Origin of the sequence: Rhizobium sp. LjRoot30 (assembly GCF_964253915.1) — a bacterium.
GTDB lineage: Bacteria > Pseudomonadota > Alphaproteobacteria > Rhizobiales > Rhizobiaceae > Metarhizobium.
The window spans coordinates 56,921-170,179 of sequence record NZ_CAXUSG020000006.1; the positions used below are offsets into that span (position 1 = coordinate 56,921).

103 protein-coding genes and 1 pseudogene (2 of these 104 only partly in view) are annotated in these 113,259 nt (G+C 63.5%); 71 read left to right on the forward strand and 33 right to left on the reverse strand.

Annotated elements, in window-relative coordinates:
* A protein-coding gene (locus ACSQ3I_RS13860; RefSeq protein ID WP_435999778.1) for a 2,5-dihydroxypyridine 5,6-dioxygenase crosses the window boundary here: on the forward strand, positions 1-961 show its 3' portion. The gene continues 83 nt to the left of window position 1, outside the view; only the last 961 of its 1,044 coding nucleotides appear in the window; its start codon lies off the left edge, out of view; its stop codon occupies positions 959-961.
* Between the two features lie 10 nt (positions 962-971).
* On the forward strand, positions 972-2,507 hold the full coding sequence (locus ACSQ3I_RS13865) for a GMC family oxidoreductase (protein WP_435999779.1): 1,536 nt from the start codon (positions 972-974) through the stop codon (positions 2,505-2,507).
* Here the strand turns inward: ACSQ3I_RS13865 and ACSQ3I_RS13870 are convergent, their stop codons facing one another.
* Complete coding sequence (locus ACSQ3I_RS13870) at positions 2,508-3,356, reverse strand: alpha/beta hydrolase family protein (protein WP_435999780.1); 849 nt, start codon at positions 3,354-3,356, stop codon at positions 2,508-2,510. It lies immediately after the preceding gene.
* Between ACSQ3I_RS13870 and ACSQ3I_RS13875 the strand changes: the two genes are divergently transcribed.
* Complete coding sequence (locus ACSQ3I_RS13875; RefSeq protein ID WP_435999781.1) at positions 3,355-3,552, forward strand: hypothetical protein; 198 nt, start codon at positions 3,355-3,357, stop codon at positions 3,550-3,552. The two genes, ACSQ3I_RS13870 and ACSQ3I_RS13875, sit on opposite strands and share 2 nt — an antisense overlap.
* Before the next feature lie 64 nt (positions 3,553-3,616).
* Here the strand turns inward: ACSQ3I_RS13875 and ACSQ3I_RS13880 are convergent, their stop codons facing one another.
* The 4 genes from ACSQ3I_RS13880 to ACSQ3I_RS13895 all read right to left on the reverse strand — a co-directional run bounded on the left by ACSQ3I_RS13880 (position 3,617) and on the right by ACSQ3I_RS13895 (position 6,197).
* Complete coding sequence (locus ACSQ3I_RS13880) at positions 3,617-4,528, reverse strand: LysR substrate-binding domain-containing protein (RefSeq protein WP_435999782.1); 912 nt, start codon at positions 4,526-4,528, stop codon at positions 3,617-3,619.
* A 71-nt stretch (positions 4,529-4,599) separates the two neighbouring features.
* Positions 4,600-4,962, reverse strand: a complete 363-nt coding sequence (locus tag ACSQ3I_RS13885; protein ID WP_435999783.1) for a YbaN family protein — start codon at positions 4,960-4,962, stop codon at positions 4,600-4,602.
* Between the two features lie 160 nt (positions 4,963-5,122).
* A complete protein-coding gene (locus ACSQ3I_RS13890; RefSeq protein ID WP_435999785.1) occupies positions 5,123-5,320 on the reverse strand; it encodes a heavy-metal-associated domain-containing protein in 198 nt (65 codons plus the stop codon).
* 79 nt (positions 5,321-5,399) lie between these two features.
* Positions 5,400-6,197 (reverse strand): helix-turn-helix transcriptional regulator, encoded by a 798-nt coding sequence (locus tag ACSQ3I_RS13895; protein ID WP_435999787.1) that lies wholly within the window; start codon positions 6,195-6,197, stop codon positions 5,400-5,402.
* Between the two features lie 125 nt (positions 6,198-6,322).
* Between ACSQ3I_RS13895 and ACSQ3I_RS13900 the strand changes: the two genes are divergently transcribed.
* The 16 genes from ACSQ3I_RS13900 (at position 6,323) to ACSQ3I_RS13975 (ending at position 23,909) form a co-directional block, all read left to right on the forward strand.
* The gene (locus ACSQ3I_RS13900) at positions 6,323-7,666 is read left to right on the forward strand and encodes a glutamine synthetase family protein (RefSeq protein WP_435999789.1); all 1,344 of its coding nucleotides are present in this window, start codon (positions 6,323-6,325) and stop codon (positions 7,664-7,666) included.
* Positions 7,667-7,706: 40 nt separating this feature from the next.
* Positions 7,707-8,855 carry an ABC transporter substrate-binding protein gene (locus ACSQ3I_RS13905; RefSeq protein WP_435999791.1) on the forward strand — a complete coding sequence of 383 codons (1,149 nt, stop codon included), beginning with the start codon at positions 7,707-7,709 and terminating at the stop codon, positions 8,853-8,855.
* 87 nt (positions 8,856-8,942) lie between these two features.
* Positions 8,943-10,037, forward strand: a complete 1,095-nt coding sequence (locus tag ACSQ3I_RS13910; protein ID WP_435999792.1) for an ABC transporter ATP-binding protein — start codon at positions 8,943-8,945, stop codon at positions 10,035-10,037.
* A gap of 2 nt (positions 10,038-10,039) precedes the next feature.
* A complete protein-coding gene (locus tag ACSQ3I_RS13915; RefSeq protein ID WP_435999793.1) occupies positions 10,040-10,915 on the forward strand; it encodes an ABC transporter permease in 876 nt (291 codons plus the stop codon).
* A complete protein-coding gene (locus ACSQ3I_RS13920) occupies positions 10,912-11,748 on the forward strand; it encodes an ABC transporter permease (protein ID WP_435999795.1) in 837 nt (278 codons plus the stop codon). Before ACSQ3I_RS13915 ends, ACSQ3I_RS13920 begins: the two co-directional genes overlap by 4 nt.
* A gap of 18 nt (positions 11,749-11,766) precedes the next feature.
* Entirely contained in the window at positions 11,767-12,936 is a 1,170-nt protein-coding gene (locus ACSQ3I_RS13925) for an iron-containing alcohol dehydrogenase (protein WP_435999797.1), read from the forward strand.
* 384 nt (positions 12,937-13,320) lie between these two features.
* Positions 13,321-14,895, forward strand: a complete 1,575-nt coding sequence (locus ACSQ3I_RS13930) for a sugar ABC transporter ATP-binding protein (protein WP_435999799.1) — start codon at positions 13,321-13,323, stop codon at positions 14,893-14,895.
* The gene (locus tag ACSQ3I_RS13935; protein ID WP_435999801.1) at positions 14,895-15,893 is read left to right on the forward strand and encodes an ABC transporter permease; all 999 of its coding nucleotides are present in this window, start codon (positions 14,895-14,897) and stop codon (positions 15,891-15,893) included. The genes ACSQ3I_RS13930 and ACSQ3I_RS13935 overlap by 1 nt, the downstream gene beginning before the upstream one ends.
* Positions 15,894-15,910: 17 nt before the next feature.
* Positions 15,911-16,921 (forward strand): ABC transporter permease, encoded by a 1,011-nt coding sequence (locus ACSQ3I_RS13940; protein ID WP_435999803.1) that lies wholly within the window; start codon positions 15,911-15,913, stop codon positions 16,919-16,921.
* Between the two features lie 181 nt (positions 16,922-17,102).
* Positions 17,103-18,320 (forward strand): sugar ABC transporter substrate-binding protein, encoded by a 1,218-nt coding sequence (locus ACSQ3I_RS13945; RefSeq protein ID WP_435999805.1) that lies wholly within the window; start codon positions 17,103-17,105, stop codon positions 18,318-18,320.
* Between the two features lie 74 nt (positions 18,321-18,394).
* The gene (gene hisD, locus ACSQ3I_RS13950) at positions 18,395-19,681 is read left to right on the forward strand and encodes a histidinol dehydrogenase (protein ID WP_435999806.1); all 1,287 of its coding nucleotides are present in this window, start codon (positions 18,395-18,397) and stop codon (positions 19,679-19,681) included.
* A 22-nt stretch (positions 19,682-19,703) separates the two neighbouring features.
* Positions 19,704-20,753, forward strand: coding sequence for a LacI family DNA-binding transcriptional regulator (locus ACSQ3I_RS13955; protein ID WP_435999808.1), 1,050 nt, complete (start codon positions 19,704-19,706; stop codon positions 20,751-20,753).
* Positions 20,750-21,313: a hypothetical protein gene (locus ACSQ3I_RS13960; RefSeq protein WP_435999810.1), complete on the forward strand. Its 564-nt coding sequence runs from the start codon at positions 20,750-20,752 to the stop codon at positions 21,311-21,313. Before ACSQ3I_RS13955 ends, ACSQ3I_RS13960 begins: the two co-directional genes overlap by 4 nt.
* Before the next feature lie 21 nt (positions 21,314-21,334).
* Entirely contained in the window at positions 21,335-22,225 is an 891-nt protein-coding gene (locus ACSQ3I_RS13965) for an N-acyl homoserine lactonase family protein (protein ID WP_435999811.1), read from the forward strand.
* Positions 22,222-23,169, forward strand: a complete 948-nt coding sequence (locus ACSQ3I_RS13970) for a 3-hydroxyacyl-CoA dehydrogenase (protein ID WP_435999813.1) — start codon at positions 22,222-22,224, stop codon at positions 23,167-23,169. The genes ACSQ3I_RS13965 and ACSQ3I_RS13970 overlap by 4 nt, the downstream gene beginning before the upstream one ends.
* Complete coding sequence (locus ACSQ3I_RS13975; protein WP_435999815.1) at positions 23,166-23,909, forward strand: SDR family NAD(P)-dependent oxidoreductase; 744 nt, start codon at positions 23,166-23,168, stop codon at positions 23,907-23,909. Before ACSQ3I_RS13970 ends, ACSQ3I_RS13975 begins: the two co-directional genes overlap by 4 nt.
* Before the next feature lie 67 nt (positions 23,910-23,976).
* On the opposite strand, the gene ACSQ3I_RS13980 is transcribed toward ACSQ3I_RS13975, so the two are convergent.
* Both ACSQ3I_RS13980 and ACSQ3I_RS13985 read right to left on the reverse strand, forming a co-directional pair.
* Positions 23,977-25,119 (reverse strand): four-carbon acid sugar kinase family protein, encoded by a 1,143-nt coding sequence (locus ACSQ3I_RS13980; protein WP_435999816.1) that lies wholly within the window; start codon positions 25,117-25,119, stop codon positions 23,977-23,979.
* Positions 25,120-25,135: 16 nt separating this feature from the next.
* Positions 25,136-25,915, reverse strand: a complete 780-nt coding sequence (locus ACSQ3I_RS13985; protein WP_435999818.1) for a DeoR/GlpR family DNA-binding transcription regulator — start codon at positions 25,913-25,915, stop codon at positions 25,136-25,138.
* 167 nt (positions 25,916-26,082) lie between these two features.
* On the opposite strand from ACSQ3I_RS13985, the gene pdxA reads away from it, so the two are divergent.
* Both pdxA and ACSQ3I_RS13995 read left to right on the forward strand, forming a co-directional pair.
* Complete coding sequence (gene pdxA / locus ACSQ3I_RS13990) at positions 26,083-27,102, forward strand: 4-hydroxythreonine-4-phosphate dehydrogenase PdxA (protein ID WP_435999820.1); 1,020 nt, start codon at positions 26,083-26,085, stop codon at positions 27,100-27,102.
* 97 nt (positions 27,103-27,199) lie between these two features.
* Positions 27,200-29,647 carry a heavy metal translocating P-type ATPase gene (locus ACSQ3I_RS13995; RefSeq protein ID WP_435999822.1) on the forward strand — a complete coding sequence of 816 codons (2,448 nt, stop codon included), beginning with the start codon at positions 27,200-27,202 and terminating at the stop codon, positions 29,645-29,647.
* A 272-nt stretch (positions 29,648-29,919) separates the two neighbouring features.
* Here the strand turns inward: ACSQ3I_RS13995 and amaB are convergent, their stop codons facing one another.
* Together amaB and ACSQ3I_RS14005 are read right to left on the reverse strand one after the other, a co-directional pair.
* The gene (gene amaB / locus ACSQ3I_RS14000) at positions 29,920-31,458 is read right to left on the reverse strand and encodes an L-piperidine-6-carboxylate dehydrogenase (protein WP_435999824.1); all 1,539 of its coding nucleotides are present in this window, start codon (positions 31,456-31,458) and stop codon (positions 29,920-29,922) included.
* A gap of 144 nt (positions 31,459-31,602) precedes the next feature.
* A complete protein-coding gene (locus tag ACSQ3I_RS14005; protein ID WP_435999826.1) occupies positions 31,603-32,886 on the reverse strand; it encodes an NAD(P)/FAD-dependent oxidoreductase in 1,284 nt (427 codons plus the stop codon).
* A 150-nt stretch (positions 32,887-33,036) separates the two neighbouring features.
* Here ACSQ3I_RS14005 and ACSQ3I_RS14010 point away from each other — a divergent pair, with 150 nt between their 5' ends.
* Positions 33,037-33,927 (forward strand): LysR family transcriptional regulator, encoded by an 891-nt coding sequence (locus ACSQ3I_RS14010; RefSeq protein WP_435999828.1) that lies wholly within the window; start codon positions 33,037-33,039, stop codon positions 33,925-33,927.
* A 94-nt stretch (positions 33,928-34,021) separates the two neighbouring features.
* Positions 34,022-34,258, forward strand: coding sequence for an Lrp/AsnC ligand binding domain-containing protein (locus ACSQ3I_RS14015; protein ID WP_109458974.1), 237 nt, complete (start codon positions 34,022-34,024; stop codon positions 34,256-34,258).
* On the opposite strand, the gene ACSQ3I_RS14020 is transcribed toward ACSQ3I_RS14015, so the two are convergent.
* The 4 genes from ACSQ3I_RS14020 to ACSQ3I_RS14035 form a co-directional block, all read right to left on the reverse strand.
* Positions 34,259-34,663: a DUF3307 domain-containing protein gene (locus tag ACSQ3I_RS14020; RefSeq protein ID WP_435999830.1), complete on the reverse strand. Its 405-nt coding sequence runs from the start codon at positions 34,661-34,663 to the stop codon at positions 34,259-34,261.
* Positions 34,664-34,755: 92 nt separating this feature from the next.
* Positions 34,756-35,790 carry a histone deacetylase family protein gene (locus tag ACSQ3I_RS14025; RefSeq protein ID WP_435999832.1) on the reverse strand — a complete coding sequence of 345 codons (1,035 nt, stop codon included), beginning with the start codon at positions 35,788-35,790 and terminating at the stop codon, positions 34,756-34,758.
* A gap of 24 nt (positions 35,791-35,814) precedes the next feature.
* Complete coding sequence (locus ACSQ3I_RS14030) at positions 35,815-36,327, reverse strand: N-acetyltransferase family protein (RefSeq protein ID WP_435999833.1); 513 nt, start codon at positions 36,325-36,327, stop codon at positions 35,815-35,817.
* Positions 36,327-37,259: a 3-keto-5-aminohexanoate cleavage protein gene (locus ACSQ3I_RS14035; RefSeq protein WP_435999834.1), complete on the reverse strand. Its 933-nt coding sequence runs from the start codon at positions 37,257-37,259 to the stop codon at positions 36,327-36,329. Before ACSQ3I_RS14035 ends, ACSQ3I_RS14030 begins: the two co-directional genes overlap by 1 nt.
* Positions 37,260-37,487: 228 nt before the next feature.
* Between ACSQ3I_RS14035 and ACSQ3I_RS14040 the strand changes: the two genes are divergently transcribed.
* The 4 genes from ACSQ3I_RS14040 (at position 37,488) to ACSQ3I_RS14055 (ending at position 41,620) form a co-directional block, all read left to right on the forward strand.
* Positions 37,488-38,312: a transporter substrate-binding domain-containing protein gene (locus ACSQ3I_RS14040; protein WP_435999836.1), complete on the forward strand. Its 825-nt coding sequence runs from the start codon at positions 37,488-37,490 to the stop codon at positions 38,310-38,312.
* Positions 38,313-38,376: 64 nt separating this feature from the next.
* Positions 38,377-39,657: an NAD(P)/FAD-dependent oxidoreductase gene (locus ACSQ3I_RS14045; protein ID WP_435999838.1), complete on the forward strand. Its 1,281-nt coding sequence runs from the start codon at positions 38,377-38,379 to the stop codon at positions 39,655-39,657.
* Between the two features lie 117 nt (positions 39,658-39,774).
* On the forward strand, positions 39,775-40,746 hold the full coding sequence (locus ACSQ3I_RS14050; RefSeq protein WP_435999839.1) for an amino acid ABC transporter permease: 972 nt from the start codon (positions 39,775-39,777) through the stop codon (positions 40,744-40,746).
* Positions 40,736-41,620 (forward strand): DMT family transporter, encoded by an 885-nt coding sequence (locus ACSQ3I_RS14055; RefSeq protein WP_435999840.1) that lies wholly within the window; start codon positions 40,736-40,738, stop codon positions 41,618-41,620. Before ACSQ3I_RS14050 ends, ACSQ3I_RS14055 begins: the two co-directional genes overlap by 11 nt.
* Here the strand turns inward: ACSQ3I_RS14055 and ACSQ3I_RS14060 are convergent.
* Together ACSQ3I_RS14060 and ACSQ3I_RS14065 are read right to left on the reverse strand one after the other, a co-directional pair.
* Positions 41,613-42,440: a PfkB family carbohydrate kinase gene (locus ACSQ3I_RS14060; protein WP_435999842.1), complete on the reverse strand. Its 828-nt coding sequence runs from the start codon at positions 42,438-42,440 to the stop codon at positions 41,613-41,615. The genes ACSQ3I_RS14055 and ACSQ3I_RS14060 overlap by 8 nt on opposite strands.
* 29 nt (positions 42,441-42,469) lie before the next feature.
* Entirely contained in the window at positions 42,470-43,483 is a 1,014-nt protein-coding gene (locus ACSQ3I_RS14065) for an SIS domain-containing protein (protein WP_435999844.1), read from the reverse strand.
* 241 nt (positions 43,484-43,724) lie between these two features.
* Here ACSQ3I_RS14065 and ACSQ3I_RS14070 point away from each other — a divergent pair, with 241 nt between their 5' ends.
* The 5 genes from ACSQ3I_RS14070 to ACSQ3I_RS14090 all read left to right on the forward strand — a co-directional run bounded on the left by ACSQ3I_RS14070 (position 43,725) and on the right by ACSQ3I_RS14090 (position 48,451).
* A complete protein-coding gene (locus ACSQ3I_RS14070) occupies positions 43,725-44,456 on the forward strand; it encodes a GntR family transcriptional regulator (protein ID WP_435999845.1) in 732 nt (243 codons plus the stop codon).
* A 177-nt stretch (positions 44,457-44,633) separates the two neighbouring features.
* The gene (gene osmF / locus ACSQ3I_RS14075) at positions 44,634-45,545 is read left to right on the forward strand and encodes a glycine betaine ABC transporter substrate-binding protein OsmF (protein ID WP_435999847.1); all 912 of its coding nucleotides are present in this window, start codon (positions 44,634-44,636) and stop codon (positions 45,543-45,545) included.
* A 58-nt stretch (positions 45,546-45,603) separates the two neighbouring features.
* Positions 45,604-46,770, forward strand: coding sequence for an ABC transporter permease (locus tag ACSQ3I_RS14080; protein ID WP_435999848.1), 1,167 nt, complete (start codon positions 45,604-45,606; stop codon positions 46,768-46,770).
* On the forward strand, positions 46,767-47,705 hold the full coding sequence (locus ACSQ3I_RS14085; RefSeq protein WP_435999849.1) for an ABC transporter ATP-binding protein: 939 nt from the start codon (positions 46,767-46,769) through the stop codon (positions 47,703-47,705). Before ACSQ3I_RS14080 ends, ACSQ3I_RS14085 begins: the two co-directional genes overlap by 4 nt.
* A complete protein-coding gene (locus ACSQ3I_RS14090; RefSeq protein ID WP_435999850.1) occupies positions 47,702-48,451 on the forward strand; it encodes an ABC transporter permease in 750 nt (249 codons plus the stop codon). Before ACSQ3I_RS14085 ends, ACSQ3I_RS14090 begins: the two co-directional genes overlap by 4 nt.
* A 276-nt stretch (positions 48,452-48,727) precedes the next feature.
* Here ACSQ3I_RS14090 and ACSQ3I_RS14095 read toward each other — a convergent pair whose 3' ends face one another.
* Positions 48,728-49,624, reverse strand: coding sequence for an aldose 1-epimerase (locus ACSQ3I_RS14095; protein WP_435999852.1), 897 nt, complete (start codon positions 49,622-49,624; stop codon positions 48,728-48,730).
* A gap of 156 nt (positions 49,625-49,780) precedes the next feature.
* Between ACSQ3I_RS14095 and ACSQ3I_RS14100 the strand changes: the two genes are divergently transcribed.
* From ACSQ3I_RS14100 to ACSQ3I_RS14140, 9 genes are all read left to right on the forward strand, one after another.
* Entirely contained in the window at positions 49,781-50,752 is a 972-nt protein-coding gene (locus ACSQ3I_RS14100) for a DUF1403 family protein (protein WP_435999853.1), read from the forward strand.
* 319 nt (positions 50,753-51,071) lie between these two features.
* Positions 51,072-51,287 carry a hypothetical protein gene (locus ACSQ3I_RS14105; protein WP_435999855.1) on the forward strand — a complete coding sequence of 72 codons (216 nt, stop codon included), beginning with the start codon at positions 51,072-51,074 and terminating at the stop codon, positions 51,285-51,287.
* 349 nt (positions 51,288-51,636) lie between these two features.
* Complete coding sequence (locus ACSQ3I_RS14110; protein ID WP_435999856.1) at positions 51,637-52,377, forward strand: ATP-binding cassette domain-containing protein; 741 nt, start codon at positions 51,637-51,639, stop codon at positions 52,375-52,377.
* On the forward strand, positions 52,374-53,417 hold the full coding sequence (locus ACSQ3I_RS14115) for an ABC transporter permease (protein WP_435999858.1): 1,044 nt from the start codon (positions 52,374-52,376) through the stop codon (positions 53,415-53,417). The genes ACSQ3I_RS14110 and ACSQ3I_RS14115 overlap by 4 nt, the downstream gene beginning before the upstream one ends.
* Positions 53,418-53,499: 82 nt before the next feature.
* Positions 53,500-54,444, forward strand: coding sequence for a sugar-binding protein (locus tag ACSQ3I_RS14120; RefSeq protein WP_435999859.1), 945 nt, complete (start codon positions 53,500-53,502; stop codon positions 54,442-54,444).
* A 380-nt stretch (positions 54,445-54,824) separates the two neighbouring features.
* Complete coding sequence (locus ACSQ3I_RS14125) at positions 54,825-55,280, forward strand: MarR family winged helix-turn-helix transcriptional regulator (protein WP_435999861.1); 456 nt, start codon at positions 54,825-54,827, stop codon at positions 55,278-55,280.
* Positions 55,277-57,256 (forward strand): FUSC family protein, encoded by a 1,980-nt coding sequence (locus ACSQ3I_RS14130; protein ID WP_435999863.1) that lies wholly within the window; start codon positions 55,277-55,279, stop codon positions 57,254-57,256. Before ACSQ3I_RS14125 ends, ACSQ3I_RS14130 begins: the two co-directional genes overlap by 4 nt.
* Positions 57,257-57,415: 159 nt before the next feature.
* Positions 57,416-58,027: a transglutaminase-like cysteine peptidase gene (locus ACSQ3I_RS14135; RefSeq protein ID WP_435999865.1), complete on the forward strand. Its 612-nt coding sequence runs from the start codon at positions 57,416-57,418 to the stop codon at positions 58,025-58,027.
* 200 nt (positions 58,028-58,227) lie between these two features.
* Entirely contained in the window at positions 58,228-59,076 is an 849-nt protein-coding gene (locus ACSQ3I_RS14140) for an MBL fold metallo-hydrolase (RefSeq protein ID WP_435999867.1), read from the forward strand.
* A 147-nt stretch (positions 59,077-59,223) separates the two neighbouring features.
* Here ACSQ3I_RS14140 and ACSQ3I_RS14145 read toward each other — a convergent pair whose 3' ends face one another.
* Positions 59,224-59,904, reverse strand: a complete 681-nt coding sequence (locus ACSQ3I_RS14145; RefSeq protein WP_435999869.1) for a TetR/AcrR family transcriptional regulator — start codon at positions 59,902-59,904, stop codon at positions 59,224-59,226.
* Between the two features lie 37 nt (positions 59,905-59,941).
* Here ACSQ3I_RS14145 and ACSQ3I_RS14150 point away from each other — a divergent pair, with 37 nt between their 5' ends.
* The gene (locus ACSQ3I_RS14150; RefSeq protein ID WP_435999870.1) at positions 59,942-60,376 is read left to right on the forward strand and encodes an ABA4-like family protein; all 435 of its coding nucleotides are present in this window, start codon (positions 59,942-59,944) and stop codon (positions 60,374-60,376) included.
* 4 nt (positions 60,377-60,380) lie between these two features.
* Positions 60,381-61,229: a hypothetical protein gene (locus tag ACSQ3I_RS14155; RefSeq protein ID WP_435999872.1), complete on the forward strand. Its 849-nt coding sequence runs from the start codon at positions 60,381-60,383 to the stop codon at positions 61,227-61,229.
* Positions 61,230-61,281: 52 nt separating this feature from the next.
* On the opposite strand, the gene ACSQ3I_RS14160 is transcribed toward ACSQ3I_RS14155, so the two are convergent.
* A complete protein-coding gene (locus ACSQ3I_RS14160; protein WP_435999874.1) occupies positions 61,282-61,491 on the reverse strand; it encodes a hypothetical protein in 210 nt (69 codons plus the stop codon).
* A 157-nt stretch (positions 61,492-61,648) separates the two neighbouring features.
* On the opposite strand from ACSQ3I_RS14160, the gene msrA reads away from it, so the two are divergent.
* A complete protein-coding gene (msrA, locus tag ACSQ3I_RS14165) occupies positions 61,649-62,173 on the forward strand; it encodes a peptide-methionine (S)-S-oxide reductase MsrA (RefSeq protein ID WP_435999875.1) in 525 nt (174 codons plus the stop codon).
* 80 nt (positions 62,174-62,253) lie between these two features.
* On the opposite strand, the gene ACSQ3I_RS14170 is transcribed toward msrA, so the two are convergent.
* The 3 genes from ACSQ3I_RS14170 to ACSQ3I_RS14180 all read right to left on the reverse strand — a co-directional run bounded on the left by ACSQ3I_RS14170 (position 62,254) and on the right by ACSQ3I_RS14180 (position 65,538).
* Positions 62,254-63,741: a DHA2 family efflux MFS transporter permease subunit gene (locus ACSQ3I_RS14170; RefSeq protein WP_435999877.1), complete on the reverse strand. Its 1,488-nt coding sequence runs from the start codon at positions 63,739-63,741 to the stop codon at positions 62,254-62,256.
* Positions 63,742-63,858: 117 nt separating this feature from the next.
* Positions 63,859-64,356, reverse strand: a complete 498-nt coding sequence (locus tag ACSQ3I_RS14175) for a hypothetical protein (protein WP_435999879.1) — start codon at positions 64,354-64,356, stop codon at positions 63,859-63,861.
* A gap of 81 nt (positions 64,357-64,437) precedes the next feature.
* Complete coding sequence (locus ACSQ3I_RS14180; protein ID WP_436000225.1) at positions 64,438-65,538, reverse strand: alanine racemase; 1,101 nt, start codon at positions 65,536-65,538, stop codon at positions 64,438-64,440.
* A 121-nt stretch (positions 65,539-65,659) separates the two neighbouring features.
* On the opposite strand from ACSQ3I_RS14180, the gene ACSQ3I_RS14185 reads away from it, so the two are divergent.
* From ACSQ3I_RS14185 to ACSQ3I_RS14210, 6 genes are all read left to right on the forward strand, one after another.
* Positions 65,660-66,049, forward strand: a complete 390-nt coding sequence (locus ACSQ3I_RS14185; protein ID WP_435999881.1) for a RidA family protein — start codon at positions 65,660-65,662, stop codon at positions 66,047-66,049.
* A 93-nt stretch (positions 66,050-66,142) separates the two neighbouring features.
* Positions 66,143-67,285, forward strand: coding sequence for an ROK family transcriptional regulator (locus ACSQ3I_RS14190; protein WP_435999883.1), 1,143 nt, complete (start codon positions 66,143-66,145; stop codon positions 67,283-67,285).
* Positions 67,282-68,049 carry an ATP-binding cassette domain-containing protein gene (locus tag ACSQ3I_RS14195; RefSeq protein ID WP_435999885.1) on the forward strand — a complete coding sequence of 256 codons (768 nt, stop codon included), beginning with the start codon at positions 67,282-67,284 and terminating at the stop codon, positions 68,047-68,049. Before ACSQ3I_RS14190 ends, ACSQ3I_RS14195 begins: the two co-directional genes overlap by 4 nt.
* Before the next feature lie 36 nt (positions 68,050-68,085).
* On the forward strand, positions 68,086-69,126 hold the full coding sequence (locus tag ACSQ3I_RS14200) for a sugar ABC transporter substrate-binding protein (RefSeq protein WP_435999887.1): 1,041 nt from the start codon (positions 68,086-68,088) through the stop codon (positions 69,124-69,126).
* A 241-nt stretch (positions 69,127-69,367) separates the two neighbouring features.
* Positions 69,368-70,363 carry an ABC transporter permease gene (locus ACSQ3I_RS14205; protein WP_435999889.1) on the forward strand — a complete coding sequence of 332 codons (996 nt, stop codon included), beginning with the start codon at positions 69,368-69,370 and terminating at the stop codon, positions 70,361-70,363.
* Entirely contained in the window at positions 70,360-71,130 is a 771-nt protein-coding gene (locus ACSQ3I_RS14210) for an SDR family NAD(P)-dependent oxidoreductase (protein WP_435999891.1), read from the forward strand. The genes ACSQ3I_RS14205 and ACSQ3I_RS14210 overlap by 4 nt, the downstream gene beginning before the upstream one ends.
* A gap of 49 nt (positions 71,131-71,179) precedes the next feature.
* Here the strand turns inward: ACSQ3I_RS14210 and ACSQ3I_RS14215 are convergent, their stop codons facing one another.
* From ACSQ3I_RS14215 to ACSQ3I_RS14225, 3 genes are all read right to left on the reverse strand, one after another.
* On the reverse strand, positions 71,180-71,839 hold the full coding sequence (locus ACSQ3I_RS14215; protein WP_435999893.1) for a peroxiredoxin: 660 nt from the start codon (positions 71,837-71,839) through the stop codon (positions 71,180-71,182).
* Positions 71,840-72,017: 178 nt separating this feature from the next.
* Positions 72,018-73,991 (reverse strand): CHASE2 domain-containing protein, encoded by a 1,974-nt coding sequence (locus tag ACSQ3I_RS14220; RefSeq protein WP_435999895.1) that lies wholly within the window; start codon positions 73,989-73,991, stop codon positions 72,018-72,020.
* Complete coding sequence (locus ACSQ3I_RS14225) at positions 73,991-77,656, reverse strand: FecR domain-containing protein (RefSeq protein WP_436000227.1); 3,666 nt, start codon at positions 77,654-77,656, stop codon at positions 73,991-73,993. The genes ACSQ3I_RS14220 and ACSQ3I_RS14225 overlap by 1 nt, the downstream gene beginning before the upstream one ends.
* Positions 77,657-77,825: 169 nt before the next feature.
* Between ACSQ3I_RS14225 and ACSQ3I_RS14230 the strand changes: the two genes are divergently transcribed.
* Positions 77,826-78,335: a Pycsar system effector family protein gene (locus tag ACSQ3I_RS14230; protein ID WP_436000229.1), complete on the forward strand. Its 510-nt coding sequence runs from the start codon at positions 77,826-77,828 to the stop codon at positions 78,333-78,335.
* Positions 78,336-78,338: 3 nt separating this feature from the next.
* Here ACSQ3I_RS14230 and ACSQ3I_RS14235 read toward each other — a convergent pair whose 3' ends face one another.
* Complete coding sequence (locus ACSQ3I_RS14235; RefSeq protein WP_435999897.1) at positions 78,339-79,790, reverse strand: hypothetical protein; 1,452 nt, start codon at positions 79,788-79,790, stop codon at positions 78,339-78,341.
* Between the two features lie 498 nt (positions 79,791-80,288).
* Between ACSQ3I_RS14235 and ACSQ3I_RS14240 the strand changes: the two genes are divergently transcribed.
* From ACSQ3I_RS14240 to ACSQ3I_RS14260, 5 genes are all read left to right on the forward strand, one after another.
* Positions 80,289-81,602: an ABC transporter substrate-binding protein gene (locus ACSQ3I_RS14240; protein ID WP_435999899.1), complete on the forward strand. Its 1,314-nt coding sequence runs from the start codon at positions 80,289-80,291 to the stop codon at positions 81,600-81,602.
* Positions 81,603-81,831: 229 nt separating this feature from the next.
* The gene (locus ACSQ3I_RS14245; protein WP_435999900.1) at positions 81,832-82,713 is read left to right on the forward strand and encodes a branched-chain amino acid ABC transporter permease; all 882 of its coding nucleotides are present in this window, start codon (positions 81,832-81,834) and stop codon (positions 82,711-82,713) included.
* Positions 82,710-83,672, forward strand: coding sequence for a branched-chain amino acid ABC transporter permease (locus tag ACSQ3I_RS14250; RefSeq protein ID WP_435999902.1), 963 nt, complete (start codon positions 82,710-82,712; stop codon positions 83,670-83,672). Before ACSQ3I_RS14245 ends, ACSQ3I_RS14250 begins: the two co-directional genes overlap by 4 nt.
* The gene (locus tag ACSQ3I_RS14255; protein WP_435999904.1) at positions 83,660-84,391 is read left to right on the forward strand and encodes an ABC transporter ATP-binding protein; all 732 of its coding nucleotides are present in this window, start codon (positions 83,660-83,662) and stop codon (positions 84,389-84,391) included. The genes ACSQ3I_RS14250 and ACSQ3I_RS14255 overlap by 13 nt, the downstream gene beginning before the upstream one ends.
* 2 nt (positions 84,392-84,393) lie before the next feature.
* Positions 84,394-85,092, forward strand: coding sequence for an ABC transporter ATP-binding protein (locus tag ACSQ3I_RS14260; protein WP_435999906.1), 699 nt, complete (start codon positions 84,394-84,396; stop codon positions 85,090-85,092).
* Here ACSQ3I_RS14260 and ACSQ3I_RS14265 read toward each other — a convergent pair.
* Complete coding sequence (locus ACSQ3I_RS14265; protein WP_435999908.1) at positions 85,085-85,525, reverse strand: MarR family winged helix-turn-helix transcriptional regulator; 441 nt, start codon at positions 85,523-85,525, stop codon at positions 85,085-85,087. The two genes, ACSQ3I_RS14260 and ACSQ3I_RS14265, sit on opposite strands and share 8 nt — an antisense overlap.
* Positions 85,526-85,859: 334 nt before the next feature.
* Between ACSQ3I_RS14265 and ACSQ3I_RS14270 the strand changes: the two genes are divergently transcribed.
* From ACSQ3I_RS14270 to ACSQ3I_RS14300, 7 genes are all read left to right on the forward strand, one after another.
* A complete protein-coding gene (locus ACSQ3I_RS14270; protein ID WP_435999910.1) occupies positions 85,860-86,711 on the forward strand; it encodes an FAD binding domain-containing protein in 852 nt (283 codons plus the stop codon).
* Positions 86,708-89,509, forward strand: coding sequence for a molybdopterin-dependent oxidoreductase (locus tag ACSQ3I_RS14275; protein ID WP_435999912.1), 2,802 nt, complete (start codon positions 86,708-86,710; stop codon positions 89,507-89,509). Before ACSQ3I_RS14270 ends, ACSQ3I_RS14275 begins: the two co-directional genes overlap by 4 nt.
* Positions 89,510-89,521: 12 nt before the next feature.
* Positions 89,522-91,015, forward strand: coding sequence for a 6-hydroxynicotinate reductase (locus ACSQ3I_RS14280; RefSeq protein WP_435999914.1), 1,494 nt, complete (start codon positions 89,522-89,524; stop codon positions 91,013-91,015).
* A gap of 3 nt (positions 91,016-91,018) precedes the next feature.
* On the forward strand, positions 91,019-91,936 hold the full coding sequence (locus ACSQ3I_RS14285) for a UPF0280 family protein (protein WP_435999916.1): 918 nt from the start codon (positions 91,019-91,021) through the stop codon (positions 91,934-91,936).
* 3 nt (positions 91,937-91,939) lie between these two features.
* Positions 91,940-92,521, forward strand: coding sequence for an amino acid synthesis family protein (locus tag ACSQ3I_RS14290; RefSeq protein ID WP_435999917.1), 582 nt, complete (start codon positions 91,940-91,942; stop codon positions 92,519-92,521).
* Positions 92,518-93,102, forward strand: a complete 585-nt coding sequence (locus ACSQ3I_RS14295; protein WP_435999919.1) for an amino acid synthesis family protein — start codon at positions 92,518-92,520, stop codon at positions 93,100-93,102. The genes ACSQ3I_RS14290 and ACSQ3I_RS14295 overlap by 4 nt, the downstream gene beginning before the upstream one ends.
* A gap of 551 nt (positions 93,103-93,653) precedes the next feature.
* Positions 93,654-94,727 (forward strand): DUF475 domain-containing protein, encoded by a 1,074-nt coding sequence (locus ACSQ3I_RS14300; RefSeq protein WP_435999920.1) that lies wholly within the window; start codon positions 93,654-93,656, stop codon positions 94,725-94,727.
* Between the two features lie 162 nt (positions 94,728-94,889).
* Here ACSQ3I_RS14300 and ACSQ3I_RS14305 read toward each other — a convergent pair whose 3' ends face one another.
* The 3 genes from ACSQ3I_RS14305 to xylF form a co-directional block, all read right to left on the reverse strand.
* Positions 94,890-95,672, reverse strand: coding sequence for an ATP-binding cassette domain-containing protein (locus tag ACSQ3I_RS14305; RefSeq protein WP_435999922.1), 783 nt, complete (start codon positions 95,670-95,672; stop codon positions 94,890-94,892).
* Between the two features lie 15 nt (positions 95,673-95,687).
* Entirely contained in the window at positions 95,688-97,001 is a 1,314-nt protein-coding gene (locus ACSQ3I_RS14310) for a sugar ABC transporter permease (RefSeq protein WP_435999924.1), read from the reverse strand.
* A gap of 206 nt (positions 97,002-97,207) precedes the next feature.
* Positions 97,208-98,248 carry a D-xylose ABC transporter substrate-binding protein gene (gene xylF / locus ACSQ3I_RS14315; protein WP_435999926.1) on the reverse strand — a complete coding sequence of 347 codons (1,041 nt, stop codon included), beginning with the start codon at positions 98,246-98,248 and terminating at the stop codon, positions 97,208-97,210.
* Positions 98,249-98,482: 234 nt separating this feature from the next.
* On the opposite strand from xylF, the gene ACSQ3I_RS14320 reads away from it, so the two are divergent.
* Both ACSQ3I_RS14320 and ACSQ3I_RS14325 read left to right on the forward strand, forming a co-directional pair.
* Positions 98,483-99,709 carry an ROK family protein gene (locus ACSQ3I_RS14320; protein WP_436000231.1) on the forward strand — a complete coding sequence of 409 codons (1,227 nt, stop codon included), beginning with the start codon at positions 98,483-98,485 and terminating at the stop codon, positions 99,707-99,709.
* Between the two features lie 154 nt (positions 99,710-99,863).
* Positions 99,864-102,791, forward strand: a complete 2,928-nt coding sequence (locus ACSQ3I_RS14325; protein WP_436000233.1) for an aminotransferase — start codon at positions 99,864-99,866, stop codon at positions 102,789-102,791.
* A gap of 3 nt (positions 102,792-102,794) precedes the next feature.
* On the opposite strand, the gene ACSQ3I_RS14330 is transcribed toward ACSQ3I_RS14325, so the two are convergent.
* The 3 genes from ACSQ3I_RS14330 to cueR all read right to left on the reverse strand — a co-directional run bounded on the left by ACSQ3I_RS14330 (position 102,795) and on the right by cueR (position 104,665).
* Positions 102,795-103,460 carry a M15 family metallopeptidase gene (locus ACSQ3I_RS14330; protein WP_435999928.1) on the reverse strand — a complete coding sequence of 222 codons (666 nt, stop codon included), beginning with the start codon at positions 103,458-103,460 and terminating at the stop codon, positions 102,795-102,797.
* A 14-nt stretch (positions 103,461-103,474) separates the two neighbouring features.
* On the reverse strand, positions 103,475-104,164 hold the full coding sequence (locus ACSQ3I_RS14335) for an NADase-type glycan-binding domain-containing protein (RefSeq protein ID WP_435999930.1): 690 nt from the start codon (positions 104,162-104,164) through the stop codon (positions 103,475-103,477).
* A gap of 93 nt (positions 104,165-104,257) precedes the next feature.
* Complete coding sequence (cueR, locus tag ACSQ3I_RS14340) at positions 104,258-104,665, reverse strand: Cu(I)-responsive transcriptional regulator (RefSeq protein ID WP_435999932.1); 408 nt, start codon at positions 104,663-104,665, stop codon at positions 104,258-104,260.
* Between the two features lie 256 nt (positions 104,666-104,921).
* Here cueR and ACSQ3I_RS14345 point away from each other — a divergent pair, with 256 nt between their 5' ends.
* The 4 genes and pseudogenes from ACSQ3I_RS14345 to ACSQ3I_RS14360 form a co-directional block, all read left to right on the forward strand.
* The gene (locus ACSQ3I_RS14345; protein WP_435999934.1) at positions 104,922-105,317 is read left to right on the forward strand and encodes a hypothetical protein; all 396 of its coding nucleotides are present in this window, start codon (positions 104,922-104,924) and stop codon (positions 105,315-105,317) included.
* Positions 105,318-105,403: 86 nt separating this feature from the next.
* A complete protein-coding gene (secD, locus tag ACSQ3I_RS14350) occupies positions 105,404-107,923 on the forward strand; it encodes a protein translocase subunit SecD (protein WP_435999936.1) in 2,520 nt (839 codons plus the stop codon).
* A 135-nt stretch (positions 107,924-108,058) separates the two neighbouring features.
* Positions 108,059-108,514, forward strand: coding sequence for a baeRF12 domain-containing protein (locus tag ACSQ3I_RS14355; RefSeq protein WP_435999937.1), 456 nt, complete (start codon positions 108,059-108,061; stop codon positions 108,512-108,514).
* Positions 108,515-108,682: 168 nt separating this feature from the next.
* Positions 108,683-110,104, forward strand: a pseudogene (locus ACSQ3I_RS14360) (NAD(P)-dependent oxidoreductase); the annotation flags it as partial.
* A 68-nt stretch (positions 110,105-110,172) separates the two neighbouring features.
* Here the strand turns inward: ACSQ3I_RS14360 and ACSQ3I_RS14365 are convergent.
* Positions 110,173-111,189 carry a LacI family DNA-binding transcriptional regulator gene (locus tag ACSQ3I_RS14365; protein WP_435999939.1) on the reverse strand — a complete coding sequence of 339 codons (1,017 nt, stop codon included), beginning with the start codon at positions 111,187-111,189 and terminating at the stop codon, positions 110,173-110,175.
* A gap of 300 nt (positions 111,190-111,489) precedes the next feature.
* Here ACSQ3I_RS14365 and ACSQ3I_RS14370 point away from each other — a divergent pair, with 300 nt between their 5' ends.
* Both ACSQ3I_RS14370 and ACSQ3I_RS14375 read left to right on the forward strand, forming a co-directional pair.
* Positions 111,490-113,106, forward strand: coding sequence for an extracellular solute-binding protein (locus ACSQ3I_RS14370; protein WP_435999941.1), 1,617 nt, complete (start codon positions 111,490-111,492; stop codon positions 113,104-113,106).
* A gap of 84 nt (positions 113,107-113,190) precedes the next feature.
* Positions 113,191-113,259, forward strand: the beginning of a protein-coding gene (locus tag ACSQ3I_RS14375) for a carbohydrate ABC transporter permease (protein ID WP_435999943.1). It continues 792 nt past the right edge of the window; only the first 69 of its 861 coding nucleotides appear in the window; its start codon is at positions 113,191-113,193; the stop codon falls past the right edge of the window.

The following is a 113,259-nucleotide window of genomic DNA, read 5'->3' on the forward strand; positions in this document are numbered from 1 at the left end:
TATCCTGACCTCGGACGATTCCAACCAGCAGATCGCCGGCATGGCGCGGCTCGCCGCCGCCGACATGGGCGCCGTCGTCACCAACCTCAACCTGGCGCCGATGAACGGCGAGAAGGCGATCTCGCGCGACAAGTCCGGCTATATCGGCAAGACCGCGCTGGAACACAACAAGGCGGCGCTCGCCTGCCTCAAGGCCAGCGACTTCGTCATCGACACGCTGCAGCTTCTGTTCTCCAAGGAGCAGGAGGAAATCCTCAAGACCGGCGCCCGCATGCTGCTTGCCGTCGAGCCGCCGGAAATCATGCTGCGCATGCTGCCGAAGCCGGAAGACAAGGCGCGGGTACTGGCCGGCGCCAAGAAGCTCGGCGCGGCGAAGAAGATGACCGTCACCTCGAAGGCCGGCACGGATTTCGAATGCGACCTCGGCCAGTATCCGGTGCTGACGCAATACGGCCTTGCCGACGAGCCGGGCCGCTGGGACCACTGGCCGAGCTGCTTCGTCGCCACCTGGCCGACCGAGAAGACCGCCAACGGCACCATCGTCATCGAGGAAGGCGATATCCTGCTGCCGATGAAGATGTATGCCCGCAGCCCGGTGACCTTCACCGTCGAGAACGGCTACGTCACCAAGATCGACGGCGGTTTCGACGCCGAGTTCCTGCGTCGCTTCATGGATTCCTTCGACGATCCGGAGGCCTATGCCATGGCGCATGTCGGCTGGGGCCTGCACACCCGCGCCCACTGGACCGTGCTCGGCCTCACCAACCCGGAAGCCCAGCTCGGCATGGATGCCCGGTCGTTTGCCGGCAACTTCCTGTTCTCCACCGGCCCGAACACCGAAGCCGGCGGCACGCGCGACGTGCCCTGCCATCTCGACATTCCGCTGCGCAACTGCTCGCTGTCGCTCGACGGCGAGGCGATGACCAAGGACGGCAAGGTGGTCCCGGCCGACCAGCGGTAAGGCGGGCGAGATGAGCGAAAAACATTTCGACGTGGTCGTGGTCGGCGGCGGTTCGGCGGGCTCGGTGCTCGCCGCGCGGCTCTCCGAAAACGCCGGCCGGCGGGTGGCGCTGATCGAGGCCGGCGTCGCGCCGACCGACCCGGATATCGCCAAGCCCGCCATGTGGCCCTTCATCCAGGGCCGCGACTACGACTGGGCCTACGAGACCGTGCCGCAGGCCGGCACGGCAAACCGCATCCACCCCTGGCCACGTGGCCGGGTGCTGGGCGGATCGAGCTGCCTGCACGCCATGGCGCATGTGCGCGGCCATCCCGATGATTTTGCCGTCTGGGCCGAGGCGACCGGTTCCGACCGCTGGTCCTATGAGGGGCTGCTGCCGGGCTTTTTGCGCAGCGAACGGTTTTCCGGCGGTGCATCCGAATTGCACGGCGGCGACGGGCCGCTGCCGGTCTGGCTGCCGGACGACGAGGTCAATCCCGTCGTCCGCGCCTATATCGCCGCCGGACACGAGCGCGGCGTGCCGGCCCTGCCGGATCACAACGGCCGGAACCTGAACGGCACATCCCCGAATTCGCTGACCATCCGCGACGGCAAACGCGTCAGCGCCGCCGATGCCTATCTGACCGACGACGTGCGGGCGCGGCCCAACCTCACCATCCTGACCGGCGCCTCGGTGCATCGGTTGGTGATCGACGGCAACCGGGTGACCGGCCTTGCCGTCACGCGGGACGGCAAGGACGAAACGATCACCGGCGACGAGATCATCCTCTCCACGGGATCGGTGGCCACACCCTTACTGTTGATGCGCTCCGGCTTCGGTGATCCCGACGTCCTGCGTCGGGCGGGCGTCGATTGCCGCCTGTCACGGCCGGAGATCGGTAAAAACCTGCACGATCACCTGCTCGGCGCCGGCAACGTCTACCGGTCAAGCCAGGCCGTGCCGCCGACAAAGCTGCAGCATTCCGAATCCCTGATGTACCTGAATGCCGCCGATATCACCGAAGCGAAAGGCGCACCCGACATCGTGCTCGGCTGCGTGACCGGACCTTCGGTTTCGGAAAGTTTTGCCGCCGTGACACCCGGCTTTGCCTACACCTTCCTGTTCGGCGTCACCCATCCGACGAGCCGGGGCCATCTTGCGATCAGCGGGCCGGATCTTCAGGACAGGCCGGTGATCGACCCCGCCTACCTGCAGACGGATCACGATCGCATTACCTTCCGCCGGGCGCTTGGCGTTGCCCGCGACATCGGCAGTGCGCAAGCCTTGGCAGGGTGGAAAGCCGAGGAACTGCTGCCGGGGCCAGGCGTCAAGACAACCGCCGAGATCGACGATTTTATCGCCAAGGCGGTCATCACCCATCACCACCCGGTCGGCACCTGCCGGATGGGCAGCGACGGCGATGCCATCGTCGATGCCGACCTGCGGTTCAACGGTCTGGATAACCTATCGATCGTCGATGCCTCGGTGATCCCGACCATCACGTCAGGGCCGGTGCATGCCGCCGTGCTGGCGATTGCGGAAACCTTTGCGGCCGGCCGGCGCTGATCAGGGCGCCGGCAACCTTTCCTCCTGAAGCCAGTCGAGCGCGATCGGCCAGAGCGTGTCCTCGAAGCGGCCATGGAAGAAGGCGAAGTGGCCGATGTCCGGATGACCGGTCCGGGCGGGATCCAGCCGGCGGTGATGTTTCTTCGCCGCCGGAAAACAATCAAGCATCCGGTCGATCGCGACCGGCGTGCCAAAAGGATCGTCGCTGGCGCCAACCGCCAGAATCGGTGCTGTGACGGCTGCAAACTGCCGGCGGATCGCCTCGGCGGAGACGGCATCCCCACGGCTGAGCGACTGATCGAAGTGTCGCCCCATGCGGCTCCAGTCGCGCACCACGCCGGCCGGCACGTCTTCGAGCCAGCCGAGCCGCTTGCCGGGAAAATAGCCAAAGAGGGCGGTCAAGAGCGGCATGACCAGGTGCCAGCGCAAAATCATGGGGACCCAAAACTCGCTGGCATAGTCGCGCCAATGGGCATATTGCGCTCCGACCGAAAAAATGCGGCGGATGCCGCCGTTTGATGGCGCCAACCCAATGAGCACACCGCCGATGGAATGGGCGACGACATCCACCGGTTGGCCGGGAAAATGGCGGGAAACACATGTCAGGATCGCCTCGAAATCATACGCTCCCCAATCCCTCCAACCGGCTGCAAAACCGCGCAGCGACCCCGGCCGGCTTTCGCCGATGCCGCGATAATCGTAAGTGACGACGTCCATGCCGTTGCGGAACAGGTAGTCGGCGAAACGGAAATAATAGCGGCACCGCACCGCCGTCGCCGGATTGATGATCACCACCGGGCGGCCGGGTTCAGGGTGGTCGTGCCGCCACAGAAAACCCCGTACCGGCATGCCATCAGCAGCAGCGGTGGAAAAGGCGGTGGTCGGTGCGAACGACGGACGCGGGACGGCTGCCCAAGACGTGGGTATGGCGGCAATCTGCCGGGAATGCCTGAGCAAGCTTCGATACAACATCGGTGTCCACATCGCCGGGTTCGTCTCCATCGGTGACGCGATGGTGGCGTGCGGCGGCGGCGAGGACAAATGAGGCTTTCTCGCGCCGTGATGAGTTCTTCTCAGTTGCAAGCAACGATGAAGGGGCCGAGCCGCCACTATCCGCGGCCGGCTGTCACCTGCTGCGCTGCGGCGATCTGCGCCATCAGCCAGGCGCGGACATTCTTCAGCCGACGGTCGCGCTCCAATGCGGGCGGATAAACGAGATAATAGCTGCTGCCATGGATCATCGTGTGACCGAACACCATCTTCAGCCGCCCGGCCGTGATGTCGAAAGCCGCCATTTCGGCGCCGGCCAGCGTGACGCCCGCACCGTCGATGGCAGCCCGCAGGCCAAGCCCGGCGGAATCGACGATGACGACGGAGGCCGGCGTGATCGGGCCGCCGGACAACGTCGCGTTCCATTCCAGAAAATTCGGATGGCGATTGCGGGAAACGAAAAGATGGGTACGGGCAAGCTGTCGGCGCGACGCCGCCTCGTCATCGGGCAAGAGGCCGGGCGGACCAAGCAGAGCATCGTTTTCGGTGAACAGCTTGTGGGCGACAAGGCCTGGCCAGACGCCCTTGCCGTAGCGGATCGCGGCATCATGGGTGCCGGTACCGAGTTCGACCATCTCCTGCGTCGTCGAGATCAGCAATTCGTACCCCGGCCGTTCGAACGGATAGGAGGCAAGCCGCGGCGACAGCCATTGCACCGCAAAAGTTGGCAGCACGCTCACGCGCAGCGGGCCGCTCTTGCCTTCGCTCTTCAGCTTGCCGACGGCTGTGGTGATACGGGAAAAGCCGGCGGTCAGATCGGGCGCCAGCGCTTCGCCGGCCGATGTCAGCTCCAGCCGCTGGCCGTTACGGCGCAGAAGCTCGACGCCGAGGCTTTCCTCCAGTTGCCGCAGCTGGTGGCTGACCGCCGAGGGCGTGACACCAAGCTCTTCCGCCGCCGGACGGATGCCAAGATGCCGGGCGACGGCTTCGAAAGCGCGCAGCGCATTCAGGGGCACGGGCAAAGGCGGCATGGTTTGGTCTCCTCAACGCATCTATAGCGGCGGCGAGGAGAGGGCGGAAGCTGCAGTTTTGCCCGGCAGGTCTATCGGCGGCCATCCGGCCGGGTGAGGATGAATGTCGCGCTGCAGAGCATGACGGCGGCCAGCAGGATGGCGGCCAGCGGCCCCGGCTGGCGCGCAAACCAGAAGACGGCATAACTCGCCGCCATCAAAACACAGGCGGTGATCTTCGCCTTGCGATTGATCGCGCCGCGCTCCCGCCAGTCCCTGAGCGGCGGGCCGAAGATGCGATGCGACAGGAGCCAGGCCTCGAGGCGGGGCGAGGAGCGGGCAAAAAGCCAGGCGGCCAGCAACAGGAACGGCGTTGTCGGCAATACGGGCAGGAAGGCCCCGACAATGCCCACACCCACCATGATCCAGCCGAGACAGAGGTAAAGCAAACGCATGACAGCGGTCCGGGTGTTTCCCTAGAGCATTTCCAGCTGAAGCGAATTCGCTTCAGCGTCGGACAATGCGGTAAAAACAAGAAACTGGAGCCTTTCCGGTGAACAGGAGTTAACCGGAAAGGCTCCAGGCTCGACCGCCGCGCCGCGCGCTTTGGCAGGCTTATTGAATCGTTGCCGGATAACCGGCGTCGTCGAGAGCCTTAGCGATTTTGTCGGCGCCCGCAAGCGTTTCGATGGAAACGGTCTGGCGGTCGAGATCGGCATCCACCTTGGCTGCCGCGTCGATTTCCTTGACAGCCTTGGTGATCGCGCCGACGCAATGGCCGCAGGACATGTCGGGGACGGAAAATTTCAGCATGATGTGCTCCTGAGATTTCGATGCTGTCGGTATGCACCTTCCAGCGACTGGAAGGTCAATCGAAATCTTTTCTCCCGTGCTACTTCGCCGAGGAAAGCTCCTGGATGAACATGCTAAACAGCTCGGACTGGCTGGAGATATTCAGCTTCTGGTGAATGTTCTTGCGGTGGATCTTCACCGTGCCCGCGGTGATCTTGAGCTTTTCGGAGATCGAGGCGTTCGAGTGCCCGCGCAGGATCAGCGAGGTGATCTCGATTTCCCGCGGCGTCAGGATGCCGTCGGTCATGCGGTTCAGCGTTTCGTTGATCGGGCTTTGCGGCGATGACAGGCGTTCGGGGATGCCGGATGCCGGATCGTCGCGTCGCCAGTGCCGCTCGCCGAGCACACGCAGCAGCGGTTCGGCGTCACGCACCGACGCGAGCTCGCGCCGGCCAAAGGCGGGTGCCGTCGTCGGGCGGGTAAAGCTCACCACCACGGCCGCCCAGTTGGCCGGACGGCAGACGAAGCCGATTTCGTCGCGGATGCCGGTGCGGACATAGTGCTGCTTGTAATATTCCGAACTGTAGAAATGGTCGGGCGCCATGTCCTTGAGCCGCCGAAGGCCGCCGACCTTCTTGTCCATGGCCGCACCATAAAAGGGATCCAGAAGATAGGGACCGGAGACATAGGCATCAACGACAGTACGGGCGCGATGTTCGTCGATATTGTGATAGCAGCACACCGGCTTGCCCGGCCCATCATAACCGAAGACCATCAGGATATCGAAATCGATGATCGTTTTCAGCGCCGTTTCCAGGCGCCGCGGAAAATCATGCGTTCCGATGGTATCCACGGCTGCTGCGACCGCGCTGTTCCACGCGGCAAATCCCCTGTCCAATGATTGTCCTTCCGCCAATTCCTCAAAGCTTTATCTGCGGGACCGCATATGCTTCTATCCCCTTCGGGATATTTCCATGTCTGGGCAGCCCGCCTAGGCTCTAATCCGATACTGAGATGAGAGCCATGCCGAAATCAAGCGATCCGTCCAAAACCTTCGAAACAAAGCTCCAGGAAATCGGTGCCCGCACCGTGCATATCGGCATGGTCGATCCGGAAGGCGAGTTCCGCGACAAGCTCGTCTCGGCGGAAAAAGCCGCCAAGCTGGCCAAGGGCGGTTATCCCTTCTGCGAGGTGCTGTATTTCTGGGATATCGCCGAAAGCACCTATCGTGACGGCTCCTTCGTCGACCGCCCGGCGACGATTTTTGCCGATAGCGTCCGCCGCTATCCCTTCGCCGAAAACACCGCATTGTGCCTGGCCGATTTCAGCGGCGAGTTCGGCCGCCGGTCGCCGCGCAACGTCTGCCTTGCCCAGCTTGAGCAGGCTGCGGATCTCGGCTTCGACGTCCATTCCGCCTTCGAATTCGAGTTCTTCGTCTTCGACGAAACGGCCGAAAGCATGCGGGCGAAACAATATCGCGACCTGACGCACTTCGCCCAGGGCAACCGCACCTATTCGCTGCAGACCTCCGCCCTCTACGGCGACCTGCTGCAGGGCCTCGATGCGACGATGGCGACCATGGACGTCAAGCTCGACGCGATCCACACCGAACTCGGCCCCGGCTGCTTCGAAGCGCCGCTGGTGCATGCGCAAGGCATCAAGTCGGCCGACGATGCGATGCTGTTCAAGAATTTCGCCCGCGCCTATTTTGCCCGCAACAACAAGACGGTGAGCTTCATGTCGAAGCTGTCGCCGAAACTGTCCGGGCAATCGGGGCACCTGCATCTTTCGCTGCGCGACAAGGCCGGTAACGCCGTTTTCGCCGACCCCTCCGCGCCGGACGGATTGAGCCAGACCGCCCGCCATTTCCTTGGCGGCCTGTTGAAATACATGCCGGAACTGCTGGCGATGTGCTCCTCGACGGTCAATGCCTACAAGCGGCTGGTGCCGGGCGCCTGGGCGCCGACCGCCGCCAACTGGGGCGTGCAGAACCGGACGGCTGCGGTTCGCGTCATCAACGATACGCCGGAAGCGACACGCATCGAATTCCGCGTCCCCTCGGCCGACACCAATCCCTATCTGGCGCTGTCGATGCTTCTCGGCTCAGGCCTTGCCGGCATTCGCGAAGCAATCGAGCCGCCAGCGAGCAGCGGGGAAGATTTCTACGCCGCCAAGCCCGCGCCGGAAGCCGTTTTCCCGCGTGATCTTCATGAAGCGTCGGCGCGGCTTCGGGCCAGCACCTTCGCCCGCACGACATTCGGCGAGGATTTCGTCGAGAGCTTCGCGGAAAGCCGCGATGTGGAATACGCAGAATACCAGAGACAGGTCAGTGAGTGGGAGATCAGGCGTTATCTGGGCGTTGTCTGATCCACCCCGGACGATAGAAAATCAGGAGAAAGGAAGAAAAATGAAAAAGGGAACAGCAGGTATCGGCAACACATTCGGCAGCGTCGGCCGCCGCTCCGTGCTCAAGGGCATGGGCGGGCTCGGCCTCGCCGCGGTCGCCGGCAACTTCCTGGCGTCGCGTGATGCCAAGGCGGCCGAGAGCCTCAACTACATGTGCTGGGAGGGTTACAACACCCCCAGCATTCTCGAGCCCTTCCAGAAGCAGAAGGACGCGTCGATCTCCATCGACCTGATCACCGATTCCGCCGGCGGTTTCGCCAAGCTGGCAGCCGGTGCCTCGCGCGATTTCGACCTCGTTTCGTCCGATAGCCCGTGGATCCAGCGCATGGGTCCGGCCGGCTTCTGCCGCTTTATCGAAGAGGCGGATTTCGCCGAACAGTTTGCGGAATTTTATCCGCAGTTCCGCGCCCCCTTCGCGCCGCTGCAGTTCGACGGCAAGGCGACCGGCCTGCCGACGCGCTGGGGCTGGGTCGGCCCGACCGTCAACACCAAGTTCGACAAGCTGGAGACCTGGTCCAGCTATGCGCCTGTCTTCGATAGCGCCTACAAGGACAAGATTTGCCTGCTCGATTGGGGTGACTGGCCAATCATGCCGCTCGCGCTCTATGCCGGCGTCAACCCTTACGAAGAACTCGACCAGGCGGCCCTCGACGAAGTCCGCAAGGTTCTTCGCGCCGCCTTCAAGAACACCCGTGCCATCGTCGCCGACCTGGCGATTGCCCAGAAGGGCCTGATCGACGGTTCGTTCCGCGCGCTCATCGGCGGCGGCACCTACGCCACCTCCGCCCTGCGCCTGAAGGGTCACGACTACATCCAGTCGATCGTGCCCGAGCCGAAGAACGGCCTGAAACAGGGCATCATCTGGATGGAAGCGACCGGCCTCATCGACAACGGCAAGAATTCGCAGATCGCTGCAGACTTCCTGAAGTATATCGTCTCTCCGGAAGTCGCAAAGCAGCTTGCCATTACCGAAGCCACCTGCAACCTCGTGCCGAACAGCAAGGCCGAAGCCCTGTTCTCCGACGCGGAGAAGAAGGCGCTGCAGATGGACTACATGTGGACGGCCTGGGACAACAGCCAGTTCCACACCGCCGCGCCGAATATCGACGATATGCTGGCGATCTGGCAGGAAGAACTTGCCGCCCGCTAATCGGGTGTGAAATGCTGCTGCGACGGGCCGCCGAAGGGCCGGCCCGTCCTGTTCTATTTCTGTATTCAGGTATTAAGGAAGCTGAGCTTGGTAGGCCCCATTATCGATGCCGCCGACATTGTGAAAGACTATGGATCGGCGCGTGCCCTGCACGGCGTCTCCCTGGAAGTCGGAGCAGGCGAATTTCTGGCGCTGGTTGGACCATCCGGCTGCGGCAAGACGACACTTCTGAAGATCCTGGCCGGTTTCGAGGAGCCGACCGGCGGCCGTCTGGAAATTCAAGGCAAGGATATGCGTGGCGTGCCCGCCGCCAACCGCCCGACCCGGATGGTTTTCCAGAAGCTGGCATTGTTTCCGCACAAGACCGTTGCCGAAAACATCGGCTTCCCCCTCAAGCTGCAGAAGATCGAAAAATCGGAATCGGACAGCCGTGTCCGCGCCATGCTCGACCTGATGCATCTCAAACCGGAATATCTTGAGCGTTATCCGGCACAGCTTTCCGGCGGCGAGCAGCAGCGCGTGGCGCTGGCACGCGCCCTCGTGTCCCAACCGGGCGTGCTGCTTCTCGACGAGCCGATGAGCGCGCTGGATGCCAAGCTCAAGAAATCGCTGCAGGCGGAGCTGAAGAAGCTGCACCGCGAGATCGGCACCAGCTTCGTGCTGGTTACCCACGATCTTGAAGAGGCGATGATGCTTGCCGACCGCATCTGCGTCATGCGCAGCGGCCATGTCGTGCAGATCGGCACGCCTGCCGACATCTATTACCGCCCGGCCAACATGTTCGTCGCCGGCTTTATCGGCGAAACCAACTTCCTGCCGGTTTCCGTCGAAAAAACCGCTACGGGTGCGACAGTTACCTCTCCGCTGGTTGCCGGCGCGTCTGCCGAAATTCCGGCCGACTACGTCTCGCCCTCCCTGTCGGCATCCGGCACCGCGCTTCTGGTCAGGCCGGAAAGCACGCGTTTCGTCACCGAAACGGCATCCCCCGGCGAATGGGTGCTGGAAGGAGAAGTCGAGGAATATTTTATCAAGGGCGCCTCGACTCAGTACCGCATTCGGGTTCCCGGCCTGTCCGCCGCCGTCGTCATGGACCTGCCCGGCTCGATCGTGCTCCCGGCCCGCGTCGGCGAAAAGGTCCGCGTCGGCTTCTTCCCCGCTCACGCCTTCCTTCTGTCGGAGTGAGCATGAAGATCGAACAGAAATCCTGGAAAGATCCGGTCCTCATCGCCATGGTCGCGCCACTGGCGATCGTCATGGTGGTCTTCTTCCTCATCCCGCTGTTGATGACGGCGGTGCTGACCTTCCAGACGACGCAGTACTACCGTCTGTCCTGGACCTGGAACCTGAAGATCTGGACCGAGGTCTTTTCCAAGCCGCATTACTGGACGATCATGCTGCGCACGGTCGGCATGGCGGTTGTCTGCGTTCTTCTCTGCGTGCTGATCGCCTATCCCGCCGCCTATGCCATGGCGACCCGTCTCAAGACCTACAAGACGCAGATCCAGATCCTGATCATCTTCGCCTTCCTGACCGATGCCGTGCTCAAGACGTTCGGCTGGATCCTCATCCTCGACAAGAACGGGGTGGCGAACTGGCTGCTGATGCATGTCGGCTTTCCGCCGGAAATGCTCAACCTGCTGTTCACGCCCGCCGGCACGATGATCGGCATGGTCTACAATCTCGTCACCTATCCGATGTTCACCATCTATCTTTCCCTGGTGCGCATCGATCGCGATCTCGTACTGGCCGCCTATGACGCCGGCGCCTCGCGGCTGCGTACCTTTTTCGAGGTCACCTTGCCGCTGTCGCGCCCGGGCCTGTATTCCGGTGCGGTGCTGGTGTTCGTGCTCAGCCTCGGCGCCTTCCTCGAACCCCGCGTTCTCGGCGGCGGCACCGCGCCGCTGGCCTCGGAACTGATCCGCCAGAGTTTCGAAACCCGCGTGAACTGGCCGCTGGGAGCGGCGCTCACCCTCGTGCTCATCGCCATCGGCGCATTGACCCTCGTGCTCTCCGCAGCCCTGACCATGCGCCGCCGGACAAACGAAGGGAGACCCGCATGATGTCGCCGCGCTTCAAGGATATCGTCCTCGACACCGTGCTCATCGGCAGCGTCCTGGCATTGCTGTTGTTCTTCTACGCGCCGATCATCACGCTCGTTGCCTTTTCCTTCACATCCAGCCGGGTGCTGACCCTGCCGATCGAAGGTTTTTCGCTGGCCTGGTATAGCGAGTTGATCAGCCGCCCGGATTTCTTCCCGGCGGTCATCAACTCCGCCGTGGTCGCCGCCATTTCTATGGTTTTCGCCACGGCTTTCGGCACGGCCGGCGCGGTCGCCTGGATCCGCTATCGTTTTCGCCTGCAATCGGCCTTCCGCGCCGTCACCTTCGCGCCGCTTCTGTTTCCCCAGCTGCTGCTCGGCGTCGTCATGCTCCTGTGGTTTTCGGTGCTCGGCAACTGGCTCGGCTTTTCCACCGGGCTTGCAACGGTGATCATCGGCCATGTGGTCTACATCACGCCGTTCGCCCTCGTCATCGTCGCGGTCCAAGTCTATGGCTTCGACGACACGCTGGAGGATGCCGCCCGCGATGCGGGTGCCAACGGCTGGGAAGTGTTTCGCGAGATCACCTTTCCGCTGCTGTGGCCGGGGATTTTTTCCGCCGCTATCTTCGCCTTCCTGCTCTCCTGGGGCAATTTCTACGTCTCCTATTCGCTGGCGGGCACGGCGCGGACGCTGCCGATCTTCGTTTACAGCGGTATCGCCGTCGGCTCTTCGCCGATCTATCCGGCGCTGGCGACCCTCAACCTCGTTCCCGCCCTGCTGCTTGTCGTGACCGCCGAGGTGCTACGCCGCCGCGCCCTGAAACGCCAGTCGGCATCCCTTCCGTCTTCCTGACACATCAAGAGTTTACCCATGCCCATCGATACGCTTGCCACCACCAGCAACTGGAGCTTTCCAACCGCCGTCCGTTTCGGCAACGGCCGCATCTCGGGCCTTGCCGAGATGGTGCGCGAACTCGGCGCCAGCCGTCCGCTCGTCATCACCGATGCCGGCCTGAAGGATCTTTTCCCGGTTCAGCGGACGCTGGAGGTCTTGAAAGCCGGCGGACTGCATGTAGGCCTGTTCTGGAACGTCAAGCCCAACCCGACCGGCCAGAACGTCGCCGACGGCGTCGAGGCCTTCGTCAGCGGCGACCATGACCTCGTCGTCGCCATTGGCGGCGGCAGCGCGCTGGATGCGGCCAAGGCCGTTGCCTTCATGGCCCGCCAGACGATCCCGATGTGGGACCTGGAGGACATCGGCGACAACTGGACGCGCGCCGATACCGGCAGCCTCGTGCCGGTCATCGCCATCCCGACGACCGCCGGCACCGGTTCGGAACTGGGCCGCTCGTCGGTGATCACCCACGACACGGAAAAGCGCAAGGTCATCGTCTTCCATCCGAAGATGATGCCGAACATCGTGGTGATGGACCCGGAACTGACCACCGGCCTGCCGGCCCACATCACCGCCGCGACCGGCATGGACGCCCTGTCACATGCGCTCGAGGCCTTCAGCGCGCCGTCATTCCACCCGATGGCCGAAGGCATCGCGCTCAACGCCCTGCGCCTGATCAAGCGGTGGCTGCCGCTCGCCGTGCACGAGGGCAACAATCTGGAAGCCCGCGGCCAGATGCTGATCGCCTCCGGCATGGGCTGCGTCGCGCTGCAGAAGGGCTTGGGCGCCATCCATGCGCTCGCCCATCCGCTCGGCGCGCTCTATGATGCGCATCACGGCCTGCTCAACGCCGTGCTGATGCCCTACGTCGTCGAATTCAATACTCCGGCGATTGCCGACAAGCTCGGGCTGCTGGCTCGCTTCCTCGACCTGCCGCGCCACGACGCAGACGGCGTCGTCGACTGGATCCTGGACCTGCGCCGCGATCTGTCGATCCCGGAGAAGCTTTCGGGCATGGGCCTGACCGACATCGATGCCGACAAGGTGGCAACGATGGGCGTGGTCGATCCCTGCGCCGGGGGCAATCCGGTGGCGCTTGACGAGGCCGGCCTGAAATCCATCCTTGCGGCGGCTTCCGGGAAGTAAGCCGCTCAAAGCCGGGCATGGCGGGCAAAGTCCAACGCCAATGCTTCCGCAACGGAGCTTCATCTGTGTAATTGAGCGGGCGCGAAACTGTCGCGCCCGCTTTTTTTCCAAGCCGTTTCCACACACGCGACGTCATCCTCGGTCTTGAGCCGAGGATCCAACCACATCAATAGGTTGGCAGATCCTCGGCTCAAGGCCGAGGATGACGGATGGTGAATGTCGCGACCTTTTCCAGCAGTCTTCGCCTTGGAAAATGACCCTTCCGCTCCCTTCCAAATTCGCCCTGCACGTAATTACCCCGTTGACACGAAAAATACGTTGATCTACGAATGAGAACGTTCTCAGAGAACGTTACCAGTGCTCTGAGATCATGGGAGGAAATGCATGCAAGAGCCGGTTTCCGGGCCTGCCGTGCCAGTTGGCACGGGGGAGGTGGCCCTGTCTGTCGAAGCGATCCGCAAGGCTTACGGCGCAACCGTCGCCGTCGAGAATGCGGCGATGACACTGATGGCCGGCGAAGTGCATGCGTTGCTCGGCGAAAACGGCGCCGGCAAGTCCACCCTCGTGAAAATTCTCAGCGGCGTCGTGCGTCCCGATGCCGGCGGCATGGTTCTCAAGGGTCAGGCTTATGCGCCGACATCCATCTCCGCCGCTCGCGCGGAAGGTGTCGCTACCGCTTTCCAGGAACTGAGCCTGCTGCCCAATCTGTCTGTTGCCGAGAACCTGCTTCTGCCCAAGCTGCCGAAGGGCGTTGCGGGCATGACGTCGGCCGCCGGCACCTGGCAGGCCGGCGCCGACATTCTGGCGCGTTACGGCCTCGACCATATCGATCCCGGTGCAACGCTGGAAAGCCTGCCGCTTGCCGACCGCCAGCGCATCGAAATCGTCCGCGCCTTCGTCAATGCCCGCCATGTTCTCGTCCTCGACGAACCGACGGCAGCACTTGCCGATACCAAATGGCTTTTCGACCATGTCCGCGCTGCAACGGCAAAGGGCATGGCCGTTCTCTATATCTCCCACCGGCTGAGCGAGGTTCGGGCATTGTGCAGCCGGGCGACCGTGCTGCGCAACGGCCGCTCCATCGCCACGGTGGAGCTTTCCGCCGCCACTGACGGCGATATTTTCGAGATGATGGTCGGCCGTCGTGGCCATGCGGCCCGCCGGGCGGCGGCGAATACGGCAGCGGCCTTGAACGCCCCAGTCGTCCTGTCCGTTTCCGGCATGGCCGGCGACACGCTGAAGGACGTCTCCTTCGAATTGCGCAAGGGCGAGATCCTTGGCATCGCCGCGCTCGAAGGGCAGGGGCAGCGCGAACTGTTCCGCACGCTGGCAGGCCTGCGCCAGCCGGCCTCGGGCATGATTTCGATCGACGGCGTGGCGCAGGCGTTGCGTGGCCCGAGCCACGCCCTGCGCGTCGGCGGCGGCATTGCCTACCTGCCGGAGGAGCGCAAGACGGAAGGCATCCTCTCCGGACTGTCGGCGGCCAGCAATATCGTGCTGCCGATCCTGCCCACGGTCAGCAAGGCCGGCCTCGTCTCCGGCCGCAACGAACGGGCAGCGAGCGAAGAGCACGCCCAGCGCGTCGAGATGAGCCAGCGGTATCTCTCCTTCCCCATCGGCGACCTGTCGGGCGGCAACCAGCAGAAGGCGCTGCTCGCCCGCGTCATGGCGACCGGCGCCCAGACCTTGCTGCTCTTCGACCCGACCCGCGGCGTCGATGTCGGCACCAAGCAATCGATCTATGCGGCGATCAGCAATTTTGCCGAACAGGGCGGTTCGGTGCTGTTCTATTCCTCCGAACTGCCGGAGATCGTCCAGCTCGCCCATCGCTGCATGGTGCTCTACGGCGGCCGGATTTTCAGCGAATTCACCGGCGAGGACATCGACGAACAGGCGCTGGTCGCCGCGCTGATCGGCCATGGCGGCGCTACCCGCCGGGCAAGCGCAGGAGTGCATTGATGGCCAGTCTCACCCATTCCACACCGCACCGCATGCGGCGCGCCCAGCCGATGAAGCTCCTGACCAGCGGCGCCGGCATCGTCTTCGTGCTCTACGTGCTGCTCTATGCCATCTATGCGATCCTGCAGCCGAGTGCCCTGTCGTCCAGCACCTTCACCAACCTCGTCAACAACTCCGTGCCGCTGGCCATCGCCGCCGCCGGTGAGACGTTGGTGGTGCTGTCGCGCGGTTTCGACCTGTCGGTCGCCGGCGTCATCTCGCTTACCAACGTGCTGATGGCGGTCTATCCGCAGGAAGGCCCTTTTGGCGCGGTGGTTTCACTGGCGATATGCCTCGCGGTCGGCGGCATCGTCGGTGCCGTCAACGGCTGGCTGGTGGCGATCCTGCGCCTGCAGGCGATTGCTGCAACGCTGGCGACGATGATCGTCTGCCAGGGGCTGGCGCTGGTCATCCTCGATGCGCCGGGCGGCATGGTGGCCGACTGGGTGAGCTACGAACTGACCGACCGCCTGTTCGGCGTGCTGCCGATCTCCGGCCTGTTCGTGCTGGCCGTCGTTTTCGCCTGGCTGGTCTTCAAGCGCACCAATCTCGGTCTCGGCCTCTATGCTGTCGGCGCCGATGAGCAGGCAGCCTCGCTTTCGGGCATTTCGGTCATCAAGGTGCGTTTCGCCGCCTTCGTCGGCGCCGGCATGATCTACGGCCTCGCCGGCTTCATGCTCAGCGCCCAGACGGCGACCGGCAATCCGAATTCCGGCACGCCCTTCCTGATGCTGGCCTTTGCGGCTGTGGCACTCGGCGGCACCTCGCTTTCGGGCGGCCGCGGCGGGCTGATCGGCTCGATCCTTGGTGCGGCGACGCTGATGCTTTTGCAGAAGGTGCTGTTTTCCGGCGGCGTCTCCTCTTTCTACACCGGTATTTTCCAGGGCGTCGTCCTGGTGCTCGCCATCGTCTTCGGCAGCGCCTTTGCCCGCCTGACAGGCCGGAGGACGGCCGCATGACTTCGCAGGTAGACGTGATGAGCAAATTCCAAGCAGAGCAGGATACACGCAAGGCACGCCGCATCGACCGGCATACGGTCAGCGCCATCGCGGTCTTCGTCCTGTGCATCGTGCTGATCCTTGCCTCGCGGCTGGTCAGCCCGTCGCTGGGTTCCTGGCAGCAGGTACTGACGGTGCTGACGCTGGCCTCCTTCCTGGTCGTGCTGTCCTTCGGGCAGGGGCTGGTGGTCCTCACCGGCGGCCTCGATCTGTCGCTGCCGGCCGTGATCACCCTCGGCGGCGTGCTCACCACAACCTGGATCGGCAACGGGCCGGGCGCCTGGTACATGCTGCCCTTCGTGCTGGCGATCTGCGGCGGCGTCGGTCTGGCCTCGGCCATCGGCATCGTCTGGCTGAAAGTTCCGCCGTTCATCATGACCATGGCAACCTCGATCATCGTCTCGTCGGCCGCCCTGGGGCTCACCAACGGCACGCCACGCGGCGCTTCGCCGGAGGTCCTGCTGCTTTTGATGAAGGGCTCGTGGCTCGGCATCCCGGCACCGGTCTTTTTCCTGGTGATCTTCGCCGTCGTCGGCTGGGTCGTGCAGAGCCGCACCGTCTTCGGCCGCTACCTCTATGCCCTCGGCACAAACAAGGATGCCGCACGGATCGCCGGCGTACCGATCACGCTGGTCTCGGTGCTGCCCTACGTGATCAGCGCCATCTGCGCCGGCTTCGTCGGCATGATGCTGGTGGGTTATGCCAACGGCGCGACGCTGCGCATGGGCGACAACTACATGCTGCCGTCGATTGCGGCTGTGGTCATCGGCGGCTCTTCGATCCTCGGCGGCAACGGCAACTTCGCCGGCACGGTCGGGGGCGCCATCCTGCTCACCACCGTTGGCACCGTCATTGCCGCCATCGGTCTGGAGCAGGGGCTTCGCACCATCATCGAAGGCGGGATCATTCTGGTCGCTCTCCTCCTGCTGCGCGAGGAACTGTTCGAGCGGCTTCGAGGCCTGTCCGGCAAACCGAAGACGGGTGGGTAAAGCAATTCCGGCAAAGCTGGACAGCGGTTTTGCGTCCGGAATTGCGTGACAAAAAAGGGCAGGGTCGTTCAGCGTTTCATGAGAGCGGAATGCCCTGGGGGAAGCGCAGATATATTTTTTGAGGAATAGTGAGAACGTTCTCACTGTGGGTCCAGAGAGACTTTTGAAGGAGGAGAAACTGATGAAGCGTTCAATGTTGATGCTCGCCACGGCCATGATGGCGGCGACGTTCGGTTCGGGTGTGGTCAGCCAGCCGGCCCACGCCCAGGACGGCAAGAAATTCAAGATCTACCTGAGCCTGAGCTACAGCGGCAATTCCTGGCAGTCGGAAGCCGCCAACATCGTCAAGGCACTGGCGGCAACGCCGCCCTACAACGACATGGTCGAACTCACGGAAGTGATTTCGGGCACCGATCCGCAGGCGCAGATCTCGGCTTACGAAAGCATGATCGAAGCCGGCGCAGACGGCATCGTCAGCTTCCCGATTTCCTCGACGGCGCTGAACCGCACCATCAAGCGCGGTTGCGAAGCCGGCGTGCTGTTCTTCATGTACGACGCAACGGTAACGCAGCCCTGCGCCTACAATGTCAGCTACATCACTTCGGGTTTTGGTGAAAACTCCGCCCAGGCACTGGTCAACGAACTCGGCGGCAAGGGCAAGATCTTCCTGTCGCGTGGCGTTCCCGGCAACTCGGTCGACAAGCGTCACACCGACGGTGCGTTGAGCGTTTTCAAGAAGTATCCGGGCATCGAGATCGCTGCCGAATACTATTCCTTCTGGGACGACCGCACGACGCAGCAGGAAACCGCCAAGGCGCTCGTCGCCCATCCTGATGTCGATGGCATCTGGGCACAGGCTGGCGAATACGGCGCCATCCAGGCGTTGCTCGACAAGGGCGGCAAGCTGGTGCCGATGACCGGCGAAAACTCCAACGGCTTCCGCCTGGCGCTTGCCGATCCGGCAATGCAGGAAAAGGGCCTGCGCGGCGTTTCCGCCGGCTCGCCGCCGGCCCAGTCGGGTTACGCCTTCAAGCTGATGATGGAAATCCTCACCAAGAAGCGTGAACTGGCCGCCACCAACATCGAATATCCGCTGCCGTGGGTTCCGGCCGACAAGGTCAAGATCTGCAAGGGCGAGAAGTTCGAGGACGGCTGCAACGCGTTTGCCGATGGCGTCGTGCCCTCGTCCTTCGTGACGGAAGTGCTCGATCCGGTACTGCTGCCGGAACTGTCCATCCAGTCCGCCCTGAACGGCACGCCGGTCGAAGGCGCGACGATCCAGGCCCTGCCGGCAGAGGTCAAGCTTGCTCCGAACGAGCCGGAAATCAATTGCCAGGGCTGCGAACCGCCGGCCGATCTCTATCACCTGACGAAGATCGAACCGACCGTCCAGCCTTAAGCTGCAAGACATGAAAAATCGGGGCAGCGCGCTGTGCGCTGCTCCTCCCCGAAAGGTCGAAAAGGTACGCAGACATGAGATTTTTGAAGAAGGGTCAGGATGCCGACGCCATTGCCGCCAATGATGCGGCGGTGAAGACGACGGTGGAAGGAATTCTGGCCGATATCGGCACACGCGGCGATGCGGCCGTTCGGGAACTATCGGCCAAATTCGACAAATACACGCCCAAGGCTTTCCGCCTGACGGAAGCCGAGATCGAGGCGGCGATCGCCAAGGTTTCCAAGCGCGATCTCGACGATATCCGTTTTGCCCAGGCCCAGGTCCGCAATTTCGCGGAAAAGCAGCGCGCCTGCATTCTCGACCTCGAGGTCGAAACGCTGCCCGGCGTTTTCCTCGGTCACAAGAACATCCCGGTCAACGCCGTGGGCTGCTATGTGCCCGGCGGCAAATATCCGATGGTCGCCTCGGCGCATATGAGCGTCGTCACCGCCAAGGTCGCCGGCGTCAAGCGGGTGATCGCCTGCGCGCCGCCGTTCCACGGCGAGCCGCATCCGGCCATCGTCGCCGCCATGCATCTCGGTGGCGCCGATGAGATCTACGTGCTGGGCGGCGTCCAGGCAGTGGGCGCCATGGCGCTCGGCACCGAAAGCATCGAAGCCGTCGACATGATCGTCGGTCCCGGCAACGCCTTCGTGGCGGAAGCCAAGCGCCAGCTCTACGGCCGCGTCGGCATCGACCTCTTCGCCGGCCCGACGGAAACGTTGGTCATCGCCGACGAGACGGTGGACGGCGAAATCTGCGCCACCGACCTGCTCGGCCAGGCCGAACACGGGCCGACCAGCCCTGCGGTGCTGCTCACCACCTCGGAAAAGCTTGCCCATGACACGCTGGCGGAGATCGAACGCCAGCTCGGCATCCTCTCCACCGCCGACATCGCCCGCAAGGCGTGGGACGATTACGGCCAGGTGATCGTCTGCGATAGCGACGAGGAAATGCTGGCGGTCGCCAACGATCTTGCTTACGAGCATGTGCAGGTAATGACCGCCGATCCGGACTACTTCCTCGCCAACATGAGCAACTACGGTGCCCTGTTCCTCGGCCCGCGCACCAACGTCGCTTACGGAGACAAGGTGATCGGCACAAATCACACCTTGCCGACAAAGAAGGCGGCCCGCTATACGGGTGGTCTGTGGGTGGGAAAATTCATCAAGACATGCACCTATCAGCGGGTTGTCACTGACGAGGCCAGCGCGCTCGTGGGCGAATATTGCTCACGCCTGTGCCAGCTCGAAGGTTTTGCCGGCCATGCCGAACAGGCGAACATTCGTGTTCGGCGGTACGGCGGCTCCAACTCGGCCTGATCGGTAAACCAGCGAGGAGCGCATGAAGGCCAAGACCCTGAATCGTCAAAGTAAGCCGCGCGTGACCGTCAAGGACCTGGCGCGCGATCTCGGGATGTCGGTTTCCACCGTCTCCCGGGCCTTCTATGCCGATGCCGTCATCGCTCCCGCCACCCGCGAGGCCGTGCTCGCCCGCGCCCAGGAGATCGGCTACAAGCCGAACCCCTTCGCGCAGAGCCTGATCACCAAGAAGACGCAGATCGTCGGCATGGTGGTTTCGGACATCAACAACCCCTTCTACCCGGAGGTGATGACCCGGTTGACGGAGGACCTGCAGGCGATCGGCATGAATGTTATGCTGGTGGCGGCAAGCGACTCCGCCAAGGTGGACGATGCCGTGCGGCTGCTCCTGTCCTACCAGCCGGACCTGGTGATCATCCTGGCAGCCTCGCTGTCGTCGGAAGCGATGCGGGAATGTCGGGCGGCCGGCAGCCCCTGCATCTTCTTCAACCGCCTGTCGCTCGATCCGGAATGTTTCGGCGTCAGCTGCGACAACCGCGAAGGGGGACGCCGGGCCGCCGACTTCCTGATCGACCGCAACCATCGCTCACTCGCCTACGTCTCGGCCTTTCCGGATGCCTCGACCAATGTCGAGCGCAAGCAGGGTTTCGTCGACCGGGCGAAAGAGCGGGGACTGGCGGAACCGGTTGTCATCGAGGCCGGCCGCTTCAGCTACGAGGCCGGCTACGCCGCCGCGGACGCCTTTGCCGGACTGCCCGCACGCCCGGACGGGGTGTTCTGCGCCAACGACATCCTGGCGATCGGCTTCATCGAGGGCGTGCGCGAAAAACTGGGGCTGGATGTGCCAAGACATCTCTCGGTGATCGGCTTCGACGATATTTCCATGGCCCATTGGCCATCGCACAGCCTCACCACCATCCGCCAGCCGGTGGACGAGATGCTGGCGACGACAGTAGAATTTGCCAGGGCGCTGGCTGCCAATCCGGAGGAGAAGCCGGTGGTGCGTCGCATCGTTCCAAGCGGCGTCATCGAACGCAACACCACACGCTGGCGCACGGAGGAGACGGAATGAGCGAGGCCCGAGCCCTTTTCGACCGATTGGTCACCGTGCACCGGCCGGATTGCGAGCTGCTGGCCTCGGCCGGCTCGTTTGCCGCGACACCGGCGATTGACCAGGGCACGCTTGCCCGCGACCTCGCCAGCGATGCCGCCGGATCTTATGCCGTTGCCGCCCGCGTCGTCTTCGAGGACCTGCGGCGTATCGTCGGCCAGCTTGCCGGGTTCCTGATCCTGGCGCGGCTGACCCGCCGCCGCGAACTGCTCGACCTGCCGGAAATGGAAGCGGCACGCCAACGCTGGCAAAAATGCGCCGCAGCACTTTCGGCTCTCAACGCGCCATCGCCGCTTGCCGAACATCGCCGACGGCTGGAGGCGGCGACGGTCTGCTGCGGCGACGTGCTGGCGCATATCGAAAAACTGGGCCGGCCGGACCGCACGGACGAGGCACTCGATCAGGCCGGAGACCGGATCAAGGAGGCCTACCGCGCCCTGCAGACCACGGCGAGCGAGAAAGCGGGGCTTGCCATGGTCGATTTTAGCCATGCCTGCTGCAGCTGCGGGCCGCAGCACTGATTTTTATCCAAGGGAGGAGAAATGAGCGATTATTCGATCTGGGTCTGCGAATACAGTTTCGTGGCCAACTACCACAAGAGCGGCGTACTCTACGGCGCGCATAACCAGGGCTACGTCAAGCTTCCCTATTGCTACGTCGTGATCAAGGGCAAAGACCACATTGCCATGGTCGATGTCGGCTACAACGACAAGGCCTACGGAAAACACCTCGGCGACAAGTTCGGCGTCGAGAACTGGCGCAGCCCCAAGGTCGTGCTCTCCGAAATCGGCGTGGCGCCGGAAGACGTCGATACGGTGTTCATCACCCACGCGCACTTCGACCATTTCGGCAATGTCGAGGATTTCCCGAAGGCGAAATTCTACATCCAGGAGCGCGAAATCGCCAAGTGGGTCTGGGCCATGTCGCTGCCGGATCGCATGCGGTGGATGATGGTCGCCGTCGATCCGGGCGATATCGTCCGCGGTGTCGATCTGGCCCGCGACCGCCGTCTGGTGACGGTGGACGGCTCGCTGACCGACGTTCTGCCCGGCATCGACCTGCATGCCGCTTTCGACAGCCACACCTACGGCTCGATGTGGGTGACGGTGCGCAACGACGGCAAGACGGAATCCGCCGATCCCTGGGTGCTCGCCGGCGACCTCGTCTATGTCTTCGAGAACATCAAGGGGCCGGGCAGCGCCGTCGATCTCGACGATATCTACGTGCCGGTCGGCCTTGCCGTCGGCAGCCAGACCAACCTGGTGCTGGCGACCGAAGAGATGATGAAGCAGGCCGGCCACGATGCCCACCGCGTCATCCCGATCCATGAAGAGCGCCTGCGGGACACCTTCCCGTCGCGCATCACCAAGGAAGGCCTGCGCATCACCGAGATTTGCCTCGCGGACGGCGAACCCTCCAAGGTTTCGGCATGAGCGGGGAGATCCGTAACATTGGCATCGTCGGAGCCGGCCTTGTCGGCTCCGGATGGTCGATCGTTTTCGCCCGCGCCGGCCTTGGCGTGACGATCTTCGATCCGAACGAGGCGATCCGCGCCAAGGTCAAGGGCCACATCGAAACCGGCCTCAAGGACCTGCAGACCGCCGGTCTCGTCGACGATCCCGCCGCCGTACTTGACCGCATCAGCGTCGTGGACAATCTGGCGGCTGCCGTGTCCGAAGCCGACTACGTGCAGGAATCGGTGTTCGAACGTGTCGATGTGAAGACCGAGGTGTCGCTGGCGATCGACAAGGTGATGGGGCCAAAAACCATCGTCGGCAGTTCCAGCTCCGGCATTCCGGCCTCGGCCTTCACCGAACAATGCGCCAACCGCGCACGCTTCATGGTGTCGCATCCCGTCAATCCGCCGCATCTGGTGCCGGTCGTCGAGATCGTGCCGGCGCCCTGGACCGATGCCGGCGCCGTGGGCGCTGTCGATGCGCTGATGACGCAGGTCGGGCAGGTGCCGGTTCTGGTGCGCCGCGAGATCGAGGGTTTCATCCTCAATCGCTTGCAGGGCGCCTTGCTCAACGAGGCGTGGGCCTTGTTCGAGGAGGGTTATGCCAGCGCTGCCGACATCGACAAGACGGTGTCTTATGGGCTTGGCCTGCGCTGGTCGTTCATGGGTCCGTTCGAAACCATCGACCTCAACGCCCCCGGCGGCGTCAAGGATTATGCCGAACGCCTCGGGCCGCTCTACCACGGCATCGCGCAGTCGCGCACCGCGCCGCGCCCATGGTCGCCGGAACTGATCGCGGATGTCACCGCCGAACGGCGCGCAGCATTGCCGGCCGAAGACCTCGCCGGCCGGAGGGATTGGCGGGACGCCTATCTCACCAGGCTTGCGGCCTTCCGCAAGGCACAGGATAAGGACAAATGATGCGGCTGGATGGCAAGACGGCCTTCGTCACCGGCGGTGCCGGCGGCCTCGGCAAGGCGATCTGCATCGCGCTGGCGAAAAGCGGTGCCCGCGTCGCGGTTGGATACAACACGGCGGCCAAGGCAGAGGCACTTGTCGCCGCCCTGCCAGGCGAGGGGCACCTGGCTGTGCATGCGCCGGTGACGGATACGCCGGCACTGGCATCGGCGGCCGAACGCCTGCAGGCGGAGTTCGGCGCGCTCGATATCCTCGTCAACTGCGCCGGCATCACCCGTTTCGTGGCGCACGGCGATCTCGATGCGCTGGATGACGCGTTGATCGACGACATCCTGTCCGTCAATGTCCGAGGCGTCATCGCCGTGACGCGGGCAATGTTGCCGCTTCTGCGTGAAGGCGGTGAGGGGCTTGTCGTCAACATCTCCTCGATTGCCGCAAACACGGCCATGGGCAGCAACATCGCCTATTGCGCCTCGAAAGCCGCCGTCGACAACCTGACGAAATCGCTCGGCCGGGCGCTGGCACCGCAGGTGCGCGTCGTCTCGGTGGCGCCGGGCCTGGTCGATACGGAATTCGTGCAGTCCCTCGACGTCTCCTGGCGCAACCAGCAGGCCGAGCGCACGCCGCTAAAGCGGCTGGCCGATCCCGACGAGGTGGCGCAGGCCGTTATCGCCGCCGCAACGACACTGACCTTCATGACCGGCGCCGTCATCCCCGTCGATGGCGGGCGGCCGCTCGGGTGATGCCGCGGCAGGTTCGACCAGCATAGTGGGAACAAGATCTGCCCGGACGCGGTTCAAGCCGGGCGGATCACCCTTCAGCTTCGGTCAATAGATGCGTCAACAGGCTCTCCCGGCCGAAACCACCAGACTTGGTGACCAGCGTCACGCCATCCCAACTGCCGCCAACGACGCGGCAGATCGGCACGCCTGTCGAAACCTCGCCAAAACATTCCAGGAATTTTGCGCCGACCGATTGCAGCACCTTCGAAAGCGTGTCGCCACCGACGACAATGAAGGCCGTATCCGCCGGATTGCCGATCCTGATCTCCGGCACCAGATCGCGTAGGCGTGCCGATGTCTCTGAGGCATCGGCGCTCGAAAGCGATGGCGCAATCAGGACCGGCCTTTGAGCGTTTCTATGCAATTCCGGACGCAAAACCGCGACGCACTTTTGCTGGAGTTGCTCCAGATCCTCACCCGGCCCGTCCCTTTCCGGCGCTGTCCGCCCGGATGTCACCGCATGGTCGATCTGCCCCAGGGTCACCGGATGGGTGGTACCGACGATCACCGCCCGGACCGGCGGCGTGGCCTGCAGCGACCGCCCGCCCGAAAGTGCCGCAGCCAGCCCGCCGGTGCCGACCCACAAGGTCCGATCCGGTGCCCCATGCTGTAGGGAAGCAATACGTTTCACCAGCGTCTCCTGCGTCTCCGCATCGACGACCGCGACCTGTTGATCGCCGGACGCCGCCATGACGCGCCCGTCCCCGTTGAAAGCCGGCACTGCCGCCGTCATTCCCCAAGCCGCAAAAGCGGCGCGAAAATCCGGCCCGACCTGCCGCCGCTCCGACCCGAGCAGATATTGCCTGCCCTCCACCGTCACGCGCCCCATATCCGGGAAGGCAGGAGCGAAAACGCAATGTTGGAAGCTGCCGGCACGAACGGCCGCGACCGTCTCGGCCACCGGATGGCCGCGCATGACGCTGTCGATCTTCTTGAACCACAACGTTTGGCTATCCCCTTCGAGCGCCAACCGCTGCAGCATCTCGGTCACGGCGCTCATCGCCCCGGCCTCATCGAGATCGCGGCTCTCCGTGCTGACCGCAATGCGCGGCCCCTCCGGCAACGGCTGCCATGGCAGGCCGATCAGCACCGGCTCCGCCTGCGTGGCAAAAGCGCAGCCGCTGTCCAGCGCGCCGGTCAGATCGTCGGCGATGAGGCGAAGGTTCGGCATGCGTGATCGGTCCTGACTACGAAGAAACGGCGACGAGTTCGACCGGTATCCCCAATGCGCGGATCACGGCCGCATGATCGGGATCGAGCCGGTCGTCGGTGATGATGAGATGCACGTCCTTCAGCGACCCGAAGCTGCAGAAAGCCCGGCTGAAGAACTTGCTGCTGTCGGCGAGAAGCACGACAAGGTCGGCACTCCGCAAAATGGTCTGCTTGATGTCGGCCAGTTCCGTCGAGGTGTCGGAGAGCAAATCCGCGGTCACCGCATGGGTGCCGATAAAGGCGATGTCGGCATGCAGACGCTCCAGCGTGCGCATGGCCGCAACGCCGAGCAGCGTTGTAGAGCCCGGACGCACGGTGCCGCCGGTCACCGTCGTCTGGATCGCGGCATTGTCGGAGAACAGGGTGCCGATATGCAGATCGTTGGTCATCGCCGTGAACGGAATGTTGCGCTCCCGCGCCGAACGCGCCGCTGCCGCCGTCGTCGTGCCGCTGTCGAAAATCACCGTTTGCCCCGGCTGGATCAGTGCCGCGGCGCGCTCTCCGATCGCCTTCTTCTCCGCACCGGCGATGGCGCGGGCGATATCCTTTTCCGGCTCGAAACCGCGCATCGCCGTCGCCTCGATCATGGCGCCGCCATGGGTGCGCTGCAGATGGCCGGTGTCGCAGAGATAATCGACATCGCGGCGAACGGTGGATAGCGATATGCCGATTTTCTCCGCCATGTCGCGCAGCGATGCCGATTGCTCGGCGCGGAGAAGCTCGATGATGCGCGCGCGACGCTGTGCCGGAAACAAGTTTCACCTCGAAATCGATTTTTACGAACGTTAGGCCAAATCGATTTACGTCACAAGACGCGTCATAAAATTCCACATAATTTCACATTATGCAGATTTCCTCTTTCAGATCGTGGCAAAATCGTTAGAAATCGACCCATGCAATCAGCGGATTGGAACGATCTGACATGAGAACGATAGCAATTACCCTTGGCGATCCCGCCGGCATCGGTCCGGAAATTGCACTGAAGGCCATTCAAGCCGTTACCGCACGCCCGGGTGCTTCCGAGACCCGCCTGCTGCTGATCGGCGATGCCGGAACCTTGGCCGCGACGGGCAGCAAGCTCGGCCTCGCCATGCCGCCCGTCATCGGCCCGGACGATCTCGAAGAAGCCCCGGCGGCGGCGATCCTGCCGACGCCTGCACCCGCCGGACCGATCGAGACCGGCCGCGTTTCCGCCGAAGGCGGCCGCCAGGCTTTCGAAGCCGTGCGCATGGCGGTGGAGCTTGCCCTGGCCGGCCGGATCGGCGCCATGGTGACGGCGCCGCTCAACAAGGAGGCCCTGCATCTCGGCGGCCATCACTACCCCGGCCACACCGAAATGCTGGCCGATCTCACCGGTGTCCGCGACAGCGTCATGATGCTGGCGCACCAGAATTTTCGCGTCAGCCACGTCACGACGCACTGCGCCCTTGAAGACGTGCCGAAGAAGGCGACGGCTACCCGCATCCGCCGTGTCGTCGATCTCACCCATGCCGCGCTCGTGGCTCTCGGCATCACCGATCCGCGCATCGCGATTGCGGCGCTGAATCCGCATGCGGGCGAAGGCGGCATCTTCGGCCGCCACGATATCGACATCACCGGCCCCGTTGTCGCAGACTATCAGGCGAGGGGATGGCGGATCCTCGGCCCGGTGCCGGGCGACACCGTTTTCGTCAAGCTGCGGGCCGGCCAATACGACGCTGTGATCGCCATGTATCACGATCAGGGGCACATTCCGGTGAAGCTGCTCGGCTTCGTCATCGACCCTGAGACCGGGACGTGGACCGAACTCAGCGGCGTCAACGTCACCCTCGGCCTGCCGATCATCCGCACCTCGGTCGATCACGGCACCGCCTTCGACATTGCCGGCAAGGGCGTGGCGCAACCGAGCAGCCTGATCGAGGCCATTGCTTATGCGCAATATGCGCTGACCCGGCCGGTATAACTGGCATTCGTCAGGAACTGGCGTTTTTGCCGTTGACCTTCCCGTTGCTGGAAGCTTTAGACCCGTCTCCAACTGAAATTGGAACGAGGAAAAAATCATGGCGACAGAGCTTCGTCAGAGCTTCCCGGTTGAAGGCATGACCTGCGCCTCCTGCGTCCGGCGGGTCGAAACGGCGATCCGCAAGGTGCCGGGCGTCAGCGCGGCCAACGTCAATCTCGCCAGCGAAACCGCCGAGGTCACCTTCGAAAAAACCGTCGATCCCGCGCCGGTCATCGAAGCGATCCACAAGGCCGGCTATGAGGTGCAGACGACCCTGCGCGAATTCGACATCGAGGGCATGACCTGCGCCTCCTGCGTCCAGCGCGTCGAAAAGGCGATCGCCGCTGTACCCGGCGTCATCGAGGCGAATGTCAACCTGGCGACCGAACGGGCGAGCGTGCGCGCCGTTGCCGGCGTGCCGAACAGCGCGATCGCATCGGCCGTACATACGGCCGGTTACGAGGCCCGGTCACCGCAGCTTTCCATCACCAAGGATGAACGCGCCGAGGCCCGCGAACACGAGTTGCGGCGGCTGAAGCGCGACCTGATCATTGCCGCCACGCTGACCCTGCCGGTCTTCGTGCTGGAGATGGGTGCGCATCTTTTCCCGGCCTTCCATCACTGGCTGGCGATGACAGTCGGGCAGCAGGCGGTGTTCGTCATCTGCTTCGTGCTGGCGACGATCGTGCAATTCGGCCCCGGCCTGCGGTTTTACGCCAAGGGCATTCCGGCACTCTTCCGGCTGGCGCCGGACATGAACTCCCTCGTCGTGCTCGGCACCGCTGCCGCCTGGGGATACTCCACCGTCGCGACCTTCCTGCCATCGCTGCTGCCGGCCGGCACCCAAAACGTCTATTTCGAATCCGCGGCGGTCATCGTGACGCTGATCCTCTTCGGCCGTTATCTCGAAGCCCGCGCCAAGGGCAGGACGAGCGAGGCGATCAAGCGGCTGATGGGCCTGCAGGCAAAATCCGCCCGCGTCGAGCGCGGCGGACAATTCGTCGACGTGCCGATGGACGCGGTGCATGAAGGCGATATCGTGCAGGTGCGGCCGGGCGAACGCATCCCCGTCGATGGCCTGGTGACAGAAGGCCAGTCCTTCGTCGACGAGTCGATGATATCCGGAGAGCCGGTGCCGGTCGCCAAGGCGGCCGGCAGCGAACTGGTCGGCGGCACCGTCAACAAGGCCGGCAGCCTGACCTACCGCGCCACCAAGGTGGGTGCCGACACCGTGCTCTCGCAGATCATCCGCATGGTGGAGATGGCGCAGGGCTCGAAACTGCCGATCCAGGCGCTGGTCGACCGGGTGACGGCGTGGTTCGTGCCGGCGGTGATGATAGCCGCCGTGCTTACCTTTCTGGTCTGGCTGGTCTTTGGTCCGGAGCCGGCGCTGAGCTTCGCGCTGGTCAACGCAGTCGCCGTCCTGATCATCGCCTGCCCTTGCGCCATGGGGCTTGCCACGCCGACCTCGATCATGGTCGGCACCGGCCGCGCTGCCGAACTGGGCATCCTGTTCCGCAACGGCGACGGCCTGCAGACCCTGCGCGACACGCAGGTGGTCGCCGTCGACAAGACCGGCACGCTGACTGCCGGACGGCCGGAACTGACGGATTTCGAGGTGACGGAGGGGTTCGAAAGGGCTGACGTGCTGGCGCTGGTCGCCGCCGTCGAGGCGCGGTCGGAGCATCCGGTCGCGGAAGCCATCGTTGCGGCTGCCCGTGAGGAAGGCATCTCGCCCACCGCGGCCAGCGATTTTGCCGCAGAAGCCGGCTATGGGGTTTCGGCCAAGGTGGACGGCAGGACGGTTGCCATCGGTGCCGACCGCTACATGGCAAAACTCGGTCTCGACGTTACCCCCTTCGCGGAAAAGGTCCGCGCCATGGGCGAGAAGGCACGCACGCCGCTGTACGCCGCGGTGGAGGGCAGACTTGCCGCCGTCATCGCCGTTGCCGACCCGATCAAGCCGACGACGCCCGAAGCGATCCGGGCGCTGCACGCCATGGGGCTGAAAGTGGCAATGATCACCGGCGACAACCGCCGCACCGCCGAAGCCATCGCCCGCGAACTGGGCATCGACGAGGTCGTGGCCGAGGTTTTGCCCGGCGGCAAGGTGGATGTGGTCAAGCGGCTCGGCGAGGGCGGGCGGACCGTCACCTTCGTCGGCGACGGCATCAACGATGCTCCGGCACTGGCCGAGGCCGCCGTCGGCATCGCCATCGGCACGGGCACCGACATCGCCATCGAAAGCGCCGACGTGGTGTTGATGTCGGGCGATCTCCTCGGCGTGTCGCGAGCCATCGCGCTGTCGAAGGCGACGATCCGTAACATTTCCGAAAACCTGTTCTGGGCCTTCGCCTACAATGTCATCCTGATCCCGGTGGCTGCCGGCGTGCTCTATCCGCTGACCGGCACGACGCTGTCGCCGATGCTGGCCGCCGGCGCCATGGCGCTGTCGAGCATCTTTGTGCTCGGCAATGCCATGCGGCTGAAGCGGTTCAGGGGGTGAAAGAGAAGGAAGATGCCGCCTGCGCCTCTTTCCCCTTCTCCCCCGCGGGGAGAAGGGGGCCCGAAGGGTCGGATGAGGGGGCCAAGTGGACAGGGTGTGCCGTGTGGCGCCCCCTCATCCCGCTGCCGCGACCTTCTCCCCGGTGGGGAGAAGGGAATATGTCGCAATGTTTCCGCACACTGAACGCCGCGTATGGCAAGTCCCCTCTCCCCGCCTGCGGGGAGAGGGTTAGGGTGAGGGGCAAAGCCACAAAAGCCGAGCCCCCAAAACCCTCACTCCACGTCGAACTTGACGCCCTGCGCCAGCGGCAGCGTCTTGCCGTAGTTGACGGTGTTGGTCGAGCGGCGCATGTAGCCCTTCCAGGCATCAGAACCGGATTCACGGCCGCCGCCGGTTTCCTTTTCACCACCGAAGGCGCCGCCGATTTCAGCACCGGAGGGACCGATGTTGACGTTGGCGATGCCGCAATCGGAGCCTCGGGCGGAAACGAAGGTTTCGGCTTCCTGCATGTTGTTGGTGAAGATCGACGACGACAGGCCCTGCGGCACGGCGTTGTTCAGTGCCAGGGCCTCGTTGAAATCGCTGTACTTGATGACATAGAGGATCGGCGCGAAGGTTTCGTGCTCGACCGGACCGGTCTGCGACGGCATTTCCACCAGTGCCGGACGCACGTAGAAGGCGTTTTCCGAACCGTTGTCGACGCGGTCGCCGCCGGTGATCGAACCCCCTGCAGCCTTGGCGCCATCAAGCGCCTTCTGCATGCCGGCGAAAGCGGCCTTGTCGATCAGCGGGCCGACGAGCGTGCCTGTTTCCAGCGGGTTGCCGACGGTCACGGAACCGTAAGCCTTCTGCAGGCGCGGCACCAGCTGGTCGTAGACGCTGTCATGCACGAAGAGGCGGCGCAGCGTCGTGCAGCGCTGGCCGGCCGTGCCCATGGCAGCGAAGGCGACGCCGCGCAGCGTCAGGTCGAGGTCCGCCGAAGGGCAGACGATGGCGGCATTGTTGCCGCCGAGTTCGAGGATCGAGCGGGCGAAACGCTGCGCCAGGCGCGGACCGACGGCACGGCCCATGGCGGTGGAGCCGGTGGCCGAAACCAGCGGCACCTTCGGGTGATCGACCAGCACTTCGCCGATGGCGCGGCCACCGATCAGCAGCGTCGAGAGGTTGTCCGGCGCCGTGCCCCCTTCGGCGACGAAACGCTTGACGGCGCGTTCGAACAGCGCCTGGGTGGCGAGCGCCGTCAGCGGCGTCTTTTCGGACGGCTTCCAGATGGTCGAGTTGCCGCAGACCAGCGCCAGCGCCGCGTTCCACGACCAGACGGCGACCGGGAAGTTGAAGGCGGAAATGATGCCGACGACGCCGAGCGGATGCCAGGTTTCCATCATGCGGTGCTCGGAACGCTCGGTGGCGATCGTCAGGCCGTAGAGCTGGCGCGACAGGCCGACGGCGAAATCGCAGATGTCGATCATTTCCTGCACTTCGCCGAGGCCTTCGGAGGTGATCTTGCCGACTTCGATGGAAACGAGGCGGCCGAGCGCGGCCTTGCCGGCGCGCAGTTCCTCGCCGAGCAGGCGGATCAGTTCGCCGCGCTTCGGCGCCGGCACCTGGCGCCATTCGAGGAAGGCCTTGTGGGCGGCTTCGATCTTTTCGGCGGTCGCCGCGGCGCTGTCTTCCGGCAGGCGGCCGATTTCGGCGCCAGAAATCGGCGAGGAGACCGGCAGCGTGCCGCCGGTGAAGCGCGCTTCGGAAACGCCGAGGTCGGTGAGGATCTTTTTGACGTCTGCGGCGAGATCAAGCTGTGCGAGGGTCATATTTGTCTTTCCAATAGTTCTTGTGGTCGTCACGACGCTGGTTGGAATGGCAGCTGGAACATCCGCTTTTCTCCTGGAAGCGAAAAGGCTCCAACCTTGTTTTTCGGAGTGCCAGCAAAGCCTTCGGCCTATGCTGGGCTTGCTTTAAAAACGTTCGCCGGCGAAATGCGCCACCTGCGCGCCGGCCTCATACCATGCTTCCTTGACGGTGCGGAAGCTCTGGTCTTTCGGATCGGTGACCGGCAACGGCAGGTCGGCCTCGGCGATGTCGCCGAGAATGTGGCGGGCGAGCGTCTGGCCGAAAACGGTGCCGGGCGCAATGCCCCGGCCGTTATAACCGGAAAAGCCGACGACGCGTTCGGCAAAACGATGGAACCGCGGCACGGCATCGACGGTCATGCCGATCTTGCCATACCATTCGGCCTCGAACTCGACATCGCCGAGCTGCGGAAAGAGGCGTTTCATCGCACGTTTCGCCCAGGCCTTGTGAACCGAAGCACCGGTGTTGCGCAAGGCGCCGACGCTGCCGAACACCAGGCGTCCGGCCTGGTCCATGCGGAACGAGGACAGGATTTCCTTGGTATCCCAGCAGCCTTCGCGGCCCGGCAGCACCGAACGCGACAGGTTGTCGCCGAGCGGCCTTGTGGCAAAGTTGAAATAGGGAAGGTGGATCTGTTCCGTGCGGACAGCCGAAAACGGGCCGGTCGAATAGGCGTCGGTGGCAACGATGATCCATTGCGCCGTCACCGATCCCTTGGCGGTTTTGACACGCCAGCCGTTACCGGTCTTTTCGTATCCTTCGACCGGGTTGCCGGTGTGGATACTTGCACCGGCGGCAAGGGCGGCATGGGCGAGGCCGCGCACATAGGCGAGCGGCTGCAGCGTTCCGGCACGGCGATCGAACAGGGCGCCGGAATAAGCGGTGGAGCCTATCCGCGCCGCGGTTTCTTCCGCCGAAAGCAGCTCGACGGGTGCACCGCGCGCCTTCCACTGGCGCTGCCGCTCTTCCAGTTCCTTCAATCCATCGGCGCCGACGGCGCAATGCAGGGTGCCGTTCGTTTCCAGCTCGCAGGCGATGGCATGTTTCTCGATCAGCTGGCGCACGACCAGCGGCGCGCCGCCCAGAAGCTCCAGGACCCGCTCGCCATAGGTGGGGCCGAGCACGCCCGGCAGGTCGTCAGGCATCACCCACATGCCGCCGTTGATCAATCCGACATTGCGACCCGCACCGCCGAAACCGACCTCCGTCGCCTCCAGCACCACCGCCTTGCGACCGGCCTCCGCCAGATGCAGCGCCGCCGAAAGCCCGGTAAAACCGCCACCGACGATGGCGACATCGGCCGTCACATCTCCGACAAGCGGCGACGTAACCGGGGCCGGCGGTGCGGTTCTTTCCCAGAGGCCGTGGGAGCGGGGGTCGTTCAGCATCGTTGTCTTCCCTGTCGCCAGATCGTCTGCGGATCTGCCCGAATGTACCTGATATGGCAGCCGAAATCTGCGATTGTCCGTCTTTACAGCCACGGCATGATGATGAATATCGACTTATTATCAAGAGTTCATTCTGAATGGGAATGACCTATGCTGCCGGCCCGCCGTTTCCTGCCCTCCCTCTCGCTGCTTGCGGCCTTCGAAGCCGCCGCCCGCACCGGCAGCGTCACCATCGCCGCCCGCGAACTGGACCTCACCCAAAGCGCGGTCAGCCGGCAGATCAAGGCGCTGGAAAAGCAGCTGGGCGTCGCCCTTTTCGTGCGCGAACGCCAGACCATCCGGCTGACACTGGCCGGCGACGCCTATGCGCGAGAAATCCGCGAGGCGTTGCGGCGCATTTCCAGCGCCTCGCTGAACCTGCGCGCCAACCCGGACGGCGGCGCCCTGACGCTAGCAATCCTGCCGACCTTTGGAACCCGTTGGCTGGCGCCGCGCCTCGGGCGGTTTCTGGAGGCCAATCCGGGCACGACGGTCAATCTCGTCACCCGGCTTTCGCCCTTCGATTTCCGTCTGGATTCGATCGACGCGGCCATTCATTTCGGCCATCCGCACTGGCCGGGCGCTGAGCTTGCCTTCCTGATGTCGGAGCGTGTCGTGCCGGCCTGCAGCCCGGCCTTTCGCGCCCGTCACCGGCTGGAACAGCCATCGGATTTTCTCTCCGTGCCGCTGCTGCACCTGACCAGCCGGCCGGATGCCTGGGAACGCTGGTTGATCGACCATGCGGTGCCGGAGCCGAGCGTCCACGGCATGCTGTTCGACCAGTTCGCCACTGCGGCGCAGGCGGCGGCCGCCGGTCTCGGGGTGGCGCTTTTGCCGAGCTTCCTGATCGAGGGAGAGCTGCGGCGCGGCGAACTGGTGGCAGCCGGCGCCGACATGCAGAGTGCCGGTGGCTATTATCTCGCCTGTCCCGCCGAACGGCTGACCTATCCGCCGCTCGCCGCCTTCCGGGAATGGATTCTTCGCGAGGCTGCGGCGACATAAGCGTGCTTGCATGCAGGGACTGCTTTCGCCCATATTGTTTTCGCCCGCTTGCATCTTTAAGACGGGCGGCATCGCCATTTTGCAGGAAACCAGCATGAAACCGATCTTCGTCCAGCTTCAATGCGCCCCCGGCAAGACCTATCAGGTGGCCGATGCGATCTACAAGACCGAACTGGTCTCGGAGCTTTATTCCACCAGCGGCGAATACGACCTGCTGATGAAGGTCTATGTCAACGAAGACAAGGACATCGGCAAGTTCATCAACGAACACATCGCCAATATTCCGGGCATCATGCGATCCTTGACGACGCTGACCTTCACGGCGTTCTGATCACGCGGCTTTTGCCGCGGCAAGCGCCACGACGAAGACCAGATGCGTCGCATGATGCAGCGTCTGGTCGGCCCCCATCAGCCACCAGAAGCCGGAAGAGGACGGAGCAAGCTGCAGCTTGCGCCCCAAAATACCTTTTGTCCGGTCGATGGTGAAATGCACGACAAAATCGACGGCGGCAAGCCAGACAAGCGCCGGTGCGACCACAGCGAAGATCAGAACGGTGATGGCGGCATGCACTGCGACATGCGCCGCCAAAGGCGCCAGCCAACCGCGTTCCGCTTCTTTGCCGCGCGCCATCCAGTCCGTCTGCAGCAGGAAATCCGCGGCAAGATGCTTGAGCAGGAAAGCGATCGCTGCCGCGAGCAGCCAGAACGTCGGAACGGTGTCTGGCATCGCGGTCATAGTTCAGCGCGCTCCCCTGAGCCGACGACAAGGCGGAGGCCCGCCAACCTCCGCCAGCGCCCTTCTCGATACCGCCTCCGACCGCAAATGGCTCATCTCGCCCCGCCCGCGCCGATGAAGCCGCCGAGGAAGGATGTCAGGTTGTCGCCGAGCGCATCGCAGAGATAACCGCCCTCCTGGACGATGACGGTCGGCAGGCCCATTTCGGCAATCGCTTCGCCGATGCGGGCAAAACCCGGCGTCGTCACCGAAAGCCCGCCGAAAGGATCGCCTTCGAAGGCATCCAGCCCGAGCGCCACCACCAGCGCATCCGGCGCAAAGGCTTCGATGCGCTCGGCAGCAGCCGAGAGGGCTTCCAGGAATTCCGCGTCGCCGGATTTGCGCACCAGCGGCAGGTTGAAATTATAGCCGAGACCCAGGCCTTCGCCGCGCTCGTCCGCATGTCCCCAGAAGAACGGGTAGAAGCGGATCGGGTCGGCATGAATGGAAACCGTCAGGACGTCCGCGCGGCCGTAAAAGATGCCTTGCGTGCCGTTGCCGTGATGCAGGTCGACATCGAGGATGACGACACGTTTCGCCTGGCTGCGCAGGTGCTGGGCGGCGATGGCGGAGTTATTAAGGAAGCAGAAGCCGCCGGCAACATCGGCGAAAGCGTGATGGCCCGGCGGGCGGCAGAGCGCATAAGAGGCGCGGGCGCCGGAGAGGACCGTTTCTGCCGCCTCCACCGCGCTCCAGGCGCTCCAGCAGGCGCTCAGCCAGGTATCGGCGGAAATCGGGCAGGCGGTATCGGCCATGTGGTAACCGGCCTGGCCGACCGCGGACGCCGGATAGCTTCCTGTTCGCGCCAGAGGATGGATATTGGGGATCACCTCTTCCGAGGCGCCCTCGATGCGCTGCCAGCGTTCGAAGATGGTCCGCAGGAAAGCGATATATTCCGGGCTGTGAATGGCGGCGATGGGCTTCAGGCCGTGGTCGCGGGGGCGCTCGATGGTGGAGCCGGCCGCCTTGGCGCCGGCCAGCAGGCGGTTGGTGCGCTCCGGCTTTTCCGGATTGGGCTTCTGCGCCCCGCTGGACAGGAACATCCGGGGGTCGTGGATCGCCTGCTCTTCGGCAAAAAAGGTCTTCATTTCGCTTCCGTATCCTGTCGTCTGTCAGACGCCGCTTTCACCGAGGCCGGCCAGGGCTTCGAAGGCGTCACCATAAATAGCATGAATATGTTCTTCCGGCTGATGTTGCAGGCCGATGCGTTCGTAAAAACGCTGGGCGGTGAGATTGCCCGCGTCGACCGAGAGCCGAAGGTAGACGCCGCCCTTTTCGCGGACATGGCGTGCCGTCTGCCGCAACAGCGCCTCGGCGACACCATTGCCGCGAAACGCCTTGTCGACCACCAGATCCTGAATGTAGGCCCCCGGCTTGCCGCGCCAGGTGGAAAAACTCGCAAAATACAGACAGAGCCCGGCAAAAACGCCGTCGATTTCGGCAATCAGCACCTCGAAGGCCGGCGAGGCGCCAAACCCGTGACGGCGAAAATCCTCCGCCGTGGCGCTGATCTTGTGCGGCGTGCCGAGATGATCGCCGATCATGCGGATGCCGGCGAGAATGGTGTCGGCGTCGGAGGCCGTCGCCTTGCGGATCACGAGGTCGCTGCGGTTCGTCGTTTCCATCAGAACGCCACCCGGTCGCCGCCCTTGAGCGCCAGCATGGCTCGCGCTTCCTCGGGCGTGGCGACCTCCAGCGAGAGATTTTCGAGGATGGTGCGGATGCGCGCCACCTGCTGCGCGTTCGATGTCGCCAGTTCGCCGCGGCCGATATAGAGGCTGTCTTCCAGCCCGACGCGGACATTGCCGCCCAACGTCGCCCCCATGGTGATCAGCGGCATCTGGGCACGGCCTGCGGCCAGCACCGAGAAACGGTAGTCGTCGCCGAACAGCTTGTCGGCGATGCGTTTCATATGCGCGAGGTTTTCCGGATCGGCGCCGATGCCGCCAAGGATGCCGAGCACGAACTGGATGAACAGCGGCCCCTTGACCAGCCCGCGGTCGTAAAAATGTTTTAGCGAATAGAGATGGCCGACATCGTAGCATTCGAACTCGAAACGCGTGCCGCAGCCCTCGCCGAGCCGTTTGAGGATATCCTCGATATCGGCGAATGTGTTCTTGAAGATGCCGCCGCGCGTCGCTTCCAGCAGCCGCGGCTCCCAGTCATGTTTCCATTCCATGCTCGGCTTTGCCAGACCGAAGATGCCGAAATTCATAGAGCCCATGTTGAGCGAGCACATTTCCGGTTCGGCCCTCAGCGCCGCCGCCAGCCGCTCGTCCAGCGTCATCAGCGAGCTGCCACCGGTGGAGATGTTGATCACCGCATCCGTCGCCTGCTTGATGACCGGCAGGAACTGCAGGAAGACGGCGGGATCGGCTGAAGGCCTCCCGTCGGACGGATCGCGGGCGTGCAGGTGCAGGATCGAGGCGCCGGCCTCCGCCGCGCCGATCGCCTGCTTGGCAATCTCGGCTGGCGTCACCGGCAGATGCGGGCTCATCGACGGCGTGTGCACCGAGCCGGTGACCGCGCAGGTGATAATGACCTTGTTCCTCGACATGCCTGCCACTCTTCTCTCCTCCACGGAATCTCCTCCACTACACTAGTCAAAGAATGCGAAGAAACGCCATAGGGCGATCATAGCCATCACAATCATTCGCAGCGGCCATTTTGTTTTGTCGCAGCCAGCGGGTTGCTATTGACGAAGCTTCTGTCTTGGGATCAATTAAGTTGTCAGACATCTTACAGAAACGGGAACAACGTCTGACCCGCGACGAAGGAGGATTTCGTGAAGAAACTATTCGCATATCTGGCGGTCGGCGCCGCACTGGCTTTTGCCTCCACCGCCCAGGCCGGTGAAACGCTGGACCGCGTCATGGGCAAGAAGGCGATGGTCGTCGCCACCAACAGCGGCTGGCCGCCCCAGAGCTTTCTCGACGACAACAACGAGATGGTCGGCTTCGACATCGACGTCGCCCGCGAGATCGGCAAGCGCCTCGGCGTCGAGGTGAGCTTCGAGACCCCGGACTGGCAGACGCTGACCGGCGGCCGCTGGCAGGGCCGCTATGATCTCGGCGTCGGTTCGGTAACACCGACCAAGGCACGCGCCCAGGTCATCGATTTCGTCGGCATCTATTATTACAGCCCCTATGTCTACGTCGTCCACAAGGACAGCGAAGCCAAATCCGTCACCGATCTCAACGGCAAGGTAATCGGCGTCGAAACGGCGACGACATCGGAAGATTTCATCAATCGCAAGCTTGAAATCGACGCGCCGGGCCTGCCGCCGATCGAATACAAGCTGGAACCGGGCGAAGTCCGCACCTTTGCCGATTCGATGCTGCCCTTCGACGACCTGCGCCTCGGTGCCGGCGTGCGCCTCGATGCGGTGATCGCGCCGGAGCAGACGGCACTCAATGCCATCAAGAACGGCTACCCGCTGAAGGTGATCGAAGGCGAATACGCCTTCCGCGAACCGCTCGTCGTCATCGCCGAGAAGGTCGATCCGGAGTGGACCGCCAAGGTGGGCGGCATCATCCAGGAGATGAAGAAGGACGGCACGCTCGCGACGCTGACCACCAAGTGGTACGGCAAGGATTATAGCGCCGACTGATCCCTGGTCCCGATGCGGGCGGCGCTTGCCGCCCGTTTCCACATCTGCGTTGCAAGAGCCTGCCATGTCCTATCCCGATACCTATTACAAACGCACGCTCAGCGAAGAGAAGGCCAGACCTATCCTTGCTGAAACCATCGAATGCGATGCCGTCATCGTCGGTGGCGGCCTTGCTGGTCTGACAACTGCGCTGCAGTTGGCGCGTGGCGGCCGGTCCGTCACCGTGCTGGAGGCGGAAAGCGTCGGCTTCGGCGCCTCCGGCCGCAACGGCGGCTTCGTCAGCCCGGGTTACGCCACCGGTGGCGAAGAAATCGCCCGGCATGTCGGCGAGGCGGCGGCCAAGGACCTGCATTGCCTGTCGATGGAGGGCGCGGATTTCGTCCGCGATACGATCCGCGACCTGTCGATCACCGGCGCCAAGCCGCAGGCGGGTATCCTTGGCGTGCTGCGCTACGACGGCGGCGACAGCCTCAAGTCTTATGCCGACGATGTCGCCCGCAGCTATGGCTACGAACTGGAATTTTACGAGCGCGACCGGGTGCGTGCCGTGCTGAAATCCCAGCGCTATTATCAGGGCCTGCGCAATCCCAACGCCTTCCACATGCATCCGCTGAATTACCTGCGGGCGCTCGCGGCGGAAATCGAGCGGCTGGGCGGACGCATCTACGAGCAATCCGCGGCGGAAAGCACCGATTTCTCCGGACCGGAGAAGATCGTGCGGACCGCCAGGGGCACGGTGCGCGCCCGCGACGTCGTCTTCACCACCGGCGGATACACCGGCGGGCTGGTCGGCAAGCTCAACCGTGCCTTCCTGCCGATCGCCACCTATGTGATGGTCAGCGAGGAGGCGCCGGATCTCATCCGCCAGGCGATCGCCACCACCGACGCCATCGGCGACGACCGCCGCGCCGGCGATTATTACCGCGTCGTCGACGACGGCCGGCGGTTGCTCTGGGGCGGCCGGATCACCACGCGCGCCGCTTCCGCCGAGGCGCTGGCAAAAGAATTGCGCCATGAAATGGTCGGCACCTATCCGCAACTGAAGGGGCTGAAGACCGAACTCGCCTGGTCGGGCCTGATGTCGTATGCCCGCCACCTGATGCCACAGATCGGCCGGATGCAGCCGGGCGTCTGGTATTGCACTGCCTTCGGCGGCCACGGGCTGAACACCACCGCCATCGGCGGCAAGGTGATCGCCGAGGGCATTCTCGGCGCCAGCGAGCGCTACAAACTGTTCGAACCCTTTGGCCTCGTCTGGGCCGGCGGCATCGCCGGGCTGGCCGTGGCACAGCTGACCTATTGGAAACTGCAGGCCCAGGACTGGTGGCGGGAACGCGCCGCCTAGAGCACTTCCGGCAAAATGCTGAGCGGTTTTGCGTCTAAAACTACATAAAAACAAAAGGATAGAGCATTTCGCTTTTTGCAGAAAGGTGACAATGCTCTGACGGGGAGGGGGAAGCAAATGATCGGCAGGTTTATCCTGAACTATCCGGATGCGGCGCGGCGGACCGGCGTGCTGCTGGCGCTTGGCCTCGTCGCGCTCAGCCTGTTTGCCATGGGCGTCAGCTCGGCCTGGCTCGGACGCCTTGTTCCGCCGCTTGCCGAATGGTTCGCCGCCAACGATGCCATCGGCCGGTTGCTGTCCGCTGTCAGCATTGCGCTGATCCTCGCCGCCAACTGGAAGCTGCTCAGGCTTCTGCCACGCCGGCAGCAGATCGTTGGCGTCTGGCTGGAGCTGTTCGTGCTCCTGATGCTGTTCTTCTACTCCTTCGATCTGTCCTTTGCCTTCATCGCCAAGAAAATCGGCTTCCTGATCACCCAGGGCGTGGTGACGACGCTCTACATCTCGGCAATTTCCATCGTCATCGCCACGATCATCGCGCTGATCGGCGCCATTGCGAAACTCTCGAAAAACGGCGTCATCTACGGCCTCGCCACCTTCTACACCTCGCTGTTTCGCGGCCTGCCGCTCCTGATGCAGATCTACATCATCTATCTCGGCCTGCCGCAGGTGGGTTATGTCATCGGCGCGGTGCCCGCCGGCATCCTGGCGCTGTCCCTGTGTTACGGCGCCTACATGACGGAGATCTTCCGCGCCGGCATCCAGAGCATTCCGCGCGGCCAGAGCGAGGGGGCAACGGCCCTCGGCCTCAGCCCCAGCCAGACCATGGCGCTTGTCGTCCTGCCGCAGGCGATGCGGGTGATCATTCCGCCGACCGGCAACCAGTTTATCGCGATGTTGAAGGACTCTTCTCTTGTCTCGGTTGTCGGCGTATGGGAGATCATGTATCTCGCCCGCACCCAGGGACAAACGGAGTTTCGTCATATCGAAATGCTGATCACCGCCTCCATGATCTACTGGATCCTGTCCATCGGCCTGGAATTCCTGCAGTCGCGCATCGAGGAGCGGTTCGGGCGGTTCAATGTCCGCTGACGTTCCCGCCTCATCCACACTGGGCACAACGCCGCGCTCCAACCTGCGTGCGGCGCTGATCGTCCTGTTGTCGTTTTTTCTCTTCTCCGGTTCCGACGCGCTGGTGAAGATGCTGGCGATCAAGTTCGTCGCGCCGCAAGTCACCTTCATGAGCACGATCGTCGCGCTTGTGGCGCTGTTCGCCACCACGGCGGCCACGGGGCGGATGAAGGCACTCATTCCACGCCACCCGGCGCTGGCGATCACCCGCGGCGTGCTTCTGGCTGCCGATGCCCTGTTGATCCACTATGCCTTTGCCGTGCTGCCGCTGGCCGAAGCCTATCTGCTGGCCTTCCTGGCACCGGTCTTCGTGGCGATCCTTGCTTTCGTGCTGCTTGGCGAGCGGCTGTCGGGCGTTGCCTGGGCCGGGGTGCTTATCGGTTTCCTCGGTGTTGCCGTCGCGCTTCGGCCCGGTGTTGCCCCGCTCAACCTCGGCCATGCCGCCGCGGCCGGCTCGGCGCTCCTGTTTGCCATGTCGCTGGTGCTGCTGCGGCGGGCGAAATCGACGGAATCCGACAGCGCGCTTATCTCCACGACGCTGGTCATCCAGATCATCCTCGCCTTCGGCGCCACCCTGGCTTACGGCGAATTCCAGCCGGCGACGTCAAGCGACCTCTGGATGGCGGTCGTCACCGGCCTTCTGGTGTTCGCCGGCCATGCGCTGCTGGTCCGTGCCTTCCGCATCGGCGATGCCTCCGTCGTGGCGCCGTTCCAGTATAGTCAGATCATCTGGGGATGCCTTTACGGCGCCGTGCTGTTTGCCGCACCGGTGGAGATCTACACGCTCATCGGCGCCGGCATCATCATCGTTTCCGGATGGCTGGTGCTCAGATAGGCACGGCAAGCGGCAGCGGTTCCTGCGGGAAACCGCCGACATGGGTGCAGGTCAGCGCCGCGCGTTCGGCCCCACCCTCAAGGCAATGCTGCAGAGGTCGGCCGGCCACGAAGCCTGCGAGAAAACCGGCAATAAAACTGTCGCCCGCGCCGGTCGTGTCGACGACCTCGACCGGCTTGATACCGCTGCGCGCAAAATCGCCGCCGGCACTCCTGGCCATGGCGCCCTGCGATCCGCGGGTGACCACCGCAAACCGGGCACCGCCCGCCAGCAGCGCCTGAATGCGGGCCTCCGCCTCGTCCTCGCCCCCCTCTGCCGATGCAAAGGCCACTGTCAGCCCCTCGACACCACGATTGGCCGGATCGGCATTCACCGAAATGTCCTGCGACAGGCTTATGCCCTGCGCCGCCAGCCGGCGACGGAGAGCTCCGCCATCGTCCAGCCAGCCGAGATGGACATGGTCCATGGTCGTCAACACCGCCAGAGCGGCCGCCGCAGGCCGATAGCCGGCACAGACGCCGAAATCCTCATATCCGATGATACGTTCGCCCGAGGGAAGGACATCGATATTGGTGTAGGCGGTCACGCCCGGACGGGTTTCGACATGCTCGATATCGACGCCATAACCGTCGAGCATCACCCGCGTCCGCTCGCCATCCGCATCCGAACCGACGGCACCGAAATAGAAGGCGTGCTCGCCGAGCCGGGCAAGCTGGATTGCCACATTGACGGCATTGCCGCCGACCAGCGACTGGCTGACCGGCGGCTGGAAACGATCGATGCAATTGTCACCGACGGCGGCAAAACGAAACGGTTTCATCGATCTGCCTCCGTTTGACGCCGTTGCCCTCAATAAGCGACGCGCTTGTAATACCGCCGTGTCGTCAGCGGATGGTTCCGCAAGACTTCGAGATGCGCACTTATGCGCTCCAGCACGGTTGCCAGCAAGACGGGTGAAACGAGGGCGCGTGTTCGTGCCGAAATGCCCGGCAGCTCCAACTCGGCCGTGTCCAGCACCGCCAGCTTGTCCGTATAGGTCGGAACGAAACTTTCGACGCGGTCGGCGAGCGGCCGGTAGGCGTCTTCCCCCTTGAACAGGATGACGCTGACGCCCTTTTCCACCAGCTCCAGCGTGCCGTGGAAAAAGTCCGAGGCATGCACCGGACGGGTGCGGATCCACTGCATCTCCTCGAGAATGCACATGCCGTAATAGAAGGCCTCGGGCCAGACGTTCCCGGCGCCGGTGATGATGTGATAATCCGAGGCCGCAAGCGTCCGGGCAAAGGCTTCCGCCTTCGGTTCGTAAGCCCGCTTGACCTCCAGCAACAGGCCCGGAAGCCTTTTCAACTCACCGACAACCGCATCGTAATCATCGATCTCGCCACGATGTTTCATGATCGACAGGGCAATGATGAGCGACTGCAGATAGAAGGACTCGCAGGACGTATCGTCCTCGGCAAAATTGACGAACACGTGGTCTCCGCCCTTGCCGAGCGGCGTTTCTTCATGGCCGACGAGGGTCAGCACCGTTGCGCCGATTTCCTTCACCTTGGCGAGCAGGGCGACGCTTTCTTTCGTCGTACCCGACAGCGACGGCATGACGACGACCGATTTTGCCGTCAGGTTCACAGAGCCAGCTATGAAAAGTTCGGCGGTCGGCTCGATATAGGCGGGAAAGCGCGAGTGGCGCTGCAAGAGCTGTACGGCCGGCTGCATCAGGATCGCGGCGCCACCGGTGCCTAGAAAGAAGATGTTCTCCGCCCCGGCCCGCAGGCACGCGCCGATCGTTTCGTCGAGCCGTTCGGCAAGGGCGACGGCGCCGGACTGGATGCGAAGAAATCTCTGTTCGTCAAAATTCAGCATCACCGTCTCCCAATGGCTGTTTCCGGTTCCCTTTCAATGGGAACGCAATGTTGTAAGACAACTGACATCTTCGGTTTTTTCTGTCAAGCGCTACGACGAAGAGACGCCAGCGAGGCGTTCGCCAGACGGATCGAAACGCCCTTGTGGCCGGGCCTTTTTGCGTAGAAACGTCCGCTCTTGACCTTCCGTCATTTGTCAGACAGGAAGAAAGAGACGTTTTGCACCCCGCGAGGTCAGAAATTTGGAAGAGCCTTTTCGCGATACGCGCACGCTGGTCATCCAGCTTCGCGACCGCATTGCCGATCTGATCCGCACCGAGGGATTGCAGCCGGGCGACAAGATGCCGACCGAGGCGCAGCTGACGCAGCGGTTCAGGATTTCCCGGCCGGCCTTGCGCGAAGCGCTGAAACTCTTGGAACAGGACGCCGTCATCTATGTCGAGCATGGTCGCGGCCGTTTCGTCTCGGCTTTGTCGGCCGTACAGGTCGACCGACCGATCACCGTGTTCGAGAGCGTCACCGACATGGCGCGCCACTGCGGCTACCAGATGATCAGCAAGGTGCTGTCGATTTCCGAGGAGGCACCGGAGGCAGCCGTTGCCGAGAAGCTGAAGCTGGAGGCCGGCGAACGCGTCATCCGCCTGGAGCGGCTGCGGCTCGAGCAGCATGAGCCGATCATGTACTGTCTCGACTATATTCCGCGGCGCGTGATTCCTACCCGCCTCTACGACATCGACTGGAGCGGATCGCTGCTGTCGCTGCTCGAACAGCATCGCCATCGCCCGCGCATGTCGGCGGCAAACGTGTCGGCGGTGATGCTGCCGGACGACGTCGTGGAGCGAAACGACCTCAGGGATTTCGGCCCGGCGCTGCTGATCACCGAAACCTGTTTCGATACGGCCGGCATCCCCGTGATCTACGCGATCGACTATCATCGCGGCAGCCATTTCACCTTCAGCCTCGCCCGCACATAAAACCTCATCCGCAAACAGGCCGGCGGCGGCAAACCGAATTGTCCCGCAAATTCAAACCCTCAGCCGGCCGCTTCGGCGCTCTGTTTTTTCGGAAGCGCCGCCATATATGGCACTGCGTACCCGGACGGCGCCGATAATCCGTGGTCAAAATTGCGCGTTCATTTCAAGGAAGTTTCCATGACCATCACAAAGAACCTCATCGCAACCGCCTTTGCCCTTGCCTTCACCGCAACCATCGCTCAGGCACAGGTCGTGGTCTCGTCGAAGATCGATACGGAAGGCGGCGTGCTCGGCAACATCATCCTCGCCGTGCTGAACGCCAACAACATCCCGACCACCGACCGCGTGCAGCTCGGCGCCACGCCGGTGGTGCGCAAGGCGATTGCCGCCGGCGAGATCGACATCTATCCGGAATATACCGGCAATGCCGCCTTCTTCTTCGAAAAGTCGGAAGATCCGGTCTGGAAGGACGCCGCCAAGGCCTATGAAGAAGCCAAGAAACTGGATTACGACGCCAACAAGATCGTCTGGCTGACGCCGTCGCCGGCCAACAACACCTGGGCAATCGCGCTGCGCAAGGACGTTGCCGAAGGCAACCAGGTGAAGTCGCTCACCGATTTCGGCAAATATGTTTCGAACGGCGGCACGGTCGTGCTGGCCGCCTCGTCGGAATTCGTCAATTCCGCCGCGGCCCTGCCGGCCTTCCAGACCACCTACGGCTTCACCCTGAAACCCGACCAGCTGATCACGCTTTCGGGCGGCGACACCGCTGCCACCATCGCCGCTGCCGCCAACCAGACGAATGGCGCCAACGCCGCGATGGTCTACGGCACGGATGGCGGCATTGCGCCGTCTGGCCTCGTGGTGCTTGAAGACGACAAGGGCGTCCAGCCGGTCTACCAGCCGTCGCCGATCATCCGCGAAGCCGTGCTCAAGGAACATCCGGAAATCGAAGCCCTGCTGAAGCCGGTGTTCGAAAAGCTTGATCTGGTGACGCTGCAGGAACTGAACGGCCGCGTGCAGGTGGGTGGCGAGCCTGCCAAGGCGGTTGCCGAAGATTTCTTGAAGAAAAACGGCTTCCTGAAGTAAGACGAACCGGAGGGCCGGCAAACCTGCCGGCCCTCGCCATTTTCGACAGGGGCGCCGCGTGAGATTTCGACCTGATAAGCTGGGCGTCGTCATCGCTGCGCTTGCCCTTTGCGGGGTGCTGCTTGCACCCTTCAGCCTGTTTCGCGCCAACCGCATCGTTCAGGGCGAGGCAAAATCCCTGCTGGAATCGCTGCCGGCCTGGGCGGGTCTTCTTCTGCTTGCCGTGGTTATCGCCGCAAGTCTCGTGGCGCTTGCCCGGTCGCCCGCTGTCATCCGGCTTGCCGCCGCCACCGTCTGCCTGATCGTTCTGCTGCTCGGCATCGGCTTTTCCGCCATCCATCTGACGCCACCGGAAAACACCTATGCGCGCGTTTCGCCGGCATCCGGCTTCTGGCTTTTGTGTTTCGCCTTCGCATTGCTGGCCGCCGATGCCATCACGCGGCTGAAACCGAGGCCTCTGGCCCGCATCCTGTTCCTGGCCGCAGCACTCCTTGTCATCGCCTTTGTGCTGCTGTCGGGAAGCTGGGACGGACTGTCGCTGCTGAAGGAATACGCCAACCGGGCCGAAACCTTCTGGCTGGAGGCCGGACGGCATGTCATGCTGGCGCTCGGTTCGCTGTTTGCCGCCGTCATCGCCGGCCTGCCGCTCGGCATCCTCTGCCACCGCACGCCTTCCCTGCGCGGCGCGGTTCTCAACAGCCTGAACATCGTCCAGACCATTCCGTCGATTGCCCTGTTCGGCATTCTTATCGCACCGCTCGGCTGGATCGCGCTCAACGTGCCGGGTGCGGCGGCCATCGGCATTCGCGGCATCGGCATGGCGCCGGCCTTCGTGGCGCTGTTTCTCTATTCGCTGCTGCCGGTGGTCGCCAACACCGTGGTCGGTCTTGGCGGCGTTCCGCGCGACGTCAACGAGGCCGCCCGCGGCATCGGCATGACCGACAGCCAGCGGCTGTGGCGCGTCGAATTTCCGCTGGCGCTGCCGGTCATCCTCACCGGCGTTCGCATCGTGCTGGTGCAGAACATCGGGCTTGCCACGATTGCCGCCCTGATCGGCGGCGGCGGTTTTGGGGTTTTCGTGTTCCAGGGCATCGGCCAGACGGCGATGGATCTTGTGCTGCTCGGCGCCGCCCCGACCGTCCTTCTCGCCTTCGTCGCCGCCATCGTTCTCGATGCCCTCATCGACATGAACGCGCAAGCGTCCAACCGGAAGACAACAGCATGATCGAAATCGACAAGGTCACCAAACGGTATGGCGAAAACACCGTTGTCGATGCGGTGACCATGACCATCGCGCCGCGGACGATCACCGTCATCGTCGGCACCTCCGGTTCCGGCAAGACGACGTTGCTGCGGATGATCAACCGGCTCGTCGAACCGACGGAGGGAACGATCCGTATCGACGGCGAGGATGCGCTTGCCATCCCCGGATACCAGCTTCGCCGCCGCATCGGCTACGCCATCCAGGGCCATGGCCTGTTTCCGCATCGAACGGTGGCGCAGAACATCGCCACGGTGCCCGAACTGCTCGGCTGGGACCGGGCGCGGATCGACGCCAAGGTCGCCGAACTGCTGACCCTGTTCCAGCTCGATCCCTCAGCCTTCGGCAGCCGTTTCCCGCACGAACTGTCCGGCGGACAGCAGCAGCGTGTCGGCGTCGCCCGCGCGCTCGCTGCCGAACCCAACGTGCTCCTGATGGACGAACCTTTTGGCGCGCTCGACCCGATTATCCGTGCGAAAGCACAGGACGATCTGCTGGCGATCCAGAAACATTTGGGCACGACGATCGTTCTCGTCACCCATGACATGGACGAGGCCTTCCACCTCGCCGACAAGGTGGCGGTGATGGATAAGGGCCGCCTGCTGCAATATGACAGCCCCGCCGAACTGGTGCTCCGGCCGGCCACGCCCTTCGTCGAAACGCTGATCGGCGCGGCGGACCGGCCGCTGCGGCTGCTGTCCATCGCCACCGCCGCCGAAGCCCTCGAACCCGGCCCAGCGGAGGGCGAACCGCTTTCCGCAGCCGCTTCGCTGCGCGACGCGCTGTCGGCGCTGATGTGGTCCGGGCGGGAAACGCTGCCGGTGGCCGGCGAAGACGGCACGATCCTCGGCCATGTCAGCCTGCAAGCCTTGCTCCAGCGCGCCGCGAGGCCGCAATGACCCGCTGGCTGCCGCTTCTGCTGCGTCTTGGCCTCTTGGCGCTGCTGCTCGCCTTTCTCTTCCGGCCGGCCTGGTTTTCCGGGCTGCTGCAACCGCTCGTGCAGGACGGCGCTCCGGCGATCTACAATCAGGGCGACCTCTTGACGCTGACGCTGCTGCACCTTCGCACCGTCGCCATCGCCACGCTTGGCGCCACGGTAGTGGCGATCGCGCTGGCCGTGCTGGTGACGCGGCCGATCGGCGCGGAATTCCTGCCGCTCTCCCGCAGTCTCGTGAACATCGGCCAGACCTTTCCGCCGGTCGCAGTGCTGGCGCTTGCCGTGCCGGCCGTGGGTTTTGGCGAAAAACCGACGCTGATCGCGCTGTTCCTTTATGGGCTTCTGCCGATCTTCGAAAATGCCCTGACCGGCCTGACAACCCTGCCGCCTTCGGTGATGGAGGCTGCAAGGGGTGCCGGCATGACCGGCTTCCAGCGCCTCGTGCGCATCGAAATACCGCTGGCCTCGCCGGTCATGCTGGCCGGCATCAGGCTCTCCGCCGTCATCGGCCTCGCCACGGCGACGATCGGCTCGACGGTGGCGGCAAAGACGCTGGGAGAGATTATCATCGCCGGCCTGCAATCCAATAATCTGGCCTTCGTCCTGCAGGGCGGCTTGTTGGTCGCGGCGCTCGCCGTGCTGACCTATGACGGGTTCTCCGCCCTCGAAGGGGCAGCGGCGCGCCGCATGGGGCGAATCGAGGCTTGAAGCAATTCCCGCAAAAATGCGTCGCGGTTTTGCGTCAAAACAAAAGATAGAGCGTTTTCGCGTTTCTGAGGACGGCGGAAATGCTCTTGAGGTCGCCAAATCCACATGCAGGGGCTTCCGATACCGCCTGTGATAAATTTTGTTTATACCAGCGATTGAGCGAATTCGTTGGATCGGCGTAGGCCAAGCCTTTACCAAGGAGCCAGTACCCCTTTCTTGGTGCACTCCGGGTGTCCATTTCCTCTTAATCTGGACGCCCGGTTTCTTTTCCCCTTCTCACGTTTCTCCGGTCGCCAGAATGCCGCGCACGCTTGCGGTAAATGATGCTGTTTCCTCCGGCTGTAACACGACCATCCCATGCGCCACCGGCCCTTCCGCCAGATTGAACGCATCCACCGGATGGGACACCGGCTCGAAGCAGAGATAATCCGCCTCGCCGGAGGGCGAAAAGAGGACATACTGGTCGAGCCCGGGGCCGCCGGTGATATCAGCGGCGAGGCCCCGATCCGGCCAGTCGAGCCGTGCTTTTCCCGCCCAGCCGGAAAACCAGTTGTTGATCCATCCGTCGGGTAATTTTCGAGGTCGGGAAAAATCCATCTCAGGATGGGCCTTGGCGTCCTCCAGGACGTCCGGCAGGTGATCATCCCGTTCGAGCCAGACCTTTTTCGCCGGCGCCGTCAGAAGTGTATTGCCGTCGCGGACGAACCACGGGTGAAACCCGCCGCCATAGGGCAGAGACAGTCCGGCACGATTCGTAACCCGCAACGTCATCGTCAGCGTCGCGCCATCGAGGCGATAGATCATCGTCGCATCGTAGCGAAACGGCCCCGGACCGGCCGCAGAGACTGCAAGCGTCACGCTCTCTTCCGTCGTCCCGGTTATCGTCCAGGCGGCGGAAAAGGCGCTGCCGTGCAGCGGATAGTGTTCGCCCGGCATGTTCGGTTCCATCGGATGAAACCGGCCGTCGAAGCGGAAGCCTCCGCCAGACACCCGTCCGGAAAACGGCAGCAGCAGAATATTGGAAAGCGCAAAAGGGTGGGCCGTTTCATCGTCCACACGACGGAAGATCGGCAGCCAGTCATCACCGCGCCTGATATCGAATGCAGTCAAGCCGGCGCCGAGGTCCGGCCGGATCAGGATGCGTGCCGCATCATTGCCAAGCGATACCGCCATCGATTTTTCTCCCGCTCAATCGGATCGCCGTCTTGTTAAACAAGGCCGCTCGCTTGCGAAACCGTTTCCCGGCGCGCCTGCACATTATTTCCGTTTCGGTGCCCGGTCGCCGGGCTTCCCCACAGCAGCAGGCGCCGTTGGCCAAAGGCGACGACGATGCCTATACTACGTGCCATGGATTCGCTGAAATTACCGCCCTCCGATCCGCGCCCCCGCGCCAGGACATTGCCCGCCTGGGCTTCCGCAAAAACGGAAGCGACCGGCGAAGCCGATGCCGCCTTTGCCGCCGGCGCAGCGCTGCATTCGCTGGACACGCTGGTCAAATCCGAACCCGTCTGGGCCGGCTGCTGGCGGGGGAGACTGGTGATGAAATCGGCCCTGTCGGCCGTGCGGCTGCTCCGCCGCGGCGAGGACGAGGCAGCACTCCGCGATGCCATCCACCTTTGCGCGCCGGGCAGCGACCCGGGACCGGCAGGACGCATTTTTCTCGCCTATGCCAAGCTCCGTGACAGGCGAACGGCCATCGACCCGGCTTTGGTGCAGGAACTGGCCGATCTGCTGTCTGTCCCCTGCGGCGACGAGGCCGAGGCAATTGCAAAGCTTGCCGCCGATGCAGCCCGCTCGACGCGTGCCGCCCCCTTCGCTGCCGCCGACCTGATCACCTCTGTCTGGACGGCCTATCCGGATGCGGAAGTGCTCGGCTGGTGGCTGGCGGATTGGCTGCTGGCGGCAAAACTCGGCTGGTCGCGGCCGGTCTGCCTGCTGCTGCCGGAACGGTTCGGCGCCTCTTTCCGCACGACGACGGGACGCGGGCGCCTTCGGCCGGGGGAGGATGGTTTCAGCCGGGCTTTGTGCCTGGCGCTCGTGCAGGCGACGGCCGATGCCTTGCGGCTGGCAAACGACATCGAACGCCGGGCGGAAGCCCTGCTCGCGGTTGCGCCAAAGGTCCGGACGAAGGGGGCAGGGGTCGTCATCCGGCAGATTCTCGACGAGGATGCCGTCTTCGTCTCGGCACCGGGGGCAAACCTGTCCCGCTGGGCAAGCCGCCGGTTTTTCGAACGGCTGGAAAGCCTGGGCGGCGTGCGCGAGCTCTCCGGCCGCGCTGGTTTCCGGATCTACGGTTTGTGATGGCATTCCCGGCGCCGGCGGCATAGTGTGCGGCGATAGAGGAAGTTTTGCTGCGATACCGTTAAACCACAGCCAGGATGTTTCCGCACGACGGAAGCGCTTGGACACTGCCATCTTTGTGCCGTAAGACATTGAAATAAGCTGCCGGTTCTATGGTTTAACAAAGTCATTGCATCGCGACGGCAATCGGCGGCGGTAAAAACTTCACCGCTTCGTCGGCTGTCCGTCACGAAGGCGGCGTAGCAATGCTATGGCCCATATCGGCCAACAGCCCGCACCCGGTTGTTGTCGCGTCAAAAAAAATAGGAGATTGCATTTCATGACGCCCGAACGATTCAACGAATGTTTGCGTCACATCCGCTGGACACCGATCAACATCGCATCGGCGCTTCAATGTGACCTTTCGTGGATCGAGGCGCTCGAGGTGGGCAATGCGGACGTTCCCGAAGAACTGGCGAAATGGCTGGAAAAGCTGGCGCAGATGCATGAGGCCAATCCGCCGCCGGTCGCCTACCGCGTCAACCGGCTGCCCTGAGCGGCCGCTTGCACACACCGTCATAGACACGATCCCTCTTAAACCGCGAAGCTTCGGCTAACGGCCCGTGGCTTCGCTTGCCCGGCTGCCGGCTCGGCCCGTCCACGCATCCATTTTTAAAATCATATTGTAATATTTTATCAGTCGCGCTTAAATGACCTGAGTTCCGGGAGGCGAGCGGAATGTTCTGTGGAGGCAGACAGGTCAAAAGCAGGGAACGTGCTTTTCCGTTTCGCGCCGGTAGGGTTTCATCACAAGGCAAGTAGGGAGTGCAACTGCCGGCTACGGGCGAAAAATAGAACAGGCGGCTCGTCGGGCACGTACCTCAAAGCCAAATCGGGAGGGGATATTGGCATTACTCGAACTTCATGACGTCACGAAAGATTTTGGTGCGATCCGCGCCCTCAGCGACGTCAGTTTTTCCGTCGGTCCGGGAGAGATCGTCGGGCTCATGGGCGATAACGGGGCGGGCAAGTCGACGCTCGTCAAGATCATGTCCGGCATCTACCAGCCGACGGCGGGAACGCTGCGTTTCGGCGGCGAGGCAACGCAGATCCATTCGCCCGCATCCGCTCGCCGGCTGGGCATCGAAACGGTCTATCAGGACCTCGCCCTGGCCGACAATCTTACCGCCTCGGCCAACATCTTCCTCGGGCGCGAGCTGAAATTCAACATCGGTCCGTTCCGCTTCCTGCGCCACCGCGCCATGAATGCCCGTGCCGTCGAGCTGTTTGCCGAACTGAAATCCGAAACACGCGCCGACGACTACGTGCGGCAGATGTCCGGCGGCCAGCGGCAGGCGGTCGCCATCGCCCGCACCCGGCTGTCCGATGCCAAGCTCATCCTCATGGACGAGCCGACGGCTGCCATTTCCGTGCGCCAGGTGGCCGAGGTGCTCAACCTTATCCACCGCCTGAAGGATGCCGGCATCTCCGTCATCCTGATCTCGCATCGCATGCCCGATGTCTTTGCGGTCTGCGAACGGGTGATCGTCATGCGCCGCGGCCGCAAGGTCGCCGACAAGCGCATCGCCGACACCTCTCCCGAAGAAGTAACCGCGCTGATCACCGGTGCGCTGGAGACCGCATGATGACCGATACGACTCAAGCCTCTTCGCCCCAGGGATTTTCGAATGTCCGGCGCACGCGCTTCTGGCAGCGCGGCTTTCTCGCCAGCCAGTCGGCCTATGTGCTGGCCGCCCTGATCGTCCTGATCATCTTCATGAGTTTCGCTTCGCCGAACTTCCTGACGGGCGGCAACATCGGCAACATCGTTCGCAACTTCTCGTTCATCGCCATCGCCACGCTCGGTATCACGCTGGTGATCATCACCGGCGGCATCGATCTCTCCGTCGGCTCGACCATCGCGCTGACGGCGACCGTGACCTCGCTGACCATGACCGGCCTCGGCCAGGCGGCGTTCCACCCCTTTCCCGGCTTCGCGCTGATCGTTTCCATCGCCGCTGGCCTTGCGGTCGCAGCCCTGATCGGTTTCGGCAACGGCGTCGCCATCGCCAAGCTGAAATTATCACCTTTCGTCACCACGCTCGGCACGCTGTCGATCGTGCGCGGCCTCACCTATGTCGCCACCTATGGGCGCGGCACCAGCCCGAGCGGCCCGGACAAGGACCTGTTCCTTGCCCTGACCTCCGGCCACATCGCCGGAATTCCGGTCGGCTTCATCTACCTCATCCTCATCGCCGTCATCATGTGGGTCGTGCTGAACCACACGGCCTGGGGCCGGCATGTCTATGCCATCGGCGGCAACGAGGCCGCAGGCCGGCTGACCGGCGTGCCGGTCGACCGCGTGAAAATCCAGGTCTACGTCCTGTGCGCGCTGGGTGCCGGTATCAACGGCATCATCATTTCCGGCTGGCTGGGGTCCGCACCTGCAAACCTCGCCACCGGTTATGAGCTGACCATCATCGCCGCCGCCGTCATCGGCGGCGCCAATCTCGCCGGCGGCATCGGAGGCGCTGCCGGCGCGATCATCGGCTGCGTGCTGATCGAAGTGATCCGCAACGGCCTGGTCCTGGCGCGGGTCGACCCCTACTGGCAGCAGACTCTCGTCGGCTGCATCATCGTCGCGGCCGTCCTCGTCGACCGTTTCAGATCTCTCCGCAACGGATAAACGCGCGGGGGAAAAAGGCGGCAAACCGCCTCGAGAAAGGGAGCCTGGCTCTATTTCCAGGCACAAAGTGGAGGAAGAAAAAATGAAATCTCTAAAACTCTTCGCGCTCGCCGCCTTGGCGTCCGTCGCGATCTACAGTGGTGCGCAGGCAGCCGACAGCTACAAGTTCGCCGTCGTTCCGAAGGCGATGAACAACCCGTTCTTCGACTTGACGCGGGATGGCTGCGTCGCCGAAGCCGCCAAGCTCGGCAATGTCGAATGCATCTATATCGGCCCGGTCGAGCATGAGCCGGCCACCCAGGCGCAGATCATCGACGACCTGATCACCCAGGGCGTGGACGGGCTGGCGATCTCGGTTTCCGATATCGCCGCCGCATCGACGGTGATCGACAAGGCGGTCGCGGCTGGCATCGTCGTCATCACCTTCGATTCCGATGCGCCTGATTCCAAGCGCTCTGCCTATGTCGGCACCAACAACAAGGATTTCGGCAAGGCGCTCGGCGAAGAACTGCTGAAGCTGAAGCCGGAAGGCGGCACCTACGGCCTGATCTCGGGCGGCGCGGCTGCACCGAACCTTGCCGAGCGTGTCGATGGCGTTCGCGAAGCGCTGACCGGCTCCAAGTGGACGGAAGTTTCCGGCTCGCCGACCTTCTCCAACGACGACATCGCGCTTGCCGTGCAGCAGGCTTCCGACCTGAAGACCGCCAACCCGGATATCGGCGCAATCGTGCCGGTGGGCGGCTGGCCGCTGTTTGCTCCGGACGGCTGGAAAAACTTCGTCGAGCCGCTGAAGGCAGACGTCGATTCCAAGAAGCTGGCACTCGTCGCCGCCGACACGCTGCCGGTCGAACTGCAGCTCTTGAAGGACGGTTACGTTCACGTGCTCGTCGGCCAGCGTCCGCACGAGATGGGTGAAGTCGCCATGCAGACCCTGCTGAAGCTCAAGAAGGGCGAAAAGGTCGACGAGATCATCTACACCGGCCTCGACCGCGTCACGACCGAAAACGTCGGCGGCTTCCTGAAATAAGCAGACCGCCTGCCATCAGAGGCGCAGCAACGTCTGGAAAGGTGTTGCTGCGCCACGCTAAAGACAGGCAACGGTGATCTCTACGCCGTCATCCTCGGCCTTGAGCCGAGGATCTGAGCACGTCGGATACAATCCCTCATCGTCGATGACTCGGTTTGGCGCAGGCAGATCCTCGGGACGAGCCCGAGGATGACGGAAGAGCGAGGTCTTCCACTGTTGTCGGCTGTCCAGGCGCAGCAACATTCGGTGATCTTTTGCTGCGCTTTTTCTTTGAATGCGCGCCCGGAAACCGTCGGGCAGAGATCGACGCACATCAGCATTGCACTACATGCATATACAAATGATTTGATATTCAAACTATTTTGATGCTAAGTCATTTCATGCTGCTCAAAGATCTCCCCCTGCGCGCCCGTTTCGGACTGCAATTCTCGTTGTTTGCCCGCCAGTGGCGCCGTGTCATCTACAAGAAGCTGGAAGCGTCCGGCCTGACGGATGCCACGTGGTCGCCGCTGGTGCATCTTGCCGCGCATGGCGACGGCATCACCCAGAAGGAGCTTGCCGCCCTGGTCGGCATCGACGGTTCGACGCTGGTGCGACTGCTGGACATCCTTGCCGACAAGGACTTGATCGAACGCCGCACCGACGAAACCGACAGGCGGGCAAAAAAGATCTATTTGACGGAAGCAGGGCGCGCCGCCGTGCGGGACATCCGCATCGAACTCAACAGGACGGAAGCCGAATTCCTGGCCGGGATTTCGGATCAGGAACTCGCTTTGGTGCTCGACGTGCTAACCCGGGTGGCACCGCATCTCGATCAGGCGGAGCACGATCTGTGACCTGGAGCGAACGATCCGCCCGCTGGGATTTCTTGCCCGCCCGCTTTCCCTTCGCGCTGCGCACCGCCCTCGGCGGCTGCCTGGCCTTGCTGATTGCCTGGGCAATCGGCCTCGAACACCCGCAATGGTCGGCGATGACGGTGTTCGCCGCCGCCCAGCCGGTGCGCAACATGCTGGTGGAGAAGAGTTTTTTCCGCGCGCTCGGCACCGTCGCCGGCGTGCTCGTCGGCATATGCCTCATCGTCGGCGCCGGGCAGGATACATGGCTGCTGGTGGTTGGCCTGGCGCTCTGGGTCAGTCTTTGCGCCGGCCTCGGCAATGTTTTGCGCGGGTTTGTTTCTTATGGTGCAATCCTTGCCGGGTATTCCGCCGCGATGGTCGCCCTGCTGGAAACGGCGCATCCGGGGCATCTCTGGGCGCTTGGTCTTGACCGCGCCCTGACGGTTCTCGTCGGCGTGGCGACCGGCGTCATCGTCGCCATGATCTTTCTGCCGAAAGAAACGGAGGCCGAAATCGCCGGCAAAACGCGGCGGCTCACCGCCCGCGTGCTGCGGGCCATGGCCGATTTCGCCCGCGACGGCCAGCCCCCGGCAGCCGACATCAAGGCGAGCCTGCTGGCCGAGATGGCGGAGATCGACGAGGGCATCGACCCGCACGGCGCCGGCTCGCTGGCCTCGCGCCAATCCGCCCGCGCCCTGCGCGCCGTCATCGCCGCCCAGGTTTCCGCCGTCGTCCATCTGAGCACGGCCCGGTCCGTGTCCCTCGGCAACACGCTGGCAGAGATTTTCGACCGCGCCGGCGAGGCGCTGGAAAGCGCCGATATCGCAGCAGCGACCGTGGCGCTGGAGCAGGCCGCCCGGCTTGCCGACGGTCACCCCGGATTGCGCGAGATCCTGCAGCGCCAGGCGGCGGCATTGCGGAACTGGAGCGGGCGCGACCTCTTCGATCCCGATCATACTGCCGCACTGCGCGAGGAACGCGACCGGCTGCTGCATGCGGTCGTCCTGCACCGGGATTGGGTCGGCGCACGCCAGGCCGCACTCCGGGCATTCGGGGTCATGATGCTCGTCGGCCTCGGCTGGGTGGCGACGGGCTGGCATGCGGGGCCTTACGTGCTGCTGGGCACTTCGGTGATGATTTCCTTGTTCTCCACCTTCGAAAACCCGGCCTTCATGATGCGCAATGTGCTGGCCGGTCAGCTTGCCGGCGCCGTTGCCGCGTTGATCTGCCGCTGGCTGGTCTGGCCCTTCGCCCCATCCGAGATCTGGCTGGTCTTGCTGATCATGCCGTTCATCTTTAGCGGGGTGCTGCCGATTTCGCACCGGCGCACCATGCTCGGCGGCACCGATTACATCATGATCCTGCTCCTGCTGTCGCAACCGGCCTATCCGCTCAGCGGCACTTTCTCCGCCTCGCTTTCCATCGCGGCTGCGGTGGTGGTTGCCCCTGCCATCGCCTTGCTGGCCTACCGGCTGGTGTTCCCGACCGATGCCCGGCGTCGGCTAGAGACGCTGATTGCCATGATGGTGCGGGAAATCGGCAGCATCGCCGCCGCGCCGGATGCCGTAGAGCACCGGCCCGTCTGGCGTGCCCGCCTGTATCACCGGCTGCTGCGGCTTGTGCGGCTGGCGCAGACGTCGGGCGAACGGAGGTTTTCGCCCGCCGATGGCGGCCTGGCGGTTCATGCGCTCGGGCTGGCGGCAATTTCCATGCATGCCCAGGCCGAAGACGCTTCGCTGCCGGCAGGCGCCAGGCGCGGCATCCGCCTGGCCCTGCGCCGGCTTGAACGAATTGCCGAGCAGCCGGAACAGGTTCCCGCCGCACTTCTGCGGGCCGCGGGCCGGCTGGAGCGGGCAGGGGCGGGCAATGGTGAGGTGGTGCGTGCTGCAGCAGACGCGATGATGCGCAACCGGGCATTCTTCGAGCGGGCCGGAAAGGGCCGGCCAATGCTCCTGACCCGGCTGGCCCTGCTGTGATCTGCGATGCGGGGTTCGGGTGCGTAAGGGTGCCGCAAGCCCGGCGTGAGAAATTGGGGGCAAGAATTTTGAATAGCTGTCACCTGCCGATCGATTAAAGATCGGTTAACGAAGCGGCTCTGCGGAGTCGCCGAAAACTTCGATGTTCGGGACGCCTTCATGCAGAATTCCATGCTCGTTGTCTTTCTGGCTGCCACCTTGCTGACCAGCGCCGTTTCCGCCAATGCCGCCAGTGAAACCTCGAAATGGATGCAGCCCGGACCAGCCACCACGGTTCCCATCGGCCACTACAATTTCTGCAAGTCGCATCCGCTGGAATGCCTGCGCCAGCCGGACCAGGCCAGCACTACCACCGTTTCCGCACAGGATTCCCTGGCGATGATCGATGCTGTCAATCGTGAGGTCAATGCCGCGATCAAGCCGGTGCTGGATATCAAGCTCTACGGCCAGCAGGAATTCTGGACCTATCCGACAACCGCCGGCGACTGCGAGGATTTTGCCCTGCTCAAGCGCCGCAAGCTGATCGAAAAAGGCTTGCCGGCCGGTGCCTTGCTGCTGACGACCGTGAAGAAGGCCGATGGCGAAGGCCATGCCGTGCTGACCGTGCATCTCGATACCGGCGATTTCATCCTCGACAATCTCGACAACAGCGTCAAACTCTGGACGCAGACGCCGTACACATTCGTCAAGCGGCAGGCGGCAGCCGATCCGGCACAATGGCTCAGCCTCGGGGAAACCCCAATCGCTGTCTCCGCGGCCGTCGCCAAGTGAGCCTCTGCCGGCACCGGCGACATGTCCGGCGGCGGCGCTGATATAGCAACCAGTATGATTTTCGTCATCGGTGGCCGGGCCTCGTCTTGCCACGGTGAAAATTCTTCCGCGTAAATCGATCTCGACATGCCGGGCCGGGAGGGCCCGGTTGCCGCACCATGCTCTGTGCAGGGCATCGGACGACAGGAGGAGGGACGAGGATGGCGCTGCAGATTCACTTGCTCGATTATGGCGATATCGAACTGGAAACCAGTTTTCTGGTGCTCGGCCTGGAATGCGGCCGGATTCGCCGGGTGCCGGTCTACGGCTTCCTGATCCTCGGCGGAAAATACCCGATCGTCGTCGACACCGGCTACCGCGACAATGCGATCATGGAAAGCCTGGGCATGCGCGGGCTGCAGTTCCACGATAACCTGATCCAGAACCAGCTCGCCAGGCATGGGGTGAAACCGGGTGACGTTCGTTACGTGGTCCACACTCATCTGCATATCGACCATGCCGGCAAGGACGACATCTTCCCGATGAACACCACGGTGGTGGTCAATCGGCGGGAGATGGAGTGCTCCGTCTCCGGGCTGATGCATCCGCAATATCCGAAACCCGATATCCAGCATCTCATCGAGCGCATCCACACCCGCGATGCCATGCGTTTCCTCGATCTGGAGATCACCGGCGCCGAAGAGATCATTCCCGGCGTCTGGTGCGAGCCGGCCAATGCCCACACTGAAGGCTCAGCCAATGTGATCGTCGAAACGGCCGATGGCCTCGCCTGCATCTGCGGCGACGTCATCTACGATTTCAACGACCAGATCGTCTCGGATCGCTGGCGGGTCAATGATATGGAACCGCGCGTCACCGGCAACCACGCCGGCTCGAAACGGGCGGAAAAGGGCGCGATCAAGAAGTTGCTCAACAATTATCGCTACCTGCTGCCGATCCACACGCCGCCGGCGATGATCGAAAACGGCCACGTGGTGGCGAGGCTCGGCATGAGCGTACCCGGACCGATCGTGCAAACCGTGCCGGTGCCGCAATGGCGGCCGGTATAGAGCAATTCCAGCAAAAGTGCGTAGCGGTTTTGCGTCCGAAATTGCGTAGAAACAAAAGGATAGAGCGTTTTCGCGTTTCGGAGAAAGGTGGAAACGCTTCAGACTGACGAACAACTGCGGCGGCGCGAAAAACCCGCCGCAGATGTCTTATCGGCGCAGCGACCCGAAAATCAGTGCCGCGATATCGAAATGCCCCGCCGGCTGCGGGCAATCGGGGTCATCGATGTCGGGCAGCTTGCTGTCGGTCACCAGGTGCGCCTGGCCGTGAACCTGCGACCAGACAAGCCCCTCCAGCGCCCTTCGCTCCGCATCGTCCTTCAAGCCCATGGATTGCGCCGCCGGCGCGCAGATCTCCACCAGTTGCGCATAACCGAGAGCCGCCTGCTCCTTGAGAACCTGATCCGTCCAATCGAGCAGGTTCTGCGTGAACATCAGCCGGAACAGGGCGGGATGCGCCCGCGCATAGGCAAGATAACCGCGCGCCGCCGCCCGCATCTGCTCTTCCGGCGTATCGGCAGCCGCCGCCCGCTCGTCCGCCATGGACCGGGTGAACAGCTCGAACCCCTTCGTCGCCATGGCATTCATCAGGTGCCGCAGGGTGGGGAAGTGGTGCTCGGGTGCTGCATGCGACACGCCGACGCGCGCCGCGACCTTGCGCAGCGACAGGCCCTCCAGCCCGTGCTCCTCGATCTGCTCCAGCGCTGCCGTCAGCAGCGCGTTGCGCAGGTCGCCGTGGTGATAGGATTTTTTTCTTGGCATGGGATGTCGAATTCTTTCCGCAATATCGGCAACAAGAATAATCTTGACGGCGACAAGATCAAGTCTCATATTGCAATCCTGACGCTGTCAAGATTGGGAGATCGCCATGACATTCGATCAGCTTTTCCAGATTGCGGGCACAACGGCTATGACGGGATGGGTCATGCTGCTCGTCCTGCCGCGCTGGCCCTCAGTGATTATCGCCTTGCGTTACGGGATCGTCGGCGCGCTGTCGGTCACCTATGCCGTATTGATCATGCTGTTTTTCTTCGGCATCGAAGGCGGCGGCTTCAATTCCATCGCTGAAGTGCGCGCCCTGTTTCTCTCAGACGGCGGACTGCTCGCCGGCTGGATTCATTATCTCGCCTTCGACCTCTTCGTCGGCATCTGGATCGCGAGGAAGGCAGACCAGGTCGGCATGAGCCGGCTGCTGCAGGCACCCATCCTGCTTGCGACCTTCATGTTCGGGCCGGTCGGGCTGCTGATGTACCTCGCCAGCCGCGCCACGCTGTTTGCCGCTCCCTCCACCGCAAGGACCTGAGCCGATGTCTTTCCTTCAAACGGACTTTTCCCAGGCCGGATTTATCGCCGCGCGTGAGCGCTCGCCGGCCGATACGGCCCGCACCATCCTGCTTCTCGCCATCGGCCTGCAGATTGCCTTCATGTTGCCGAGCGCCATCGCCTATTTCCTGGACCAACGGCAGATCGATGGCGTCAGCGTCTGGAGTAAGCCGCTGAAATTCGAACTGTCGATCATCATCACCGTGGCCACCGTCGTGATACTGCTGCCGTTGCTGGATGCGGCAAAGCGGGCGAGCCGTGCGGTGCGCTGGTCGAGCCATGTCATCGCCATCGCCGCAACGCTGGAGATCGCCTACATCGTGGTGCAGGCGGCACGCGGACGCGCCTCGCATTTCAACACCGAAACGCCGGCCGAAAGCGTGGCCTACAGCCTGATGGGCATCGGCGCCGTATCGATCGTCGTCGGCTGTTTTGTGGTGGGATGGGTTATCTGGCGCTCCGGGCGCCGCGATGCCGGCATCGGCCTGCGGCTGGGGGCGGCTTCGGGCCTGATGATCGGCGCCGTGCTGACGGTAATCACCGCCGGGATATTGTCGAGCGGCGCGCTGGCGGAGCCCGGTCATTGGGTCGGCGGCGTGCGCAGCGATGCCGAGGGCCTGTTCCTCGTCGGCTGGTCCCGCAGCGGCGGCGACCTCCGCGTCCCGCATTTTTTCGCCACGCACCTGATGCAGGCCCTGCCGCTGCTCGGGCTGATGCTCGACCGTTTTTCGCCGGAGAGGGCACGCCTGGGGATCTGGCTCGGAACGTTTGCCGGAATGGCAGTCGTTGCCGCGACCTTCGTTCAGGCCGCCAGCGGCAATCCGTTCCTCTGACCGGTCATCCCGGCCCAGCGCCGGGCTTTGCCTTTCGGCGGCGGCGCAGCCGTCATTCGGTTTCTTCGGCCGTTTCCCATCCGGCCATGTCGTCTTCGGCGCATTCTTCCGGCGACATGGTTTCGAAATCCGGGTCCTGCCAGTAGATCTGCGCCATCTCCTCGGCATAATAGCGCACCGGCGTGCCGTCCTCGAAATGGACGATCCCGGCCTGTGTCAGCATATGCGCGACGAAACGCTGCTGGAACTCTTCTTCCGACATGGCATGCCTCCTGCGTGAGCGGCAGTTATACAGCCAACCCGGCAGGGACGGTAGCAAGGCAATCGCCCGGCGCTTGGAAAAGTCGTGCAAAAAGACCGTTGAAGATCGGCGCGCGGATCGCCATCTTACGCCCATGAGAAAACCCAAGGAGGACGTTATGACGACATCGACCGAACGGGCAGTGCTGGCCGGCGGCTGCTTCTGGGGCATGCAGGATCTGATTCGCCGCTATCCGGGCGTCGTCTCGACCCGGGTCGGCTACAGCGGCGGCGACGTGCCGAACGCCACCTACCGCAACCACGGCACCCATGCGGAAGCCATCGAAGTCATCTTCGACCGTGAAAAGACCAGCTATCGCGACATTCTGGAACTGTTCTTCCAAATCCACGACCCGACGACGCCGAACCGCCAGGGCAACGATATCGGCCTGAGCTACCGCTCGGCGATCTACTATGAAGACGACACCCAGAAGCGCGTCGCCGAAGAGACCATCGCCGATGTCGATGCATCCGGCCTGTGGCCGGGCAAGGTGGTGACGGAAGTCGAGCCGGTGGGCGATTTCTGGCAGGCGGAGCCGGAGCACCAGGATTATCTGGAGCGCTATCCGAACGGCTATACATGCCATTTCCCGCGCCCGAACTGGAAGCTGCCGAAGCGCGCCGCAGCGGCTGCCGCGGAATAATCCTCCGCCATCAACATCGCCACTCCATCTGGCCCGGGCACGACATCGTGTCCGGGCTTTTGCTTGTTCAGGCAGGCAGATCAGTGCGCCCCGGCATGCGGCGCGCCTTCGGAGGCGGAGCGGCGAACGAAGAGCGCCGCGATGACGCCGGCGATCGAGATGAGCGCGCCGCAGAAGAAGGCGGCGCGGATACCGGCGGTCAGCGCCGCCGCTCCATCCCCGGCAGTCGCCCCGGCCTGCATGGTCATGATCGCGACGAACAGCGCCGTGCCGGCCGCCCCCGCCACCTGCTGCGTCGTGCCGACCATGGCGCTGCCGTGCGAATAGAGGTTCGGTGGCAGCGAACCGAGGCTGACGGTGAAGAGCGGCGTGAACATCAGGGCCAGCGCGATGCTGAACAGGATGTGGGCGGCAAGCAGCAGCCAGACCGGCGTATCCGTCTGCAGCAACAGCGTCAGCATCCACATGACGACGGCAAACAGCAGTGCGCCGGGAATGACCAGCGGCCTTGGCCCGAACCGATCGTAAAGCCCGCCGACGGAAGGAGCGCACAGGCCCATGATCAGGCCGCCCGGCAGCAGCAGCAAGCCGGTCTGCAGCGTCGACAGGCCGAGGACGTTCTGCATGTAGATCGGCAGCAGGATGAAGGTCCCGAACATCGCCAGCATCAGGATCGACATCAGCACGGTGGCAATGGTGAAGGTGCCTGTCGCCAGCGTGCGCAGGTCGAGAAGCGCGCGTTCCTGCTTTTGCAGTTGCAACTGTCGCAGAACGAAGACCGCCACCACCGCCATACCGATACAGAGCGGAATCCACGGCGAGACCTGCGGCGGATGCAGCGCCATTTCCCCCAGACCGCTCAGCCCGTAAACGAAACCACCGAACCCGATGGCGGAAAGAATGACGGAGAGCACATCGATGGGCGCCTTCGTCGGCTCCGTGACATTTTCGATCTTCGCGGCACCAAGCGCCAGCGCGGCCACGGCAATCGGCAGCACGGCGATGAACAGCCAGCGCCAGTCCAGCATCGACAGGATGAAGCCTGAAAGCGTCGGGCCGATGGCCGGCGCCACGGAAATGACGATGGAGATATTGCCCATGGTCTTGCCGCGCGTTTCCGGCGGCACGAGGTTCATCACCGTGGTCATCAGGAGCGGGATCATGATCGCCGTGCCGGATGCCTGCACGATGCGACCGACGACGAGCACGGCAAATCCCGGCGCCAGCGACGAGAGCAGCGTTCCGGCACAGAACAGGCTCATCGCCAGGATGAACACCGGCCGGGTATTCAGCCGCTGTAGCAGATAACCGGTCACCGGGATGACGACGGCCATGGTCAGCATGAAGGCCGTCGTCAGCCATTGGGCCGCACTGGCACTGATGCCAAGATCGGTCATGAGGTGCGGCAGCGCCACACCCATGATGGTTTCGTTGAGGATCACCACGAAGGTGGAGACCAGCAGCAGGCCGATGACCAGCCGGTTGCGGGCGCGGTGATCGGCAGACGCGGCGTGCGGCATCGCATCGGCGGGCAAGTCACTGGTCGGCAAGGATTGTTCTGTGGTCATGAAAGTACCCGGTTCGCGTTCGACATCATGCTGTTCATCAACAAGACGAACCGGCATTGCTGGCTCCGACAGTTCTGGAAAATTATTCAGCAAATCACGGCTGGCGCTTGCGGACGATCAGTCCTTCCGCGGCTCCAGCGTTTGCATGTAGCGTTGCAATTCATGTTCGAGCCGCTTCCGCCCGCTGCCCGCCTCGCGCGCGACACGCTGGAGATAGCTGACCATCATCGTGGAAATGCGCATGTTGCGGTTGATGTAGCAGATCGTATGGCCGACCGATACGTTGATGCCCCGGGCGCAGACGATGGTCACCTCATGCCCATCGGCGATGGGAAAATCGTAACCGGCGATCTCGACATGGATATCGCCTTCCTCCCGGCGCAGCGAAAAATCCATGGTCGGCACGCCGCGCGCCGAAGTTCGATGCCGGTCGACCTCGTAAACGACGCCCTTGTAGTGCCAGAAGGTATAGTGGGCGAAGCGATCGCTGAGAGGCGCGGCATCATCGGGCCGCGTCACCGCGGATGCGATGCGCTTCCACGCCCATTTCAGACGGGCCGGCAGGCCTTGCCGCGCAAGACCGTCCCCGTCGCTGTAGTGATGATGCTCCGTCATGCCGCGCCACTGATGTTTCCCTGAGCCTCTATTTAGGAATGAAACGCGGCAAGGGAAGGGCAGCCCACACAGCAGCCGATGTCACCAGACCAGACCGCGCGCGGCGATGTCTTCCACCCGCGTGACGATGCCGTTGCGGTGGAACACCATCGTATCGAACATGTTGGTCACCACGCATGTGTGGTTCGGGATGATGCGGATCGTCGCGCCGATGCCGGGAAAAGTGTCGTTGCAGGCGGAAATGTCGAGCACGCCGTGCTCCTCCGACAGCCCCTTGATCACTGCCTGCGGATGGCCGACGACGAGGCCGAAATCCTGAAAGCCGAACAGATCTGGCGTCAGCGTCTTGGCGCCGGCATCGATCACTGCGCGGCCGGGGGCCGGGCGGGCAACTACCGTCGCCAGCACATGCATGGCGCAATCCGCTTCGGTGCAATGGCCGGCCTTGAGCATGCCGCGGTCGTTGAAGACATAGGTGCCGGCGCGGTGCTCGGTCGCCGCCGGAACCAGATGGGCGTCGAAAAGGCTGGGCGTGCCGGCATTGCTGACGATGGGGCAGGCGATGCCGGCCTGCTGCAGCAGCGCGATGCTTTCGGTGAGAAACGCCTGCACGGCGGAAGCCGCACCCGGCTTGGGATAATTGGCGAGACCGCCAAAATTCAGGCCGGGCAACTCGACGATCAGACGGGCGAGTTCAAGAACCTCCTGCGGCGTCTGCACGCCGCAGCGCCCGGCGCCGGTATCACATTCGACCAGCACGGCGAGCGGCTTCTGCCCGGCAAAGCGGCGGGAGAGGCCTTCCACCGTTTCGCGGCTGTCGGCCACCACCTTCAGGCTGGAGAGGCGCTCGTTCAGCGCAGCCAGCCGGTCGAGCTTCTGGGCGCCGTGGATGTTGTAGGTGATGAGGATGTCGTCGAAACCGGCATCGGCAAAGACTTCCGCTTCGCTCACCTTCTGGCAATTGATGCCGCGCGCGCCGGCCGCCACCTGTGCGGCGGCAATCGAGGGCAGTTTGTGCGTCTTGATATGCGGGCGGAAGGCGAGGCCGTGTTCATCCATATAGCTTTGAATACGGGCGATGTTCGCCGCCATTACGTCCTCGTCGATGACCGGTCGTGGCGTCGCGATATCGGCGATCCGGTCGCCGACCTTGGGGAGCATTTCATATGGACGGGCGTGCAGCATGATCTATGCTCCGGCTGGGTTTGGACGGGCGGGAGAATCCCCCACGGTTGCGGGAGGATTTGCCGAGCGCCGTCCGGCTGTCAATCGACCATCGCAACGAAAAGGGAAGGACCGCTTCATGAGCATCAAACGTTATGGGACCGGACAGACGGGCGCCGGCGGCAAGCCGCTGCCCTTCGCCCGCGCCGTGGAGGCCGATGGCTGGCTCTACGTCTCCGGTCAGGTGGCGATGGAAAACGGCGAGATCATCGACGGCAACATCATCGCCCAGACACACAAGACCATCGCCAACCTGCTCGCCATCCTCAAGGAAGCGGATTACGGGCCGGAACACATCGTCCGCGTCGGCGTCTGGCTGGACGACCCCCGCGATTTCTGGACCTTCAACAAGATCTATCAGGATTATTTCGGTGCCCATCCGCCGGCGCGCTCCTGTGTCCAGTCCTCGATGATGGTGGATTGCAAGGTGGAAATCGACTGCGTCGCCTACAAACCGAAAAGCGCTTGAACCCGCATTTTCGTTCTGCCGATCTTTTTTGAAATCCATTTGACTAAATCCGCAGCCGGTGTCAATCTCGCTCCAATCCAAGGGACGGGTGACATGACGTTGCGGGGAACCAATCAGGAATCGGGACGGCCTTACAATCGCCGGATCGTGCTTGAAGCGATCCGGCTGAACGGCCCGACGACCCGTGGCGAGATCGCCAAGCGTGTCGGGCTGACCGTCCAGACCGTCTCCACCATCGTCCGCGAACTGGAGGAGCAGGCCTATATCCTCTCCACCCGCGAGGAGCCGAAGGGCAGGGGCATTCCGCCCTCGACGCTCAGCATCAATCCCGAAGGCGGTTATACCATCGGCATACACCTGACCCCGCTCGGCATCGATGCGGCACTGGTCAACCTGCGCGGCGACATCGTCGAGCGGGCGATGCGCAAGGCGCCGAATGTTGCGCCGGACGATGCCTTTGCCCTGATCGGCGAGCTGGTGACGGAAATGCGGGCGACGCGGGCAGAGAGCCGCATGCTCGGCGCCGGCATGGCGCTGCCGGGACCGTTCGGCGTCGAATCCATGAGTTTTGTCGGCCCGACGACGATGAGCGGCTGGAAGAACGTCGATATTCGTGCGCGACTGGCGGAAGCGGCCGGCCTGCCGGCCTTCATCGAAACCGATACGGCCTCTGCCGCGCTCGGCGAGCAGCTTTACGGCCTGGGCCTACAGCTTTCCGATTATTATTACCTCTATTTCGGCGTCGGCCTCGGCGGCACCATGGTGCATGAGGGCGCGGTGATGCGTGGCGCCTGGGGCAATGCCAGCGAAATCGGCCATATTCCGGCCGTGCTCGACGGCGAGCCTTGCCCCTGCGGCAATCGCGGCTGCCTGGAACGCTATCTCTCGCTCGAGGCCTTCAACCGGCGCGGCGTTTCGGAGGCGGAATGGGTGGCGGAAATCGCGCCGATCTTCCGCAATGCCGTCCGCACCATCGAAAACCTCTTCGACCCGCAGACCATCGTGCTCGGCGGCCTGGCGCCGCTGGCGCTGATCGAGCAGCTGGTCGCCGCCAATACCGACCTGCCGAATTCCGTTGCCGCCCGCAGCAACCGCACGCAGCCGCGCATCGTCGTCGCCAGCGATTGCGAGCAATCGGTGCTGCGCGGCGCCGCAGCGCTTGCCGTGTCCGGCGTGCTGTCGCCCCGCTTCGGACAGATGTTTTCGACCGCCGACGAGAAAGGCATTGCCGCATGAGAGAGCCGCTTCTGGTCCTCGACAATATCCGCAAGAATTTCGGCGCCATCGAAGCGCTGAAAGGCATTACCTTTTCCATCGGCAAGGGTGAGGTCGTGGCGCTTCTGGGCGACAACGGCGCCGGCAAGTCGACGCTGGTGAAGATCATCTCCGGCGGCTTGCAGCCGAGTTCCGGCCGCATGCTGTTCGAAGGCGAGGATTTTCAGGCGAAGACACCGGCGGAAGCCAAGGATGCCGGCATCGAGACGGTCTACCAGGACCTGTCGCTGTGCACCAATGTCGATGTGGTCGCCAACTTCTTCATGGGCCGCGAGATCACCCGCAAGATTCTCGGCGTGCCTTTCCTCGACGAAAAGGCGATGGAAACGGTGGTGCAGAAGGCGCTCGCCAATGCCGGCACCCGCATCCCCTCGCTGCGCACCAAGGTCGAGCACCTCTCCGGCGGCCAGCGCCAGGCGATCGAGCTCAACCGCTTCGTCCATTGGGGCGGCAAGCTGGTGCTGCTCGACGAACCTTTTGCCGCGCTTGGCGTCGAGCAGACGCGCCGCGGCCTCGACATGATCCGCCAGGTCGCCGACCAGGGCATCGGCGTCGTCATCATCACCCATATCATGCAGCAGGCCTTCCAGGTCGCCGACCGCATCGTCGTCATCCGCCAGGGTGTCGTCGCCGGCGACGTGGAGCGGGCGAAAACCAGTCCAGACGCGGTGATCGAAATGATCACCGGACAAAACCTCGCCGGCGCCGGACCGGCAGGCCAATAATCAAAGAGGGTCCGGCGCAAAACAGGAGAGAACGCTATGAAGCGAATAGTTTTAGCCGTGATGGCCGTCTTGGCCCTCGGCTTGTCGATGTTGACACCCGCCTTCGCGCAATCGAAGGGCGTCGTCTATTACCTCGTGCCGACCCTGCTCGACGAGTTCCAGACCGGCTCGGTCAGCGCCCTTGAGATGTTCCTCAAGCAGACCGGCTACGAGATGAAGACGCTCAACGCCGATAACAAGACCGATGCGCAGCAGTCGCAGATGAACGACGTCATCGCGCTGAAGCCGGCCGCGATCATCCTTGCCGCCGTCGATTTCAACGCGCTGAAGCCTTCGATTGAAGCAGCGCGTGCCGCCGGCATCCCGGTGGTCGAATTCGACCGCCAGATCACCTCGACGGTTTCGGATTTCACCTCGGTCGCCGGCACCATCGAGATCGGTTATGTCGCCGCCGAACAGGCCGAAGCCCTGCTCAAGGCCAAGCATGGCGACGTCAAGGGCAAGGTGCTGCAGGTTCTCGGCGATCCGGGCGATCCCTACACGCTCGACATCCAGAAGGGTTTCGAGGAGAAGATGAAGGCGTTTCCGGGCGTGACCATTGTCTCCGTTCCGGCCATGCAGTGGGAAGCCAGCAATGCCGGCACCATCGTTGCCGACCAGATGCTCGCCAATCCCGATATCGACCTGATCTTCAGCCATGCCGCCCATCTTTCGGTTGCCGCCGTCGCTTCGCTCGAAGCCGCCGGCAAGAAGCCGGGCGACGTGATGATGATGAGCTCGAACGGCGCGCCCGTCGGCCTCGACCTGATCCGCAAGGGCTGGCTGAACGTCGAAGTGGAGCAGCCGCTCTACGCACAGGCCGCCGCCGTCGCCATCTTCATGGACAAGATTGCCGGCAAGCAGGAGATCAAGGCCGGCGAATATGACGTCCTCGGCCTCAAGGGCACGGTGACGATCGAAGCCTGGGGTCCGAACATCAAGATCCCCGGTGCCGCCATCAGCAAGGATAACGTTGACGACCCGGCCTTCTGGGGCAACCTGAAGCCGCCGACAGCGGAAGTGAAGTCCGTACCGTAAGGACCCTGCCCCTTCTCCCCCGCGGGGAGAAGGTCCCGGCAGGGGGATGAGGGGGCGCCCCGCGGCAAAACCTGTCCGTTGGCCTCCCCCTCATCCGAGCCTGCGGACCACCTTCTCCCCATGGAGGAGAAGGGGAGAGCCACGTCACGCCTCATGCGATCGCCCTGCCATGTGCGGGGAGCGCGCGATCGGAAACACGACGCTTTTTTGCCAACCAAACTATTCAAACCGGAACAGCCGCATGACACCACGTACGCGCAAAACCCTGGAATTCGTGCTCGACAATCTCGTCTGGTTCATGCTGCTTTTCGTGCTGATCGTCTTTTCGGCGCTGATCCCGAACTATTTCCAGCTCGGTATCTTCGCCAATATCATCGAGGCCTCCAGCGTTCTCGGCGTCATGTCCATCGGGCTGTCGCTGGTGATCATCGCCGGGCACATGGACCTGTCGGTCGAATCCGTCGCCGCCCTTTCGGCGATGGCGGTCGGCGTGTTGTTCTGCTCGGCCGGCATCGGCCTCGGGATAAAACTGTCGCCGGAATGGCTGATGGTGCCGGCGTCGCTGCTGGTGGCGCTCACCGTCGGCGGACTGATCGGCCTGTTCAACGGCTTCCTGATCGTCAAGCTGAAGATGAACGCCTTCATCATCACGCTTGCCTCCTATATCTGGGTGCGCGGCGTCGTGCTTGCCGTGTCCGGCGGCCGGTCGGCGCAGGATCTGGCCCCCGCCATCCGCTGGTTCGCCATCCAGCGCCTGCTCGGCATTCCGCTGACCGCCTGGATCGCCATCCTTTGCTTCGTCGCCTTTTCCGTGATGATGGCCAAGACGCGTTTCGGCCGCCACCTGATGATGATCGGCGGCAACGAGACCGCCACCTTCCGCGCCGGCATCCGCGTCACCCGCAACCTGATCATCGCCTTCGTGCTGGCGGGCGCCATCGCCGGGCTGTCCGGCTGGCTGCTCGCCATCCGCACCTCCGGCGCCACCGCCAATCTCGGCGTCGGCCTGCTGTTCAACGCCTTTGCCGCCGTCGTTATCGGCGGCGTCAGCCTCAAGGGCGGCATTGGTGCATTGCCCGGCGTCTATGCCGGCGTGCTCTTGCTCTCCTCCATCAACACGGCGATAAACCTGATGGGCTTGCCGGCGAACTTCACCCAGGTGATCCATGGATTCCTGGTCCTGGCCGCCGTGCTTCTCGATACCTTCAAGCAACGACTGCGTCAGAGGCTCGCATGATAGGACGACTGGAAAACAAGGTAGCGCTGGTCATCGGCGGCGCCCGCGGCATCGGCAAGGCAACGGCGAAGCGGTTTCACGAAGAAGGGGCAAAGCTGGTCATCGCCGATTTCGAAGCGGAAGGCGGCAAATTCGCAGCCGACGAATTCGACGCGCCGTTCATCCGCACCGACATCTCGCAGATGGCCGACGCGGAAGCGGCGGTGGCGCTGGCGCTAAAACATTACGGCCGGCTGGACATCATCCTGCAAAATGCCGGCGTCTATCCCTGGCAGCTGATCGAGGACACCTCCCCGGAAGACTGGGACCAGGTGATGGCGGTCAACCTGCGCGGCTCCTTCAACGCCGCCCGCGCCGCACTGACGCCGATGAAGCAGCAGCATTACGGCCGCATCCTCTTCACCTCGTCGATCACCGGGCCGCATGTCACCAGCCCCGGCCACGGGCATTATTCCGCCACCAAGGCCGGCATCAACGGCTTCATCCGCGCCGCGGCGCTGGAATTTGCGGGATACGGGATAACGGTCAACGGCGTCGAGCCGGGGAACATCCTGACGGAAGCGATGCAGCTGCACCGCGGCCCGGCCTTCATCAAGAACATGGAGGATGCCATTCCGCTCGGCCGGCTGGGCAGCCCGCGGGATGTCGCCAATGCCTTCCTCTTCCTCGCGTCGGACGAGGCGGCCTACATTACCGGCACCACCATCGTCGTCGACGGCGGCCAGCTTCTGCCCGAAGGCAGCAATTTCCGTCTTCAGCCTCCGTGAGCCAAATGGAAGGACCCGCTCCGCCCTGAGAGCGAAGCGGGGTTAATCCTTAGAGCGCCGGCTGCTTGGTCTTGCGCAGGTAGGGCAGGACGGTATCGAAGCTGCCGAAACGCTCGGTAGCCTCGTCGTTGGAAACCGCTGCGGTGATGATGACGTCGTCGCCCTGCTGCCAGTTCGCCGGCGTCGCCACCTTGTGGGCGGCGGTCAGCTGCATCGAGTCGAGGGCGCGGATGATTTCCGCGAAATTGCGGCCGGTGGTCATCGGGTAGGTGAGGATCAGCTTGATCTTCTTGTCCGGGCCGATGACGTAGACCGAGCGAACAGTCGCGTTGTCGGCGGGCGTGCGGCCTTCCGAGCTGGAACCGGCTTCTGCCGGCAGCATGTCGTATAGCTTGGCGACCTGGAGGTCGCGGTCGCCGATCAGCGGATATTCGACGTCGAAGCCGGTGGCGACCTTGATGTCGTTCTTCCACTTGCCATGGCTTTCCACCGGATCGACGGAAATGCCGATCACCTTGGTGTTGCGGCTGCGGAACTCACCTTCGACGCCGGCCATGGCGCCAAGCTCGGTGGTGCAAACCGGCGTGAAATTCTTCGGGTGGGAAAACAGGATCGCCCATCCATCGCCGATCCATTCGTGGAAATTGATGGTTCCCTGCGTCGTCTCGGCAGTAAAATCGGGTGCGGTTTCGTTGATGCGCAGGCTCATGGCTGACCTCTCTCGTTTATGCTTCTGTCGCCGGAAGGATATCGGAAAGCCCCCGTCTATTGAGCGAAAAAACTTCGCGCAGGGGCGCAACTCTTGAACGATAATCGCGAGTTATGGGGATTTTATAAAATGCCATACCCTTGCCCGTCGAAGCCTCTGCTGGCGAGCAAACCCGGCGTCAGGGCAAGCGGCTGCGGATCATCGCATAATAAGGCGACAGCGCCGGCATGGCTTGCGAGAGCTGATCCAGCAGCGGATCGGATGTCGACAGCGTGCCTTCGTATTTTGCCGACAGGAACCGCTGGTGTTCTGCGAGATCTTCGGCCGAGGGCCGGTTCCGCAAGACGGTGAATACGGGTGAGGGCTCGGTCCGGCCCTTGACGGTGATGCGGTCGAGTTCGACGGTGCAATAGGCTTCGCTAACCTGCCGGGCCGTCTCTTCGCCGATGAGCAAGGCCAGTCCGACATTTTTCGATTCGCCCTCCAGCCGCGAGGCCAGGTTGACGGAATCGCCGAGCGCCGAATAATCGAAGCGGCTCGACGAACCCATATTGCCGACGACGCAATCGCCGGTGTTGACGCCGATGCCGATCCGCAGGCCGTAAGGTTCTTCGCCACGCGCCGCCAGCTCCAGCCGCAATTCTTCGTTGAAACGATCCATGGCGTCCAGCATCTGCAGCGATGCCTGCACCGCATGGACGGCATGCTCCCGGTCATCGAGCGGCGCGTTCCAGAAGGCCATGACGCAATCGCCGATATATTTGTCGATGGTGCCGCCGCAGGCGAGAATTTCCTCCGAAAGCGGCGTCAACAGCCGGTTGATCAGCGTCGTCAGCTGCTGCGGATCGTTTTTCATCCGCTCGGCGATGGTGGTAAAACCGCGCACGTCGCAAAACAGAATGGAGAGCGTCCGGGTGTCGCCACCGAGCTTGAGCTGCGTCGGGTCGCCGGCAAGGCGCTCGACCATGGCCGGAGAAAGGTACTGCGAGAAGGCGCGGATGATCTGCTTGCGGCTGCGGCGCTCGGCGGCATAATCGAAACCGGCCTGGCCGATCACGACCATCAGGAACGCGACCGAAGGGCCAACGGGGGAGGCGAAGACCTGGCCCAGCCGGATCGCCGCATAACTGCCGGCAACGAACAGCGTTACGACAAGAAGGCCGGCGACAGCGGTCCACCAGGTGGTGTCGCGATAGACCGCCAGACTGCCGGCAAGGGCGCCGAACAGCACCAGCAGCAACGTCACCGTCACGCCCGCGTGGCGGATGGACAGGCCATTGACGAGATTGTCGAGGATCGTCGCCTGCACCTCGACGCCGGCCGTCAACCGCCCTGTATGGACGGTAAACGGCGTTGCGAACGTATCGGGCGCGCCGGCCTTGACGTCCGGCGCCGTCTGCAGGCTGAGGCCGACGAGAACGATGCGGTCGCGGAAATAATCCGGCGGCAGGAAATTTTTCGGATCGAGGCCCTGGTAGTAGGAAACCGTCGGATAGGTTCGCGCCGGTCCGAAGGACTGCATCATGGTGTTGCCGCCGGGCTGCGGCACGGAAAACCCGGCCGCCCGGGCGGTCTCGGCCGCAAAACTGTCGTCGTAATGCGGCATCTCACGGAGCACGCCGTCGCCGTCGAGACCGACGGAGGCGATACCCACCCGGGCGCCGGCATCGATGAAACGCGGCAGCGGCTCGGTGCGCACCAGCTGGTCGGCCTGCGGCGTGGTGATCAGCGTCTCGTCGCCGGCGAGCACGACATCGGGACCGAGCGCCGCCTGCAGGGCATCGTCGTTTTCAGGCGCTGCCGCCGGTTCGGAGAAGATGATGTCGAGGCCGATGGCCTTGGCGCCGGCGGCGCGCAACTGCTCGATCAGCCGCGCATGCAGCGCCCTTGGCCACGGCCATTGATGCTGGATCTCGCCGAGCGACGGCTCGTCGATCGCCACGATCACTGGCCCTTTCTCCGGCAGCGGCGGATTGTCGAGCGTCGTCAGGTAATCGTAGCTGCGCAGCTCGATCAGTGACCACGGCGAGGTAAAGGCGAGTGCCGAAACGATAGCCACGGTCGCGACGAAAAGCACCGCCAGCTCGATCAACCGGTAACGCCGCCGCGTGCTCGGCGCGGCCCGCTCGGCGGAGCGAAAGATCGCAACCATCAGAAGCGGACTTTGAGGGAGCCCATATAGGTGCGGCCCCATCCGGGAATGAAGGTCGAGACCAGGAAATCCTCGTCGAGCAGGTTATAGACGGCGAGGTTGACGGCAAAGCGCTTGTCCAGCGGCTCCCATTCGAGCTTGGCGTCCACCGTCCAGTAGCCGTCGAGCTTCGTTCCCACGTCGTCGCCCTGGCGCTTGCCGGTGTAATTTGCGGCAAGCGTGGTCTTCAGGTTGTTGGTGTTGACCCAGGTGAGCGCCACCTGTCCGGCGGTTTCGGGAACATAGGGCAGGCCCTGGCCATAACCGAAACTGCCACGATCCTGGTTTTCCGAATCGGCATAGACGGCTGTTGCCGAAATCCCGAACCCATAGTCGAGCGCCAGGTTGGCCGTGACGCTGACGCGGTCGATACGGCCCTTTTCCAGATCGATGGTGTTGGTCGTCAACGGAATGTCGATCGACATATTGTGCATCTGCTGGTGCTGGAAATCGACCGCCGTGAAGAAACGATCGTTCCACTCCGCTTCCCAGCGGGCGGCAAACGTGTCGGTGTAGCCATCGAAGCCCAGTTGCTGCTGGTTCGATTGCATGCCGACCATGCCGATCGGCGCCAGCGTCGGAATGTTGAGGTCAAACCCTTCGCGCAGGATGCCGGCACGCAGCCAGTGCCCTTCCGCCGGCGACCAGGCAGCCCCCACACGCGGCTCCAGCCGCGACACCTGCACGGTATCGCCATCGAGATAGCGGCCGAAGAGCGCACCTTCGAATTTCAGGTCGGGCGTGACCTCGTAGAGCGCATCGACATAGGCGCGGCCGACGGTGATCTTGTCTTCGGCTTCGTTGAAGGTGACATCGGGTGGACCACCATTGAAGTCAGCGAGGATCTGGCTCCGCTGGCTGTGTATATCCATGCGCCCGCCTTCTATACCGTACCGCCACACCAGATCGTCGCCGTTGCCGACTGTATGGTTCAGCGCACCGACGATATTTTTCTGTGTATCCAGGCCATCGTTGACGCTGAAGGGCACAGTTTCGAAGACGCCGATCTCCCGGCTGTCCTTCTTGATATCGCCATAAAAGACGGCCGCGTTCAGATTATTCTGGTAGCCGAATGAATGGCTCCAAGCCAGACCGGCATTGGTGGAATCCTGATTGTAGAGGCTGCTCACACCAACCAAAACAGGAAATCCCAGCCCGAAGTCGATGAAAAGCGGCGAAACGACGCTCTGCTCGGATTTGCTGCGCGAAAAGAAGCCGACCACATGGTCGTCCGGTGTCGGTGAGGCGGACACATATGCCGTGCCGCTCTTGATGTCGGTCTCGCTGACGAAACCGCCGTCCAGACCTTCGAACACGCGGGTATCCGGATTGGTCTCGAATTTCGCCGTGCCGTAGAAACTGACCGGGAAGGGCGTGTTGCTGTAGCCCTGCAGTTCGGCTTCCTTGACGCGACCATCCTTTCCTTCGCCATCCGGCCGCGTCAGCGTGCCGCCGATCGATCCTTCCAGGAAGGGGCGCCGCAGCAGATTGGCGGTGCGCGACCGTCCCGTCAGCATATGCGGATCGAGCATCAGCCCTTGCATGAACGAAGAAAAGCTGGCGCTATTGTCGGAATAGGCGGCCGTATTGTCTTCGTAGCCGAACCTGTTGGAGTACGGATTGGGACTGCCGCGCAACGTCTGGTCGATGTAGCTGCTGCCGGCGAACGGATCGAAGACGACGTCGCCGTAATATTGCCCCCAGGCATTCAGCCCCTGCAGGCGAAACGCGTTGTTGAGCGTCGAGCCGGCATCCTGGTTGGCGCTCAGCGCACCGTAATCGCCGCCGCGGGCGCGCGCCCGGCGCAAGAATTCCTGCGCATAGCGGATGGCGCCTTCGGCATCGTAATCGTCGATGGCAATCGCCGTCCGGACGGACGAGACGACGGGATCGTTCGCATCGAGGCGGTCGGCATTGTCGATCGCCTGGGCGGCGGCATCGCGGTTGCCGGTCTCGTAATGGACGGCAGCCAGCATGAGCTGCGCCTGGGAATAGCCGGGATTGGCGGTGGAGCCGGCGAGAAGGTCGCTCATCGCCTTGTCCATTTCGCCTGTCTGCATGTAGTAGCGGCCGCGGGCGATCAAGGCGAGATCGAAGGAGGGATCCGCCGCCATGGCGATATCGATTTCTTTCTTCGCCTCCTTCACCCGTCCCTGGTCGAGATAGAGGATCGACAGGTTGATGTGCGAGATCGGGTCCTGGGGGTCGAGTTCGATGGACGTCTTCAACGCCTCTTCGGCCTTGCGATTATCGCCGATGGCCGAAAGCGCAAGGCCCAATGAATTCCACGCCGAAGTCGACCCCGGCGCCACCACCAGGGCGGCATTCAGGTCGGCAATCGCGCCCTTCAGATCCGCCTCGTAACCCACCTTGTAGTGCGCCCGCGCCTCAAGCGCCAAAGGATGTGTCGGATCGAGGGAGAGGGCGCGGTTGGTCGCGTCCATGATCTGCTCGCGGTCGTCGATCAGCAGGGCAAACTGCGCCCGCGCCGCCGGCAAGGTCGGATCGTCGGGGAAGCGCTGCTCCGCCTTCTTGAGGATATCGACGGCTGCCCGGATATCCTTCAGGAAGCCGGCCGTCCAGGCTTCCGCCAACGCGCCGTAAGGCCCGGCATAAGAAGCCGGCGGCTGCTCGACACGATTGGGATCGCGCAGCGAACGGGCATAATAACCGCCATATTGCGCAATCGCCCGGCGTTGCGGGTCGAGACCCGAAGCCGCGAGGCGGAACAGTTTTGCGGCATCGTCATAACGGCGTTCAGAGCCGGCGATCAGGCCGGAGATCAGCGCCGCCCTTGCCCGCTGCTGCCCGTTCAAGCCACGCGCTTCCGCCTCCGCCAGGGCGGTTTCGGCATCGCGGCGACCGTTCAGGGTCATGCCGATCTCCGCCAGCGTCAGCCAGTCTTCCGCCGACCGCGCCTGCGGCGCCGTCGCTTCGATCCGCTGCTTTTCGGCGCTCATGCCACGCACGGGCAGCGGCGAAGCCGGCATCCAGCCGAAGGAATCGCGCAATTGCAGGTAAAACAGCATCTGCTCGCGATCCTTGGGATCGACGATCACCACCTTCTGCGGCGCCTGGCCGATGGCGGCCACCGCTGCCTCGCCCTGCGCCACCTGCACGCTGCCCTGGGCGTTCTTCAGTTCGACCAGCCCTTCGAGCACGATCAGCGATGTCTTGCCGCTGGCATCCACCGTCAGCGTCCAGTCGGTGCCGCGGATCGCGGCGGTCGCGGCAGGCGTATCCACGGCCAGCCCCTGGCCGCCGCGCTCGGCGCGCGCCCAGATGGTGCCGGATTGCAGTTCAAGGCCGGTTTCGGCGCTGCCGCCGTTCATGTTCTTGACCAGCAGCGACGTGTTGCGGGCGAGGCGCACCTGCGTGCGGTCGGAAAACAGCACTGCGAGCTGGCCGGTGGCATTGGTGCGCAGCACGTCGCCGGCGAGCAGGCTCTGCTGCAGGTCGACATATTGCCAGTTGCTGATATCGACGAAGCGCACTTCTTCGCCGGACTTGCGGGCGATGACGGCGCCTGCGGCAGGCTGCGCGCGCTCGACCGGCTCCGCCATGGCGGGCAGTGCCAGGCACAATGCCACTCCCGCAAGCAAAACTCTCGCCCAGTGCGACCGCATCACCACCCCCAGTAGATCATTGGTCATCACTGAAGAGAGGGGCCGGAAAAGTCAATAAGCACAAGCCACCGGCTGTTGCTTTGCAGGCCAAGTGTATTATGAGGGCTACATAAACAAGCCGGGGAGACGTGTTTTGGCCGATATCGACGCAGGTGGTCCAACGGAACTTTTGGACGAAACGGGTCTGGATTTCGAAAAACACAAAGAGTATTTCGACCACATCCGCAAGATCAACGATATCTTCTACGACCAGATCAAGATATCCGACCAGAAAGCCGCCTACATCTTTACTTTCATGCTGGCCTTCCTTGTATCGTCGAGCGAAGGACGCGGCGTATTTACCATGGAGCGTTATACCAACGGCAGCCTTCCCGGCATCATTGCTTCGGCGCTGCTTGCATCCGCTTCGGTATTCTCGATCATCTGCGCCATCTGTGTGGTCCTGCCGCGCAAGAGCACCAAGACCAGCTCGCTGTTCTGGGGCGCCTGGGGCCAGCACCGCATCGAATTCCTGCAGGCAGCGCGGATGAACGATCCCCATTATCTTTTCAACGAATATGTTTCCAACGTCGATACGCTGTCCGAGATCGCCAGGGCCAAATACAGCTTTGCCGGTTATGCCTTCCGCGGCCTCGTCGTCACCGTTCTCGCTTATGTCTTCCTGCTCGTCGCGGTCTGAGCCTCAGCCCGCAACCGGGGTGGAGAGCAACCAGAGGCCGAATACCGTATAAAGCACCATGGCCGCCGCCAGCGGCACCTGGCTGACCGCCGCCTTGAAACTGGCTCCCAGCCGTTCGACGGCGATCATATGGGCCAGCAGGATGCCGACGACATGCCCGCCGACGATCACCGATGTCTGGATCGCCCATAGCCGCGTGACGCTGTCGAGATTGCTGGTGAAGGACGTCGTGACGTGCAGGGGACCGGGGGTCCATTGCCAGCCGAGCGAAAACGGATCGGCCAGCGCCAGCACGAAATACTGGCCATTGATCAGCAGGATGGTCAGGTAATGGCTGAAATGGAAGGCGATCGAGATCGGGATCACCGAATAGACGAGATGGCCGGCCATGACGCGCAGCATCGCGCCGCCCCGAATGCCCGCCATCCGGTTGCCGAGCGCGACGGCGACATAAAAGACCGAGCCGAGCAGCAACGCCGCCCCGACCAGTCCAAAACTGTTGGCGACCGTCACGGCGCTGCGACCGGGAAATTCCAGTGGATTGATGCCGATGAAGGAGAGCCACCGGAAGGTGAAGGTGAGGCCATCGAAAGACACGCTGGAAAGTCCGAGCAGGATGAACAGTGTGGCGCTGACCGGCAGCGGCTTGCGCCGGATGCAGCCGGCACCCGGCCAGGCAAGGGCCAGGAACCGGCGGCCGGCATATCCGGGCTGGGCAATCCGCACCAGCGGCGCCAGCAGGCCGATGAACCGGAAAAAGATCGAAAAGGGTTCGCAGCGTTCCAGCCAGACAGTGCCGCCGAACAGGATCATGCCGCAGAAGGTGGCGAGCCAGTAGAGCCCGACGGCCACCGCCAGTTCCGGCGGATCCTGCGGCGACAGCGAGATCAGCTCGTACCAGGCAAACAGGAAGAACAACAGGATGGCAGGGCCATAACCGAAAGACTGCGGCAACCGAAAGAACGGCACGCGGCCAAGCTGCGTCCCGGACAAAACACGCAGCACCGCCAGCGGCCCGGTCCACGGATTGAGCCAGGGCCAGAGATTGCCGACGACGGCCTGCAGCAGGGTAAACCCCACCCACCACATCGTCCATATGGTCAGCGGCAGCAGATTGCGGAGCGGATCGTGCGTGCCGAACAGGCCGATGCCCACAAGCAAGGCAAGAAACAGGAAGGAAAGGCAGCTCAACACGGTGCGCCCGGCCATCACGGCCGGAAAGAGCGGAAGTTCTGCGGCAAACACCGCCCGCATCCAGCGTGCCGGCAGCATGGCGAGGGCGACGAAGGACAGCGCAACAACGATTGCCCCGCCTGCCTGGGCAAACCCTGTCGGCAGCAGCATCACCAGCCCGCGTTCGCTGCCATGCGCCATGGCCGAAACGGCGGAGGAAAGAAGCGCGAGCGACGCCCAGGCAACCAACGGCAGGCCGCATCTTGCCACAGAAGGGAGCATCTGCTCCCGCCGCCAGTCCGCACGCCGCACAAATCGCCTCATCAACACCCCCAAATTCATTTGCATGCGAATACAGCGAACGGACGGCCCGGACGACATCGCGGCATCAGGCATATGTGCCGGCAGCGGTTCGCGTGTGCAGGACAACAGCAAACGATACGTACACACGCATTGGCAAAATAGAACCGGCGTCAAGCCGCGAACACGTCACGATGCGGTAAAATGCCGGAATGCCGCGGGATTCCACACTGTTTTCTCCGCACGGCGCCCGTATGGTTCCTTGCCGCGGCAAGGTCGCGATCCCGCATTCCCGAACCAATGCCGCCCGGCCGGGAACACAAGGCGCCGAAGCGGCGGCCCGGCGCTGCCCGGTGCGCGCATGCCGGGCACACCATCACCACTTGTCAAGGCGGATGTCTCGTGTTCTGTTAGCGGACGAACGATCTGACACGGCATAAACAAACGGCAGACGTTCGCTTCCAGCAGAGGGAAAAAACCATGTCCAAGACAATCATTACGCCCAAGAAAGGCCTTACCAGACGCTCGACGCTGCTCGGAATGGGTGCAGCGGCCGGCGCAGGCTTGGCTTCCCAGGTCATGCCCGGTTTCGTGCGTTATTCGCAGGCCCAGACGTCAGAGCCGATCAAGATCGGCCTGCAACTGCATCGCACCGGCATCGGCGCCTCCTACGGCCGCTGGTACGAGCGCGTCACGGCCGCCGCCGTCAAGGAAATCAACGATGCCGGCGGCATCAACGGCCGGCCCGTCGAGGTCATCATCGAGGATGACGGCACCGATCCGAAGCGCGGCGCCGAAGTCGTCGAAAAATTCGCAACACAGCACAAGGTCGACCTGATCTACGGGACATTGTTCTCGCACGTCGTCATCGGCTCAGCGCCGCGCGCCGGCGAACTGAAGATGCCGTATGTCGTGGTGTCCGAAGGGTATCACGTCGCTTCCGGCGCCCTGAACCGCTACTGTTTTCAGCCCGGCATCACCGACGTGCGCTCGCAGGTCAGCGCCATGGCGCCCTGGGTGTCGCAGAACCTCGGCAAGAAGGTCACGATGATCTTCCCAGACTATGCCTTCGGCCACGACCACCGCGACTATTTCTCGGCGGCGATGAAGGCGCAGGGCGGCGAGATCGTGCAGATGATCGCCATTCCGCCGACGGAATCCTCCTTCACCCGCTACCTGCCGCAGATCCCGTCGTCGACGGAAGTGCTCTACCACGTCATGGTCGGCCCGGCCGTCCTCACCTTCGTCAAGGAACTCGGCGATTTCTACGGCTCGCAGCGGCCGCAGATCTTTGGCTTCATCGACAGCCTCGAAGCCGTCGACCTGAAGACGCCGCAGCTGGAATTCCTCGACGGCACCTATTTCTGGGAAGGCAATCCGCGGTATGCGCAGGCCAACCAGACGGAACACGACAAGTTCTACCGCGAGAAGGTCGGCGTCGATGCCAACGGCGCCAGCGCCAGCGACCCGAAGGACATCTCCACCTACGCCCACATGTTCGGCTGCTGGGAAACGCTCTACGTCATCAAGAAGGCGATGGAGATGAGCGGCTATTCCGGCCAGACCGCCAAGGACAAGCAGGGTTTCGTCGAGGCGATGGAATCGCTGACCGCCTTCGAGGAAGGCAAGGAGCACCCGCAGGGCGCAAAAACCTTCAACGGCAAGAACCACCAGGTCTATGGCAGCCAGTATATCTCCAAGGTCGCCGGCGGCCGCATGGATGTGGTGCACAAGACCGCCATCGAGGACGGCATGTACGAAGTGACGGCCGACTACACCAAGATGTCGCTCTGATGTGAGCCGACGGTTCGGACGGCGGCCCGGAAAAGCCGCCGTCCTTCCCGCCCAAGTGCGGGACTTCACAATCACCGGAGCGTGATTTTGGCCGGGCGCAGGCAAGATGCGCCGCGGCGCTGGGCGGTTTTGTTTTCGGCCGGCCGTGACCTGACCCTGTTGACGGCGGACGTCGTTTCCGGTCGGTTTGCAGGACAGGCGGACATGGCGAGAGCGGAGGATTTTCGGTTTGGATCTCGGTCCTTTTTTGATGCTGGCGACGCTGGAAGGCCTGCTGCAGGCGGCGGTGCTGACGCTGATCGCGCTCGGCCTGTCGCTGGTCTTCGGGGTGATGCGCATCGTCAACGTCGCGCATGGCGAATTCTACATGCTGGGCGCAGTGATCGCCTGGTTCGTCGCGTCGCTGCTTTCGCTGCATCCCGCCATCGGCTTTTTCCTGGCGCTGGTCATCAGTCCGCTGCTGGTCGGCGTCGTCGCTTATGGCAGCGAACGGCTGATCCTCAAGCGGCTGAAATACGATCCGGAAGCCACCATCGTCGCGACCATCGGCATGCTCTACATCATCCAGCAGGTGGTGCTGATCGGCTTCGGGCCGGATGCGCGCCCGGTGGAGGCACCCTTCTATTATCGCATTCGCCTGCCGTGGTTCGGTTATTCCGCCTATAACCTCTTCGTCATGGGTGCCGCGATCGTGCTGCTCATCGGCTGCTGGTACATCCTGACACGCACCCGCCTCGGCCTGATCATGCGCGCCACGCAATTCGACAGCGAGACGGCGCAGGCCTTCGGCATCCCGGTCGACAAGGTCTATGGCTACGTCTTCGCCGCCGGCGCCATGCTGGCCGCAATCGCGGCGGTGCTGATCGTGCCGATCCGCCAGGCGCACTACCTGATGGGGCTCGATCCGCTCTTGCTCTCCTTCATCGTCGTGATCATCGGGGGCCTCGGCAGCCTGCGCGGCACGGTGGTCGCGGCGCTGATCATCGGCCTCAGCGACGGCATCATCTCCGTGTTCTTTTCGCCGACGCTGGCGAAGATGCTCTCGACGCTCCTGGTGGCGCTTGTGCTCGTCTTCAAGCCGGAAGGCCTTTTCGGAGCGAAGGCGCGATGAGGCAACATTCGGCATTCAAGGTCGTCGGCCTGCACCTCGCCGTCATCGTCCTGTTTTTCCTGGCGCAGTTCGTGCTGCCCGAATACCACCATCTCGCCGTCACCCGCGTGATGATCCTGGCGATCTTCGCGCTCGGCTACAACCTGCTGTTCGGCTATGCCGGCCTGCTCAGCCTCGGCCATGCCTTGTTTTTCGCCGCCGGCCTCTACGGCGCCGGCCTGACGGCCTTCCATCTCGGCTGGAGCGTGCCCGCCGCCTTCTCCGCCGGCGTCGGCGCCGGCTTCTTCGCCTCGCTGGTGATCGGCGTCGTGGCGCTGCGCACCAGCGGCGTCGCCTTCATGATCGTCACCATGATGTTCTCACAGGTCGCCTATCTCGCCAGCCTCTATTTCACCACCTACACGCGGGGCGAGGAGGGGCTGGTGATGCCGGAGGCGGCGCGGCATTTCGAGCTGTTTGGCGTTACGTTCAGCCTCACCGATCCGTCGCTGCGCTACAACATCGCCTTGCTGTTGCTGTCGGTGACGTTGATCGTCATCCTGATCGTCGTGCGCGGACCGATGGGCCGGGTGCTGATCGCCATCCGCGAAAACGAACCGCGCACGCTGATGCTCGGCTACAATACCTTCGTGATCAAGCTGAAGGCCTTCGTCATCTCGGGCACCATCTCCTCGGTCGCCGGGGCCGCCTATGCGCTGCTGTTTGCCTATGTCGGTTCGTCCTTCGCCTCGATCCAGTATTCCATCGAGGCGCTGCTGTTCACGCTGCTCGGCGGCGCGGGCACGGTGCTCGGGCCGATCTTCGGCACTTTCGCGATGTTCTACCTGATCGACATCGTCAGCGGCTTTACAGCCGCCTACCTGCTGGTGACCGGCATCGCGCTGGTCGCCCTGGTTCTGTTCTTCCCGAAGGGCATTTTGGGGACCATCCGGGAAAGGTGGATGACATGGCTGCCGTGACCTTGCTCAACACGAAAGGCCTCAGCCGCCGGTTCGGCGGGCTGAAGGCGGTGCAGAACGTCGATTTCGACCTCAAGCAGGGCGAGATCCGCGCGCTGATCGGCCCGAACGGTGCGGGAAAAACCACCTTCGTCTCGCTGCTGTCGGGGCGGATCGTTCCCAGCGAAGGCCAGGTGTTTTTCGAAGGTGAGGAGGTGACCGGCGACCCCGCCTGGCGCCGCGTGCGAAAGGGCATTGCCTATACCTTCCAGATCACCAGCGTCTACGCCAAGCTCACGGCTCACGAAAACGTAGCGCTGGCGGCGCAGAGCGCCCTTAGCCGCAGCGGCGCCGTCAAGAAGAAGGACCTCGACCGCGCCATCGCCGAGGCCATCGAAAAGGTCGGTCTGTCCGACCGCGCTTATATGAAGGCCGGGGAATTGTCCTACGGGCATCAACGGCTGCTGGAGGTCGCCATGGGCCTGGCGCTGCGGCCGAAACTGCTGATGCTCGACGAGCCGACCCAGGGGCTTTCCGATGCCGAAATCGACAATTTCTGCACGCTGGTGCGCGATATCGCCCGAAATGCGACGATCCTGCTGATCGAGCACAACATGCCCGTCGTCATGCAGCTTGCCGACAGCATCACCGTATTGAATGCCGGCGAAATCCTCGCCAGCGGCACGCCGGCGGACATCCGCGCCAATCCCGCCGTGCAGGCGGCCTATCTGGGATCGTGACCATGCTCGAAATCACGGATCTGAACGTCTATCACGGCAGCAGCCGAACACTGAAGGATTTCTCCCTGGCGCTGAATGCCGGCGAGGTGCTCTGCCTGCTCGGCCGCAACGGCGCCGGCAAGACGACGGCGCTGAAATCGATCATGGGCCTGCTGCCGGCGCAATCGGGCAGCATCCGGCTCGAAGGCCGGGAACTGACCAGTCTGCGGCCCTATGAGGTGCCGAAGCAGGGTATCGGCTACGTGCCGCAGGGCCGGCGGCTGTTTTCCGAGCTGACGGTACAGGAAAACCTCGAAATCGGCCTGATGACCCGCAAGACCGGCCGCGACGTGCTGGAGAAGGCACTAGTGCTGTTTCCGAGGCTGCGGGAGCGGCTAGGGCAGGTTTCAGGCACGCTCTCCGGCGGAGAACAGCAGATGCTGGCCACCGCCCGGGCCTTGTGCATCGATCCCTCCGTCATCCTGCTGGACGAACCGACCGAGGGGCTGATGCCGTCGATGATTGCGACGATCCGCGATGTCGTGCTGCAGCTGCGCAACCAGGGCAAGGCGATCCTGCTGGTCGAACAGCGCGTCGATGCGGTGCTTTCGGTGGCAGACCGGGTGTGTTTCGTGGAAAACGGCAAGGCGCATCCGGCCCTTCCGGTTGCGGCACTGAGAGACGATCCATCCTTGCTGGAGCGTTATGTCGGCGTCAGCTGATCTTGCGCAGCAATTCCACCAGCATCATCCGTTCCGCCGTCGTCAGCGGCTTCAGCGTCTCCTCGGAAACGTCGAGGGCGGCATCGACATTGCGGGCAATCGCCTTGTGTCCTTCTTCGGTCAGCGACAGAACGAGGCGCCGTGCATCCGTCTCGTCCCGCAACGTCGTCAGCAGACCGCGCTTCGCCAGCCGGTCGACGACACCCTTGATGGTGGCGACATCCATGGCCGTCTCGCGCCCCAGCTGGTTCTGCGAGCAGGGCTGGATTTCCTTGAGTTTGCTGAGTGCCGCCCACTGCGTCGTCGTCAGCTTGTCGCCGATCAGGTTGGCGAAGATCGACACATGCCGCTGGTTTGCCTGACGGAGAAAGAAACCGATCTGTTCGTGCAGCGCATAGTCCCGTGGCTCGGCCTCGGTCTTCATTGTTTCCATTACCGTATCCGTCACTGCAATGCTGCTCCCTGGATGAACGCCGACACCCTCTGCCGGTCGCCTGGCAAGGCATGAAGAAAGCCTGCCCCATCCGTTCGTGCCGGTAGTCGAACCGGCGCGCGGATTGTTGGAAATTCTTTATGTGTTTTTCGGCCGGAAATCCAGCCTTTCGATAGAAAACTCGCCGCAACCAAGCACGAAGATAAAAATTTTCCTTTATAAACAGATAGATATTCTGAATTCCCGACATACTCCCTTTTGCATGAGATCACTTGACAGGGGACCGATCCGGTCCGATACTCGTTTGCATACAAATAAAAAAATGGGAACGATAATGCGTTACTTTTCGCCGCATAGCGCCGAGGAAGCTGTCGAGGCCCTGGCCTCCGGCCCGTTCACGATCCTGGCTGGCGGAACGGATGTCTATCCTTCGCTGCGCGACCGGCCGGCGCCTGCCGATATCCTCGACATCTCCCGCATTGCCGAACTGCGCGGCATCGAACATTCCGGCGACTGTTGGCGCTTCGGTGCAACGACGACCTGGACGGCCGTCGCCCGCGCCAAGCTGCCCCCGGCCTTCCATGGCCTGCAGGCCGCCGCACGCGAAGTCGGCTCGGCGCAGATCCAGAATGCCGGGACGATTGCCGGCAACATCTGCAATGCCTCGCCCGCCGCAGACGGCGTTCCGCCGCTGCTGTCGCTCGATGCCAGGGTGGAAATCCTTTCCCCGACCGGCCGGCGCACGGTGCCGCTTTCGGATTTTATCAAGGGTGTGCGGTCAATCGACCTTTCGCCCGGCGAACTGGTGACGGCGATCCTCATCCCCGATGTCGATGCCCGTTCCGCGTTCCTGAAACTCGGCGCCCGCCGCTATCTGGTCATCTCGATTGCCATGGTCGCCTGCACCATCGAGGCCGACGCCGATAGCCGCGTCAAGGCGGCACGGGTGGCCGTCGGCGCCTGTTCGCCGGTGGCGCGGCGTCTTCCCGACCTCGAGACAGCGCTTGTCGGCTTGCCGATGGAGGGTGGGGCACTGGCCGCCGCGGTCCGGGCCGAGCATCTTTCCGTCCTCTCCCCGATCGACGACGTTCGCGCCGACGGCGCCTATCGCCGCGAGGTGGTGGAGGAACTGGTGAAACGCGCATTGCAACAGGCACTTGGTTCCGCAAGGGAGATGGCCGCATGAACAAGGTCATTTCGCTCGATACGGCGCTGGCCGTGATGCCGATCACCCTCGAACTCAACGGCAAGTCCGTGCAAACCCATGTGCAGCCGGCCCGCCGCCTCTCCGAGGTGCTGCGCGAAGAACTGGGCTGCCGGGACGTCAAGGTCGGCTGCAATGCCGGCGATTGCGGCGCCTGCAGCGTTTTGATCGACGGTGCACCCGTCTGTTCCTGCACCACGGCAGCGGCGCAGGTCGCCGGCCGGTCGGTGGAGACGTTGCGCGGCCTCGTCGAGACCGATGCCATGGCCGCGGATCTCAAGGCCGCATTCGAAAAACACGGCGCGGCGCAATGCGGCATCTGCACGCCGGGCGTGATGGTCACGGCGGCGGCGCTGTTGCGCTCCGGCGAAGCGCTGACGGAAACCGTCGTGCAGGATGCGCTCGGCGGCGTTTTGTGCCGCTGCACGGGTTACCGCAAGATCATCGATGCCATCATGGATGCCGGCGGCGCCTTGCCTGCGCCGGCAACCGAAGAGCCGGTTGAAAACGCCGATGCCATCGTCGGTGCCTCCGTCCCCCGGCTGGACGGCCTGCCAAAGATCAGCGGCACCGAAGTGTTCGGCGACGATGCAGCACCGGCGGATGCGCTGGTGGTGCGGGTGGTGCGTTCGCCCTATCCGCATGCCGCCTTCAGCTTTGGCGATCTCGATGCCTACCGCCGCCGTCACCCCGGCATCCATCTCATCCTCACGGCCAAGGACATTCCGGGCAAGAACTGTTTCGGCGTCATTCCGCCGTTTGCCGACCAGCCGGTGTTTGCCGAAGGCATTGCCCGCTTTCGCGGCGAGGCGATTGCCGCGGTGGCTGGCGACGCGGACACCGTCAACGCGCTCGATTTCGGCCTCTTCCCGATCCTCTGGGAAGCGCGCCCGCCGGCCATGACCGTCGCGGAGGCGCTTTCCTCCGAGGCAGCCCAGTTGCATGAGGGCCGTACCGGCAACATCATGTGCCGTGGCCTGGTCAAGAAAGGCGATGTCGAGGACGGTTTTGCCAGTGCCGACATCATCGTCGAAGGCTCCTATTCCACCGGCTTCATCGAGCATGCCTATATCGAGCCGGAAGCCGGTTATGCCCTGCGCGTCGGCGACAGGCTGGAGATCTACGGCTGCACGCAGGCGCCCTTCATGGATCGCGACAGCATGGCCGAGATCATGGGCCTGGCGCCGGAGATGGTGCGTGTCGTGCCCACCGCCTGCGGCGGCGGTTTCGGCTCGAAGCTCGACATTTCCATGCAGCCCTATATGGGCCTTGCCGCCTGGATCCTGAAACGGCCGGTGCGGATCACCTACAGCCGCATCGAATCCATGCAATCGACCACCAAGCGCCATCCGAGCGCCATCAACCTGAAGATCGGCGCGACGCGCGACGGGCGGATCACCGCCTTCCATTTCCAGGGCGATTTCAACACCGGCGCCTATGCCTCCTGGGGGCCGACCGTCGCAAACCGCGTGCCGGTGCATGCCTCCGGCCCCTATCTCATCGACAACTACCTGGCGCAGAGCCGCGCCATCCACACCCATTGCCCGCCCTCCGGCGCCTTCCGCGGTTTTGGCGTGCCGCAATCGGCCGTGGCGCAGGAGCAGCTGTTCGACGAGCTCGCCTTGCAGCTCGGCATCGACCGGCTGGCGCTGCGCCGGCTCAATGCGCTGAAAAATGGCCAGCCGACCGTCACCGGGCAGATTTTCGAAACCGGCGTCGGCATTGCCGATTGTCTGGAAGCGGTGCAACCCGCCTGGGACAAAGCCTTGAGCGATGCCGCGCGGCTGAACTCCGCAGCCGAGGCAAGCGGCAGCCCCATGCGCCGGGGCGTCGGCGTTTCCTCCGGCTGGTACGGCTGCGGCAACACCTCGCTGCCCAACCCCTCGACGATCAAGGCCGGTATCCGGCCGGATGGCACCGTGGTGCTGCACCAGGGCGCCGTCGATATCGGCCAGGGGGCCAACACCGTCATCACCCAGATCTTCGCCGAAGCGCTCGGCGTGCCGCTGACGTCGGTAAAACTTCTCGGCGCCGATACCGACATCACGCCGGATGCCGGCAAGACCTCGGCCTCGCGACAGACCTATGTTTCGGGCAATGCCGCGCGCCTATGCGGCGAAGCAATGCGGGCGAAAATCCTTCGCCTCGGCAATGTGTCCGAACAGGCGCGTATCCGCATCGAAAACGGCGAGATCCATCTGATCGACGGCAGCGAACGCCGCACGGTGGCCATCGCCGAGGCGATGCCTACCAATGCCGAAGGTTACGTGCTGGTGGCGGAAGCGAGCTACGATCCGCCGACCTCGCCGCTCGACAAGAACGGGCAGGGTAACCCTTACGCCGTGTTCGGTTATGCCGTGCATGTGGTGGAGCTGGACGTCGACCTGGCGCTTGGCACGGTGAAGCTGAAAAAATTCACCGCCGCCCATGATGTCGGCAAGGCGATCAATCCGATGCTGGTCGAAGGCCAGGTGCAGGGCGGCATCGCCCAGGGCGTCGGGCTGGCGCTGATGGAGGAATTCATCCCAGGCCGCACCGAAAACCTGCACGACTACCTGATCCCCACCTTCGGCGACATTCCGCCGATCGAGACGATCATCGTCGAGACCGGCGATGCCCATGGCCCCTACGGCGCCAAGGGATTGGGGGAACATGTGCTGATCCCCACCGCACCGGCGATCCTCAATGCTATCAGGCATGCGAGCGGCGCCAAGATCCATCACCTGCCGGCCACCCCGGCGAAAGTCCGTGCCGCCATCCGCGCGGCACAGCAGAAGTAACGGAAGACGACCATGGTCAAGCTCGGCACCGAAAGTGCAGTCAACGGCAAGATCCGCTGCGACGCCTGCCCGGTGATGTGTTACATCGCCGACGGCAAGTCAGGCGCCTGCGATCGATACGCCAACATGGGCGGCGACCTGATCCGCGTCGATCCGCTCACCATCATCGAGGCGACGATCAGCGAGGGCGGCAAGGTCGTGCCTTTCCTGCCGGGCAGCGACAGCGACGAGTGGGACGGCGACCTGGTGCAGGCCAAGCGCAGCTTCGTCACCGCCGTCGGCGCCGGCACCACCTATCCGGACTACAAGCCGGCGCCGTTCATCGTCAGCCAGAAGGAACGCGGCGTCGACATGGTGACGGTCGTCACCGAAGGCATCTTCAGCTATTGCGGCGCCAAGGTGAAGATCGATACCGACCGCTTCCTCGGCCCGGAAGCCTCGGCCGTGCGCGTCGAGGGCGAGCAGATCGGCCATGTGACGACGGGCGAATACGGTTCGCAGATGCTATCGCTCGGCGGCGTGCATCACCTGACCGGCGGCTCCAAGAAGGAGGGCCGGGTGACCTGCGACGCGCTGATGCGGCTGTGCAACGGCGAGGCCGTCGAGATGGTGATCGATGGCGGCGCGCAGCTCACCGTCAAGGCGGGCGCTGCCCCGATCATCAACGGCGTCGAGGAAAAACGCATGCGGGTCGGCTGCGGCTCGGCGACGATCGGCATGTTCGCCAAGCAGTGGGCACCGTTCCTCGATGAGGTGGTGGTGGTCGACGACCACATCACCGGCGTGCTGTCCGAACACCAGGCGGGCAAACTGCTCGACGTCAAGCCGACCGGCATCAAGATCAAGGGCCGTCGCTCGACGCCCGGCCGCTATTTCCAGGTGGCCGAACCCGGCACCGGCTGGGGCGGCACGAACATCACCGATCCGCTCGATATCATCGGCGATTTCGATTCCAAGGTCGCCTATCCGGGGCTGCGGATGCTGATGGTGTCCACCACCGGCGAACAATCCGGCTATTACATTCTCGACGAAAACCTCAGGCCCATCCTGCAGACCGACCTGCCCACGGCGGTGCGGGAGACGGTGGAACTGGTCGAGGACAATTGCGAACCGGCGGTCGCCACCGTGCTGTTCATGGGCGGTGCCGGCGGCAGCCTGCGCGCCGGCGTCACCCGCAATCCGGTGCAACTGACCCGCTCGGTCAAGGATGCGATCACCTATGTCTCCTGCGGCGGCGCGCCGGCCTATGTCTGGCCGGGCGGCGGCATCACCGTCATGGCCGACGTGACGCAGATGCCGGCCAACTCCTTCGGCTACGTCCCGACACCGGCGCTGGTGGCCCCCATCGAGTTCACCATGCGGCTCGACGATTATCGCGCGCTTGGTGGTCACATGGAGGCGGTCGTGCCGATCGAGGATGCGCTGAAAGTGGCCGAACGCACGGTCGATCCGCGCGAGCACGCCCCCTGGCCGACGGAGAAGCAGAACTTCAAGTGGCGGGCCTGAGCCTTGATCGGGCCGGGCAAACGCTTCCTGCCTGATGACGAGCGGGCCGATGGCCGGCTGCATCTGCAGCACGGCCCGATCGACCTGATCATCGGCGTCGATGGCTGCGGTGACGACAGCAGGCACGCGGCTTTCTCCGCCGCGGAACAGCGTTTCCAGACGGTCCTGCAGGAACTGGTTGCCGAACTGCCGATGCTGAAAGCCGAGATGCGGGCGGATACGGCGATGCTGAAAGGCAGTGTCGCGCGGCGAATGCAGCAGGCCGTCCGACCGTTTGCCGCGACACATTTCATCACCCCCATGGCTGCCGTCGCCGGCGCGGTGGCGGACGAAATTCTCGACGCGATGCTGATGCCGTTTGCGTCAGGAGAACGGCCAGCCCGCATCTACGTCAACAATGGCGGCGATATCGCCTTGCATCTGGAGGCCGAGGCCTCGTTTCAGGTAAAGATCGCCCGCGAGGATGGCGCAACGCTCGGTTATTTCCGCGTCGAGGGGTCGAGCCCGCAGAGGGGCATCGCCACCAGCGGCCGGGGCGGGCGCAGCCTCTCCTTCGGCATCGCCGACAGCGTCACCATCCTGGCCGGCAATGCCGCCGCTGCCGATGCCGCGGCAAGCCTCGTCGGCAATGCCGTCGACCTGCCCGGCCATCCGGCCATCGAGCGTGTGCCGGCGATCGATCTTATCGATGACAGCGACCTTGGCTCTCGCCTCGTCGTGCGCGCCTGCGGCCGGCTGGCGTCGGGCGAGGTCGAAAGTGCGCTCGCCCGCGGCGTCGAGGAAGCGGACCGTTTTATCGCGGCCGGGCATATCGCCAGGGCAGCACTTTTCCTGCAGGATCAGGCGAGGATCGCGGAGGTCCCACGGGGCCTCGCGCCCTTCATCCCGCCTGATGCCCGAACCATCAGCAATGGAGCATGACAGATGCCTGAACCAAAAGTCCGCAAGCTTTTGACCGTTATCGAGGACGTCTACCACGAGGGCGGCACGCCGGTGGAAACGCCGCTGAAGCGCGGCGCCATCCTCGCGGTGATCGAAAATCCGTTCGCCGGTAGCTATCACGAGCACATCGACGGCTTCATGAAGGACCTCGAGCCGCTCGGGCTTTCGATGGCCAACAAACTGGTCGAAGCGCTTGGCGGCAGGGACAAGATCCAGGGCTACGGCAAGGGCGCCATCGTCGGGCAGGGCGGCGAACTGGAGCACGGCGCGCTCTGGCATGTACCGGGCGGTTACGCCATGCGCGGCGCGCTCGGCGATGCCAAGGCCATCGTTCCCTCGACCAAGAAGGTCGGCGGCCCTGGCGCCCGGCTGGACGTGCCGGTGACCCATATCAATGCGTCCTACGTCCGCAGCCATTTCGACGCCATGGAAGTCGGCCTTGCCGACGCGCCGCGTGCCGACGAGATCGTCGTGGCACTGGTGATGACGACCGGGTCGCGTATCCACGCCCGCGTCGGCGGGTTGCGTGCCGAAGACATCAAGGGAGAGGATGGTCTGCGATGAAAGCCGAAATCCGCAAGATTGCCGTGTTCGTCGAAGAGGTGCACAGCGAGATGGGCAAGACCATTTCGCCGCCCACCCGCAAGGCAGCCGCCGTCGCCGTCATCAAAAACCCGTTTGCGGGGCAATATGTCGAGGATCTCACCCTGCTGATGGATATCGGCGCCGAACTCGGCGGATTGCTCGGCGAAAAATGCGTTGCAGCCCTCGGCATCCTGCCGGCCCAGGCCGAAAGCTACGGCAAGGCGGCGCTGGTCGGAGAAAACGGTGAGCTGGAACATGCCGCAGCCCTCCTGCATCCTACCCTCGGCAAGCCGTTGCGCGCCGCTGTGGAAAAGGGCGCGGCCCTCGTGCCGTCGTCCAAGAAGCGGGGCGGGCCGGGGCAGGTGCTCGACATTCCACTAGGCCACAAGGATGCGGCCTATGTCCGCTCGCATTTCGATGGCATGGAAGTCAGCCTCAACGATGCACCCCGCGCCAACGAGATCATGGTTGCCGTTGCCATAACCGACAGCGGCCGGCCGCTGCCGCGCGTCGGCGGGTTGAAGACGAGCGAGATCGAGGGCAAGGACGGGCTTCGCTAAAGCATTCCGCCCAGCGGCCGGCTCGCAAACATGGCTGCGAAGGAGCTTCCCCGCAGCCATTTCCCCGGATTTTGCCACTCGGGTAACCGTAAACCGGGCCGCGGCGGTCGCCAGTCCGCGGCAAGGCCCGGCGGGCCGCCGGCGCCATGGGGTGATCCCTCATCCAGAGCCTGTCGGCATAAGCATTTGAGCTTGCTAAATTCGCCACGCCTGGATGACGGAAATTCCGAATGAACGGGCAGTCAAAAGCTTAACCATGCCAGCCGCGCACCATCGGTGCAGAGTGCATGGGGTCTTGACCTTCTGGAAATTGCCTTTAACTACTACCGCGTTTCCGCACGCCAGACATCGGCCTGCGGACAGAACCTGGTGCCGGGCCCCTCTGGCGAGAGTTTTTACGGCGCTCTCGTGATGTCGGTATCGCCTGCAAATTAGCCGGCGGATTCAAAAATCATGATCAGTCTCATCATGCGTCAACCGCGTGCCCCTCTTGGCATGGCGGATTCTGGCATTTCCTCCCGTTTCCATACCCTTGTCCTGGAGGTCCGCTCATGAGCGCCGCCACCAAGACAACCCTCAGCTACTTCAAATGGGCGTTCATCGTCACGATCACCGGCCTGATCCTCGGCGGCTGGCTCGGTTGGACCACGACCGGCACGCTTGGCGGCATGGCCACGGTGTTCTTCATCTGCGTCGTGCTTGCGGTGCTGGAAATTTCGCTCTCTTTCGACAACGCCATCGTCAATGCCAACAAGCTGAAGGACATGACGCCGGAATGGCAGCATCGCTTCCTGACCTGGGGCATTATCATCGCCGTCTTCGGCATGCGTATCGTCTTCCCGCTCGCCATCGTGGCAATCGCCGCCCAGATCGGCCCGATCGACGCGTTGCTGCTGGCCGCGGCCAATCCGGACGAATATGCCCGCATCATGACCGATGCGCACCTGCCGATCGCCGCCTTCGGCGGCACCTTCCTGATGATGGTCGGCCTCACCTACTTCTTCAACCATGAGAAAGAGGTGCACTGGATCGTCTTCATCGAAAAGCACATGGCACGCTTCTCCTCGATCAAGGGCATCGAGATCGCCGTGGTGCTGCTGACCATCCTGATCTTCGCAGCCTTGCTGGAAGGCGAAGATGCCACCACCTTCCTCTATTCCGCCATCTACGGTCTTCTGACCTTCCTGGCGGTGGAGGTGATCGGCGGCTTCCTCGACTTCTCACAGCGGACGATGAGCGAGGCGGCGCGCGGCGGTCTCGGCGCGTTCCTCTACCTCGAAGTGCTCGATGCCAGCTTCTCCTTCGACGGCGTCATCGGCGCCTTCGCGCTGACGCAGAACCTGTTCATCATCGCCATCGGCCTCGGCATCGGCGCCATGTACGTCCGCTCGATGACGATCATGCTGGTGGAAAAGGGCACGCTGGCGGAATATCGCTACCTGGAACACGGCGCCTTCTACGCCATCCTGATCCTGGCGGTGATCATGTATGTCCAGACGCTGTTCCACATCCCCGAAGTCATCACCGGCCTCGGCGGCGCGACGCTGATCGGTATCTCCTTCTGGGCCTCGATCCGCCACAACCGGCGCGAACGCGAACTGGGACATGCCCACGCAGCGGAATAAACCGGAGAAAGCCCCTCATCCGCCTGCCGGCACCTTCTCCCCGCTTGCGGGGAGAAGGGGATATGCCGCACCGTGTCTGCCATGTTCAACGCATGGGTGGGGCACGTCCCCTCTCCCCGCTAGCGGGGAGAGGGTTAGGGTGAGGGGCAAATCCGAGCGGTCCTAAATCTTCATCGCCCCCGGACCGGGGATCGCCTTCGGCGGCACCTTGCCGAGAATGATCATGCCGAGCACCTCGTCCTTGGTGACGTCTTCGGTGCGGGCATGGCCGACCACTTGGCCGTTCTTCATCACCGACACGCGGTCGGCGAGGTCGAAGACGTCGTGGATGTCGTGGCTGATCAGGAAGATGCCGATGCCTTCCTTCTTCAACTGCTTGATCAACTCGCCGACCTGTGCCGTTTCCTGCGGCCCAAGCGCTGCCGTCGGCTCGTCCATGATCAGGATGCGAGCGTCGAACAGGATGGCGCGGGCGATTGCCACAGATTGCCGCTGGCCGCCGGAGAGTGCCTTGACCGGTTCCTTGAAGCGCTTGAAGTTCGGGTTGAGCCTGCCCATCACCTCGCGTGCCTTGGCCTCCATCGCCACGTCGTCGAGCGTGCCCCAGCGGGTCTGCAGCTCGCGGCCGAGATAGAGGTTGGCGGCGGCGTCGACATTGTCGGCGACGGCAAGCGTCTGGTAGATGGTCTCGATGCCATATTTCTTGGCGTCGCGCGGATTGCGGATCTCGGCGGCCTCTCCGTTGATCAGGATCTCGCCGCTGTCGCGCTTGTAGGCGCCGGAGAGGATCTTGATCAGCGTCGACTTGCCGGCGCCGTTATGGCCGAGCAGGGCGACCACCTCGCCGGGATAGAGGTCTATCGAGGCGTTGTCGACCGCGTGGATACCGCCGAAGGAGATGGAAATGTTTCTCATTTCCACGAGTGGAGTGCGATGTTCCGTCATTGTCTGGAACTCCTCTTACTTGGCACGCGCGCGGTAGATCGTGTCGAGCCAGACGGCCATCACCAGCACGATGCCGACGACGATCCGCTGGAACGGCGTGTCGATGCCAAGCAGCACCATGCCGGACTGCAGCGACTGCATGACCAGGGCGCCCAACATGGCGCCGGCAATGGTGCCGGTGCCGCCGGCAAGCGAGGTGCCGCCGATCACGGCTGCGGCGATGGTGTAAAGCTCGTCGAGTTCGCCCTGCGCGTTGGTGGCGGCGTTGAGGCGGGCGGTGGAGATCGCGGCGGCGATGGCGCAGAGCACACCCATCAGCGTGAAGATCTTCACCGTGACCCAGCGCGTCTTGATGCCGGCCAGTTCCGCCGCCTCCGGATTGCCGCCGATGGCGAAGACGTAACGGCCGAAGCGCAGGCGCGTGGCGATGAAGGTCATGACGATGCCGACCGCAATCGCCATCAGCACCGGAATGGCGATGCCGTGGGGAATGAACAGCCCGGCTTCCGGCCACGGAATATTGTTCGCCTCGGCATATTTGCGGGCGATGTTGACCGGCCAATAGTAGCTGTTGGCTACGAAGATCGCGCCCATGACGATGGCGCAGCTCAGCACGCAGAGGAAATATTCGGCCCAGAGCGGCCGACGCGGGAAATGGAACCGCTTGCGCTGCTGGCGGGCATTGATGATGGCGACGACGATGGCCATGCAGGCGAGCGCGCCGACCACCCAGCTGGCGGTGGCGCCAATCGAACCTTCGGTACCGCCGCCCATCAGGCGGAAGCTGGCATCCATCGGCGCGACCGTCTGACCGCTGGTGACGAACCAGGTGGCGCCGCGCCAGACGAGCAGGCCGCCGAGCGTGACGATGAAGGACGGCACGTTGAGGAAGGCGATGATCGAGCCGTGCAGCGCGCCGATGGCCGCACCGATCAGCAGGCCGCCGGCCAGCGCCAGGATCCAGGTCGCGGGGTGATTAAAGCCCATCAGCTGCGGCAGGATCTGCGCCTGCAGCACGCCCATGATCATGCCGGAGAAACCGAGGATGGAGCCGACCGAAAGGTCGATGTTGCGGGTGACGATGACCAACACCATGCCCGTCGCCATGACGGCCACCGATGCGGTCTGCACCGAGAGGTTCCAGAGGTTGCGCGGCGTGAGGAACAGGCCGCCGGTCATGATGTGGAAACCGACCCAGATGATCAGCAGCGCGCCGACCATGCCGAGCAGGCGGGTATCGATTTCGGTCGCGCGGAAAAAGCGCGTTACCGGATTGGCTTCCGCCTGGCGGGCGCCGCTGGATGTGGTGGAATGTAGCGTATCGGCCATCTTCTTTGCCGTTCCCCCCATTTTGGACGCTGGCAGGCGAACAGGAAAAACCATCATCGCCAACGCCGCCGCGCCATTTCATCATTAGATAGGCCAGGGCAATCGAACTGCCAGCACACGCTCTGCGTGATGGCGCTTCCCATACGATCCGACGCTGCAACGGGGCGCTGCAGCGTCGGCAATTCGATCAGCCTGGGCGATCGCTCTTAGTTGCAGGCAGCCACGGAGCCGGCCTTGACGCCCTGGCAAGCTTCGTCCTTGCTGATCCAGCCGGCATCGATGACAACGTTGAGGTTGTCCTTGGTGATCGGCAGCGGAGCGAGGAAGACCGACTTCATTTCAGCGCCCTTCGGGCCACCCGTGAAGGTGGTGACGTTGGCGATTTCGTCCATCTTCTTGCCGCCGGCCAGCGCCAGGGCGATCTCTGCGGCATTCTTGCCGAGTTCACGCGAGTCCTTCCAGACGGAAACGGTCTGGGTGCCGAGCGCGACGCGGTTCAGCGCTGCCTTGTCGGCATCCTGGCCGGACACCGGAACGGAACCGGCAAGGCCCTGGGCGTCGAGGGCGGCAATCGCACCGCCGGCCGTGCCGTCGTTGGAAGCCACGACCGCATCGACCTTGTTGTCGTTGGCGGTCAGGAACTGCTCCATGTTCTTCTGGGCATTTTCCGGCTTCCAGCCATCGGTGTAGGCTTCGCCGACATTCTTGATCTTGCCGGCGTCGATGGCTTCCTTCAGGACTTCGACCTGACCGGAGAACAGGAAGTCCGCATTCGGGTCGGACGACGAACCCTTGATGAAGACGTAGTTGCCTTCAGGCTTGGCCTTGAAGACTTCGCGCGCCTGCATGCGGCCGACTTCCTTGTTATCGAAGGTGATGTAGAAGGCGGCCGGGTTTTCGATCAGGCGGTCGTAACCGACGACCGGGATGCCTTCCGCGGTGGCCTTTTCGATGGCCGGGCCGATGGCGTCAGAATCCTGCGCCAGAACGATGAGGGCGTTTGCGCCCTGCGAGATCAGCGATTCGACGTCGGTCAGCTGCTTGGCAGCGGAAGACTGGGCGTCGGCGGAAATGTACTTTGCGCCGGCAGCCTCAAGCGCCTTCTTGATGGCGGCTTCGTCGGTCTTCCAGCGCTCTTCCTGGAAATTCGACCAGGAAACGCCGACCACCAGATCGGCGGCAACCGCTGCGGAATGCATGGTGACGACGATGGCCGCGCCGGCCATCAGCTTCAGAAACGAATTCATTGTGTCCTCCCAAGTGACATGCGGCCGGGCGCACATGGTCTCCCCGCTGCCGCTCCCAACAAGCTGTCGAAACCTCCAAAAAGTTTTTTCTCGACAGTCGAGAAATTAGATGTCAGAGATTTTCGAGGCTGTCAACACGGCAATTCCGCGATGTCGGACGGCTGTTCTTGCTCTCGGAGGAGCGTTACAGAAGGGGGCGGCAAGCCGTCCGCATGCAAGGCCAGGGAGCGCGTCATACTGACGAAATCGAGCACGGAACTGGTACGCCAGCAGAACAGCATGCTTGTGCTGTCTGCCTTGCGGCGCCATGGCCGGCTGGCACATACGGAGATTTCCGATCAGACGCGGCTTGCCTCTGCAACGGTCTCGGCGATCACCGCCGACCTTGAACGGGCGCAGCTGATCGAGCGCACGGAAGTGCAGCCGGTCGGCGGCCGGGGGCGGCCCCGCGTGCTTTTCGAGCAGCGTCGCGACTGCGCCTATCTTGCCGTCGTGGTGGTCTCGTCCGATGCCGTGCAATATTCCCTTGTCGATTATTCCGGTCGGCTGATCGACCGGTTCTCGGAGCTTCGTCCGTCCGTTGCCGGCGCCGACCTGTTTGCCCGCGCGGTGCGCGATGGTCTCGACCGGCTGGCCGGGCGAGCACGCATCGAGCGCGACCGTATCGTCGTCATCTCGATCAGCAGCAAGGGCATCGTCGACCCCGGGCGCCCCGTGCTCATCTGGTCGCCGGTCCTCGGCGCCGACCGGCTCGATTTTTCCACCGCCTTGCGGCCGGACTGGCAGGCCGAGATCATGCTGGCCAACGAAACCCTGCTGGTGGCAAGCGCGCTCGGCACGACGATGGAGAAAGGCGATCTTCATCCCGGTTTCCGCTCGCTGGCGGCCCTGTCGCTGGGCCACAGCATCGGCCTCGGCATCGTATCGAAGAGCGGTGCGGACCATCACGTCAGCGCGCTCAACTTCGGCCACATGCTGCACATGCCCGATGGCGCCTTGTGTCGCTGTGGCTCGCGCGGCTGCATCGAAGCCTATGCCGGTTTTTATGCCGTGCTGCGCGGCGCCTTCGAGGTGCCGACGGACACCATTCCGGCGAAATTCGTGCCGCTGGCCGAGATGGACAAGATCGCCGCCAGCGCCCGCCAGGGCAACCGCATTGCGTCTTTTGCCTTTCGGCAGGCCGGGCTTGCCCTCGGCAACGGGCTTGCCCGCATGTTCAGCCTGCACGACCGCATGCCGGTGGTGCTGACCGGGCCGGGAACACGCTATTTCGACCTGCTGCAGAAGGGAATGGAAGAGGGGCTGTCGCAATCGCAGATCGTTCGCCTGGAGGGAATGCCGCCGCTTTCGGTGGCGGCCGACGAGCAGAATCTCGTCTTCCAGGGCCATCTCAACCGGGCGCTGGCCGCCATAGACCGCTCGGTTCTCGGCCTCCGCCCGCGTGCCGCCATTGCCTCCTGAGCCGCATTTGCCTGTTTCCGGCGTGCATAAGCCTCAAAAACAATAGCCTAGGCGCAATTCGCCGTGGAACGCCGCGAGGCGGCAAGGCTCGCACCTTTTCTTTGGCCGATGCTCCGGTCTAGAGTCGCAAATGACTGATTCTCGGGGGATATCCATGCCGGACGATGCGCTTTTTCACCGTACGCAATTGCCTCGGCCCGACGTGACGGCTGAGGAAGCGGCAGCGATCCTCGAAAGTTTCTACGACCTCCGGGGCGACATCAAGGAACTCGGCAGCCAGCAGGACCGCAACTACCGGATCGATACCGGCAGCGCCCGTTACGTCCTGAAGATCTGCCGCGTCGATTATGCCACCGTCGAACTGGAAGCCCAGAATGCGGCGATGCGCCATCTCGCCGCCAAGCCGGACAGCCCGCGCGTGCCGCAGCCGATCCCGGCCAGCAATGGCGAAGACATTCTTTTCCTGGCCGTTGGCGGCGACGAATACCAGGTGCGGCTGCTCTCCTATCTCGACGGCGAGCCGCTGACGCGCCGCAAATATCTGGCGGAACCGGCAGTCGCAGCCCTCGGCGCGATGACGGCACGTATCGCAGTCAATCTCGCCGATTTCACCCATCCCGGCCTCGACCGCGACCTGCAATGGGACCTGCGCCGCGCCGGCCCCGTGGCGCTGCATCTCTTGCAGGCGGTGACCGACCAGCAGGCCCGCGACCGGATCGCCAAGGTCATGGTCGCCGCCGTCCGGCGCATCCAGCCGCTTGGCGACTCCCTGCGCATCCAGCCGATCCACCATGACGTGACCGACGACAACGTCGTCAGCCAGCCGGATGCCAGCGGCCGTCCGATCGTCGATGGCGTCATCGATTTCGGCGATATCGTCAACGGCTGGCTGGTGGCAGACCTGGCCGTGACCTGCGCGGCGCTGCTGCACCACGCCGATGGCGATCCCTTCTTCATTCTGCCGGCCGTCAAGGCCTACCATGCCGTCAACCCGCTGACGGAAACGGAGCTGAAGGTGCTGTGGCCGCTGATCGTCGCCCGCGCCTGCATTCTGATCGCCAGCACCGAGCAGCAGCTCGCCATCGATCCGGATAACGAATACGTCATCGGCAACGCCGCCCATGAACGCGAAATCTTCGAGGTGGCGACCTCGGTGCCGCTGACGCTGATGGAGCATGCAATCTTCGAAGCGGTCGGGCTTCAAACACCCGCCCCGGAGACATCCTCGCTCGGCCTGCTACTACCCGGCGTCAGCCCCGATGCGATCCGTCTGCTGGAACTCGACCTGTTCAGCCCGCATCTGGCGCAGGACAACTGGTCGCGGCCGGGCATCGAACTCAAGCTCCTGGAATCGGCTGCCCGCGAAACCGGCATTGCCGTGACCCGGTACGGCGAATACCGGCTGAGCGAAACGATCCCGAACTCCGCCAGCGAGCCGCAGACCTACGCGCTGCACATGGATATCTGCCTGCCCGCCGGTTTCCAGGCGGCAGCGCCCTTTGCTGGCCGCGTCGAGCGGTATGGCGAGCGCACCGTGCTTGCCGGCGAAACCGTGCGCCTGCATCTGCTCGGCCTCGATTGCCTGCACGAAGCCGGCATGTCGTTGACCGAAGGCGAACCGCTCGGTACGGTGGAAGGCTCCAGCGGCCATTTCGGCCTGCTGCGCATCCAGCTTGCCACCGAAGCGGGGCTGGTGCCGCCCTTCTTCGCGCGTCCGTCGCATGCGTCCGCCTGGTCGCGGCTGTCGCCGTCGCCCTCCCGGCTGCTGGGCGTCGATTGCGACGCGCCACAGCCCAAGAGCGCCGAAATCCTGGAGCGCCGCGAGAGCCATTTCGCCCGGCCGCAGAAAAATTACTACACCCGCCCGCCGCAGATCGAACGCGGCTGGAAACAGCATATGTTCGACGTCACCGGCCGCACCTATCTCGACATGGTCAACAACGTCGCCACCGTCGGCCATGGCCATCCGCGGCTGGCGGAAGCGGTGTACCAGCAATGGTCGATGCTCAACACCAATTCGCGCTTCCACTATGAAGTGGTCGCTGCCTTTTCCGAACGGCTGGCGCGGCTGGCGCCGGACAATCTCGACACCGTCTTCCTCGTCAACAGCGGTTCTGAGGCCAACGATCTGGCGCTCCGGCTTGCCTGGGCCGCCTCCGGCGCCCGCAACATGCTGTGCCTGCTTGAAGGGTATCACGGCTGGACGGTCGGCAGCGACGCCGTCTCCACCTCGATCGCCGACAATCCGCAGGCGCTGACGACCCGGCCGGACTGGGTCCATCCGGTCATGGCGCCCAACACCTATCGCGGCCCCTATCGCGGGCCGGATTCCGCCGCCGATTACGTCGCGGCCGTCCGTCCGACGCTGGACGCGCTGGATGCCAAGGGCGAAAAGCTCGGCGGTTTCATCTGCGAGACGGTCTATGGCAATGCCGGCGGCATCGCGCTTCCGCCGGGTTACCTGCAGGAGATCTACGCCGAGGTGCGCAGGCGCGGCGGCATCTGCATCGCCGACGAGGTGCAGGTCGGCTACGGCCGGCTCGGCCACTACTTTTGGGGTTTTGACCAGCAGGGCGTGGTGCCCGACATCATCACCATCGCCAAGGGCATGGGCGCCGGCCATCCGCTCGGCGCGGTCATCACCAGCCGCGCCATTGCCGATGCGCTGGAGAAGGAGGGTTACTTTTTCTCGTCCGCCGGCGGCAGCCCGGTCAGCTGCGTCGTCGGCATGACGGTGCTCGACATCATGACCGACGAGGAACTGCAGGAAAACGCCCGCGACACCGGCGATTATCTCAAGGCGCGGCTGGAAGCGCTGGGTCAGCGTTTCCCCATCGTCGGCGCCGTCCACGGCATGGGCCTCTATCTCGGACTGGAATTCGTCCGCGACCGTCAGACGCTGCAGCCGGCGACGGAAGAAACCGCCGCCATCTGCGACCGGCTGCTGGCGCTCGGCGTCATCATGCAGCCGACGGGCGACCATCTGAACGTGCTGAAGATCAAGCCGCCGCTCTGCCTGACGCGGGAAAGCGCCGATTTCTTTGCCGATTGCCTGGCGCGGGTGCTGGAAGAGGGCTGGTAAGGGTTACTCGCGGACCTCGAAATCGAAGGTCTTGCCGGCGAAGGGTTCCTTGCGGAAACGGAAGTGCCACCATTCGCGATCGTAGTTGGCAAAACCGGCCTTTTCCATCGCCTTGACTAGCAGCTGGCGGTTTTCAGAGGCTTGCTTGCTGACGGCTTTCGAGCGTGTGTGGCTGCGCGGATCGAAAAAGTCGAAATCCGTGCCCATGTCGAGCGCTTCGAAACCCGTTGACGTCAACCGCCCAAGGGTCAGGTCGATGCTTCCGCCGCTGGAATGGCCCGAGCGGGCGGCGATGTAGCCTTTGGCGATCAGCTTGTTGCGCGCCACATCGGGATAATAATCCGGATCGGGCTTGCCTTTTTCCGATGCCCATTCGACGAAAAATTTCACCGCACGCGCCGGGCGATAACAATCGAAGACCTGCAGCCCAAGCTGCTGCGGCTTCAATGCCGCCTGCGCCTCGGCCAGGGCTTTTGCCACCGGCTCCGCCAGGATGCAGGCCGGCGACACATAGCCGGGAACCACGCTGCGGGTAAAATTGCCGTTGGTGGCATAGCGGATATCCTGCCGGATCGTCGGATCGACGGCGCGCAGGGCAACAAATCCCTCCGGCCGTTCCACTGCCGCGGCAAAAGAGCCGACCGCCATGCCGAGCGTAAGGGCAAGCATGGCCGAACACCTTCTCATCGAAGATCCAGTCCGGATATGGCGGTGTCCTGATATTTCCAGCCCGGATAGACGGAAGAAATGGTCAGCACCAGCCACTTCGTCTTTTCCGGCAACGACATGCCGATGGTCTGCCAGTCCCTTTCATCCCTCAGTGCGATGCTTTGCCGGTCGCCGCGGGATGTCGAAAGGCTAAAATTGCGCACACGGCTGTTCTTTTCGAACAGGTCGGCATTCTTGCCGTAGCCGTTGGCAACCTCCATGCCGGAAATCGATACCGGCGCGTCGAACTCGATGGCGATGTATTCACCAATGCCGTCCCCGGCAGCACCTTCGACCCAGGCCGTGCTGCCTCTGCCGTCCGTGAGGTTGACCGAGCCGTAGCGGCTGCCCAGTTGCGGCTCGAGGATCGAGCTGACGCAGACTGTCGCCGAACCGACGGTGAAAATCTGCCGCTGGCAGCTTTCTCCGCTGCGGGCCGGACGGACGGCGAAGACGGGTTCCGCCTCGTCAGGCATGTCCGGTTCGGCCTCCTCGGGCATATCGGGTTCGCTCGTTGCGTCCGGCAGCCGCAGTTCCCTCGTGGAATTCGGCACCGGTTGCGCGTTCGGATCGTCCGCAGCCATGGCCGAAAACGCCATGCCGACCAAAAGGCACACCACTGCGCCAGCAGCCATTCGCCCCGTCATCGAGAAATTGCCAAGCATCGTCCCAATTCTCCTGAAGAAGTCACCGGACAAGGGTTGTAAAAATCTCTTCTGTCTTCTTCAAACGTTTTCCGGTCCGGTTTTCATCCAAATTTAATGCGCCTTGCAGGCGGCAACCGCGCCGGACAGGCCGTCGATGATCGGGCAATCCGGGCGATTGTCGCCATGGCAATGGTCGACGAGGTGCCGCAGCGCCTCGCGCAGGCTGGTGAGTTCCGCAAGCTTGCGGTCGATATCGTCGAGCTTGGCTTCGGCAATCGCCTTCACCTCCGCGCTTGCCCGCTGCTTGTCGTCATAAAGCGAGAGAAGCTGCCGGCATTCCTCGACGCTGAAACCGAGATTGCGCGAGCGGTGGACGAATTGCAGCCGGTTCACATCCGCGGCGGAATAGTCGCGATAACCGTTTGCGGCGCGATCTGCCTTGAGAAGGCCGATTTCTTCGTAATAACGGATGGTCTTGGCCGGAAGGCCGGATTTGCGCGCGGCGCTGCCGATGTTCATGGCGTATCTCCCTGTCGAGTGCCCACGAGGATATTTCGTTTCTTCTTGCGCAATTCCGGACGCAAAACCGTTGCGCACGTTTGCTGGAATTGCTTTAAACCTTCCAGTATCTGGAAGGTCAACCGCCATCCTTCAAGGTATAGGGCCGGCGATTTCCGCCGCCAAGCTTGCCCGCCGCAGCCGAAACGTATAATGCGACGGGATTGACCGCGAAAAAACGAACGGAAAGCTTGTTTTGAGCCAGGTGGGCAGAAACGTGAGAGCGAGGACGGCGAGGCTGCGGCGCGCCCTGATCTCGCCTGCGCCGCTCGCGCCGAGTTTCCTGGTTTTCCTCTTCGCGATCTTCAGCTTCACCCTCGGCAACGTCCAGGTCATCCATTCCGCCGCACGCGCCGGTTCGACCGGCACGGAACGGACGACACAAGGGTCCCAGGTCGCAACACGCGACGCCAATCGCCTGGTGCTGGTCGCCGAGCGCAAGGACCTGCCGCAGACCGGCTGGAACGGTGACGAGCCGATCCTGCCTCCCGGCCAGGTTCTTCTCTACCTTCTCCCCGGCAAGGCTGCGGAAGGCATCGTGGCGGTGTCACCCGCCCGGCTGCATCCCGATCCGCACGGATTTCTGCCCCGCGGCCCGCCGACGATCGCCTGAGCGCGGCGCCTGGCGCCCCCTGCCATCTTCCTTTTCAGCCGGCCGTGAACAAAGCGGTTGGCAATCGTCTTTTCAAGGACTTCTCCATGCGCAATTCACCCTGGCTGGTGATGACCTATGCGATCATTATCGTGATCGGCATTCTCGTCGCCCTCCCGAACGTCGTTTCCAAGGAAACGCTGGAAAAATTCCCCTCCTGGCTGCCGCATAACCAGGTTTCCCTCGGTCTCGACCTGCGCGGCGGCTCGCATCTGGTTCTCGAAGTGGATGCGGCCGATCTCGTCAAGGAGCGGCTGCAGAGCCTGATCCAGGATTCCCGCCGCACGCTGCGCGAAGCCAACATCCAGAACACCTCCGTTCGCCGCGTCCAGGATTACCTGCTGATCACGCTGACGGATGCCAGCCAGCGCCAGGCCGCCATCGACGCCCTGACCAAGCTGTCCAATCCTGTCGGCATCGGCCTCACCGCCGGGCAGTCCGATCTGGCGATTACCGCAGACGGTGAGAGCGGTGTCCGCATGGCCATGACGCCGGCCGGCCTGGAGCACAATATCAGCGCTGCCGTCGAGCAGAGCCTTGAAATCATCCGCCAGCGTGTCGACCAGGTCGGCGTGTCCGAACCGACGATCCAGCGCGTCGGCGGCAACCGCGTGCTCGTCCAGCTTCCGGGCGCCGAAGATCCGTCGCAGCTGCGCCGCCTTCTCGGCTCGACCGCCAAGATGAGCTTCCACATGCTGGGCAACCAGGGCGAACGCGGCGTCACCGTGCTGAAGGACGAGGAAGGCGCCAGCTATCCGATCCAGGACCGCGTCGAACTCTCCGGCGACCGCCTGTCGGATGCCCGTGTCTCCTTCGATCCGAACACCCAGGAGCCGGTGGTCAACTTCCGCTTCGACAATGCCGGCGCCGTCCGCTTTGCCGATATCACCCGCGCCAATGTCGGCAAGCCTTTCGCCATCGTCCTCGACGACAAGGTCTTGAGCGCTCCGGTCATCCGCGAGCCGATCACCGGCGGTTCCGGCCAGATCTCCGGCAATTTCTCGGTGCAGAGCGCCAACACGCTCGCCGCCCTGCTGCGCGCCGGCGCCCTGCCCGCCAAGCTGACCGTCATCGAAGAACGCACCGTCGGTGCCGACCTCGGCAGCGACGCCATCCGCATGGGCGTCTATACCGGCCTTCTCGGCTTCGCCTTCGTCGTCGCCTTCATGTTCGTGCTTTACGGCGCATGGGGCATTCTCGCCAACTTCGCGCTGGCGCTGAACGTCATCCTGACCTTCGCCGGCCTGACGCTGATCGGTGCAACACTGACGCTGCCCGGCATCGCCGGTATCGTGCTCGGCATCGGCCTCGCGGTCGACGCCAACGTTCTCATCAACGAACGCATCAAGGAAGAGACGCGCAAGGGCCGAACGGTGTTCGGCGCCATCGACGCCGGCTTCAAGCGCGCTTACTCCACCATCGTCGACAGTAACGTCACGGCGCTGATCGCCACCGTGCTGCTGTTCTGGTTCGGCTCCGGTCCGGTGCGCGGCTTCGCCGTCACCATGGGCCTCGGCATCGCCATCTCGATGTTCACGGCCGTTTCGATCGTCCGCGTCGCCATGATCTTCATCGCCGGCCGCTACAAGCTGAAGTCGATCAAGATCAAGCCGCTGCTGCCGTTCAACCTCATCCCCGACGGTACGCACATCAACTTCATGAAGAGCCGGTTCATCGGCCTCAGCGTTTCCGCTTTTCTCTCCATCGCCTCGATCATCCTGTTCATCACGCCGGGCCTCAACTACGGCGTCGATTTCCGCGGCGGCATCCAGATGGAAGTCGTCACCCAGCAGCCGGCGGATCTTGCCAAGTTCCGCGCAGGTCTCGACGAGCTTGGCCTCGGCGAAGTGGCGCTGCAGGAATTCGGCGATGCCAACCACGTGCTCGTTCGCGTCGAACGCCAGCCGGGCGGCGAGGAAGCACAGACGGCGGCCGTCGAACACCTGAAGGCCGAAGTCGTCAAGATCGAGCCGACCGCCAAGGTCGAACGCACGGAAGTCGTCGGCCCGAAGGTCAGCGGCGAGCTGGCAACGGCCGGCATCCTCTCCGTCGTGCTCGCCAGCCTGGCGATGCTCGTCTACATCTGGGTGCGGTTCGAATGGCCATTCGCCGTTGGTGCCATCGTCACCCTTGTGCTCGACGTGACGAAAACCATCGGCTTCTTCGCGCTGACCGGGCTCGACTTCAACCTGACGGCCATCGCCGCGCTGCTCACGCTTGTCGGCTACTCGGTCAACGACAAGGTGGTGGTCTACGACCGAATGCGTGAAAACATGCGCCTCTACAAGGCAATGCCGCTGCGCGAGCTGATCGACCTGTCGATCAACGAAACGCTGGCACGAAGCCTCTACACCTCGGTCACCGCCTTCCTGGCGATGCTGCCGATGGCGATCTGGGGCGGCAGCGCAGTGGAAAGCTTCGCCGTGCCGATGGTCTTCGGTATCGTCGTCGCCGCATCGTCGTCGGTGTTCATCGCCGCGCCGATCCTGCTGTTCCTCGGCGACTGGCGGACGGCCCGCCGTAAGCGCGTCGAGGCGGAGACCCCGACGGAAGAAGCAACCGCCTAAAGGCGGGAACATTGCGCCCACAAGGCGAGTTACTCCATGGTGCGGCCGTCCTGAGAGGCGGCCGCAGTCCACGACCGGCCCGCACCTGCGTTTGGCGCAGAGACATGCGATCCGGCCAACCAATGGAGACATTTGATGGACCCGATCCGAATCCCCTGGAAATCCTGGGTCGTCGTCTGCGACGGCGCAAAGGCGCTCATCCTGCGCAACGACGGCGATGCCGACCTCATCAACCTCAAGGTCGTCGATACGCTGACACAGCCCAACGACAAGACCAGCGAGATCGGCACAGACCGGCCCGGCCGCGCCTACTCCCCGCCCGGCGTTTCCCGCAGCGCGATGGAAGAGACGGACTGGCATGCCCAGGCCGAGGAGGATTTCCTCAAGGAGGTCGCCGGCAGGATCACGGACATCGCCAGCAAGGCCGAAACGCAACGCATCGTCCTTGTCGCGCCGCCGACGGCGCTGGGCATTCTGCGGCAATCGCTTGGGCCAGCGGCCGGCACGGCCATCACGGCGGAAATCCCCAAGGACTATGCCCAGATGCCGGTTCCTGAAATCGAAAAGAACCTGTTGCGGCTGGCGGCCTGACCTATCCGCCCTTCATTTCCCTTGGCGCGCCGTCACTCACCGGCGCGCTTTTTTTTCGACCAAGCGGACGCTTTCCGCCTGCGGAGAGCTTTCACGCAGTTACGATTTTGGTCTAGATCCTCCTAAACGACTGAGGAGGACTGGCAGATGCAGGCACACGAACAGCGGATGCGGCTCGACGACACCGACCGCGCCTACACGGTGCTGATCGCCGACCTGGTCGGCCTGACATTCGGCCCCGACGGCAAGCCCGATCCCGGCGAGGTTCGTGCTTATATCGAGGAAAAAGGCGGTGTCTTTCACGCCGGTCCGCTCGACAGCGCAGGCGCCCTGCAGGCCGGCGCCATCCATTTCTTCTACCAGCCGGACCTGAGCGCGGAAGCCGAACTTCTCGCTGAAACTGCCGATGGCCGCTACGACGCCTTGATTGCGGCGGCGACCTTCATCCCCAAGGCCGCGCGTTTCGATCTCGGCGGCGTCCGCATCGGTGCGGGAACGGGCAACATGGGTTCTGCCTCCTGGGGCGGCGGCAACGGCGAGGGCGGCATCGCTCCCCTGATGAACACGCCGGGCTTCAACAGCCGGGCCACGGCGCAGATGGTCATGAAGGCGATCCTCAAGGTCTCGCCGGACCTGCCGGTCGACCGGCTGCATGCGCTGGTCGCCGCCGGCGATTTCGACACCGGCCGGCAGTTACGCGATTTTCCGACGGAAAAACTCGAAGGCAAGCGGCTCGCCGTCATCGGCTACGGCAATATCGGCCGCGAGGTCGCCAAGCTCGGACGGGCTTTTGGCATGACCGTGACGATCTACGCCCGCGAACGGCATCGGTCCTGGATCGAGTCGGAAGGTTTCGACTATGCGTCCACCACCGTCGAGGCGGCGCGTGGCGCGCATTTCCTCAGTGTCCATACCGGTCTAGGCGGCGTTGGAGCGGACGGGCGCTACGCCAATGCCGGCCTGATCGGTGAGGAGGTGCTGAACGCCTTGGCCGAAGGCGCCGTGCTGGTCAATTACGACCGCGGCGAAGTCGTGGATACGGGCGCGCTCGACGCAGCCCTTGCCAGCGGCAGGGTGCGGCATGCGGCCATCGATGCCGACCTGTTCAAGAATGCCGTCACCGGCGAACTGTCCGGCCCGATGCTGCCCTATCTGCCGCTGGCAACGCGCCACCCCGGCAAGACGGAACTTTTGCCGCATGCCGCGGCCGATACGGATCATCCCTCCCGCGTTGCCGGCGCCAAGCAGGCCGTCGACCAGATCTTCGACGTCATCCGCCATCGGCGCGTGATGAACCGCAAGGGCACGTTGCCCGACGGTTTCGTCGATGCCGGCAGCAAGAGTGCAGCGGGTGTCGGCAAGGTAACGGCGCAGCATGTTGCTACTGTGGCTGCGGACCCCGCCATCATCGCCGAACTGCGCAGCCTTGCCGAGCAATCGGCCGCCATCTGGAGCGCGCTGGCGGCCGCGGGCGACGGGGCAGGGCGCCTATCCCTTGCCACCGCGCAGGCACAAGACCTGCTACGGCTCTCGAACCGCTACGTCACGCTGCTGCAGTCGAAAGGCTTGCAGGGACCTGCCGAGGAATAGAGCATTTTATCTCTACGCAATTCCGGACGCAAAACCGCTGCGCACTTTTGCTGGAATTGCTCCAAACCTCAGCTTTCCGGAATATTCTCGCGAAAAATCACCTGCAGCCGCGGCGGGTGGTAATCGATCGCCTGGCCGCGAACGGCGCGGCTCAGCATCGACAGCGCCTCGCGGGCCTCGACACGCGGGTTCTGGTCGATGATGGCATCGATGGTGCCGTTAAGCAGCAGGCTCTTGTTGTGCTCGGTCAGTTCGTGGCCGACGAAGATGATGTTTTTCGCCCGGCCGATTTCCGCCAGCGCCTGGCCGATGCCGGTGTTGCCGGCGCCGATATTATAGATGCCGGCGAGATCCGGATGGCGCTTGAACAGGCCCATGGCCTCCTCGTATGCCTTGGTGCGGTCGTCGCGGATTTCCCGCAATTCGACGATTTCCAGATCGGGAAAATCCTCGCCGATGATGTGGCGAAAGCCCATCTCGCGCTCCTCGTGGCCACGATAGGACAACGAGCCGGCAAACAGCGCGATCTTGCGCTTGACGCCGCTGCCGAGAAAACGTCCGAGCAGGTAGCCGCCGAGACGCCCGGCCGCACGATTATCGATGCCGATATAACCGATGCGCGACACATGCAGGATGTCGGAGACGAGCGTGACGATCGATACGCCGGAGGCGGCCAGCGACCGCATCGCCTCGCGCACGGTCGGATGGTCGAGCGCGATGACGCCGACGCCCATGGTCTGTCCCTGCAGGTCATGCAGCGTCTGTGCCAGCGTATCGGGATTGAAGCCTTCGATGGAATGGATGTGAACGTCGAGGTCCGGCTGCGCCGCCGCCTGCTTTTCCAGCTGATGCAGCAGGTTGGCGATGAAGGTGTTGGTGCCGGCCGGCAGCACGAAATCCAGCCGCACGCGCGTCTCCGTCATCAACGCCGGCGCGCCGTTGCCGAGATAACCTAGCCTGCGGGCCGTTTCGATGACGATCTCACGCGTCCGTTCCTTGACGCCGGAGCGGTTGTTCAGCACCCGGTCCACGGTCGCGCTCGAAACACCAGCCTCGCGGGCGATGTCCGTCAATGTTGATCGCAAAGCGATTCCCTTCCGCCAAATGATGTAAATTGATGTATTTCCATTTTGGCGCGATGCAAGGGGTCATTCGAGCAATTCGCTCGAATTCTTTCGTATAGCCTATTGTTTTTCACCGAAAAAATCTCCTCCTCCTCAAATCCATCACCTCCATGATGGGTTTGAGACTCCCATCAACATCATTATTGAAGAATTTTATGATGTAAAATGATTTATTATGATGTTGACTTCGATCATTTTGCGCGTCAATAATCCGCGCACATCGGCAGAGGAGGAATGCTGCCGGATGGGGAGGAGCTCAATATGTCTAATCTGATCCGCATGTCGCGGCGCAGCCTGCTGTCGACCGGCGCCAAGGCTTTCGCGCTGACCGCCGCCGCCGGCATCGCGCCGCAATTCATTCGTCCGGGCCGCGCTTACGCAGCCGACGCGCTTGCCGAAGGTATGATCGGCGGCCCGACCGGCTTTGCCGGCGCCGAGCGCTACCAGTACGGCGCCGAGACGCCGGAAGGCCGCGCCATCGAGGCCATCAAGGCGCTGAAGGGTGCCGGCAAGGCGCCGGACAAGATCGTTCTCGGCCTGTCCGACGGCTCGATCGGCCAGCTGACGCAGCCGTTCCCGGCCGGCGCACCGTCGATCAAGGAACTGTGGGAGAAAGAAACCGGCATCACGCTCGACATCGTCGGCGTGCCGAACGGCCAGGAATTCACCAAGACGATGCAGGACATCTCCACCAAGGGTGGGGCGTTCGACATCTACGCCGTCGAATGGAACCGCCTCGGCGACCTCGCGGAAACCGGCGGCATCATTCCGCTCGACGATTTCGTCTCGGCCCACAAGCCGGAATGGGATGACCCGGAGCGCGGTTACGTCAACGGCGCCAAGGGCGTTTCGCTGCTCAACCAGTATCGTGGCTCGACCTACGGCGTCTCGCTCGACGGCGACTTCCAGACCTGGAACTACCGCACCGACCTGTTCAACGACGAAAAAGAGAAGAAGGCCTTCGCCGATCAGCACGGCTACGAACTGGCAGCGCCGCGGACCTGGAAGCAGCTCGACGAAGTCGCAGCCTTCTTCCACCGCCCGGACCAGGGCCTGTTCGGCTGCACCGACCTGCGCAACCAGGGTTGGGGCTACACCAACTGGTATCAGCGCTACGTTTCGATGGGTTCGCCCAACCAGTTCCTGTTCGGCGACGACGGCAAGCCGCTGATCAACTCGGAAGCCGGTTTCCAGGCAACGCAGGAATATGTCGACTCGCTGTCCTACCACTCGCCGGACGCCATTTCCTGGGGCTGGCCGGAACAGTACGGCAACTTCGCCTCCGCCGGCGCTGCCATGACCTGCGCCTTCTCCAACCTGCCGAAATTCCTCGACAACAAGGCGAACGAAGGCTCGAAGGTCACCGGCAAGATCGGCTCGATGCTGCCGCCCGGCCGCGAAATCGACGGCCAGCTGGTGCGCCGCTCGGTGCTGTGGCTCAACCTCTCGGCCTCGGTTTCGTCGCAGAGCAAGCATCCGGAAGCCTGCTACCTGCTGCTGCAGTGGCTCGGCTCCAGCCGCATCTATTCGTGGATGACGGCCAATCCGGGCGGCTACTTCGACCCCTTCCAGCTGTCGAACTTCGCCGATCCGCTGGTGCGCGAAACCTATCACGACTACCACATGGACGTGGTGCGCGACACGGTGGCCCGCACGGTGCCGACCATCAACTATCCGGGTGCCACGGCCTTCCACAATGCGCTTGACGAAAACCTCGTCGCCGCATTGACCAAGGCGAAGACGCCGGAAGAAGCGATGGCGGACACCGAAAAGCAGTGGACGCGTATTGCCCGCCGCATCGGCGAGGACAAGCTGATCTCGGCCGTCAAGGCCAACAAGGAGGCTTGGCCCACCGTGCTCGACTCCGTCACCGGCTAAGCCGACCGCTGATCGTCGGGATGCCGGCCGGGAAAAATTCCCGCCGGCATCCCGGACCCTTGCACCGATGCTGCTGTAGATCCGATGAACCGCTCCATACCCTTTGAAATCTTCCGCTATGCGGCGATCCTTCTGGCGCTGGCCGTCACCTTG

Excerpts from the sequence above, each read along its gene's own strand:
- ACSQ3I_RS13865 (WP_435999779.1), top strand. The coding sequence starts at position 972 with ATGAGCGAAAAACATTTCGACGTGGTCGTGGTCGGCGGCGGTTCGGCG.
- ACSQ3I_RS13875 (WP_435999781.1), top strand. The coding sequence starts at position 3,355 with ATGCCATCAGCAGCAGCGGTGGAAAAGGCGGTGGTCGGTGCGAACGAC.
- ACSQ3I_RS13870 (WP_435999780.1), bottom strand. The coding sequence starts at position 3,356 with ATGCCGGTACGGGGTTTTCTGTGGCGGCACGACCACCCTGAACCCGGC.
- ACSQ3I_RS13880 (WP_435999782.1), bottom strand. The coding sequence starts at position 4,528 with ATGCCGCCTTTGCCCGTGCCCCTGAATGCGCTGCGCGCTTTCGAAGCC.
- ACSQ3I_RS13885 (WP_435999783.1), bottom strand. The coding sequence starts at position 4,962 with ATGCGTTTGCTTTACCTCTGTCTCGGCTGGATCATGGTGGGTGTGGGC.
- ACSQ3I_RS13890 (WP_435999785.1), bottom strand. The coding sequence starts at position 5,320 with ATGCTGAAATTTTCCGTCCCCGACATGTCCTGCGGCCATTGCGTCGGC.
- ACSQ3I_RS13900 (WP_435999789.1), top strand. The coding sequence starts at position 6,323 with ATGCCGAAATCAAGCGATCCGTCCAAAACCTTCGAAACAAAGCTCCAG.
- ACSQ3I_RS13905 (WP_435999791.1), top strand. The coding sequence starts at position 7,707 with ATGAAAAAGGGAACAGCAGGTATCGGCAACACATTCGGCAGCGTCGGC.
- ACSQ3I_RS13915 (WP_435999793.1), top strand. The coding sequence starts at position 10,040 with ATGAAGATCGAACAGAAATCCTGGAAAGATCCGGTCCTCATCGCCATG.
- ACSQ3I_RS13920 (WP_435999795.1), top strand. The coding sequence starts at position 10,912 with ATGATGTCGCCGCGCTTCAAGGATATCGTCCTCGACACCGTGCTCATC.
- ACSQ3I_RS13925 (WP_435999797.1), top strand. The coding sequence starts at position 11,767 with ATGCCCATCGATACGCTTGCCACCACCAGCAACTGGAGCTTTCCAACC.
- ACSQ3I_RS13930 (WP_435999799.1), top strand. The coding sequence starts at position 13,321 with ATGCAAGAGCCGGTTTCCGGGCCTGCCGTGCCAGTTGGCACGGGGGAG.
- ACSQ3I_RS13935 (WP_435999801.1), top strand. The coding sequence starts at position 14,895 with ATGGCCAGTCTCACCCATTCCACACCGCACCGCATGCGGCGCGCCCAG.
- ACSQ3I_RS13940 (WP_435999803.1), top strand. The coding sequence starts at position 15,911 with ATGAGCAAATTCCAAGCAGAGCAGGATACACGCAAGGCACGCCGCATC.
- ACSQ3I_RS13945 (WP_435999805.1), top strand. The coding sequence starts at position 17,103 with ATGAAGCGTTCAATGTTGATGCTCGCCACGGCCATGATGGCGGCGACG.
- hisD (WP_435999806.1), top strand. The coding sequence starts at position 18,395 with ATGAGATTTTTGAAGAAGGGTCAGGATGCCGACGCCATTGCCGCCAAT.
- ACSQ3I_RS13955 (WP_435999808.1), top strand. The coding sequence starts at position 19,704 with ATGAAGGCCAAGACCCTGAATCGTCAAAGTAAGCCGCGCGTGACCGTC.
- ACSQ3I_RS13960 (WP_435999810.1), top strand. The coding sequence starts at position 20,750 with ATGAGCGAGGCCCGAGCCCTTTTCGACCGATTGGTCACCGTGCACCGG.
- ACSQ3I_RS13965 (WP_435999811.1), top strand. The coding sequence starts at position 21,335 with ATGAGCGATTATTCGATCTGGGTCTGCGAATACAGTTTCGTGGCCAAC.
- ACSQ3I_RS13970 (WP_435999813.1), top strand. The coding sequence starts at position 22,222 with ATGAGCGGGGAGATCCGTAACATTGGCATCGTCGGAGCCGGCCTTGTC.
- ACSQ3I_RS13975 (WP_435999815.1), top strand. The coding sequence starts at position 23,166 with ATGATGCGGCTGGATGGCAAGACGGCCTTCGTCACCGGCGGTGCCGGC.
- ACSQ3I_RS13980 (WP_435999816.1), bottom strand. The coding sequence starts at position 25,119 with ATGCCGAACCTTCGCCTCATCGCCGACGATCTGACCGGCGCGCTGGAC.
- pdxA (WP_435999820.1), top strand. The coding sequence starts at position 26,083 with ATGAGAACGATAGCAATTACCCTTGGCGATCCCGCCGGCATCGGTCCG.
- ACSQ3I_RS13995 (WP_435999822.1), top strand. The coding sequence starts at position 27,200 with ATGGCGACAGAGCTTCGTCAGAGCTTCCCGGTTGAAGGCATGACCTGC.
- amaB (WP_435999824.1), bottom strand. The coding sequence starts at position 31,458 with ATGACCCTCGCACAGCTTGATCTCGCCGCAGACGTCAAAAAGATCCTC.
- ACSQ3I_RS14005 (WP_435999826.1), bottom strand. The coding sequence starts at position 32,886 with ATGCTGAACGACCCCCGCTCCCACGGCCTCTGGGAAAGAACCGCACCG.
- ACSQ3I_RS14010 (WP_435999828.1), top strand. The coding sequence starts at position 33,037 with ATGCTGCCGGCCCGCCGTTTCCTGCCCTCCCTCTCGCTGCTTGCGGCC.
- ACSQ3I_RS14015 (WP_109458974.1), top strand. The coding sequence starts at position 34,022 with ATGAAACCGATCTTCGTCCAGCTTCAATGCGCCCCCGGCAAGACCTAT.
- ACSQ3I_RS14020 (WP_435999830.1), bottom strand. The coding sequence starts at position 34,663 with ATGACCGCGATGCCAGACACCGTTCCGACGTTCTGGCTGCTCGCGGCA.
- ACSQ3I_RS14025 (WP_435999832.1), bottom strand. The coding sequence starts at position 35,790 with ATGAAGACCTTTTTTGCCGAAGAGCAGGCGATCCACGACCCCCGGATG.
- ACSQ3I_RS14030 (WP_435999833.1), bottom strand. The coding sequence starts at position 36,327 with ATGGAAACGACGAACCGCAGCGACCTCGTGATCCGCAAGGCGACGGCC.
- ACSQ3I_RS14035 (WP_435999834.1), bottom strand. The coding sequence starts at position 37,259 with ATGTCGAGGAACAAGGTCATTATCACCTGCGCGGTCACCGGCTCGGTG.
- ACSQ3I_RS14045 (WP_435999838.1), top strand. The coding sequence starts at position 38,377 with ATGTCCTATCCCGATACCTATTACAAACGCACGCTCAGCGAAGAGAAG.
- ACSQ3I_RS14050 (WP_435999839.1), top strand. The coding sequence starts at position 39,775 with ATGATCGGCAGGTTTATCCTGAACTATCCGGATGCGGCGCGGCGGACC.
- ACSQ3I_RS14055 (WP_435999840.1), top strand. The coding sequence starts at position 40,736 with ATGTCCGCTGACGTTCCCGCCTCATCCACACTGGGCACAACGCCGCGC.
- ACSQ3I_RS14060 (WP_435999842.1), bottom strand. The coding sequence starts at position 42,440 with ATGAAACCGTTTCGTTTTGCCGCCGTCGGTGACAATTGCATCGATCGT.
- ACSQ3I_RS14065 (WP_435999844.1), bottom strand. The coding sequence starts at position 43,483 with ATGCTGAATTTTGACGAACAGAGATTTCTTCGCATCCAGTCCGGCGCC.
- osmF (WP_435999847.1), top strand. The coding sequence starts at position 44,634 with ATGACCATCACAAAGAACCTCATCGCAACCGCCTTTGCCCTTGCCTTC.
- ACSQ3I_RS14085 (WP_435999849.1), top strand. The coding sequence starts at position 46,767 with ATGATCGAAATCGACAAGGTCACCAAACGGTATGGCGAAAACACCGTT.
- ACSQ3I_RS14090 (WP_435999850.1), top strand. The coding sequence starts at position 47,702 with ATGACCCGCTGGCTGCCGCTTCTGCTGCGTCTTGGCCTCTTGGCGCTG.
- ACSQ3I_RS14095 (WP_435999852.1), bottom strand. The coding sequence starts at position 49,624 with ATGGCGGTATCGCTTGGCAATGATGCGGCACGCATCCTGATCCGGCCG.
- ACSQ3I_RS14100 (WP_435999853.1), top strand. The coding sequence starts at position 49,781 with ATGCCTATACTACGTGCCATGGATTCGCTGAAATTACCGCCCTCCGAT.
- ACSQ3I_RS14105 (WP_435999855.1), top strand. The coding sequence starts at position 51,072 with ATGACGCCCGAACGATTCAACGAATGTTTGCGTCACATCCGCTGGACA.
- ACSQ3I_RS14115 (WP_435999858.1), top strand. The coding sequence starts at position 52,374 with ATGATGACCGATACGACTCAAGCCTCTTCGCCCCAGGGATTTTCGAAT.
- ACSQ3I_RS14120 (WP_435999859.1), top strand. The coding sequence starts at position 53,500 with ATGAAATCTCTAAAACTCTTCGCGCTCGCCGCCTTGGCGTCCGTCGCG.
- ACSQ3I_RS14125 (WP_435999861.1), top strand. The coding sequence starts at position 54,825 with ATGCTGCTCAAAGATCTCCCCCTGCGCGCCCGTTTCGGACTGCAATTC.
- ACSQ3I_RS14135 (WP_435999865.1), top strand. The coding sequence starts at position 57,416 with ATGCAGAATTCCATGCTCGTTGTCTTTCTGGCTGCCACCTTGCTGACC.
- ACSQ3I_RS14140 (WP_435999867.1), top strand. The coding sequence starts at position 58,228 with ATGGCGCTGCAGATTCACTTGCTCGATTATGGCGATATCGAACTGGAA.
- ACSQ3I_RS14145 (WP_435999869.1), bottom strand. The coding sequence starts at position 59,904 with ATGAGACTTGATCTTGTCGCCGTCAAGATTATTCTTGTTGCCGATATT.
- ACSQ3I_RS14150 (WP_435999870.1), top strand. The coding sequence starts at position 59,942 with ATGACATTCGATCAGCTTTTCCAGATTGCGGGCACAACGGCTATGACG.
- ACSQ3I_RS14155 (WP_435999872.1), top strand. The coding sequence starts at position 60,381 with ATGTCTTTCCTTCAAACGGACTTTTCCCAGGCCGGATTTATCGCCGCG.
- ACSQ3I_RS14160 (WP_435999874.1), bottom strand. The coding sequence starts at position 61,491 with ATGTCGGAAGAAGAGTTCCAGCAGCGTTTCGTCGCGCATATGCTGACA.
- msrA (WP_435999875.1), top strand. The coding sequence starts at position 61,649 with ATGACGACATCGACCGAACGGGCAGTGCTGGCCGGCGGCTGCTTCTGG.
- ACSQ3I_RS14170 (WP_435999877.1), bottom strand. The coding sequence starts at position 63,741 with ATGACCACAGAACAATCCTTGCCGACCAGTGACTTGCCCGCCGATGCG.
- ACSQ3I_RS14175 (WP_435999879.1), bottom strand. The coding sequence starts at position 64,356 with ATGACGGAGCATCATCACTACAGCGACGGGGACGGTCTTGCGCGGCAA.
- ACSQ3I_RS14185 (WP_435999881.1), top strand. The coding sequence starts at position 65,660 with ATGAGCATCAAACGTTATGGGACCGGACAGACGGGCGCCGGCGGCAAG.
- ACSQ3I_RS14190 (WP_435999883.1), top strand. The coding sequence starts at position 66,143 with ATGACGTTGCGGGGAACCAATCAGGAATCGGGACGGCCTTACAATCGC.
- ACSQ3I_RS14195 (WP_435999885.1), top strand. The coding sequence starts at position 67,282 with ATGAGAGAGCCGCTTCTGGTCCTCGACAATATCCGCAAGAATTTCGGC.
- ACSQ3I_RS14200 (WP_435999887.1), top strand. The coding sequence starts at position 68,086 with ATGAAGCGAATAGTTTTAGCCGTGATGGCCGTCTTGGCCCTCGGCTTG.
- ACSQ3I_RS14205 (WP_435999889.1), top strand. The coding sequence starts at position 69,368 with ATGACACCACGTACGCGCAAAACCCTGGAATTCGTGCTCGACAATCTC.
- ACSQ3I_RS14210 (WP_435999891.1), top strand. The coding sequence starts at position 70,360 with ATGATAGGACGACTGGAAAACAAGGTAGCGCTGGTCATCGGCGGCGCC.
- ACSQ3I_RS14215 (WP_435999893.1), bottom strand. The coding sequence starts at position 71,839 with ATGAGCCTGCGCATCAACGAAACCGCACCCGATTTTACTGCCGAGACG.
- ACSQ3I_RS14220 (WP_435999895.1), bottom strand. The coding sequence starts at position 73,991 with ATGGTTGCGATCTTTCGCTCCGCCGAGCGGGCCGCGCCGAGCACGCGG.
- ACSQ3I_RS14225 (WP_436000227.1), bottom strand. The coding sequence starts at position 77,656 with ATGCGGTCGCACTGGGCGAGAGTTTTGCTTGCGGGAGTGGCATTGTGC.
- ACSQ3I_RS14235 (WP_435999897.1), bottom strand. The coding sequence starts at position 79,790 with ATGCTCCCTTCTGTGGCAAGATGCGGCCTGCCGTTGGTTGCCTGGGCG.
- ACSQ3I_RS14240 (WP_435999899.1), top strand. The coding sequence starts at position 80,289 with ATGTCCAAGACAATCATTACGCCCAAGAAAGGCCTTACCAGACGCTCG.
- ACSQ3I_RS14250 (WP_435999902.1), top strand. The coding sequence starts at position 82,710 with ATGAGGCAACATTCGGCATTCAAGGTCGTCGGCCTGCACCTCGCCGTC.
- ACSQ3I_RS14255 (WP_435999904.1), top strand. The coding sequence starts at position 83,660 with ATGGCTGCCGTGACCTTGCTCAACACGAAAGGCCTCAGCCGCCGGTTC.
- ACSQ3I_RS14260 (WP_435999906.1), top strand. The coding sequence starts at position 84,394 with ATGCTCGAAATCACGGATCTGAACGTCTATCACGGCAGCAGCCGAACA.
- ACSQ3I_RS14265 (WP_435999908.1), bottom strand. The coding sequence starts at position 85,525 with ATGGAAACAATGAAGACCGAGGCCGAGCCACGGGACTATGCGCTGCAC.
- ACSQ3I_RS14270 (WP_435999910.1), top strand. The coding sequence starts at position 85,860 with ATGCGTTACTTTTCGCCGCATAGCGCCGAGGAAGCTGTCGAGGCCCTG.
- ACSQ3I_RS14275 (WP_435999912.1), top strand. The coding sequence starts at position 86,708 with ATGAACAAGGTCATTTCGCTCGATACGGCGCTGGCCGTGATGCCGATC.
- ACSQ3I_RS14280 (WP_435999914.1), top strand. The coding sequence starts at position 89,522 with ATGGTCAAGCTCGGCACCGAAAGTGCAGTCAACGGCAAGATCCGCTGC.
- ACSQ3I_RS14290 (WP_435999917.1), top strand. The coding sequence starts at position 91,940 with ATGCCTGAACCAAAAGTCCGCAAGCTTTTGACCGTTATCGAGGACGTC.
- ACSQ3I_RS14295 (WP_435999919.1), top strand. The coding sequence starts at position 92,518 with ATGAAAGCCGAAATCCGCAAGATTGCCGTGTTCGTCGAAGAGGTGCAC.
- ACSQ3I_RS14300 (WP_435999920.1), top strand. The coding sequence starts at position 93,654 with ATGAGCGCCGCCACCAAGACAACCCTCAGCTACTTCAAATGGGCGTTC.
- ACSQ3I_RS14305 (WP_435999922.1), bottom strand. The coding sequence starts at position 95,672 with ATGACGGAACATCGCACTCCACTCGTGGAAATGAGAAACATTTCCATC.
- ACSQ3I_RS14310 (WP_435999924.1), bottom strand. The coding sequence starts at position 97,001 with ATGGCCGATACGCTACATTCCACCACATCCAGCGGCGCCCGCCAGGCG.
- xylF (WP_435999926.1), bottom strand. The coding sequence starts at position 98,248 with ATGAATTCGTTTCTGAAGCTGATGGCCGGCGCGGCCATCGTCGTCACC.
- ACSQ3I_RS14325 (WP_436000233.1), top strand. The coding sequence starts at position 99,864 with ATGCCGGACGATGCGCTTTTTCACCGTACGCAATTGCCTCGGCCCGAC.
- ACSQ3I_RS14330 (WP_435999928.1), bottom strand. The coding sequence starts at position 103,460 with ATGCTTGCCCTTACGCTCGGCATGGCGGTCGGCTCTTTTGCCGCGGCA.
- ACSQ3I_RS14335 (WP_435999930.1), bottom strand. The coding sequence starts at position 104,164 with ATGCTTGGCAATTTCTCGATGACGGGGCGAATGGCTGCTGGCGCAGTG.
- cueR (WP_435999932.1), bottom strand. The coding sequence starts at position 104,665 with ATGAACATCGGCAGCGCCGCGCGCAAATCCGGCCTTCCGGCCAAGACC.
- secD (WP_435999936.1), top strand. The coding sequence starts at position 105,404 with ATGCGCAATTCACCCTGGCTGGTGATGACCTATGCGATCATTATCGTG.
- ACSQ3I_RS14355 (WP_435999937.1), top strand. The coding sequence starts at position 108,059 with ATGGACCCGATCCGAATCCCCTGGAAATCCTGGGTCGTCGTCTGCGAC.
- ACSQ3I_RS14370 (WP_435999941.1), top strand. The coding sequence starts at position 111,490 with ATGTCTAATCTGATCCGCATGTCGCGGCGCAGCCTGCTGTCGACCGGC.